This is a genomic window from Streptococcus sanguinis (assembly GCF_003943735.1).
Classification (GTDB): Bacteria; Bacillota; Bacilli; order Lactobacillales; family Streptococcaceae; genus Streptococcus; species Streptococcus sanguinis_E.
This window is the reverse complement of sequence record NZ_RJMV01000001.1, coordinates 115,344-230,686: the sequence shown is the minus strand read 5'-3', so window position 1 is coordinate 230,686 and position 115,343 is coordinate 115,344. Positions and strand designations below refer to the sequence as shown.

The following is a 115,343-nucleotide window of genomic DNA, read 5'->3' as shown; positions in this document are numbered from 1 at the left end:
CAGAGGTTACTGGCTTGACAGCACCTGAAATGATTGCGGAAGCACGGGATATTGCTAAGTGGGCTGATAACGTTGTTGTCAAAATTCCAATGACAACAGAAGGTTTAAAAGCTGTCTCTGTCCTTTCAAAAGAGGGAATTAAAACGAATGTTACCTTGATTTTTACAGTTTCTCAAGGACTCATGGCTATGAAAGCCGGAGCTACCTTCATCAGTCCTTTTGTTGGACGTTTGGAAGATATCGGAACAGATGCCTATCAACTGATTGCAGATTTGCGCACGATTATTGATATTTATGATTTTGAAGCTGAAATCATTGCAGCTAGTATTCGTAATTCAGCACATGTTGAAGCTGTTGCAAAACTTGGTGCTCACATTGCGACCATTCCGGATAATTTATTTGAAAAAATGACGCAGCACCCACTGACTACCAACGGAATAGCCCAATTTATGAAGGATTGGGAAGCATTTAAAAAATAAGTTTTGGGGTAGGTATGGGAAATAGAAGTCTCTGCCTCTGACTAAATGTTAAGCAGACCATAGCGACTGAGAAGACTTTGGCTCTTTGTCACCAGAGCTAGGTTGCTGATAAGCTAAGATTTGGAGAAGACCAAACTGGTCTTCTCTTTTTGATGTTTAGATTTGTGGAAATTGCTTCTGAAATAATGTAAAAAATAAAAGATAAAATGCAAATTATATATTGCATTATAGAGATTTATAAAGTGAAAGGGGAATCTGTAAGAGAATATCAGAAAAAGCGCTTTGAAAAGTATTTGGATCAATTGGAAGAAGAGCGATAACCTGTCCTTCTCGCTTAAACTTTCCAGCTCTGCTATTTTTCAAACAAATATTTTGCTCAGCTTTTCTTCTCGGGTTATAATAAATAGATGAATTAAAAAATTCAGAAAATTTTATAGAGAAAAGAGAGTTGAAATCTTATGGCAAAAGATATTCGCGTCCTACTTTACTACAAATATGTTCCAATTGAGAATGCTGAGAAATTTGCAGCTGATCATCTGGCCTTCTGTAAATCTATCGGCCTTAAAGGCCGTATCCTGGTAGCAGATGAGGGAATCAATGGAACGGTTTCTGGTGACTATGAAACCACTCAAAAATACATGGATTATGTGCACAGCCTTCCGGGCATGGAAGACCTTTGGTTCAAGATTGACGAAGAAAATGAGCAAGCCTTCAAGAAAATGTTTGTTCGCTACAAGAAAGAAATTGTGCACTTGGGCTTGGAAGACAATGATTTTGACAATGACATCAACCCACTAGAGACGACAGGAGCTTACCTGTCACCTAAGGAATTTAAGGAAGCACTCTTAGACGAAGAAACTGTCGTCCTAGACACTCGTAACGATTATGAGTACGATCTGGGTCACTTCCGCGGTGCCATCCGCCCAGACATCCGCAACTTCCGCGAATTGCCACAATGGGTTCGTGATAACAAAGAGAAGTTCATGGACAAGCGCGTGGTTGTTTACTGTACTGGTGGTGTTCGCTGTGAGAAATTCTCAGGCTGGATGGTACGTGAAGGATACAAGGATGTCGGTCAGCTTCATGGCGGTATCGCGACTTACGGCAAGGATCCAGAAGTTCAAGGTGAGCTTTGGGATGGTAAGATGTATGTCTTTGATGAGCGTATCTCCGTTGATATCAACCATGTCAATCCAGTTGTGATTGGGAAAGACTGGTTTGACGGTACTCCTTGCGAGCGCTATGTCAACTGTGGTAATCCAGAGTGTAACCGCCGCATCCTGACTTCAGAAGAAAATGAAGACAAGTACCTCCGTGGCTGTTCTCACGAATGCCGTGTTCACCCTCGCAATCGCTATGTGGCTGAAAACGGCTTGAGCCAGGCAGAGGTGGTGGAGCGTTTGGCTGCGATTGGGGAAAGTTTGGAAACATTGATAGCTCAGTAATTTAATCGTGAAGATAAAAAACTTTAGACGATTCAAACGTCTAAAGTTTTTATTTTGTGGTCATCTAGGAAATCCGCACCGGTTAAACATATAAAGTGATAAATCTTTATGCTATAATTATTATCATATTGCGAGATGATAGAGATGTTTTGATGAAAAAATCGTAACAAAAAGTTACAAAGCATATTCAATTGAGAAGTTGCTTTGTAACATAAAGGAGGAAGGGCGATTATGCTAAAAAAAAGCTTATTGTTTATTTCAGCTTTATTGGTATGCTTGTCACTTTTAGGATGTAATAGAGCAGCAAGAAAACCTGAAAAAGTATCCTCTATCTCAATTGGAGAGACCTATGCTATCTCTGGTAGTATAAAACTGGTTGATGAAAAACGCTTTGTACTTTTAGAAAATAATGCAGATTTTAAAACGAATCAAGAAATAGAAGATTACCAGAGAGATAATTATCCACTGGACTTGTATCCAGATATCTATTTTGCGGAAGGTACCTATGTGAAAGTTGGGGAAGACTATCGCTTGACGACGGTGCGAGCTGTTCGAGTAGAGTTTAAGAATGTTAAAAATATTCAAGCGAAAGTGATTTCTAGAATAAAGAGGAATGAAAACTCAAATCCCAGCAAGGATTATTTTACCTTAGAAAAGAAGTCAGATTATTACATGGTTAATGCCAAACTGCCAGTTTTAACGACGGACCAAAAAATTCCTGACTCTATTGATGAATTTCTGGCTCAATATCAGTATGAGCCAGAGGAGTTGGAGTGATAGGCCAATAGGAGGTGTATTTTGAAAAAACTTTTGCGATTGATGATAATGGGGCTGTCTGCTTTGTTGCTCTTATCTGCTTGCCAAAGTACTTTTCAAGCTCAGAAAGTTGATCAACTTGAAATCGGGACAGTTTATCATGACGGTGGGGAATTTAAATTATTAGATGGGAATCATTTTGTTATGATTCAAAATCAAGCGCGTTTTGACAGTGAAAAGAAGTTAGAACAGTATAAAATAGACAATGATGATGATGGCTTTTATCCAAATATTTATTTTGCAGAAGGGGTTTATGAGAAGTCGGGTGATGAGTATCGACTGAAAGTCCTTAGGAGTGTGGAAGTGGAATTTAAAAATGTCTCAAATATTGAGAAAAAAATTATATCTACCAAGCGGGTGGATGATATTCCTGCTAAAAACGGTTTTAGTTTAGTTAAAAAAGATAACTATTATGCTGTTAATGGGAAAGTTCCGCTGAAAACCAGTGACCAAAAAATCCCTGATTCTATTGATGAGTTTCTGGCACAGTATCAGTACGAGCCGGAGGAGTTGAAGCGATAAGCCGATAGGAGGTGTATTTTGATAAAACTTTTGCGATTGATAGTAGTGGTGCTATTCGCCTTCTTGCTCTTATCTGCTTGCCAAAATACTTCTCAACCTCAAAAAGTTGATCGTCTTAAAATCGGGACAGTTTATCAAAGTGATGGCGAGTTTAAATTGATAGACGGTAAGCGTTTTGTTCGTATGATAAATGAGTCTTATTTTGATAGTGAAGAAAAATTGAAAGAATTTCGCACCGATAATGAAGATTTTACTTTTTATCCAAATATTTATTTTGCAGAAGGGACTTATGAAAAGGTGGGGGATGACTATCAACTTAAGATCCTCAAGAGTGTAAAAGTTGAATTTAAAAATGTAGCTAATATCAGGAAGAAAATTATTTCAACTAGAATCGTTAAAAGCAATCCCACTACAAAATATATGAGATTAAGCAAGGAAGAAGGTTATTATACATTTAACAAGAAAGTTCCGCTGAAAACCAGTGACCAAAAAATCCCTGATTCTATTGATGAGTTTCTGGCTCAGTATCAGTACGAGCCAGATGAGTTAGACTGAGAAATAGCGATGATTTCTTTCAGGATTTTAAACATACAAAACTTTGGATGTTTCAAGCGTCTAAAGTTTTTTTATCATTTATTTACAGGTAAAAGTCTTGTTGGACAGAGATTTGGGAAAGTAGACTGTTTCCGCCGATTCTTGGGGCATCTCGCGGAGTATTACTTGCTTTCTGGTTTTCTTTCTGCGGTTTTGATTTTTTGTCCTTTCTTTTTGTTATGATATAATGGGCTTAATAAATGGGAAAGGAGCAAGTCTATGTCTAAAGCTATCATGGAAGAAGTGGCAGCCTATCTGCGTCAGCATGCAGATGAAGAACTGAGTCTGACCGATTTGGCTCAGCATTTCCACTATAGCCCTTCCCATCTATCCAGAACTTTCAAGAAAAAGATGGGCTTTTCTATCAAGCAATATGTGGAAGCTCTTAAGATGGAAAAAGGGATTCAGGAGATTGTAGAAGGCCGGCAAAATGTGACTGAGACCTCTATGGAAGCTGGTTATGATAGTCTAGGCAGTTTTTCCAATACTTTTAAGCGGCATACTGGACTTTCGCCTAAAAAATATTATCAGGAATCAACCAAGGCTTATGATTTTATAGTCAAACAGCTGGATGAGAGGGGAGCTTTGTTACATCAGGAGCCCGACTGTAAAAGTGGCAATCGGTTGACTGTGGCGCTATCTTATCCTGAGGGGTATGAACCACGCATTAGCTGTGTCGGGCTTTTTAAAACCCGCATACCCAAAGAAGAGCCGGTTATCGGAGTAGCACTGAGTCAGGAGAGACGGTTTACTTTTGAAAATGTACCGGATGGTCACTACTATCTTTTGGCCTGTGAATTGCTGGAGGATTTACGCCTAACTAAAAACTATGTCTTGAAGCATAACTTTCGCTGGGGCAGCGATGAGCCTCTCACTTTTTCAGGCGATAGCATCTATCAAGAGGAAATCAGCATGCGCAGGCCCTTACCCAGCGATCCACCTATTACAGTTAATCTTCCAGTTTTAATCATGCGTTCCCTAGCCAAACAAGCGCAATTGAGAATAAGAAAATTTTTATCCTAATTGATAAACTGATACTAGAGATTTATTCTCAGATATAAGAAATCGGAGGAACAATAATGAAATTAGACGTGTTTTTAAGTTTTAATGGTCAGGCCGAAGAAGCTTTTCGTTTTTATGCGGATGTTTTTCAGACAGAGATAAAGGGACTTGTCCGAGCCAGTGAGATGCTGGATCCAGCAGACCTTCCTGCAGAAAGACGGGATAAAGTTGCCTGGATTGCCTTAGATACGGAAAACTTAACCCTGAATGGTGAGGATGTAGGCGTTTTTAACGACCTATCAATTCCTAGCAATCACCAGCCCAATCAATGGTTAGTTCTGAGCCCAGACAGTAGAGAAGAAGCCGATGAGCTCTTTGCCAAACTTGCTGAAGGTGGACAAATTCTCTATCCTTTAGAGGAACAAGCTTTCGCAGAGTTTTATGGTCGCTTGATTGACCGTTTTGGCATCGGCTGGGATGTGATGAAATGAGGTAGAAGGATGGCTTATAGTGAATCCCTAGCCCAGCAAGTCCGTGCCATTTTAGCTACTGAACTTCCTCCTCATGTTTTTGAAGAAGAGATGGAAGAGAAGAAGATGTTTGGTGGTTTGGCTTTTATGGTCCGAGGTAAGATGACCGTTACTGTGAGTTCGAGAAGTCAAGAGCTTATCATGGTACGCATCGGTAAGGAAATGGAAAAGCAGGTTCTGCCTAAAAATGGTGCTAGCGTGACTTTAATGAAGGGTAGGCTTTATCATGGCTATATTGATTTAGATGGCGAAGGACAAAAAGAACTGTCTTACTGGATCAAGCTAGCCTTGTCCTACAATCAGGAGCTGACGCAGCAGAATAAAAAATGAGAAGTGCTCAGATGAGTTTGGCTTTCTTAGAAGTTTATTCATTGTCTTTTTATGAAATTCAAATATATTCTTAGAATCTGTATTGATGAAGCTTTCAATCGAAAAGTATCTTCATGGATACAGGTTTTTTCGTCTTTTTCTTCCAAAAATGTTATACTAATACCAGAGTCCGTTTTGCGAATGAAGTTTATCTTTAAAAGTCTTGGAGAAAAGCTAGTTTGTACCAGTATTGAGTTTTGATTTTGCATTTTCTCGCTTTTTGAAAGGCTTTTGTCGTTAGAAAGGAGCATGGTATGAGTATTTCTTTTTACATTCAGAACCGAAAGGGCTTGTTTAGCTATAAGGCGGTCGAAACACCCTTGTCTCTGGTTTCCTTAGTAGAAGGGCTTGAGGTCATAGGCCTCGAGGGCGATAAGGCTTATCAATCCTTGGATCAGGTCGGAACTTTTCTGGCTGTCTATTGGGAAGGGGCAGGCCGCGGGTTTGAAGTTTATTATCTGCCAGACCGGGAAACCTATCAGGTCCGCGTCTTGACACCATCAACTGTGGGTGATTGGAAAGGGGCCATTCTCTTCATGAGTCGTTTGGCTCAAAAGATGAAGCAGGATATTGTCGATGAATACGGCACCACATACACTGCTGACGGGATTTTTAATATTGATCTTGAAGCGGATATTCTCTACGGCCTGAACGATGCCAGAGTTGCAGCTGCGCCTATGCATGTTTTCGAAGGCTATGCTCATGATTTGTATATGTCGCAGGAAAAACTTCTGGAACTTTTCAAGGCAGAAGATCCTGTGGAGGAGTTTGGCAGGCAGATGGCTGAGATGCAGCAGGTTCAGAGTCAATTTTCTACTCCTAAGTATTATAAGGATCAGGGTGGGAAATACCTGGGTTCTTATGTCTTGGCAGAAGGAGTGGACACAGTCCTTCCAACTCAGCCCATGCCCAAGGGCTACCTGATTAAAGAGATGATTGAGAGCGGTGCTAGTCAAGATATGGAATGGCATCTTCATATCCTGATAGAGGATGCCAGCAGTCCGCAGGGGTATAAATATCTGACAACAAAGGATTTAAAAGCTTTTTTAGAGAAGATTCCGGACACTCACCGTAGCTATCTGGATTCCAGCCAGATCCGGATTCAGCCACTTAGTCGACTGGAACTGGAAGCCATTTTAGATCAACTTCCCGATGGAGAACCGAAGTTTTAAAGGCTAGGAAAATCTACTTTTTGAATCTTAACAGAGCTGCCAAAAGGCGGCTTTTTTTAGGGCTATCAGCAGTTCTCACAATTTTGTGACTCTTTTCGTTTTGATAACATTATTGAAAATATCTTGAAAATTTCAAAAAGAAGCTATAGAATAGAGGTCAGTTTTATAAAAAGGAGAACGAAATGAAAGAAAAACACATGCTGATCTTGGGCTGGGTGGCTACTTTTATGTCTGTTATGATGTATGTTTCCTATATTCCACAGATTATGAATAATCTAGCTGGCAACAAGGGCGATTTTATCCAGCCTTCAGTAGCTGCTCTAAACTGTACTCTCTGGGTCATTTATGGTCTATTTAAAGAGAAACGGGACATTCCTTTGGCTGCGGCTAATATGCCGGGCATCGTATTTGGCTTGATTACTGCTGCAACAGCCCTTATGTAAGATGAGATTGGGAGTTATTCCCAGTCTTTTTTGTTGGAAAATCATTGGATAAAGTACTCACTTCACTTGTAGCTATAGAGCCTGCCTATGGCATTTCCTATGTAGAAAATATGCAGGCAGCGTTCAGCAGACCGCCTTTTTATGATACAATGGTAAGATGAAGTCAGTAGACATCTGCTGGCCGTTTCATCAGGAAGAAAGGGAAAAGAGAGCAAGCCTATGATACTTGAAGAATTTGACCAAAGTCGCAAGGCCATCATCAACCCAGAGGACTTGAATGAATCCATAGAAGGCTTTCCGGGGACGGCTGTTTCCTGCTTTGCCAGGGAGACTTTTGCGCGGATGTTGGCTGATTTTGAGCATGAGCTGATTACGACGACTAGCATGGCTAATATTGAAATTCCTATCTATCGTGTTTTCGTGGATGGACGGGAACTGGCTCTCTTCAATGCACCTGTTGGAGCTTCGGCCTGTGTAGCTATTCTGGAAGACCTGATTGCTTTTGGCATGAAGAAGCTGGTGCTTTTTGGTACTTGCGGCATCTTGGATGAGGAGATTAAGGAAACATCCGTCATTATCCCGACGGAGGCCCTGCGAGATGAGGGGACTAGCTATCACTACCAGCCGGCTAACCGTGAGCAAGAAGTCAATCTTGGTCTGAAAGATTTTTTGACGGATTTTCTGAATGCGCGGGGTATTTCCCATAGCAAGGGCAAGGTCTGGACGACAGACGGCATTTATCGTGAGACTCCTGCTAAGCTCCGCCAGAGAAAGGCTGAGGGAGCTATCTGTGTGGATATGGAATGCTCAGCTGTAGCGGCTTTAGCAGCTTTTCGAGAGATAACCGTCTGCCAGTTCTTCTACGCAGCCGACCACTTGTCTGAGGAAGCTTGGGATATGCGCAACCTAGCCAATCATGCAGACTTAGACGAAAAAGATAAGATTGCCAATCTAGCGGTTCAAATCGCTCTGGCACTATAGAGAAATAAGATGAAAAAACCAATTATCCAATTTGAAGACTTTAGCTTTCAATATCAGGCCCAGTCTGAGCCGACCCTCAAGCAGATTAATCTGACTATTTACGAGGGGGAGAAGGTTCTGATTGTTGGACCATCTGGCTCTGGTAAGTCAACGCTGGGTCAGTGTCTCAATGGAATTATACCTAACATTTATAAAGGAGAGGCCAGCGGTCAGCTCTTGATTAAGGGGCAGTCAGCCTTTGAATCCAGTATTTATGATAAGTCCAATCTAGTCAGCACGGTCTTGCAGGATACGGATGGCCAGTTTATCGGGCTTAGCGTAGCAGAAGATTTGGCCTTTGCGCTAGAAAATGACGTGATGGAGCTGTCGCTTATGCGCGAAAAAGTCAAAACCTGGTCAGAGAAGCTGGATTTATCAGAGCTTTTGCAGCATCGGCCCCAGGATCTATCAGGCGGTCAAAAGCAGCGCGTCAGTCTGGCTGGGGTTTTGATTGACGAGAGTCCCATTCTGCTCTTTGACGAGCCCTTGGCCAATCTGGATCCTAAGTCAGGTCAGGATACCATTGATTTGATTGACCAGCTTCATCGGGAGACGGCAACGACGACTCTGATTATCGAGCACCGCTTGGAAGATGTCCTCTATCGTCCAGTAGACCGGCTAGTTCTTATCAATGACGGACGCATTCTCTTTAATGGACAGCCGGATGACCTGCTCAGAACCCAGCTGCTAGCTGAAAATGGTATCCGCGAACCACTCTACATTACGACCTTGCGCCAGCTGGGCGTTGAAGTGGAAAAGACTGAAGACTTGTCCCGCTTGGATCAGCTGCAGCTGGCAGATGTGACCTTTGAGGGCAGAGACTGGTCTGATTCTGATAAAGAGCTTCAGGAGCCCTTGCTGGAACTGGAGCATGTGTCCTTTGCTTACCAGAGCGGCGGCAAGCCTATTTTGCAGGATATCAATCTGAAGATTTTCAAGGGTGAGCGAATAGCCATCGTTGGTAAAAATGGAGCTGGTAAGTCAACCCTGGCCAAGGCCCTCTGTCAGTTTATCGAGACTGAGGGGAGCTATAGCTGGCAGGGTCAGGATATCAAAGGAGACTCCATCAAGGAGCGAGCTGAGCGGATCGGCTATGTCCTGCAGAATCCCAATCAGATGATTTCGGCAGCCATGATTTTTGATGAAGTGGCTCTAGGCTTGCGCTTGCGCGGACTGGAAGAAGCGGAAATCGAAGAGCGGGTCCATGCGGCTCTTAAGACCTGTGGACTCTATGAATTTCGTAGTTGGCCGATTTCAGCCCTGTCTTTCGGTCAGAAAAAGCGGGTGACCATTGCGTCTATCTTGGTGCTGAATCCAGAGATTATCCTCTTGGATGAACCGACAGCTGGTCAGGACCAGCGCCATTATACAGAGATGATGGACTTTCTAGACGAGCTCAACCAGCAGGGACATACGATTATCATGATTACCCACGATATGCAGCTGATGCTGGATTACTCAGATCGGGCAGTGGTTGTGGTGGATGGTCAGATTTTAGCCGATAAGGCTCCCGCGCAGGTTCTGACAGATCAAGAGTTGATTGCGGCGGCTCATCTAAAGGAAACGTCAATCTTTGCTCTGGCTGAGAAAATTGGTGCCGACCCTCTAGCTTTGACCGAGTTTTATATGCGAGAAAAGGAGGACAAGCATGCTTAATCAGCGAAAATTAATCGGCTACCATGCAGGCGAGACGTTTCTTCATAGTCTGTCCGGTGCCAGCAAGATGCTGTTCTTCGTTCTGGTATCAGTGGCGGCCATGATTAGCTATGATACTCGTTTTTTGCTGGGGCTAGCCCTGCTGTCCCTTTGTCTCTTTCGGCTATCCCATATCCGCATCCGAGACATTTCATTTGTTTTGGTCTTTGCGGCATCCTTTGCTGCTCTTAACTTAGTGATGGTCTATCTTTTCGCCCCTCAGTATGGTGTCGATATCTATGGAGCCAAAGATGTCCTCTGGACCGGATGGGGAGCTTATAATCTAACAGCTCAGGAGCTTTTTTATCTCTTTAATCTCCTGCTCAAGTATGTTTCGACCATTCCTCTGGCAGTGATTTTCCTTATGACAACCCATCCCAGTCAGTTTGCTTCCAGCCTGCATCAGCTTGGTATTTCCTATAAAATTGCTTACGCGGTCAGTTTGACGCTTCGCTATATTCCAGATTTGCAGGAAGAGTTCTTCCTAATCAGGATGTCTCAGGAAGCGCGTGGTCAGGAATTATCCCAGAAAGCCAAACTGTCTCAGCGCGTGAAAGGAAATCTGCAGATTATCATTCCGCTGATTTTCAGCTCACTAGAGCGTATCAATACCATTGCCACAGCCATGGAGCTGCGCCGTTTCGGCAAGAATAAAAAACGCACCTGGTACACCTATCAGGCTCTGACTAAGCGAGATATGATAGTGCTGGCACTGGCAGTCGCCTTTCTATTGCTCTGCTTTGTCCTCTTCGCAGTCAATCACGGCCGCTTTTATAACCCGTGGAGGTAGGATGGAGCATGTTCCTTATGAAGGTATGATTTTCTATGGTGTCTCCTATTTAGATGCTATTTTCATAATCTTTTGGAGAGTTATATGCTGAAAGGGAAGGAGTAATATGAAGAAAAAATGGAAATTTATAGCAGTACTCGTGTTTTTTTTGGCTTTAATTGGAGTTTATGATGCGTATCGATATTTTACTGTAGAGCGATATAAAGTGGTTTCATTTGAAATTGAACCTAAGGATTATGCATTTATTTCAGATAAACAAGGTCTAGTTATCACTTGGAAACCTGTTAATTCTAATATCAAACAAAAAAATTTAGGCGGCGGTAAGATTGCTATATATGGGAAACGATATATTGCCACTGAAAGTTATCAATTTACTCATCGATTTCATGATTCTGACTTTGATTTGAAACATCTAACTTGGGGTGAGTACTGGAAAATTCAAGTATATGATACTAGTACGGATAATTTAGACCGTAAGGAGTATGATTTGCTTGAGGCTATTCGGGAATATGATGATAGTTACGTTCCATTTTCAAGTTATACAGCCTTCTTTAGTCATGATAATGAAGAATATCGGACTATAGAATTAGAAAAAGTGGGAGGAGGAAGTGGTCGTGAGGTTTTGTTTAATCTGAGAACGGGAAAAATAGAAGATGTTCCAAAAGGGGCGAATGTAGGTAGGGATGGGCGAAATAGTATTTTTGTCAACTATACAAGCCTTAAAAATTACTATTCAGAAAGCATGGTAAATACTAATTCTTCTCTCTATTTCCCCAATTCAGTTATTAAACAATCTTCTGATTGGCGCCTAAAGGACGAATACCCTAAAGCTTATGATTTGATGACGAAGCAAGGAGGTCAATTATATCTTTTGACGGATAAGACAGATCCTAAACTGATGTCAGACATTTACAGTCTTTTAATACCGAAAGATAAGCAACTATTTGATAACTTAACTGTTTATGGTAGTATCACAAAAGACGGTCAAGATCATGTGGTCAATTCTTATGAAGAATTTATCAGTGTTTTAAAACTGGAGGAACAGGATAGTAAGTAAGCGACTTTTTATACTTGCCGTAGTCTTGTAGTACATTGAACTTCTAGTCAACAACATAAAAACCAGGCAATTTTTGCCTGATTTTTCTTTTTATAATGGTCTTTTATTTGGCATACCGGCCTTGCGGGGGTATTTGTTGGGCGTTTCTTTCTTCTTTTCAACCACTGTGATAAAGCGGGGGTCACCGTTTGGCAGGGCATAGCTGAGGTTGTCTTGGACCTTGCTAAAGAGTAGGTTGAGGGCATTTTTTGCTTCTTCCAGTTCTTCTGGAGCATTAGAAGCCTTGAGAGCCAAAAGCTTCCCGCCAACTTTTAGATAGGGAATGGTCAGCTCAGACAGGACCTGCATGCGGGCGACTGCACGGGCAGTGACGAGGTCAAATTGGGTCCGAAAGGCCTTGTCCTGAGCAAAGTCTTCTGCGCGGCCGTGGTAGAAGTGAACCTTGTCCAGCGCCAGCTCCTCTGCCAGCAGTTTGAGGAAGTTGATGCGTTTGTTGAGCGAGTCAATGATAGTCACATCCAGCTGAGGGCAGATGATTTTCATAGGGAGACTGGGAAAGCCAGCACCGGCACCGATATCTAGCAGCTTAAGCTCTTGATTATCAATCAGGCCTTGCAAAATGGGGGCAATTGAATCATAGAAATGCTTGAGATAGACTTCATTTTTCTCGGTGATAGCTGTCAGATTGATTTTTTCATTCCATTCGACCAAGAGTTGAAAATAACGCTCAAACTGGTCTTTCTGGCGGTCGGTCAGCTCGATTCCCTGCTGGCTCAATAGCTGGTAAAATTCTTGCGGTGTCATAGTTTCATCCTTGTTTGTCAGTATTCATCCTATTATATCATAAAAAGGAGACCCCAGCATTCTGCCAAAGGGCCTCTTTTCTTATATGCCAATCTGATTGAGCTCTGCCAAGAGCAGCTGGCGCCGCTCATCCTGATTAGCGGTTTGGTCAAAGAGAACTTCTTTTTTTATCTTGCCATCTAAAATAAGCAGCACCTTGTCAGCATAGGTAGCTACGCTGGCATCGTGCGTCACTAGGAGAATGCTTGCGCCCTGCTGGTGGAAGTGCTGTATGAGCTCCATAGCTTGACGGCCAGCCTGAGAGTTGAGGGCTCCTGTCGGCTCGTCAGCAAAAATGATTCGAGGCTGGTTCATGAGAGCCCGGCAAATGCCGGCTCGCTGGAGCTGGCCGCCCGATACCTGATGTATAGAGCGCTGGGCAATGTCCTTAATCCCAGTCAGAGCCATTAACTCCTTGGCTCGTTCATAGGCTGCCTTTCGCTCGCTGCTTTTCTTACCAATGATACTCGGTAGGCAGATATTGTCTAGGATATTGAGATTTTTCAGGAATGTTGCCTGCTGGAAGACAAAGCCGAAAGTCTCTCTGCGAAGGCGGTCCAAGTCCTTGTCTTTCATAGCCAGCAAATCCTGCCCTTCATAAAGAATCTGGCCTTGGTCAGGTTTGTCAATGGTGGACAAAAGATTGAGAAGAGTGGATTTTCCGCAGCCAGACGGCCCCATGATGGCGATGAATTGGCCGCTCTCAATCTCTAGCGACAAATCACGGAGAATGGGCTCCTGATTTTCCTGATAGCTTTTGCTGAGGTTATGTGCTTCTAATAACATAGGCTTCTCCTCGGATGTAGAATTAATGCTAAGCGCTCGGAAACTATCTGCTCAAGATCAATGTTCCTTGAGATAACGTCCAATTTCCAGCTTGTTCAGAGCTCGGAGACTGATGTGTGCTGCTGTGAGTCCACTAAGAAGCAGAGCCAGCGGTGTCCATAGAAAAGTAAAGGACTTATTGATGATGAGCTGGAGTTTGCTGATACCGAAGCTGCTGAGCAGCAGACTGCAGACTTCTTGCCCTAGGCTAAGGAGCAGCAGGTCGGCTATTGCCAGAGCCAGCATCAAGATGAAGCAGACGGCGAGCAGGTAGTGGCTCCTGAGTCGTTCACTGCCAAATCCCAGCATCCGATAAAGTGCCAAGTCAGCTTGGTCCTTGGTGAAAATCATATAGACAAAGAGGGTCATTAGGGTGAAGACAATGCCGAGCCCTGTCCAGAAGACACTGATCTGAATCAGGCGGAGCATGGCTAGCGTGTCATCAAAAGTCTGATGGAAAAAGTCTTCTACGTCGGTTAATTTATAGTTGGAATAGCGTTTTTTCCAATCGTTAATTTTTTTAGCTTTGTTGCTAGCATCTTTAAGACGGATGGTCGTCAGACTATTGAGCGTTTGCGCTTGCTTTGTCACAAAGACAGCCTTGGCGGTCTTGCCGCCGTAGGTCAGGTCTGAGTAGATACCGACTACTTTTAGTTTTCTGGTTTGACCGTCTACCGTCAAGGTCAGGCTGTCTCCTGCTTTTAGCTTGAGCTCTTCTGCCTGCAGCTTGGATAGGGCAATTTCATCCTCGTTTTTAGGATAGCGGCCTTGGCTGTATTTGACTGGAAATCCCGCATGGTTTCCCAGAGTTACACGCAACTGCTGGGTCTGACCTTGCTGGTCTTGATAGGAGAAATTCTGGCTCTGGTACTGATTAATTTCGGCGACATCCTTGTCTGCCTGCAGTTCTTTTAGCAGCTGGGCAGCCTTGGTATCGATATCTTCAGTCTGAGAAATATCAACCAACACATCTGGCTGACCGGCTCCTAGATACTGGATGAAATTCTTGTCCATCACAGTGCTGTAGAGACTTGCTGGCAGCAGGATAAGCAGGCTAATCAGACTGACAATGACCAACATAGTCAAATAGAGTTTTTTATGACTGAGAATCGTTTTCAGGGCGAAATAGGGCCTGTCTAAGAAGGGTATAGACGGTAAACCCATCTTCGGAGTAGAAGGAGTCGCGGTCAGACTGTTGGAAGAAGCTAATCTTAAAGCTTGGCCGGGGGTCTTTTTCTTAAAAGAGCTGAGAGGCCGGGCAGTCAGCCAAAAGACCAAGAGACAGAGCAGTAGAGCCACTAGCATTTCCAGAAGATAGCTATAGAAGGGCGTCGGACTTTGCCCCATAGACAGTGCCATTTGCTTTTTAAAAGGACTACTCAGAAGAAAGGACAGTCCCCATCCAGCGATGGTTGCTAGAGCCAGACAGAAATAATACTTGGTCAGGTAGACCCTGCTGATAAAGCTTTGGGGCAGTCCCATCACCTTCATAACGGCAATCTGCTGCAGGTCTTCTTGAATCTTGGTCAAGAGGGCAAAGCGCATGCAGAGAAAGGTGATGCCAATGATAGCCACAACCAGCAGCCCCATGACTAGGATGACTAGAGCATCATTGAAGCCGTTAATCATCTTGATAGTCGGATAGGTAATCATAGGCGGTCCGTTGGACTCGAGCTCGGCATTTTTATAGGCCTGCTCGATAGCTGAGATCTGGCTAAGCTTATGCACTCGAAAGGCAATCAGGTTCTCACTAGATGCAACTGCTTCTTTTTTCAGAGTCTGCAAATCAGTTTGTGAGATGAGGAAGCGTTTGGAGGAGACTAGACCGGCATTCATCTGGGCATCTCGGATAAAGCCCTGGACAGTTAGCTGTAGCTTGCCGACTCTTATTTGGTCACCGATTTTGATTTTTCCGCTGTTGTAATAATAAAGGGGGATATAAACTTGCCCTGGCCGAGGCTGGGCTGGTTGGTTATTCTGATCCAACAGAAAGTCAAAGTTTTGGTTCTGACTGGAAAAGCCATTATCCTGGGAGCTATCCTGAAGCGAGTCCTGCCCATTGATGCGGATGGCTGACCCTTCCACATTGACAAAGTCTGTCAGCTGCCAAGAGGCAATTTCTGGATGCTGCTGGACGAAGTTTTGCAGGCGTTCTCGGTCGACGCTTCCGCTGTGCATCTGTAGCAGGTGAGGACTTTTAGCTGTTTCCACAAAGCGCTCAATTGAGCTAGTGAGACTGACGGTCAGGCGTGTAGCTGCAAAGCTCAGGGTCAGAGTCAGAAGCAGGAAAAGCCCGATGACCAGCATGCTGACTTTGTTTTCCTTTAAATCATTTTTTATCAAGCGTTGAAACATATTCCAGCTCCTTTACTGAACGTGCTAGGGAGAGCAGATAAGCACCGATGCTGATAGAGATACCGGATAGGATAAAGAGCAGACCGTAGCCTCTGCCTCCGCCAACACCGATGATTTTTCCGACAGAATTTGCCAGCCAGCCAAAGTAAGTCAGCGAGGGTTTGAAAAGAGTGTCTGCGACCCAACCCATGCCGGCATAAGCTAGCACATAGCCTAGCTGAGAAATAATCCCGATGGTCCCCCAGACCTTGCCTTGATCGGCTTTGTTAATATTGATGCGGACCAGATAGTCAATAGCTGTATTGGCGAAAGGTAGGGCAGCAAAGAGGAGAAAGCCAAAACTGCAAATCCAGATGAAGTTTTCCTTCATTCCTAGCCCAACCATGAAGAGTCCCAGTAGAAATAGTGAGAGGCAGAGCATACGATGGAAGTGTTTTTTGATAGCAAATATCCCCAGAACCAAGCCTCCTATCAGCATCCCGCTGCTGGAGATGGTCATGACCCAGCCGGCTGTTTTGGCATCTGCGAAAGCTAGCACCAAGGGAGAAAGCAGGATTTGGACTGTTCCCAAAAAGAAGGAAAAGCCTGTTCCAGCTAAGACTAAAAACCAGATGCCTTTTTTTCCATAGACGATTTGAAAACCTTTAAGGAAATCAGCCCAGAAACGGCTATCACTGCTATAAACTTGTGAATGAATGGCCCGTCGGGCTAGCAAGGTGCAGGCTACTGTCACGAAAATGGTCGAAAAATCCAGCAACAGAATCGTGCTGATATGTCCACTCGCCAAAATCATTCCAGCCAAGGCTGGTGAAATCAGATAGCGGGCAATGCCATTAATCTGGGACAAACCAGTTGCTTTTGATAACTGATCCTCCGGCAGCAAGTCGGAAATCGTAGCTCGAAAGGCCGGATTGACCAAGGCTGAAAAGAGCGAACTAATGGCAGCTCCGATACAGATAAAAATCAAAGCAGGATTCTTCAGACTAAAGTAAATCCAGAGAACTCCTAAGCCTGACAAGCCATCTCCCAGAGCCATCAGCAATCTTCGGTCATAGCGATCTGCCAGAATTCCAGCCAGAGGAGTAACCAAAAGACCAGGCAGAAATGCACAAAGCGTAACAAAAGAAGAAACAGAAACCAAACCGGTCAGCTGGAAGATATAAACTCCTAAAGCGAAAGAAGTCATACCAGAGCCGATTTCCGAGATGAGGCTTCCAATCCAAATCAATAAAAAGAGTCTAAAACCTGATTGTTTCATAGTTACCTCCTTATGCTTGTAATGGCAAGTAAGTGTAAATAGTAAATCTAGTGCTTAGCTTTCTAGCTGCTTTGAGTTTGAATCAGGGATAGAAAGGGATTGAAGTAGCCTTTCCGGCTGTGAAAAAGAGTTTCTAAAAGATAGAGAAAAGCTTGTAGTTTTTGCTGCTGTTTTTCTAGGGATAGAGCTTGAAAGCTGCTGCCAAAAACTTGAAGCGAATAAGTAAGAATCATTTCCAAGCTTTCGTAGGGATAGTCGGTCCTCATATCTCCAGCAGTGATACCGTCTTGGATGATGGGAAGTAGAATCTGGGGTGCTCGTTCAAGAAGAATTTGATTGGTCTTTTCGTGCAGGAGCGCATTTTGTGGCTGATTGAGATGCAGCAGTACTCCCTCTCCCTCTTGGTGATTGAGATTCAGAGCAGCCATACTGCCAACCAAGCGCTCTATGATAGTCAGTCCACGATTATCAGCAAAGGCTTGGGAAGCTGTAAATGCTCTTTCAATGGTTCGCTCAATGATGGCATCCATTATCTCTTCCTTAGAAGAAAAGTAATAGTAGAGAGTACCGCGGGCGATTTGAGTCGCTTCTAAAATCTGGGAGATAGAGGTCTGGTCAAAGCCTTGCTCCATAAAAAGCTCCTGAGCGGTATCTAAGATAAAGTCTTTTTTATTAGCCATGTTTGCATCCTTTTTGGTAGTAAAATTTTTTCGACCGACAGTCGGTTTATTCTTTCCTTTATCGTACATCTTTTCTAAATCAATGTCAAGAATAAAGACAGTTCCTCTATTTTTTGATATAATAAGTCTAATCAAAATTGGAGGAGTATATCATGACTTTTATTATTGTTCTTATTATTGTCGCGGTTTTAGCATTCTTCGTTGTTGGTGCATACAATACCTTGGTTAAAAGCCGCATGCAGACTCAGGAAGCTTGGAGCCAGATTGATGTGCAGCTCAAGCGTCGTAATGACTTGATTCCTAACCTCTTGGAAACGGTCAAAGGCTATGGCAAGTACGAGCAGGCGACCTTGGAAAAGGTAACCCAACTGCGCAACCAGGTAGCTTCAGCTGCTTCACCAGCCGAAGCTATGCAAGCCAGTGACGCCCTTTCTCGTCAGATTTCTGGAATCTTTGCAGTAGCTGAAAGCTATCCAGATCTGAAAGCTAACACTAACTACCTGAAGTTGCAGGAAGAACTGACCAATACTGAAAATAAAATTGCTTATTCTCGTCAGCTTTATAATTCAGTAACTAGCAACTACAATGTCAAGTTGGAAACATTCCCAAGCAATATTGTTGCAGGAATCTTTGGCTTTAAAGCTGCTGACTTCCTTAAGACACCAGAAGAAGAAAAGGCTGTACCAAAAGTTGACTTTGGCAGCACTGGACTAGGTGACTAAGATGCTATTTGATCAAATTGCCAGCAATAAAAGGAGGACTTGGCTCCTCCTTATCGCTTTTTTCGGACTCTTGGCTCTCCTTGGAGCAGCTATTGGCTATCTCTGGCTGCGCTCTGCTGTTGGTGGTGTCTTGCTAGCCTTGATCATCGGAGCGATTTATGCCGGAGTGATGATTTTTCAGTCTACAGAAGTGGTCATGGCTATGAACGGAGCTCGCGAGGTCTCTGAGCAGGAAGCACCTGAACTCTATCATATTGTTCAAGATATGGCCATGGTCGCTCAGATTCCTATGCCACGTGTCTATATCGTAGAGGATCCCTCTCCCAATGCTTTTGCGACTGGCTCTAAGCCTGAAAATGCAGCTGTTGCAGCAACTACAGGTATCTTGCAAATCATGAATCGTGAGGAGCTTGAGGGAGTGATTGGCCATGAAGTCAGTCATATTCGCAATTATGATATTCGAATTTCAACGATTGCTGTGGCTTTGGCCAGTGCTATTACCATGTTGTCTAGCCTAGCTGGCCGTATGATGTGGTTTGGTGGCGGACGGCGCAGTAGTAATGATCGAGATAACGATAGTGGTTTGGGAATTATTCTCCTTATCGTATCGCTGATTGCTATCGTTTTAGCTCCTCTGGCAGCTACCTTGGTGCAGTTGGCCATTTCTCGTCAGCGGGAGTTTCTGGCTGATGCTTCCAGTGTAGAGCTGACCCGCAATCCGCAAGGGATGATTAATGCTCTGCTCAAGCTAGATCGCAGCGAGCCTATGGAACATCATGTTGATGATGCCAGTGCAGCTCTCTATATCAGCGATCCTAAAAAAGAAGGCAGTCTGAAGAAACTTTTCTATACGCACCCTCCTATCTCAGAGCGGGTGGAGCGCTTGAGACATATGTAAAAGCTGGGAATAAATTATTTCCAAAACTTAGACCAATAACTAGTAAAAGGATTTAGTTCTGCATTGAACAGGACTAAGTCCTTTTCATTTTACTTCCTTTCATTCATGTCTAAAAAATATTCGTTTAGATTTTGTTACAGTTTTATTTCAGTTATCCATGAACCTCAGATTATCCAAGTTTATTTTTGTATAAGTAAGGAGGCTAGTTTTGAAAAAGCCAGTGTTTTCAAGTTGTCAGGTTGAACCCTTCTGAGAATCTTATAAAATCAATATTTTCTTGAAAACCATATAACTTTCAGAAAAAATCACTATATTGAGTATTCCTATCTTTCAAATTAATCTATTTGTATTATTTGGAAATATAAAGTAATTTTTTTGTAACATATTCGAAATATATTACTAGTATATTAAATTTAGTAAAAAATTTTATTGCATATATGAAACCGAGGGCTCAATATGTTGAAAACATTTGGAAAAATTTTCAAAGTCATTAGAGAATCAAAAAACATGTCTCTTAAAGAGGCGGCAGCCGGAGATATTTCAGTGGCTCAGCTGTCTCGTTTTGAGCGGGGAGTCAGTGGTATCACGCTTGATTCTTTCTATTGCTGCTTAAAGAATATGGCTGTTTCTCTAGACGAATTTCAGTATGTTTACCATAACTACATTGAGGCAGATGATGCGCTTTTCTCAAAAAAAGTAGCTGATGCTTATCAGGAAAACAATGTTGTCAAACTCCAAAGTATATTGGCTAGCTCAGAAGCTTTGGCTGAAAAGTTCCCTGAGAAGAAGAACTATAGGCTTAATACAATTGTTGTTAGAGCAGTATTGTCTTCCTGCAGTCCAGATTTTCAGATTAGCAAGAAAGATGTAGAATTTCTGACCGATTATCTCTTTTCCGTTGAGGAGTGGGGGCGTTATGAGCTCTGGCTCTTTACTAATAGTGTGGATCTATTGACCTTGGAAACACTGGAGACCTTTGCTAGTGAGATGATTAACCGCACCCAGTTTTATAATAATCTACCGGAGAATCGCCGGCGTATTATCAAGATGCTGCTTAATGTTATCAGCGTCTGCATAGAGAGTAATCATTTGCTAGTTGCTATGAGATTCCTCAATTATCTTGACCATTCTAAAATCCCTGAGACAGATCTTTATGATCGGATGCTGATTAAGTATCATAGGGCTCTTTATTCCTACAAGGTTGGGAATAGCTATGCTCTGAGTGATATTGAGGAATGCTTATCTTTCTTGGAATTTTTAGATTCCTTCGGTGTTGCCCAGAAGCTCAAGGCTCAGTTTGAAAGAATTTGCCTTTCCCAGTTGCAGATGTGCAAATAAAATAGACTCATTTCTAAAAATATACTAGAATAAGAGTATAACTTTATACCAAATTCAGAAGGAGGCTTTATGATGGAGAAAAAAATTCATTATAAGATGCATAAAGTTAAGAAGAACTGGGTAGCCATCGGTGTGACTACCTTAGCACTTATCGTAGCGCCAAAAGTACTTGGTCTCGAAGCAGGTCTTGTCCACGCTGATGATGTTAAGCAGGTGGCAGTTCAAGAACCAGCTGCAGCTCAGGATAGTGGCTCAGGGCAGCCAGTTCAAGTACAAGCTAACTCAGCTTCTCAGCTGGAAGCAGAAAAATCAACTTCTGCAGACAAGGTGACTGATGCTGCTGTAGCCAGTGAAAAAACTGTTGAAACTGCAGCAAATACGGAAGCGACAGCTCAAACAGATGCTCAAGAGCCAGCTAAGCCGGCAGTAGAAGAAGCAGCAACTACAGAAAAGGCGGCCGTTGCTGAAGAAGCAAAAGCGGCTAATGCAACATCAGAAACTGCTAAAACTGCAGCAATTGCTCAGGATAGACAAGCAAGTCCAGCAACTGCTGACAAACAAGCAAAGAAGACTGTTACAGACAAGATTGTTGCAAATCCAAGGGTTGCAAAGAAAGATCGTTTGCCAGAACCGGCTCAAAGACAGGGAGCGATAGCTGAAAGAATGCGTGCTGCTCAAGATCAAGCAGCGCCTGTTAATGCTGAGCATGATGATGATGTCTTATCTCACATCAAGACCATTGATGGCAAGAAATACTATGTTCAGGACGACGGTACAGTTAAAAAGAATTTCGCTGTTGAGCTCAATGGAAAAATTCTTTATTTCGATGCAGAGACTGGAGCACTGATTGATTCAGCTGAGTATCAATTCCAGCAAGGTACTAGCAGCCTCAACAATGAATTTACCAGAATGAATGCCTTCCATGGTACAACGGACAAGGACATCGAAACAGTAGATGGCTATTTGACAGCAGATAGCTGGTATCGTCCAAAAGCTATCCTCAAGGATGGAAAAACATGGACTCAGTCTACAGAGACCGACTTGCGTCCCCTATTGATGGCTTGGTGGCCTGATAAGCAAACGCAGGTTAGCTATCTCAACTATATGAACCAGCAAGGTCTGGGAGCAGGAGCTTTTGAAAACAAAGTGGAACAAGCTATCCTGACAGGTGCTTCTCAGCAGGTTCAGCGCAAAATCGAAGAAAGAATCGGTAAAGAAGGCGATACTAAATGGCTGAGAACACTGATGGGCTCATTTGTCAAAACTCAGCCAAACTGGAATATCAAGACAGAGTCTGAAACAACTGGTACTAATAAGGACCACTTGCAAGGCGGAGCTCTGCTTTATACCAATAGTGATAAGACTTCTCATGCTAATTCTAAGTACCGCATCCTTAACCGCACACCTACCAACCAAACTGGTACACCTAAGTACTTCATTGACAAGTCAAATGGTGGTTATGAGTTCTTGCTAGCTAACGACTTTGACAACTCTAATCCAGCTGTTCAGGCTGAGCAACTCAACTGGCTGCACTTTATGATGAACTTTGGAAGCATCGTAGCCAATGATCCGACTGCTAACTTTGACGGAGTCCGTGTCGATGCGGTGGATAATGTCAATGCGGACTTGCTCCAAATTGCCTCTGACTACTTCAAGTCTCGCTACAAGGTTGGAGAAAGTGAAGAAGAAGCCATCAAGCATCTGTCTATCTTGGAAGCTTGGTCTGACAACGACCCTGACTACAACAAAGACACCAAGGGTGCTCAATTACCGATTGATAATAAGCTTCGTCTGTCCTTGCTTTATTCGTTCATGCGTAAGCTTTCTATCCGTAGTGGTGTAGAGCCAACGATTACGAATAGTCTGAATGACCGTTCTACTGAAAAGAAAAATGGCGAGCGGATGGCCAACTATATCTTTGTTCGGGCTCATGATAGTGAAGTGCAAACCGTTATTGCTGACATCATCCGAGAAAATATCAATCCAAACACGGATGGTTTGACCTTTACCATGGATGAGCTCAAGCAAGCCTTCAAGATCTACAACGAAGATATGCGCAAGGCAGACAAGAAGTATACGCAGTTCAATATCCCAACTGCTCATGCTCTCATGCTCTCCAACAAAGACTCTATCACTCGGGTCTACTATGGTGATCTCTATACAGATGACGGTCAATACATGGAGAAAAAATCTCCTTACCACGACGCTATCGATGCCCTGTTGCGTGCTCGGATTAAGTATGTAGCTGGTGGTCAGGACATGAAAGTCACCTATATGGGTGTCCCTCGTGAGGCTGATAAATGGTCTTACAATGGTATTTTGACTTCTGTTCGTTACGGTACTGGTGCCAACGAAGCAACAGATGAAGGTACAGCAGAAACTCGTACCCAAGGGATGGCAGTTATTGCTTCTAATAACCCGAACCTGAAACTGAACGAATGGGATAAACTGCAAGTCAATATGGGAGCAGCCCATAAGAATCAATACTACCGTCCTGTGCTCCTGACGACTAAAGATGGTATTTCCCGCTATTTAACTGACGAAGAAGTGCCTCAATCCCTCTGGAAGAAGACAGATGCCAATGGTATTTTGACCTTTGATATGAACGATATCGCTGGCTACAGCAATGTCCAAGTTTCTGGTTATCTGGCTGTTTGGGTACCAGTTGGTGCTAAGGCAGATCAGGATGCTCGTGTAACAGCCAGCAAGAAGAAAAATGCCAGCGGTCAGGTTTACGAATCTAGCCCTGCTCTTGATTCTCAGCTGATTTACGAAGGCTTCTCTAACTTCCAAGACTTTGCAACTCGTGATGACCAATATACCAATAAAGTCATTGCTAAAAATGTCAACCTCTTCAAGGAATGGGGAGTGACTTCATTTGAGCTGCCACCTCAGTATGTATCTAGCCAAGACGGTACTTTCCTAGACTCTATCATCCAGAATGGTTATGCCTTTGAAGACCGCTATGATATGGCTATGAGCAAGAACAATAAATATGGTTCTTTAGATGACCTGCTCAATGCTCTCCGTGCTCTTCACAGTGTCAATATCCAAGCCATTGCGGACTGGGTGCCAGACCAAATCTACAACCTGCCAGGCAAGGAAGTGGTAACAGCAACTCGTGTCAACAACTACGGAACCTACCGTGAAGGCGCAGAAATCAAGGAAAATCTTTACGTTGCCAATACTAAAACGAATGGTACTGACTATCAAGGCAAGTATGGTGGAGCATTCTTGGATGAACTCAAAGCTAAATATCCAGAAATCTTTGAACGAGTACAGATTTCCAACGGTCAAAAGATGACGACTGATGAGAAGATTACCAAGTGGTCTGCTAAACACTTCAACGGTACCAATATCTTGGGTCGTGGTGCTTACTATGTCCTTAAAGACTGGGCTAGCAACGAATATCTCAACAACAAGAATGGTGAGATGGTACTGCCTAAACAATTAGTTAATAAGAATGCCTACACAGGATTTGTTAGTGATGCTAGTGGTACTAAGTACTATTCAACTAGTGGCTATCAAGCTAGAAATTCCTTTATCCAAGATGAAAATGGAAATTGGTATTACTTCGATAAACGAGGCTATTTAGCAACAGGTGCTCATGAAATTGATGGCAAGCAAGTTTATTTCCTCAAGAATGGTATTCAGCTGCGTGACTCGCTCCGTGAAGATGAAAACGGCAATCAGTACTACTACGATAAGACTGGTGCCCAAGTTCTCAACCGTTACTACACTACTGATGGCCAAAACTGGCGTTACTTTGATGCCAAGGGTGTCATGGCTAGAGGCCTGGTAACCATGGGCGGCAATCAGCAATTCTTCGACCAAAATGGCTACCAAGTCAAGGGCAAGATTGCGCGTGCCAAAGATGGTAAACTTCGTTACTTTGATAAGGATTCAGGTAATGCTGCTGCTAACCGCTTTGCCCAAGGTGATAATCCAAGTGACTGGTACTATTTCGGAGCAGATGGTGTTGCAGTAACAGGTCTTCAAAAACTTGGTCAGCAAACACTTTACTTCGACCAAGATGGCAAGCAAGTCAAGGGTAAAATCGTGACACTTGCAGACAAGAGTATCCGTTACTTCGATGCCAACTCAGGAGAAATGGCAGTCGGCAAGTTTGCGGAAGGTGCCAAGAACGAATGGTATTACTTCGATCAGACTGGTAAAGCAGTGACAGGTCTTCAGAAGATTGGTCAACAAACCCTTTACTTTGACCAAGATGGCAAGCAAGTCAAAGGTAAAGTAGTAACTCTGGATGATAAATCTATCCGTTACTTCGATGCTAATTCAGGAGAAATGGCAGTCGGCAAGTTTGCAGAAGGTGCCAAGAACGAATGGTATTACTTTGATCAGTCTGGTAAAGCAGTGACAGGTCTTCAGAAGATTGGTCAACAAACCCTTTACTTCGACCAAAATGGCAAGCAAGTCAAAGGTAAGATTGTCTATGTCAATGGTGCTAACCGTTACTTTGATGCCAATTCAGGTGAAATGGCGCGCAATAAATGGATTCAGCTGGAAGATGGAAGCTGGATGTACTTTGACCGCAATGGTAGAGGCAGACGCTTCGGCTGGAACTAATAGTAATAGAGTAGGCTAAATGAAACTTAATCTTTAGCTTTCTAATACACAAAAACGATAACTTCTTATTTGGAAGTTATCGTTTTTTGCTATCTTCTGGGAAAATAAATTTAGAAACAAGATTGAATATATCACATTTCTTTAACATCTTTCTTTTCTTCGATAGATAGGAGCAGAGCAATTACACCGATAATGCTGAAGATGAGCCAGCTAGCGTTCATATTCCAGAGGGCTAGGCTGCTGAAGACCATAGTACCAAAGGGAACAGAGAAAGAAAAGAGCAGACTCAGAAAGCTGGAAGTCTGAGCGAGAACATCAGAAGGCAGTTTGCTCAGTAAGAGGGTGTTGATTTTGGGATTGATCTTGCCGGAGATATAAGCTAGTAAAAATCCAAAAGCAATGCCGACGAAAACAGGCAGATGCAAGAAATTGCTGACAGCAAGCAGAATCATGGTAAGAGCAGCGCAGAGGGTTAGTTGATTTAGAGAGAGACGGCTAAAGTAATCATTGGGAGTCAGGCTGGCTGCGATCATTGCTAGGACAAGAGTGGTCTGAAGAACCAAGAGAGACTGGCTAAAGGATAGCTGGAAGATGGGGTTGTCCAGCAAGTAGAGATTATAAAGAGCTATAAGAGAACCTGCCATAGCGTTGACGACCAAGATTTGAGCCAGTAGTTTGAGAAAATTGTTAGAACCTTCCTGCTCAAAGATCAGTTTGGACGATGTGTACATTTTCTTCAATTCTTCCTTCAGAGGGGCTTTTTTCTCAGAAATTGCCACTGGGTCATGGGTCAATCGACGACGTACCAGGTAGAGGATGGTGGAGGATAGGAGAAAAGTCAAGGCGTTAACCAAAGCAACTAGGAAAAAGTCTTGCTGGCTGACGGTTAGGAGCCAAACTCCCAAAGCTTGTCCGGCCAGGCTGCAGAGAAAGCTGATAAGCTGGGTAAAAGAGAAGGCTTCCATAAGGTCTTTCTCTGGAACATTCTTTTTCAAAATCGGCATTTGCAAGCCGCTCCGATAGTCGCTGATGATATCAGAAAGGATATTCATCAAGCAGACGGCTGAGAAGGCTAGATAAGAGCTGGAGCGAGTCATGAAGGCAACAAGGACAAAGAGCAGGGCTTGAAGATAACCAAAATGAATCAGCCAACGAGCCTTATGAACGGTCTTGTCAGCTTTGATGCCGGCAAAGATAGTAAAGAATGTTGGAACTAGGACGATAAAATTAGCCACAGCAATAGCAAACTTGGGATTGGGCATGCTGGAAGCAAATACCACAAAAACAATATTGAAAATAGAAGCTCCCAAGGTGTTGAAGATTCGGGAAAGGCTGAGTGAGGCATAGACCCCATTTTTAAAGAATAATTTCATCGTAGACTCCTTTTCTAAACGACAAGAGTGTATAAAAGCTTATTGGGCACATCTGTAATCTAGCTTTTTTTCTCTTTCTGATGACCATTATAGACCGTTTAAAGCCAAAAAAAAAGGGCTTTTCGGCAACTGGTTAGGTATCATAAGTAAGTGGTAAAATTTTGGAAGTGACTTGCGCTAGCTCTTTCTGTTTTTAGTATAAAATAGAAAATCTAAGACACAGGAAATGTTGCATATATTCAACGGATTTTTGGGTAGAAACTTTTAAATCAGAAAAGTGGAGCTTGAGTAGGATCAAAAAAATCCACTTTCAAACCCAAAATCGCTGAGTTTAAAAGTGGAGATTTGCATTATTTACTATATTTTTGAAAAGCAGTATCAAGTGTGTCTTGATAGTAGTCGGCGCTATGTTGGCAGTTCAAGATTCGAAAAATATCGACCGCTTTCTTCATTTGAGTGAGCCCCTCTTCTGTTTTCCCTTTCAAACAGATCAACTCTCCCTGAGCAAAGAGATAGACAATTCGGAAGTATGTCTCATTTTCTTCGTAAAAGTGTCGCTCAATGACTTGTTGGAAATAGTCTGCCTGGGTGATATTTTCCTGACTGATGGCCAGCAAATATCCATTAAGAAAAGTAGTGTGCAGGGTGTTGCGATTGTTGGCAAATAAGGCTGCAAAATCCTTTCTTGAGAGGATTTCTTTGGTGTATTGGGAAAACAAATCTAGAGATAAAACTGGAGTGCAGACAGAGAAGAGATTGAGCTCGTAGCGACCCCAAATATCAACTGAAAAAAGGTAATCATGCAGGAAATCCAGCTCGCCTGGGCTGGCCTTCTCTGACTCCTTAAGGGCACAGAGATAGGCCTTTACAATTAGGCGCTCAACCCAATCGCTAGCGCGCTTGCTTTTTTGAGTGATTTTTTCTTTTTTCAGATAAAGTTCTTCTAAGAGGTCAAGCTGATTGGCTTGCAACAGGTCTTGAATTTGGCTTAAGAGCTCCTTGTGAGAATGATGATCTTGGATGCCCGCTGCAACAGTAAACTCTTCTATCTCCGTTCGGATGGCGCTGAGCGCGCTAAAAAGTTTCTGTGCTGTCAGTTCGCTCTGCCCATTTTCAAAGCGAGAGAGCATAGATTTTGAAAATTCTCCACCAGTCGCCTCGGATAAAGAGATGTGCCTAGCCTCGCAAAAAAATCTAAAAACCTGTCCTAGATGTTCCATTGTCTTCCCTCCTTGTATTTTATTATAACAAAATAATTTTCAATAACAGAGAAGCGCTCAAACATGATATAATAAAAGAAAAAAACAAAGAGGAACTTATGTTACATATTCAAGAAATTCGAAAGAATCCAGAAGGTTTAACCTTTGAGAAAAAGCTGGACTTGGCAGAGGAGTTAAAAGAGCGCAATCCTGAGATTTTAGATGTTCAGGATATTGTAGCCAAAGGAAAGGTTCAATATGAAGACGGCCTCTATTTTCTGGATTATGACCTGTCTTATACCATCACTCTGACGTCCAGTCGCAGCATGGAGCCGGTGGAGCTCAAGGAGTCTTATCTAGTCAACGAAATTTTCATGGAAGAAGGACAGGCCGCATCGCAGGATATGATTGATCAGGACTTGGTGCTGCCGATTGAAAATGGCGAGATTAATGTAGCCGAGAGTGTAGCTGACAATATCCTGATGAATATCCCGCTGAAAATTCTAACAGCTGAGGAAGAAGCCGGCCAAGGCTTTCTGTCAGGTCAGGACTGGCAAGTTATGACGGAAGAGGAATTTGCCGCTGCTCAGGAAGCTCAAAAAGAGAAGAACAATCCTTTCGCTGGTTTGCAAGGACTGTTTGATGAATAATTCTTGTAAAAATTGTGAAATCGATAAAAAATAAAAGAAAAGATAAATTGTTATGACCCGCACCCCAAAAGTTAGACAGAAAATCTAACGATTGGGGTGTTTTTGGTATGAAATTAGTTTATACAAATGAACTGAATAGATAACCTAAAAAGAATGGCGTTTCTTGGGTTCAGATTGACCTCCAATACAATATAGCTGGCCCAAATCTTCAATATTATTCCCCTGACTTAAAGCAAGAAATAATTGAGAAGATACTAGTAGATGGCCAGCCCTATACAATAAGCTCCCAGACTCAGTTTGGGAGCTTATTGATTTATATCTTCTGTTTGGCCTTGATAGTGGTAAATGCAGAGTCGGTTTGCTTGGTCTGGTCGACTGACGGTAAAGTGGAAGTAATGTTCCTTTTTATCCAAGCTTTTGGTCTTGGAGAGTTTGAAATAAGAGGCTTGGCGGCTGGCCATGTGGAGTAGGATGTCGTCTTCCATGACCATTAGAGGCTGGGGAAGATTGGAAAATTGATAAAAATCCTCTTGAAATTGATAGTAATTCTGGGAAAAATAGTCGAATTGAAGTTCCTCATGTACATTCTGAGTGGTCATCTACGCCTCCTGAAGCATGTATCGAAAGAATCTGATGGATAGCAAGGCCTTTGTAATGGTCACCTTCCTGCAGGAGGACTTGCTTGCAGTCCAGATGAAAGACGGTAGCAGTAACGTCGATCAGCTTTTCCTGATTAAGAAAGGTGATTCGGATGGGAACTTGCTGGCTGTAAGCTTGGTTGAGTAAGTGGAATTTTTCCTGTCTGTCAAGCTGGGTCAGGCGACTGATATCTAGTTCTTTTTTGGCCAGAGCAGTGCTGTGTTCAGAGAGGAAAAAGCCAGCCCACTTAGCCATGCCTCGATCCTGAAAGTCACGAGCCGACTGGTAGGGGAGGTAGGAGCGGTCGGTCATGATAAGCCCTCCAGCCCTCCAGCTGAATGGCCACCTGTTAGCTTGCTTCGAGCGATGGCACGGGAGGAGTCCAGCAAGGCCGATCCCTTAAGCAAAGAGGCAAATCCGAAGCGATCTCTGATGCGGTCAATCGTCAGCTGGAGCTCCTCTTCTTTTTGAATTTGCAGAGGATCATCAAAGAGAGAAATCAGACCATAAGCTTGATCGACAAAGTCACTGTAAAAAACGCCAATCTGTCGGATAGCCCTGCCCTGATATTTAGAACGAAAAAGCTGAACGACGATTTGAGCCAATCGATCGCTGTTATTGGTAGGCTCAATTTTTCTCTGTGTATGAATGGAAGGCAGGCGCTCCTGCTTGGAATAGCGGGCATAGATGGAGACACACTGGCACTTCTTACCAGACCGTCTGAGCCGAATGGCGACTTGCTCAGCCATTTCTTGGAAAACAAGCTCAATCTCTGCCTGCTGTCTATAGTCTCGGGGGAGAATTTGCGAATTCCCTAGTCCATGCGACTTGACCTGATAAGGCTTGTGAACATTGCTTTCATCAATGCCATGAGCGTGAAACCAAAGCTGCAGACCCATAACCCCCATTTCTTTTTTGAGAATATCGGGGTTAAAGTGAGCTAAATCATAAATGGAGTGGATGCCTAGTTTCTCAAGACGAGTGGCCGTTCGGTGGCCAATGCCCCAAAAATCAGTCATGTTTGGAATAGTCCAGACCTTACTGGGAACATCTTCATAGGACCAGTTGACCCGCATCTTTTTTGTATGTTTGGCTTCAATGTCCAAGGCTAATTTGGCTAGAAGAGGATTGGCGTTGCTCAGGCCGATAGAGGCATAAATCCCGGTCTTCTTCCAGATAGCCTGTTGAATGCGGGCAGCCAGCAGGTCCAGTTTGGTCCTGCGGTCCAGCGTCTGATCGGGAATGAAGTAGTTGATAGAGCTTGTCAAATCTAGGAAGCCCTCATCGATTGAGTAGGGGAAAATGTCGTCGGGAGCTGCGAAATCCTGGAAAATTTTTTGGATTTCCATATTTTTCTGGATGTAGTAGTTCATTCGAGGTGGGACCAATAGGGTCTTTTGAGCCGCATCTTCAATAAAGCGCACATAATCTGCTGTAATCGGCAGTCCCTGCTTGCGGGCAGCAGCATAGTTGAACTTGCGGGTGTGAACATCAAAAGGAAGATTATAGCTTCGGCTGACATTCTGGCTGCCGAAATTCTTTTTAAAGAGAGGGGTGGCAGCTAGTATCAGTCCGGCAGAATTTTCAATTCGGCTCATGACACAGAGCGAGGTTTTTAAAGGGTCAAGGCCGAGGGCAATGCATTCACAAGAGGCGTAAAAACTTTTCATATCCACAAAAGCAATGTCTGAACGAGGCTCGCGTGAATAATCAAATAGGACCATAGTTTTATACCTCAATCGGCAGAAAATGTCCAACTACGATACCAACAATGCTAGGCTGGTCTTCGTAGGGAGCAAAGAGATCCTCGTAGTCAGGATTGATAGACTCTAAACGTAGACCTTCAGCTTCACGATAGACTTTTTTGATATAGGTCTTGCCATTCCACATGAGAGCATAGACTGCCCCATCGTAGTCGAATCCTGTCTGTTTCATAAGGGCAACAGAGCCATTTGGATACTTGGGCTCCATAGAATCCCCAGAGACCCAAGATGCAAAGTCGTGCTGGATGTCTTGATCAAAGTAGACAGTTTCGTAGTCTGTCTCATTGTCATAATAACTGTGCCCGCGACCTGCAGCTAGCTCAACGGATAGAACTTTATAGGCTGTAAGAGAGCTAACCTTGCGCTGTCTCTCTAGGAGTTGACTAGCTAGCTGGTCTACTTCCTTTTTATGCGGTGGGGTTAGTAAAGGGTAGGTGTAGAGCGTACTGGTCTCATCCACAAAGTAGTTCTCTTGGACCTTGAGACAGGTGGCCAACCTCCTGAGATTTTTTGCGTGGGGTTCTGCTAGGCCATTTTCCCAGGCAGAGTACGTCTTTCTGGAAATTCCGAGCTCTTGGTAAATGGAAGCCTGTGCCAGATTAAGCTCCAGCCGGCGTTTTTTTAATTTTTCATGCGAAAACATATCACACCTCCTATGTAACGTTTTAAAAGTTACGTATAGTATACCAGATGAAATCGAGAAAAGCAAGTTCTTTATTGAATATTGTTATTTCCATCAAGAGTGTGGTAAACTGTAGGGAGGAATATGACTTGGAGGTAGAGAGATGTTTCCTATGACAGCAAAAACGATCATGACAGAAGAAGCTTATCGCCGTTTCGCTTGGACCAATTTTTGGTATAAAAAGAATGGAATCTTCTCACTGATTCTCCCTGAGATAGTGGTGCTGATATGCGGTGCAATCTGTTTTTTTATCGGGGAACCTTTACCAGGCGTAGCTTTTCTTGTTACTGTGGCTGTCCTTCCTTTTCTTTACTATCTGTCCATGAATCGACATATTAAAAAGTTTTATAGAGGCAACCCCCTCTGGCATGATATAGAGCAGGAGTTTAGCTTCTATGAGACAGACTTTCGTGTCGTTAATCGGAATAACAATGCCAGATTTGACTATCAAGATATTGTGGCGATTATAGACAAGCCAGAAACTTTTTATATCATGGTTGGCCGGTCAATGGGGCTGATCTTGGATAAGGCAGACTGTCAGCCTGAATTAATTGATTTTTTACTAAAACTAAAAGAAAACAGAAGTCTCTAATTTGGGGCACTTCTGTTTTTTGTCTGTCAAGTTTTCAAAAAATTGGCCTCTTGTGCGATGTGTGTTATAATGTTTTTTATGAGAGTTGTTGCAGGTAAATACGGGGGTAGGCCCCTCAAGACTTTGGACGGCAAGACGACTAGACCTACGACCGATAAGGTCAAGGGGGCAATTTTTAATATGATTGGTCCCTATTTTGACGGCGGTCGGGTGCTGGATCTTTATGCTGGGAGCGGGAGTTTGGCCATTGAAGCTATTTCGCGAGGTATGGAGGCAGCTGTCTTAGTCGAGAAGGATCGTAGAGCTCAGGCTATTATTTCAGAGAACATTCAGATGACCAAGGAGCCGGAACGTTTTGACTTGCTCAAGATGGAGTCTGGCCGAGCCTTGGAAATGTTGACAGGGTCTTTTGACTTGGTTCTCTTGGACCCGCCTTATGCCAAGGAGCAGATTGTGGAGGACCTTGAGAAGCTAGAGGAGCGCCAGCTCTTGGGTCAAGATGTCCTGGTAGTCTGTGAGACAGACAAGGAAGTGGAATTGCCGGAAGAAATTGCAGGGCTAGGCATTTGGAAGCAGAAGATATATGGAATTTCAAAGGTAACGGTGTATGTCAGATAAGATAGGATTATTTACAGGATCTTTTGACCCAATCACTAAGGGACATGTAGATCTGATCGAGCGGGCCAGTAGGCTCTTTGATAAACTCTATGTAGGAATTTTCTATAATCGGGAAAAGTATGGATTTTTCAGGATTGAAGCTCGAGAACGCATGGTCAAAGAAGCTCTGCAGCATTTGGATAATGTCGAGGTAATCACTTCTCAGAATGAGCTAGCAGTGACAGTGGCCAGAAGACTAGGAGCCAAGGCCTTTGTACGCGGTCTCCGCAATAGTCAAGACCTAGACTATGAAGCCAATATGAACTTTTTCAATCAGGAATTGGCGGGAGAAATAGAAACGATTTTCTTACTCAGCAAGCCGGTCTATCAGTATATCAGTTCATCACGTATTCGTGAGCTGATTGCTTTTCAGCAGGATATCGCGGCCTATGTGCCCCAAAGTGTAATCAAAGAATTAGAAAGAATCAACGATGAAAAGAATTAAGAAGTATCTATGGCCGACGTTCATTGGCGTCACTATCGCCTTTTGTATAGCAGCTTTTTGGGTTCGTCTGCCTTATTATATAGAAGTTCCTGGTGGTGCCGAGGATGTTCGGCAGGTCTTGCTGGTTGATAATAAGGCTGACAAGGAAGCGGGTTCCTACAACTTTGTGACGGTCGGAGTAGAGCAGGCAACCTTTGCTCATCTGGTCTATGCTTGGCTGACCCCTTTTACAGATATTTATTCTGCTAAGGATATGACGGGGGGCTCCACAGACGATGAGTTTAATCGGATCAACCAATTTTACATGGAAACATCGCAAAATATGGCTAAATATCAGGGGTTGACGACAGCTGGTAAAGAAATTAAAATGGACTATCTGGGAGTTTATGTCTTGCAGGTGGCTGATAACTCAACCTTCAAGGGAGTTCTCAATATTGCTGATACGGTAACTGGTGTCAATGATAAGACATTTGAAAGCTCTGAGGAGCTGGTTAAGTATGTCAACTCGCAGAAGCTTGGGGATAAAATCAAGGTGACTTTCCAAGAAGATGGTCAGGAGAAATCGGCAACCGGAAAGATTATCAAGCTGGAGAACGGTAAGAACGGGATTGGGATTAGTCTGATAGACCGGACGGAAGTCAGCAGTAATATTCCGATTACATTTTCAACTGAGGGTATCGGCGGTCCTAGTGCTGGTCTCATGTTCAGCCTCGCCATTTATACCCAGTTGGCTGATCCGACCCTTCGTGATGGCCGCGATATTGCAGGGACCGGAAGCATCAGTCGGGAAGGTGAAGTTGGCGAAATCGGCGGAATTGATAAGAAAGTTGTTTCAGCGGCCCAAAGCGGAGCAGATATCTTCTTTGCACCGAACAATGAACTGACAGAGGAAGAGAAGAAGCTTTCTCCTAATGGGAAAAACAACTACCAAACGGCTCTGGAGACAGCCAAGAAGATTAAAACGGATATGAAAATTGTTCCAGTTAAAACACTGCAGGACGCCATTGACTATCTGAAAAAGAACAAGTAAGATCTTAGCTTTTGCTAAGATTTTTCTTGTGAGGTAGACAAAGTTATCTAGCCTTCTTTACTTTAAATCGTCTGACTTTTTTCAGAAAGATATTTTTGATGAAAAGTCCGCGAAATACTGGCTGATTTATGATAAAATAAAGTGTTGTAGATAAACTATCCAAGAACGTTAAAGGAAGAGTATGCGTAAAGATATTTCACCTGAATTGTATAATTATAATAAATTCCCAGGACCGGAGTTTAAACAGATTGACAGCAAGATTGTTGCAGAAAAATTCGAGTTTGAATTGATTGAGAACTATAAGGAAGGCTTTGACTTGACGGCCTTTCATCAGCGTTTTTCAGAAATTCTCACTAAGTTTGACTATATTGTCGGTGACTGGGGCAATGAGCAGCTGCGCCTACGTGGTTTTTACAAGGACGAGCGGGCTAATGAAAGCGATGAGAAGATTAGTCGCTTAGAAGACTATTTGCTGGAGTACTGCAGCTATGGCTGTGCTTATTTTGTCTTGGAAAATCCAAATCCCCAGCGTGCTTCCTTTGATAAAAAATCGCATGGCAAGAAAGAGACAGAAGGTCGGTCAAAACGTTCTCGCAATAGCCGTTCTGGGAGCAACCGCAATCGCAGAAGTGAGCGAGAACGAGACAGCCGCTCTAAAAGAGACAATAAACGCTCTCGCAACAATTCCCAGCAAGATAGGCAGAAAAAGCAAAAAGACAGCAATCGCCATTTTGTGATTCGCCAGAATAAAGGAGAAAAATGAAACCATCTATTTATAGCTTAACGCGTCAGGAAATGATCGAATGGGCGGAAGCTCAGGGAGAAAAGAAATTCCGTGCTGCCCAGATTTGGGAGTGGCTCTACCGCAAGCGGGTCCAGTCTTTTGAAGAGATGACCAATCTGTCCAAGGACTTGATTGCCAAGCTAAATGATCAGTTTGTCGTCAATCCGCTTAAACAGCGCATTGTTCAGGAGTCAGCTGATGGTACGGTCAAGTACCTCTTTGAGCTGCCGGACGGTATGCTGATTGAGACCGTGCTCATGCGCCAGCACTATGGACTTTCTGTCTGTGTGACTACCCAAGTTGGCTGCAATATCGGCTGCACCTTCTGTGCCTCTGGCTTAATAAAAAAGCAACGCGACCTCAATAACGGTGAGATTGTAGCTCAGATTATGCTGGTTCAGAAGTATTTTGACGAGCGTGGTCAGGATGAGCGGGTCAGCCATATCGTGGTTATGGGAATCGGCGAGCCTTTTGACAACTATGACAACGTGCTCAAGTTTGTCCGGACGGTCAATGATGACAAAGGTTTAGCTATCGGAGCCCGCCATATCACGGTTTCGACATCAGGTCTGGCTCATAAGATTCGTGACTTTGCCAATGAAGGTGTGCAGGTCAATCTAGCTGTATCCCTCCATGCCCCGAATAATGATCTGCGGACCAGCATCATGCGGATTAACCGGTCTTTCCCTATCGAAAAGCTTTTTGCAGCTATTGAATACTATATTGAGACGACCAACCGCCGAGTGACCTTTGAGTACATCATGCTCAATGAAGTCAATGACGGGGTAGAGCAGGCCAAGGAACTGGCTGAGCTGCTCAAGAACATTAAGAAGCTGTCTTATGTCAATCTTATTCCTTACAACCCAGTTAGCGAGCACGACCAATACAGTCGCAGTCCCAAAGAGCGGGTGATGGCCTTCTACGATACCCTCAAGAAAAATGGAGTCAACTGTGTGGTTCGTCAGGAACATGGTACAGATATTGATGCAGCCTGCGGTCAGCTGCGTTCCAATACTATGAAGCGTGATCGCGAGAAAGCATTGGTAGAAAATGTTCAGCCTTAAGAACTACCTGACTTCAGCCGGTGAGCTGACTGCTAAGGGACGGAGATTGCTGGTAGGGGGAAGCTGGCTCTATTTCTTGATGCTTTGCATTCTGTGCTTTATTCCTCAGGTTCCAGAGCCGGGAATGGAAACGCCGGGAATCCAGTATTTTGGCCGAATAGTGGTTTTGTTAATCCCTTTTAACTCCTTTGTCAATATTGGCGAGATTACTTCTTGGATCCAGCTGGTCAAGGTCTTTATCCAAAATCTAGCCAATATCTTCTTGCTGTCACCCTTAATCTTTCAATTGCTTTGCCTCTTTCCGAAGTTGCGGAAGACAAAGAAGGTCGTATGGCTGAGCTTTGGGATAAGCCTGTCTATCGAAGTGACTCAGATTCTGCTAGACCTTCTTATTAACGCCAATCGAGTCTTTGAGATTGATGATCTCTGGACCAATACTTTGGGTGGTTATCTGGCTTGGCGGGCATTTCAGCTTGGTCAGAAAATCTGGAAAAATCGTCAAAGCGACGCTTTCAAAAGAGATTAGCGAGCGAAAGGTTCGGATTTAGAAGAAAAAAATAAATTTTTTCTTGACAAGAAAAAGGGAAAGGCCTATAATAAAATAAATCATCAGAAAAGTAATAATTTTTTCTACTTTCAGGGAGTCTGTGGTTGGTGGAAACAGGCAGTGGAAGATTATGAAGTGGGCTGATGCAAAAAATGAATTTGAAGCAATAAAAATTCGGTGAGCACACCTTACAGTGCAGCTTGTTGTTAGACAAGACAGAGATATGGAGGCAGTCTATACTTTGCTCCATAATTGAGGTGGCACCGCGATTTTACGCCCTCACACAGAGTTTTTTCTGTGTGTGGGCTTTTGTTTTGCTTGAAAATAAAGAAAAGAGGCAATCAAGATGACAGAAACTAAAGGATATTTTGGACAATTCGGCGGCTCCTTCGTACCGGAGCCTATCCAAGCCTTGCTGGATGAATTAGAAGCGACTTTTGAGAAGTATAAGGATGACCCAGAATTTTTAAATGAATACCGACATTATTTGGCGGATTATTCAGGTCGGGAAACCCCGCTCTACTTTGCAGAAAGTCTGACCCAGCATCTGGGCGGAGCTAAGATTTATCTAAAGCGGGAAGATCTCAATCATCTGGGCTCTCATAAGCTCAATAATGTTTTGGGGCAGATTCTTCTAGCTAAGCGCATGGGCAAGACCCGGGTCATTGCTGAAACTGGAGCTGGCCAGCATGGTGTGGCAACTGCGGCAGCAGCAGCTAAGTTTGGTATGAAGTGCGATGTTTACATGGGAGCAGAAGATGTAGAACGTCAGCGCCTCAATGTCTTCCGCATGGAAATGATGGGAGCGACTGTTCACGCAGTGGAAACAGGCACCAAAACTCTCAAGGATGCTGTGGATGCGGCCTTTGGGGCTTGGATGAATGATTTGGAAGCCTTCTATGTCTTGGGGTCAGCTGTCGGTCCTCACCCCTATCCAACGATTGTCCATGAGTTCCAAAAGGTGATCAGTGAAGAATCTCGCCGTCAGATTTTGGACAAGGAAGGCCGCTTGCCAGACTATGTCATTGCCTGTGTAGGTGGTGGATCCAATGCTATCGGTGCTTTCTCTCAGTATGTGGCGGATGAAGAAGTTAAGTTAGTGGGGGTTGAAGCCGCTGGACGGGGTCTTGATACAGACCAGCATGCGGCGACCATGACCAAGGGAAGTGTCGGAGTAGTGGACGGTATGAAGACTTACGCTGTCTTTGCTGAAAATGGTCAGGTAGCGCCGGTTTACTCCATTTCAGCAGGCTTGGACTATCCTGGAGTTGGTCCTGAACATGCTTTCTTTAAAGATTCTGGACGAGTAGAATACGTGGCAGCGACAGATGATGAAGCTGTGGATGCCTTGCTTCTCTTGACACAAAAGGAAGGAATTTTGCCAGCGATTGAAAGCTCTCACGCCATTGCTGAAGCCATCAAGCGAGCTCCGAAATTGTCATCTGACAAAATCATCATTATCAATGTATCTGGTCGTGGAGACAAGGATGTGGCAGCCATTGCTGACTATCTAGAAAAACGAAAATAAAATACCCAGCAGAAGAGTAGTAATATCTCTCCTTTCAGAGAGTCTGTGGTTGCTGTAAACAGGCAGGAGAAGTTATGAAATGGGCTGCTGGAGTCAACATTTTGTCATTTAGTTGAACTTTTATTACTTTGTTAGCATGCTTTGCTGTAAACCAGTATGCTGCCTTCTACTAAAAGGGATCTAAATGACTGTAAATAAGTAAATGAGATGTGGAGTCTGAAAACTCCATAACTGAGGTGGCACCGCGATGATACGCCCTCACAGGATGAACTGTGCGGGCGTTTTTCTGTAGTTCTGAGGCAAGTTATGACAGTGGACAGGTGCTATCTGTTCTTGTGGAATGCGGTCATAGCTAGCAGTTTGTTCCTCCTTAAACGCTTCTGATTAAATAGAAAGAAACATTATGCAAAAGATTTTACCAGCTGATATTTTATCGCCGATTCTGGCTTATATGCGGATTCAGGGCGACCACAAGGTGATTTTGGAAAGTATTCCAAGAGATAGCGAGACAGCTCGCTTTTCTATCCTAGCCTATAATCCAGTCTTTGAAGTTCGCTATGAAAATGGCCGTTTAACAAAGAATGGGCAAGTGATTGAGGCAGATCCATTGGACTTTCTGCATGAGTTAGCCGTAAAAAAAGGCCATCATTCAGAACTGCCTTTTGGTGGTGGAGCCATCGGTTTTGTTGGCTATGATATGATTTCCCTCTATGAGGAGATTGGCCAGATTCCAGCTGATGTGATTGGGACGCCGGACATGCACTTTTTCGTCTATGAGAGTTACATGGTTTTTGACCATAAAAAAGATAAGGTCTATATCGTTGAGGAGGCGCTCTACAGTGATAGAAGCGAAGCAGAATTGGCTGCTAGTCTGGAGCATATCATGGCTGAGCTAGCGCAGCCTGCGGCAGATGAATTTTCACCGCTGGAACTGTCCAGTTTGAACTTCCAGAGTCATATCGAGCAGACAGCTTTTGAAAAAATGGTGGAAGAAGCGCGTAGCTTGATTCGGCAGGGAGATATGTTCCAATGTGTGCTCAGTCAGCGTTTTTCAGCAGAGTATTCTGGTAGGCCGCTGGATTACTATCGCAATCTGCGCGTGACCAATCCTTCCAACTATCTCTATTTTTATGACTTCGGGGATTATCAGATTATCGGAGCCAGCCCAGAGAGTCTGGTCTCTGTCAAGCAGGGGCAGGTTACGACCAATCCTATCGCTGGGACCAGGCCGCGCGGGCAGGATGAAAGAGAAGATAAAGCCTTGGCGAAGGAGTTGCTGGCTGACGAGAAGGAAGTGGCGGAACACCGCATGTTAGTTGATTTGGGGCGTAATGATATTGGTAAAATTGCCCAGAATAACAGCGTGGAAGTCACTAAGTATATGGAAGTGGAGTATTTCCGCTATGTCATGCACCTGACCAGTGTAGTTCGTGGTCAGCTTCTGCCTCAACTGACAGCTATGGATGCGCTCAAGTCCACCCTGCCGGCCGGCACCGTTTCGGGTGCGCCTAAGATTCGAGCTATGAAGCGCATTTATGAGCTGGAGCAGGAAAAACGTGGCGTTTATGCGGGGGCTATTGGCTATCTGTCTGCGACAGGGGATATGGATTTTGCCATTGCTATCCGGACTATGATTTTGAAAAATGGCAGAGCTTACGTTCAAGCTGGAGCGGGTATTGTTTATGACTCGATCCCTGCTAATGAATACCAAGAAACCATCAACAAGGCCAAATCAATGACCAAGATAGGAGAGATGCAATGATTTTATTGATTGATAATTATGATTCTTTTACTTATAATCTAGCCCAGTATATCGGCAATTTCGCAGAAGTTAAGGTCTTGCGAAATGATGATGCAGGACTTTATAAAGCGGCAGAAGAAGCAGATGCTTTGGTTCTTTCTCCGGGTCCAGGCTGGCCAGCAGATGCAGGACGGATGGAAGAGCTTATCCGCGATTTTACTGGTAAAAAGCCGATTTTGGGGATTTGCTTGGGGCACCAAGCCATTGCAGAAGTATTTGGCGGAAAGCTAGGATTGGCTCCCAAAGTCATGCACGGCAAGCAAAGTATTCTGCGCTTTGAGGGGAATTCTCCTATCTATGAGGGGCTAGAGGATGGGCAGCCAGTCATGCGCTATCATTCGATTTTGATTGAGGAGATGCCAGAGGACTTTGAAGTGACGGCTCGGGCAGCTGATGATAACTCGATTATGGCTATCCAGCACAAGAGTCTGCCCATTTATGGTTTTCAGTATCATCCAGAAAGTATCGGCACGCCGGACGGCTTGTCGTCTATCAAGAATTTCATTGACTTAGTAAAGTAAAGGAGAATGTATGAAAGAGATTATTGCAAAACTAGCTGATTTTAAGGATTTAAGCAGCGCTGAGATGACAGATGTGATTGAGCGTATTGTCACTGGACGAGTGACAGAGTCTCAAATTGTAGCTTTCTTGCTGGGGCTTAAGATGAAGGGGGAGACGATTGAGGAACGAACTGCTTTGGCTCAGGTTATGCGAGGCCATGCTAAGCAGATTCCAACCACTATTCGCACTGCCATGGACAATTGCGGTACAGGCGGAGACAAGTCTTTCAGCTTCAATGTTTCGACTACAGCAACTTTTGTACTGGCAGGTGGCGGGATTAAGATGGCCAAGCACGGCAATCGCTCCATTTCTTCTAAGTCAGGCTCAGCTGATGTCTTAGAAGCTCTGGGTATCAATCTAGACTTGGACGCTGCTAGCTTGGGTAAGATTTTTGAGCAGACAGGTATCGTCTTTCTCTTTGCAAAGAATATGCACCCTGCCATGAAATACATCATGCCAGCTCGTCTTAGCCTCGGCATTCCCACTATCATGAACCTAACCGGTCCGCTCATCCATCCCATGAGTCTAGAAACTCAGCTTTTGGGAACCAGCCGGCCGGATATGCTAGAGAGTACGGCAGAGGTTTTGAAAAATATGGGCCGTAAGCGTGCAGTAGTTGTGTCGGGGCCGGATGGTCTGGATGAGGCGGGTCTTCATGGCCGTACCCAGTATGCTCTGCTGGAAAATGGACAAATCAGCCTGCACAGCTTTCTGCCGTTAGATATTGGCATGAAAGAGATACCTCTTGAAGCGATTCGTGGGGGTAATGCCAAGAGAAATGCAGAAATTCTGCTATCTGTCCTGCAAAATCAAGCCAGTCCCTATCTAGAAACGACAGTGCTGAATGCGGGATTGGGCTTCTATGCTAATGGGAAATCAGACAGCATAGAAGAAGGAATAGCTTTGGCCCGCCAAGTGATCGCTAGTGGCGCAGCCTATGAAAAACTCAAGCAACTACAGGAGTATCAAAAATGAGCAAAGAATTTCTCCCGACCATTCTAAAGCAAAAAGAGCAGGAAGTGGCGGCTATGTCTTATGAAGAGCTGCAACCTCTGCGCTCGACCTATTCCCTCTATGATTATCTTAAAAGCCATCCTCAAGAGCTGCAGCTGATTGCTGAGGTCAAAAAAGCCAGTCCAAGTCTGGGAGATATTAATCTCGGTGTGGATATTGTGGAGCAGGCTCGCACCTATGAACGATGCGGTGTAGCCATGATTTCGGTCCTGACAGATGAGATTTTCTTCAAAGGACATCTGGATTACCTGAGAGAGATTTCCAGTCAAGTGACCATTCCGACCCTCAATAAGGACTTTATCATTGATGAAAAACAGATTGTTCGCGCCCGCAATGCAGGAGCGACAGTTATTCTCTTGATTGTGGCTGCCTTGCCTGAAAAGCGTCTGCAAGAACTCTATGATTTTGCGACAGGTTTAGGCTTGGAAGTTCTGGTCGAAACCCATAATCTGGCGGAGCTGGAAATTGCCCATAGAATAGGAGCTCGGATTATCGGTGTCAATAACCGCAATTTAGTCACTTTTGAGACAGATATCAATACAAGTCTCCAGCTGTCTGCCCATTTCAAAGATGACAGGGTTTACTTATCTGAGTCTGCTATTTTCAGCAAGGAAGATGCTGAGCTAGTAGCTCCTTATTTCCATGCTGTTTTAGTCGGAACAGCCCTGATGCAGGCTAAGGATGTTGCAGAAAAAATCAAGGAGCTGAAAATTGACAAAGGTTAAGATTTGCGGCTTATCAACGATCAGCGCTGTGGAAACTGCATGCCAGGCTGGTGCTGACTACATTGGATTTGTCTTTGCTGAGAGCCGTCGGAGGGTCAGTTTGGAGCAAGCTCAGAAGCTAGCTGCCTTGGTGCCGCCTGCTGTCCAAAAGGTAGGAGTTTTCGTCTCTCCGGGCTTGGCAGAGCTGCAGGAAGCTATTTCAGTGGCAAATCTGGATTTGGTGCAGATTCATGGCGATTTTGATCAAGAGCTCCTGACTCATATTGGCCGGCCGGTTATTCGAGCTTATCAGGTCAAGGGAGCGTTAAAAGGAGTCAGACAACAAGCGGACTACCTGCTCTTTGATGCACCACTTGCTGGTAGTGGTCAGACCTTTGACTGGCAATCTTTTGACAAGAATCAAATCCACCAGCCCTTCTTTATCGCCGGTGGTTTGAATGCAGGAAATGTCCAAGAAGCGATTCAGTACTTCGCTCCTTACGCAGTTGATGTCTCCAGCGGGGTCGAGACTGACGGCCAGAAGGACTTAGAAAAGATAAAAGAATTTATAGAAAGAGTGAAAGATGGCATATAATCAACCCAATCAAGAAGGATTTTACGGTGAGTTTGGCGGACGCTTTGTTCCAGAAACGCTGATGACAGCAGTTTTGGAGCTGGATAAAGCCTACCGTGAGAGTAAAAAAGTCCCAGCCTTTCAGGCTGAGCTGGACGAGTTGCTGAAGCAGTATGTAGGGCGAGAAAATCCTCTCTATTTTGCTAAGAATCTAACAGCCTATGCTGGCGGTGCTAAGATTTATCTGAAGCGGGAAGACCTCAACCATACCGGGGCTCATAAAATCAATAACGCCTTAGGACAAGTCCTATTAGCCAAGCGGATGGGCAAGAAGAAAATCATTGCGGAGACTGGTGCAGGTCAGCACGGAGTAGCCACGGCCACAGCTGCAGCCCTTTTCAATATGGACTGTACTATCTATATGGGTGAAGAAGATGTCAAGCGCCAAGCCCTCAATGTCTTTCGGATGGAACTTCTGGGAGCCAAGGTGGAGTCTGTGACTGATGGCTCTCGAGTCCTCAAGGATGCAGTCAATGCTGCCTTGCGAGCTTGGGTGGCTCAGGTCGATGATACTCACTATATTATGGGCTCAGCCTTGGGACCACATCCTTTCCCAGAGATTGTCCGCGACTACCAGAGTGTGATTGGGCGTGAGGCCAAGCGTCAGTTTGCTGAGCAAAATGCAGGTGCCCTGCCAGATGCTTTAGTGGCCTGCGTTGGCGGTGGCTCCAATGCTATTGGACTCTTTTATCCCTTTGTAGATGATGGCTCAGTGGCTATGTATGGAACAGAAGCAGCTGGGCGGGGCGTGGATACAGATGAACACGCTGCGACCTTAACCAAGGGCCGGCCGGGTGTTTTACACGGTGCCTTGATGGATGTCTTGCAGGATGAGCAAGGACAGATTCTGGAAGCTTTCTCTATCTCTGCCGGGCTAGACTATCCGGGCATCGGTCCTGAACATTCTCATTTTAATGCTATCCAGCGCGCCACTTATGTGCCAGTCACAGATGAAGAAGCTTTGGAAGCCTTTCAGCTCCTGTCTCGTATCGAAGGAATTATCCCCGCTCTAGAGTCTAGCCACGCTATTGCTTACGCAGTTAAGCTGGCTAAGGAGTTGGGACCAGATAAATCAATGATTGTCTGCCTATCCGGCCGTGGTGACAAGGATGTCGTTCAGGTAAAGGAACGCTTGGAAAAAGAAGCGGCTCAAAAAGGAGGTGCCCATGACTAAAACACTCACTCAGCATTTAGAAGCCATCAAAAAAGCAGGTAAGGGGATTTTCCTTCCTTATATTATGGCTGGTGATCACGAGAAAGGTTTGGCAGGTTTGCCGGAAACTATCGCTTTTTTGGAAAACTTGGGTGTGTCAGCCATTGAAATCGGCCTGCCATTTTCAGATCCTGTTGCAGATGGGCCGGTTATTGAAGAAGCCGGTCTGAGAAGTCTGGGTCACCATACTTCCGCCAAGTCTTTAGTCGCAAGTTTGCAGAAGTTGGGCACTCAGCTGCCTCTCATTATCATGACCTACTTCAATCCCATTTTCCAGTACGGTCTCAAAGATTTTGTCAAGGATTTGGCTACGACACCGGTTAAGGGATTGATTATTCCGGATCTGCCCTACGAGCATAGGGACTTTATTCTGCCTCTGCTGGATGATTCAGATATCGCTCTTGTTCCTTTAGTAAGTCTGACGACTGGACTAGAACGTCAGCAGGAGCTGATCAAGGAAGCTGAAGGTTTTATCTATGCTGTAGCCATCAACGGTGTGACAGGTAAGAGCGGAAGCTACCGCAATGATTTGGACCAGCATTTGAGCAAGCTCCATGATATTGCTGAGATTCCAGTGCTGACAGGTTTTGGCGTTTCAACTTTAGAGGATGTTGACCGATTCAATCAAGTCTCAGACGGAGTCATTGTCGGATCTAAGATTGTCAAAGCTCTTCATGAAAAGGACGCCAGTATAGCAGCCTTTATCCGAGAAGCAGCAGCTTATAAGAAATAATCACTACCACACCAAACAAAAGACAGGGGACAAAAGCTAGCCTGTCTTTTTTATTTTTAAAGCAGAAGCAGGCGAGGCCAGAGAAGCTAGCGATTTGGATAAGAACTAGAGCCTGACCCATGTTCTTGAATTTTATCACCATAAAAAAGTAAGTTTCGTATAATTCATTTTTAAGAAATGTTTGATTTTTGATGTTGATTGAATATTAGTTTGGATATTGCTTATGAATGGTATCTATATAGCTGGTGAAATGTTTCAAGAAATGCTTAGGAGATATAACAGTGATGTATTTTCCAAAAGCAAGCAAGGTATTGTATCCCCAATCATTGTCGTTTAAAGGATAAGTAATCTCGTAAATATTGCTATTAATAGGTTTTATGGCATTATAGCCTAAGAGTTCCACAAATCGATCAAGGACAATTTTCTGGACATGTAGGATGACAGGTACTTTGTTTTCATTCATCCATGTACCACCATCATAGGGAAGTGGTGTAAAATGTCTTTTTGAAAAAGTATCAGAGAGAGTAAGTTCACTAATTCTAGCAACTTTAAAAACAGAAAAACGCGCTTTATCAGTATCGTAGGCATCCATATACCAACTCCGGTCCTTATAGACAATACGGTAAGGCTCACAATTTTTTTGACTCACCAGTCCTTGTAAATTAATATAGGAAAATTTTATTTTTACTCTACCTCTGATAGCTTCCAATAACTTAAAAATCAAAGTTCGTATTTCCAAGTTCCCTTGAGATAGAGACAAATCAATTTCGAAATCAGAGTATGTATTGGTAGCATTTAATTTCAATATAGCATTGAAAGTAGAGGTATCTTCCAATACTTGATAGCGACTTTTTAAACCGGATTCGATTGAAAGTCGTTCGGATTGAGTCAAGGGAGGTTTATCAGTTTGAAAGTCTTCCATAAGAAAAATTCCTCCGTTTTTTCCTTTCATTACATAGAGAGGAATGCCTGCAAGAGATAAATCATCAATATCTCTCATAATAGTTCGGGTGCTGACTTTAAAAAGTTCTGATAGTTCTTTAGCTGTTGTTTTTCGTTGATTTACTAAATGAGAAATGATTCCCATTTGACGGTCAATTTTCATGATTTTCTCCTTAAATATGACAGATAGATGTCATATTACTTTTGTTATGATTATACCATAAAGAAAGGAGTTCATATAATGAAACATCAAACCAAACCATCGTTTACCCTGATTTGCAGGAGTACTTTGATAGAAGGAACTACGGTTCATGAACAGCACTATTCTAAAGAGAAGACAGCGTTCTACGCTCAGTTATTTAAAGAAGGAATGCTGGGGAAATTGATGCCCCATTCTCTAGACAAAAAAGGCTATGCTTTGATTGTTCCTCATAAAGATGGTATTCAATACTACGCAGGAGTTGCGGCAAAGAATGCTGTGGCAGACTACGAAAGCATTCTCGTCCCAGAGAAAGATTATTTAGTAAGTTCAGCCAGTGGTGATAAATCAAGACCCCTGTTTGACCAATTGGAGGATAACTTTTTTGAGGAAGAAAGCAGTTCCCTTTACCAAGATGGAATTATCTTAGAAATACTTTTAAACGGGAATCCTATGGATGCAGAAGTTGAGCTTTGGGTTCCAGTTCAGTAAAAGAGTAGGGATTTATAAGAAATAATCACCACCACACCAAACAAAAGACAGGGTACAAATGCCAGCCTGTCTTTTTTCTTTTTAAAGCAAAAACAGGCGAGACCAGCGAAGCTAGCGATTTGGATAAGAATGAGAATTTCCGTCAGACTGAAAATGGCTGAGCAGGAAGCAAGGAATAGAAAGTCGCCAGCTCCAATACGAAGATTATAAAAGAAGGCTAGAAGTCCTAGGGCTAAAAAGAAGAGCATGAGAAGATTGACGCCCGCTGTCATCAGCAGCAAAAGCTGAAAAACCAACCAGATCATCAAAGGGTATTGCTGCTCTCTTTGATCGTAGATGGCTAGAGTCAAGCCCATGGTGAGTAGTAGGAGTTGACTGATGGAAATCGTGCCAAGCGAAGTTGCCAGAAAAAGACCGCCCAAGATAGATTCAAAAAATAAATAGCGTAAGGGAATCTTGTCTCCGCAGAAGCGGCAACGAAGCCGGTTCATGACTTGGGAAAAAATAGGAATCAAATCACGCGGTGCTAATATTTTCTCGCAGGCATTGCAATGACTAGCGGGAGAGATGACAGACCTCTCTGGGAAGCGGTCGATGACCAAGCCTAGGAATGAGGCAAAGACAGTGCCAAGTAGAAAAAAGTATAGATGAATCATACTTATTTATTCGTAATTTTAAACAGAAAAATTCTGAAATTTTGCAACTTTTCTAATAAAGTCTTTTTTTGAATCTTTTGTCTTGACTTTCTTATTTAGAAGCATTATAATTAAACCATAATCTAAAAAGATTAGAATCATTATAAATAAAAACGAGGTAAATACAATGACACAAGTAAAAAATGGTGCAGCAACTGACGTAGCAACTTTCAGCAATCAAAAGTCTTTGCCAAAGACTAAGGCTATTCTTAATCAAGTAGTGGCAGACCTTTATACAGCTCATATCGCTCTTCACCAAGTTCACTGGTATATGCGTGGAGCAGGCTTCATGGTTTGGCATCCAAAAATGGATGAATACATGGAAACTTTGGATACAACTTTGGATGAAGTTAGCGAGCGCTTGATTACATTGGGAGGCAAGCCTTATTCTACCTTGACAGAGTTTATCCAACACAGCAAGATTGAAGAAAAAGCTGGTGAATTCAGCAAGGATGTAGAAGAAAGTCTGGCACGTGTGATTGATATTTTCCGCTATCTGACAGGTCTTTACCAAGAAGCTTTGGATGTAACAGACGAAGAAGGGGACGATGTAACCAATGATATCTTTGTCGGTGCCAAGGCTGACCTTGAAAAGACTATCTGGATGCTGACAGCTGAAATTGGTCAAGCACCAGGTTTATAAAAAATGATCCATGCGAAGCAGAAGGGAACAGACTTTCCTTTCTGCTTTTTTCATCTTGAAAAGCGCTGGAAAATCTGATAAAATATAGCTCATGAAAACCCTGTATGATGTTCAGCAATTTCTTAAAAGTTTCGGAATCATTATCTATATGGGCAAGCGCCTTTACGATATTGAAATGATGAAAATCGAGCTGAAGAGGATTTACGACGCCGGTCTAATGGATAAGCTAGCTTATTTTGAGGCGGAGGCTGTCTTGCGCCGAGAACATCGCTTAGAGTTAGAATATTTAGAAAAGAAAAAGGAGACTTGAGATGACAATTTGGATTTTGTGGGCGGTACTTTTGGGAATACTTGGCTGGATGGGCTTTAATTATCTGCGCCTTCGTCAGGCAGCAAAAATCGTGGATAACGGGGAATTTGAAGACTTGATTCGCCAAGGTCAGTTGGTTGATCTGCGGGATCCATCTGATTTTCACCGTAAGCATATCTTAGGTGCTCGCAATATTCCATCTCAGCAGCTCAAGGATAGTGTCGGTGCACTTCGTAAGGACAAGGCTGTTCTCCTCTATGAAAATAGTCGCGGTCAGCGCGTGACCAATGCGGCTCTGTATCTGAAAAAACAAGGATTTAAAGAAATCTATATTCTTTCTTATGGGTTGGATTCTTGGAATGGCAAGGTGAAAGCTAGCTGATAAAACAATTCATGAACGGTTTTAGGAATTAAGAAAAAGCTTTATTTTTTAAAGCTTTTTTTTACCAACTTTTCTCCAAATATTTTTTAATAATTCCTAATTCTTCTTGGTTTAAAGGACGGCAATCACCTTTTGCTAGGTCTGGGTCTAATGTAAAATCTCCAAATTGAATTCGTTTGAGATAGGTGACTTTAACACCAACTGCCAGAAACATCTTTTTGATCTGGTGGAATTTCCCCTCAGAAATCCTGACGCTAGCACGGCTCAGACTGGAGCGGCTAGAGAAGATAGTGAGCTGGGCGGGCTGACAGACAGTACCGTCTAAAAAGCGAATGCCTTCTTGAAAGGCAATTTTGTCCTGAAGGGTCAAAGGTCCATTGACTTCTACATAGTAAGTTTTTTCGACATGATATTGAGGGTGCAGCAGCTGAAATCCCAAAGGACCATTATCGGTAATCAGAAGAAGTCCTTCTGTATCTCTATCCAGCCGTCCGATAGAGTAAAGATTTTCTTTTTCTATCTCCTTATCCAGCAAATCCAGGACAGTCAATTTTTCAGCGTCACGATTGGCTGTGACTGCGCCAGAGGGTTTATTCAGCATGTAGTAACGGTGGGCAGGGCCGCTGACCTGTTTTCCTTGAAAAGTAATCTGCTGCAGGCCGGTATCAACGTTTTGGCTGAGTTTGTAGGCGGGCTTACCATCCACTAAAATCTGTTTTTGCAAAAGGCTTTGTTTCATCTTTTTTCGGCTGATATGATTGGCAGCCAGCAGTTGGTCGAGGCGCATCTGTTTTCCTTGTTTTTTTTTCTAAATCATATCATAAATTTTCAGGATGGGAAATGCAAATACTCATGCAGCTCCCATATTTTTTAATGAAAACATTTACACTTATCAAAGCCGTGTTTTTTGCCTGCGTCTGTGGTATAATTGTTCAGTTAGAAATAAAATTTAAAAATTCAGAGGAAAAAATGACAAAATTAAGAGAAGATATCCGTAACATTGCGATTATCGCCCACGTTGACCACGGGAAAACAACCCTTGTTGACGAATTATTGAAACAGTCTGAAACTCTTGATGCTCGTACAGAGTTGGCAGAGCGTGCTATGGACTCAAACGATATCGAAAAAGAGCGCGGTATTACGATCCTTGCTAAAAATACAGCCGTTGCTTACAACGGAACTCGTATCAATATCATGGACACACCAGGACACGCGGACTTCGGTGGTGAAGTAGAGCGTATCATGAAAATGGTTGACGGTGTTGTTTTGGTGGTAGATGCCTACGAAGGAACCATGCCACAAACTCGTTTCGTATTGAAAAAGGCCTTAGAACAAGACCTTGTCCCAATTGTTGTTGTCAACAAAATTGACAAACCATCAGCTCGTCCAGCAGAAGTAGTGGACGAAGTATTGGAACTCTTCATTGAGCTTGGTGCAGACGATGACCAGCTTGATTTCCCAGTTGTTTATGCTTCAGCTATCAACGGAACATCTTCATTGTCAGACGATCCAGCTGATCAAGAAAAAACAATGGCTCCAATCTTTGATACCATCATCGACCATATCCCAGCTCCAGTGGACAACTCAGATGAGCCTTTGCAGTTTCAAGTCTCACTCTTGGACTACAATGATTTCGTAGGTCGTATTGGTATCGGACGTGTCTTCCGAGGGACTGTTAAGGTTGGGGATCAAGTTACCCTTTCTAAACTAGATGGCACTACCAAGAACTTCCGTGTCACAAAACTCTTTGGTTTCTTTGGCTTGGAGCGTCGTGAAATCCAAGAAGCTAAAGCGGGTGACTTGATTGCCGTATCAGGTATGGAAGATATCTTTGTTGGTGAAACTATCACTCCAACAGACGCAGTTGAAGCTCTTCCAATCCTACACATCGATGAGCCAACTCTTCAAATGACTTTCTTGGTCAACAACTCACCATTTGCTGGTCGCGAAGGGAAATGGGTAACCTCTCGTAAGGTTGAAGAACGCTTGCAAGCAGAATTGCAGACAGACGTATCCCTTCGTGTTGACCCAACAGATTCACCAGATAAGTGGACAGTTTCAGGTCGTGGAGAATTGCACTTGTCAATCCTGATCGAAACCATGCGTCGTGAGGGATATGAGCTGCAAGTATCTCGTCCAGAAGTTATCGTGAAAGAAATTGACGGTGTCAAATGTGAGCCATTTGAGCGCGTCCAAATCGATACTCCAGAAGAGTACCAAGGATCTGTTATCCAAAGCCTTTCTGAACGTAAGGGTGAAATGTTGGATATGATTTCAACTGGTAATGGTCAAACTCGTTTGGTCTTCCTAGTTCCAGCACGTGGTTTGATTGGTTACTCTACAGAGTTCTTATCTATGACTCGTGGTTATGGGATTATGAATCATACATTTGACCAATACTTGCCATTGATTCCAGGTGAAATTGGTGGACGTCACCGTGGTGCCCTTGTTTCCATTGATGCTGGTAAGGCAACGACTTACTCTATCATGTCTATCGAAGAGCGCGGAACTATCTTTGTCAATCCAGGTACTGAGGTTTATGAAGGAATGATCATCGGTGAAAACTCTCGTGAGAATGACTTAACTGTTAATATCACTAAAGCCAAGCAGATGACCAATGTTCGTTCGGCAACCAAGGATCAGACAGCAGTAATCAAGACGCCTCGTATCTTGACCTTGGAAGAATCTTTGGAATTCTTGAATGATGATGAATACATGGAAGTAACGCCAGAATCCATTCGTCTGCGTAAGCAAATTTTGAACAAACAAGAACGCGAAAAAGCCAATAAAAAGAAAAAATCAGCTGCAGCTGAATAAGCAAAAGGGAAAGGAGCAGCAAGATGGTTTATCTTATCATTGGGATTTTAATCCTCTTTTTCTACATTTTTGCTGTTCCATCCAGTATTAAAGGGACTGTTAATGCTGTGACTATGGTTTTACTGATTGTGGCCTTGATTATCTTATTTGGCTTAGGCATTTTTAAAATTTTCCAGTTGCCGGCTGAATATTTTGTAGGTTTCGGCCTATCCGTAGTGACCGTCTTGGCTTTGCGGGATATTAATCGTCTCAAGCAGCCTAAAAAATCAAAAAAGAATTTTGATGAAGAATAATAAATGAGCAAGAACTTAGAAGGTCGGATTGACGTTTTGAGTTTTTGCTCTTTTTTTTACAAAAACAATAGGTTTATGTTACAAAATATTTCAAACAGATGAAAACATATCATTTTTTTCAAAACTTGCTTACAGTCGAAAATAAAAGACTCCTATGACTTTTTTATTTTCACAAAAAAAGGTAAAATAGAATGAAGTATGAATGGAAGAGGTTGCTTATGAAAAAAATAGCAAATTTTGCCAATAAAAAGGTTTTGGTTCTGGGATTGGCCAAGTCGGGTGAGTCTGCTGCTCGCCTTTTAGATAAATTAGGAGCTATCGTGACAGTTAACGACGGTAAACCTTTCGAGGAAAATCCTGCTGCTCAATCCTTGCTAGAAGAAGGTATAAAAGTGGTGACAGGAGGTCATCCCTTGGAGTTGCTGGACGAAGATTTTGAACTAATGGTGAAAAATCCAGGTATTCCTTATGACAATGCTATGGTCGTTCGAGCTCTTGAAAAGAAGATTCCTGTTATCACTGAAGTAGAGTTGGCTTATCTCATTTCAGAAGCACCGATTATTGGTATTACGGGTTCAAATGGTAAGACGACGACCACAACCATGATTGCGCAAGTCTTGACGGCTGGCGGTCAAAACGGTTTATTGTCTGGTAATATCGGTTTTCCTGCTAGTCAAGTAGCCCAAACAGCCAGCAGCAAAGATACGTTGGTCATGGAACTGTCTTCCTTCCAGTTGATGGGGATTGAGGCTTTTCATCCGCAAATAGCTGTTATTACTAACCTCATGCCGACTCATTTGGATTATCACGGTTCTGTTGAGGACTATGCAGCTGCCAAGTGGAATATCCAGAAAAACATGACAGCTGATGATTATCTGGTTTTGGATTTCAATCAGGACTGGGCCAAGGAAATGGCTAGTCAAACTCAGGCTACTGTTGTCCCTTTTTCAACAACTGAAAAGGTGGATGGTGCCTATTTAGAGGGTGATGTCTTGACCTTCCGTGGAGAAGCGATTATGCAGGCGGCTGAAATCGGCGTTCCTGGCAGCCACAATGTCGAAAACGCTCTGGCTACGATTGCAGTAGCCAAGCTGCGTGGTATTGATAATCAGACGATTAAAGAAGTCTTGTCAGCTTTTGGAGGTGTTAAGCATCGTCTCCAGTATGTGGGGCGGGTAAATGAGGTTGCCTTTTACAATGACAGTAAGTCTACTAATATCTTGGCAACCCAGAAAGCCTTATCTGGTTTTGACAATAGCAAGGTGATTCTGATTGCAGGTGGCTTGGATCGTGGCAATGAATTTGACGAGCTAGTGCCTGACCTCAAAGGACTCAAGAAAATGGTTATCTTAGGACAATCGGCTGCACGTGTAAAGAGGGCGGCTGATCAGGCTGGTGTTTCTTATCTGGATGCGACTGATGTCCGGGATGCGGCTCATAAGGCCTTTGCTCAATCGGAGCCAGGAGACATTGTCTTGCTCAGTCCTGCCAATGCCAGCTGGGATATGTATAGTAATTTTGAAGTTCGTGGCGATGAATTCCTCGCAGCATTTGAAGAATTAAAAGGTTAAGATGAAGAAGATTGTATTTACAGGCGGAGGAACGGTCGGGCATGTAACCCTCAACCTTCTCCTGATTCCTAAATTTATCAAAGAAGGCTGGCAGGTCCACTATGTTGGTGATAAGCATGGTATTGAGTACCAGGAAATCCAAAAGTCAGGACTGGACGTGACTTTCCATTCGGTAGCTACGGGCAAGCTTCGCCGCTACTTTTCTTGGCAGAATCTGTTTGATGGCTTTAAGGTCGTTTGGGGGATTTTCCAGTCGCTGGGTATTATGCTCAAGGTACGGCCGCAGGCTCTTTTTTCTAAGGGAGGCTTTGTATCCGTTCCGCCCGTGATTGCAGCCCGATTGTCCGGAGTGCCCGTCTATGTTCATGAATCGGATCTATCCATTGGCTTAGCCAATAAAATTGCCTATAAGTGTGCGACCAAGATGTATGCGACCTTTGAGCAACCTTCCAGTCTGACCAAGATTGAGCATGTCGGAGCTGTAACCAAGGTCGGCAGTCAAGAGTCAGTCCCACCGCAGGAACTAGAAGAAATTCGTCAGTATTTTGATAAGGAACTGCCAACCCTGCTTTTCGTCGGTGGTTCTGCAGGTGCTAAGGTCTTTAATGACTTTGTCAGCCAGAATCAGGCTGCACTGACCGAGCATTATAACATCATCAATCTGACAGGCGATGCAAGTTTGGATGTTCTGTCTGAACGTCTCTTTCGCAGAGCCTATGTGACTGACCTCTACCAGCCTTTGATGGACTTGGCAGATGTAGTGGTGACACGCGGCGGTTCCAATACAATCTTTGAGCTCTTGGCCATGGCTAAGCTGCACATTATCGTTCCTCTGGGACGGGAAGCCAGCCGCGGCGATCAGATTGAAAATGCCGATTATTTTGTGAAAAAGGGATATGCCAAGCAATTGGCAGAGGAACAGCTGGATATGAGCAATTTACAGACAGCCCTTGATGACCTTTTGGCGAATCAAGCTTCTTATCATCAAGCTATGAAGAATTCTCAGGAAATCAAGTCTGTAGATGAATTTTATGCTTTATTGAAGGCGGATATTGACAAAGGAAAGAAATGAGCAAGAAAAACCACGATGAGCCAAAGGAAGAGGTAAGTGAGCCCCTCTCTGAATGGCAGAAACGAAATAAAGAATATCTTGAAAAGAAGGCTCAGGAAGAGGCCAGTAAACAAAAGGAGCTGGAAGAAGAGGAAGTAAAAGAAGCTGAAGCTGAGGACTCAATCGAAGGCGAAGAAATAGCTGAAGAGACGGAAGAAGATGACTCATCTTATGAAGAGGAAGAAACAGAATATTTGGAAGATGAATCATCTGAATCTGAGCTAGAGACTGAATTGAGTGAGAAAGAGCGCAAAAAACTGGAGAAACTTCAGAAAAAGGCAGAAAAAGAAGCTGCTAAGGTGCATATCTCGAGGATTCATATTTATCGAGCACTGCCAGTTTTGCTGGGCAGTGGCTTGATTTTTCTCCTGTCAGTTTATTTTTTGACGCCACTGGCGACCATGAAGATTATCAAATTTTCAGGGAATCAAATGGTCAGTCAGGAAGACCTGCTCAAAAGCAGTAAGATTGATGAGAAGGACTATACTTTAACAACCTTTATCAATGGCGGCAATCATATCCGCAATATGAAAGCTTCTAGTCCTTGGATTAACAACCTGGAGATGGCTTATCAGTTTCCGATTACTTTTCAGGTAAAGGTCAAGGAGTACGGAGTTCTGGCCTATCTGCATAAGGGTGGGCAGTACTATCCTATTCTGACAAATGGGGAGATTATTTCGGACCCGACTGCTGCAGATTCTATGCCGGAAACCCATATTTCGATAGAGTTTTCAGATAAAAAATTGATTAAAGAATTTGCTCTTCAAATTGAAAAAGTACCGGCTTCGGTTAAGAAAAATATTAAGACAGTTCAGCTGACCCCAAGTAAGGTGACTCCGGACTTGGTTACGCTGACTATGCATGACGGTAATAAAATCTTGGTACCAATTTCACATATTGCTAAAAAACTACCATATTACAAGGGAATCCAATCACAGTTGGAAGAGGGTGTACCTAGTGTTGTAGATATGGAAGCAGGGATTTTTAGTTATGTTGAAGGAGCTCAAAACGAGTCGTCTTCTTCTGACGAAGAAAAGCAGAAAGCAGAAGAGGAAGCGACGGGACAGCCAACAGAACAAGCGGCTGAGCAGGTGACAGAAAGTCAAGAACAAGAATCTGCAGAGCCACAAAATTCAACAGAAAACCCGGGAAATACCGAAAATCGCTAAATTATATGTAGAAAAACTGCGCATTTTCATTTTCTTTATGTTATAATAAAGCTTGGGTAACTCTAATTTTTAGCGTTATTAGTATAGACCGGAAACATGGAAGATAGAGAGGACTGGTGTAATGGCTAGAGACGGCTTTTTTACTGGATTAGATATAGGAACTAGCTCAATTAAAGTGTTGGTGGCAGAGCACATCAACGATGAAATGAATGTTATTGGGGTCAGCAACGCAAAAAGTGCTGGCGTTAAAGATGGAATTATTGTTGATATTGAGGCTGCTGCTGCTGCCATTAAGACAGCTATTTCTCAAGCAGAAGAAAAGGCAGGCATTTCAATTGGTTTAGTTAATGTCGGACTTCCGGCTAATCTCTTACAGATTGAGCCAACTCAGGGCATGATTCCTGTGACTAGTGATTCTAAGGAAATCACAGATACAGATGTAGAGAATGTTGTTAGATCTGCTCTGACTAAGAGTATGACTCCTGACCGTGAAGTGATTACTTTCATTCCAGAAGAGTTTGTAGTGGATGGTTTCCAAGGGATTCGTGACCCACGCGGTATGATGGGGATTCGCTTAGAAATGCGTGGACTTCTCTACACTGGACCACGGACTATTCTCCACAACCTCCGCAAGACAGTGGAGCGCGCGGGAGTTCAGCTTGAGAACGTAATTATCTCCCCATTGGCTATGACTAAGTCAATCTTGAACGAAGGGGAACGTGAGTTTGGTGCAACTGTTATTGATATGGGCGGCGGCCAAACTACAGTGGCTTCTGTTAAAGGTCAAGAACTTCAATATACGAATATATACCAAGAAGGCGGCGACTACGTAACCAAGGACATCTCCAAGGTTTTGAAGACTTCGCAAAAGTTGGCTGAAAGTCTTAAGTTTAACTATGGGTCTGCTTATGTTCCAGAAGCTGGGACAGAGTCCTTCCAAGTAGAAGTGATTGGCGAGATTGAGCCAGTTGAAGTAACTGAAAAGTATCTGGCTGAAATTATTTCTGCTCGTATCCAACACATTTTTGAGCAAATCAAGCGCGATTTGGATAGAAGGCATCTTCTTGAGTTGCCAGGCGGCATTGTGATTATTGGTGGAGCAGCTATTCTTCCAGGAGTGGTTGAGCTTGCTCAGGAAGTGTTTGGCGTAAATGTCAAGCTTTATGTGCCAAATCAAATCGGCATTCGCAATCCAGCCTTTGCACATGTTATCAGTTTGTCAGAGTATGCTGGAAACTTAACAGATGTGGACATGCTGGCTCAGGTTGCTGTTCATGGTGATGAGCAACTACGCCATCGACCTGTATCCTTTGAGCGTCCTGCTCAGTCAGTACCACGCTTTGAACCTCAACCAGCTGATGAGATTCCTGAGGAGCCGGTCCAAGAAGTTCCAGTTGCCAGTGCTGATGTGCCAAACCAAGAACCAAAAACCGGTATTACAGATCGGATGCGCAACCTAATTGGCAAAATGTTTGATTAAGGAGAATACAGAGAATATGACATTTTCATTTGACGCTGCTGCCGCACAAGGCGCAGTAATTAAAGTTATTGGTGTCGGTGGAGGTGGCGGTAATGCCATCAACCGAATGATTGATGAAGGTGTTGCTGGTGTTGAATTCATCGCAGCAAATACAGATGTTCAAGCTCTTAGCAGTGCCAAAGCTGAAACAGTTATTCAGCTCGGTCCTAAGCTGACTCGCGGGCTCGGTGCTGGAGGTCAGCCTGAAGTTGGCCGCAAGGCTGCTGAAGAAAGCGAAGAAGTCCTGACTGAAGCTCTGCAAGGAGCAGATATGGTCTTCATCACTGCTGGTATGGGTGGTGGATCTGGGACAGGTGCTGCTCCAGTAATCGCTCGTATCGCCAAAAATGTTGGTGCTCTGACTGTTGCTGTAGTTACACGTCCTTTTGGTTTTGAAGGAAGCAAGCGTGGAACTTTTGCGGTAGAGGGAATCAACGAACTTCGAGAGCATGTAGACACACTCTTGATTATCTCAAATAACAACTTGCTTGAAATTGTAGATAAGAAGACTCCGCTCCTTGAAGCACTCAGTGAAGCAGATAATGTTCTTCGCCAAGGTGTCCAAGGGATTACTGACTTGATTACCAGCCCAGGACTGATTAACCTTGACTTTGCCGACGTGAAAACAGTTATGGCAGACAAGGGTAATGCTTTGATGGGAATTGGTGTTGGTAGCGGTGAAGAACGCGTTATCGAAGCTGCTCGCAAAGCTATTTACTCACCTCTTTTGGAAACAACCATTGATGGTGCAGAGGACGTAATTGTCAACGTTACTGGTGGCCTAGATATGACCTTGATTGAAGCTGAAGAAGCTTCAGAAATTGTCAACCAAGCAGCAGGTCATGGGGTGAACATCTGGCTCGGTACTGCGATTGATGAGTCTATGAAGGATGAAATTCGCGTGACTGTTGTGGCTACTGGTGTCCGTCAGGACAAGGTTGAAAAGGTCAGCGGCATTCGTCAGACACCACAACCTACTAGTCCAAGCCGTCCGCAGCAAGTTGAGCCAAATCGCGAAGTTCGCTCAGGACAGTTTGAACGAAACTTTGATATGACCGAAACGGTTGATATTCCTGCTCCAAGCCGTCAAAGAACGGATGCGCCTAAAGGTTCAGCCTTTGGTGATTGGGATCTTCGCCGCGAAGCGATTGTTCGTCAGGCTGAACCAAGTTCCTCAGCCCGCGTGGAGCGCTATGCAGAAACTAATGAAGATGATGATGAGTTGGAAACACCTCCGTTCTTCAGAAATCGTTAATCTAAATCATGAATTTGCAGAATAATAAAGAGCTGGTCTTTCAATCCGTCGCTCAGGCGGCGGAGCAAGCCCAGCGTTTGAAAGATTCAGTAAATATCATTGCAGTTACCAAATATGTTGACTGCGAAACTACTCAGGAGCTTGTTCGTACAGGTATTCAGCATATCGGAGAAAATCGGGTAGATAAATTTCTAGATAAATACCATGCTCTGAAAGATGAGAATCTGACCTGGCACCTGATCGGCAGTTTGCAGAGGAGAAAAGTCAAGGATGTGATTAACTATGTTGATTACTTTCACGCTTTAGATTCTGTAAAATTGGCCAAGGAGATTGACAAACGGGCTGAACATGTGATTAAATGTTTTCTGCAGGTGAATATTTCTAAAGAAGAGAGCAAGCATGGCTTTTTGATTGAAGAACTTGAAGTTATCCTGCCTGAACTTAAAAAATTAGAAAATGTTCAAATTGTGGGATTGATGACTATGGCTCCGTTTGAAGCTAGTCATGAGGAGCTGAACCAAATTTTTGAAAAGGCTCATCAACTACAAAAAGAATTAAAAAAGAAACAGTTAAATAATATGCCCTTTTCTGAATTAAGCATGGGAATGAGCCGTGATTATCCAGAAGCAATTGCCCATGGCTCGACCTATGTCAGAATTGGTACAGCATTTTTTAAATAGGAAAGAAATATGTCATTAAAAGATAGATTTGATAAATTTATAGATTATTTTACAGAAGATGGAGATGAGAGTGAGCTTCAGGAGCAGACTGTCAGCAGACCTGCGGCGCCTGTTAAGCAGAAGCCTGAATTGGTTCAGCCTAAGCCAGTCAGAGAGAGCAAGCCGGCTCCTCGTCCGGTTGCTGCGGCCAAGCCACAGCCTAAACCACAGGCACAACAGAAATCTTCGACAGAGAATATTACCAGACTGCATGCACGTCAGCAGGAATTGGCTCAGCACCGTGCAAATGCGGATGAGAAGATTACGATTGATGTTCGTTATCCGAGGAGATATGAGGAAGCGACTGAAATTGTTGACCTGCTTTTGGCCAATGAAAGCATCCTGATTGACTTCCAGTATATGACTGAGGTACAGGCTCGTCGCTGTTTAGACTACCTAGACGGTGCGCGTTATGTCTTGGCTGGAAATTTGAAAAAAGTTGCAAGCACTATGTATTTGCTGACTCCGATTAATGTAGTGGTAAATGTGGAAGATATCCGTCTGCCAAACGATGTTGAAATCAGCGAATTCGACTTTGATATGAAGCGCAGTAGATAAGAGATATGTTATATTTTGTAATTCGTGCCATCTCTAATCTTTTCGATCTTTATAGCATTGCCTTGATTGTCTATGCACTTCTATCTTGGTTTCCAGGAGCCTATCAAACTAAATTCGGAGAGTTTCTAACACGCATTGTAGAACCGTATTTAAAACTTTTCCGCCGTCTTCCCTTGCAGTTTGCAGGGCTGGACTTTACCGTTTGGGTTGCAATTCTGGCTTTAAACCTTTTAAATCGTGTGGTCTTTTATTTAATAAGCGTCTTACTAATGTTATTATGATGAAAGATTTATATCAACACTTTTCGCATGAGGATCGAGAGTTTATTGATAGGAGTCTGGAGCTGCTTCAGCGGGTTCAAGATACCTATGCGTTTGAAACAACGCCTTTTCTGAATCCCCATCAGGTCTCAATCCTGAAGAATATTGGCAAGCAATATGATGTGCAAGTCTTTGCTAGTTCGGATTATTTTCCAAGTGAACTGGCAAGAGTTCTTGTGGCGCCTTCTTATTACCAACTGAATATGGATGATTTTGAATTGAGCTTGCTGGAAATTTCCTATGCAAGCAAATTTTATAAAATCAGTCATTCGCAGATTATGGGAACTCTTCTCAATCAATTAGGGATTGAAAGACGGACCTTTGGTGATATTCTTGTGGTTGGAGACCGTGCTCAGCTCTTTGTAGATAAAAGACTGGCCCAGTATTTTATAGATCATGTCACCAAAGTTGCAAAGATGCCTGTCAAATTAAAGGAAGTATCCTTTGCAGAGCAGTTGAAAGAGCAGAATCAGTCTGTCACCAGAGAAATTTTAGCATCTAGCCTTCGCTTGGACAAGTTGGTAGCTAGTACCTTTAAGTTATCAAGGAGTCAGGCTGCTCAGCTGATTTCTGGCAAGCATGTGAAAATGAACTATGCTGTTAATGACAATACCAGCCAGCAGGTCGGGCTTGAAGACTTGATTAGCGTTAGACGATTTGGAAGATTTAAGGTTTTAAGAGAAAATGGCCTTTCCAAGAATGGAAAACATAAGTTAACTGTTGAATTATTAGCTAGTAAATGAGGAGGAACTATGACACTTACAGCATTAGAAATTAAAGATAAATCCTTTGGAACCAAGTTTAGAGGCTATGATGTTGAAGAGGTAGATGAATTCCTTGACATCGTTGTCCGCGATTATGAGGACTTGGTTCGTGAAAACCACGAAAAAGAAGCAAAAATTCGCAATCTTGAAGAGCGTCTGACATATTTTGATGAGATGAAAGACTCTCTCAGCCAGTCTGTTTTGATTGCTCAAGATACGGCTGAGCGCGTTAAGGTTGCTGCCAATGAGCGATCTACAAATATTGTTCGTCAGGCAGAGCAGGATGCGCAGCATTTATTGGATGGAGCTAAGTACAAGGCTGATGAAATTTTGCGTCAGGCGGCTGACAATGCTAAGAAAGTAGCCATTGAAACAGAAGAACTGAAAAACAAAACACGTGTCTTCCATCAACGTTTGAAATCAACCATTGAGAGCCAACTCAGCATTGTGGATTCGTCTGAATGGGAAGAAATCCTTCGTCCGACAGCTACTTATCTGCAGACCAGCGATGAAGCTTTCAAGGAAGTTGTATCTGAAGTACTGGGAGAAGAGGCAGTTATCCGCGAGGAAGAAGTGGATGTTACTCGTCAATTTTCTCCAGAGGAAATGGCTGAGTTGCAAGAGCGCATTGAAGCTGCTAACCGTGAATTAGCTGCGACTCAAGCTTTTTCTCCGCTTAGCGATGAAGATATAGAAGCTCACGCAGCTGAGGAAAACTCAGAAGCTGACCATCACGATGATGATACAAATGGGGAACAAAAAGTTCCAGTAAATATTTTATAATTTTTAAAGAAGCTAAGATTGTAAAAACACAGACCAAGCAAAATACTTTCAGCGAGCAGATGATGGTGAGAGATCTGCAGTCCATCTTGCTTGGGCTATCATTTTACAGAACTTTCGTCTGAAATCAGTAGGATGAGACGGCAGTCCACGTTACGGACAAAGAGGGGCAAGAGGAGCATCATGCTATTCTCTTGCCTAAACAAAGGTGGTACCGCGAATTTTCGTCCTTTTTGGAGAAGTTTGCGGTTTTTAATTTGTAATTTTAAAAATAAAGAGGAATAGAATGAAACTGAAAGAAACACTTAATCTTGGGAAAACTGCTTTTCCTATGCGGGCCGGTCTTCCAAATAAGGAGCCAATCTGGCAAAAGGAATGGGATCAAGCTAAGCTTTATCAACGCCGTCAGGAGCTGAATGAAGGCAAGCCGCACTTTATCCTGCATGATGGCCCTCCTTATGCTAACGGGAATATTCACGTCGGCCATGCTATGAACAAGATTTCCAAAGATATCATTGTTCGCTCAAAGTCTATGGCTGGTTACTATGCGCCTTACATTCCAGGATGGGATACGCATGGTCTTCCGATTGAGCAGGTATTGGCAAAACAAGGCGTTAAGCGCAAAGAGTTGGACTTGGTAGAATATCTCAACATGTGTCGGGACTATGCGCTTAGCCAAGTCGAAAAGCAAAAAGAGGACTTCAAGCGTTTGGGTGTTTCTGGTGACTGGGATAATCCTTATGTTACTTTGACTTCTGATTATGAAGCGGCTCAGATTCGTGTCTTTGGCGAAATGGCTAAGAAAGGCTACATCTACCGTGGCGCTAAGCCAGTTTACTGGTCTTGGTCTTCTGAGTCAGCTTTGGCTGAAGCAGAAATTGAATACCATGATTTGGTTTCCACCTCTCTCTACTATGCTAACCGCGTCAAAGAGGGTAAAGGAGTATTGGACACAGATACTTACATCGTTGTATGGACAACAACTCCATTTACCATTACAGCTTCCCGTGGTTTGACAGTTGGAGCAGATATTGACTATGTTTTGGCCCAGCCTGCGGGTGAAAGTCGCAAGTTTATTGTAGCGTCTGAATTATTGAACAGCTTGTCTGAGAAATTTGGCTGGGCTGATGTTCAAGTTTTGGCTACCTACCGTGGTCAAGAATTAAACCACATCGTGACAGTTCACCCATGGGATACCGCTGTAGATGAACTTGTTATCCTGGGTGACCACGTTACGACTGACTCTGGTACTGGTATTGTCCATACAGCGCCTGGTTTTGGTGAGGACGACTATAATGTCGGTGTAGCTAATGGCTTGGAAGTATTTGTCACTGTTAATGAGCGTGGTATTATGATGGAAAATGCTGGTCCTGACTTTGAAGGACAGTTCTATGATAAGGTTGTGCCGACGGTTATTGAAAAGCTTGGTGATTTGCTCCTTGCTCAGGAAGAAATTTCTCACTCTTATCCATTTGACTGGCGTACTAAGAAGCCAATCATCTGGCGGGCAGTACCGCAGTGGTTTGCCTCTGTATCTAAATTCCGTCAAGAAATTTTGGACGAAATTGACAAGGTTAAATTCCATTCTGAATGGGGGAAAGTACGCCTCTACAATATGATTCGTGACCGTGGTGACTGGGTTATCTCTCGTCAGCGAGCTTGGGGAGTTCCACTTCCAATCTTCTATGCCGAAGACGGAACACCAATCATGACAGCAGAAACCATCGAACACGTGGCTCAGCTCTTTGAGGAGCACGGCTCTATCGTCTGGTGGAAGCGTGAAGCAAAAGACCTCTTACCAGAAGGATTTACTCATCCAGGTTCTCCAAATGGCGAATTTACCAAGGAAACGGATATCATGGACGTTTGGTTTGACTCAGGTTCATCATGGAATGGTGTAGTGGTCAACCGTCCGGAATTGACTTACCCAGCTGATCTTTATCTAGAAGGTTCAGACCAATACCGTGGTTGGTTCAACTCATCTCTTATCACATCAGTTGCCAACCATGGCGTGGCCCCTTACAAACAAATCTTGTCACAAGGATTTGCTCTAGATGGTAAGGGTGAAAAGATGTCTAAATCCCTTGGAAATACCATTGCTCCAAGTGACGTGGAAAAACAATTTGGTGCGGAAATCTTGCGTCTTTGGGTAACCAGTGTCGACTCCAGCAATGACGTTCGTATCTCCATGGATATCTTGAGCCAAGTTTCTGAAACCTACCGTAAGATTCGGAATACCTTGCGTTTCTTGATTGCTAATACCTCTGACTTTAATCCAGTTGAGGATGCTGTAGCTTACGAAGAGCTTCGCTCCGTTGATAAATACATGACTATCCGCTTCAATCAATTAGTAGACACTATTCGCAAGGCTTACGCAGACTTTGAGTTTCTGACAATTTATAAAGCGATTGTCAACTTTGTGACCGTTGACTTGTCTGCTTTCTATCTGGATTTTGCCAAAGATGTCGTCTATATCGAAGCAGCTAAATCATTGGAACGTCGTCAGATGCAGACTGTTTTCTATGACATTTTGGTCAAGATTACCAAGCTGTTGACGCCGATTCTGCCACACACAGCAGAAGAAATCTGGTCTTACCTAGAACACGAAGAGGAAGAATTTGTTCAGTTATCCGAATTGCCAGAAGCTCAGACTTTCCCAAATCAAGAAGAAATCTTGGACACTTGGTCTGCCTTTATGGACTTCCGCAGTCAGGCTCAGAAAGCCTTGGAAGAAGCCCGCAATGAGAAGGTTATCGGGAAATCGTTGGAAGCACACCTGACTGTCTATCCGAATGAAGTCATCAAGACCTTGCTGGAAGCGGTCAACAGCGATGTGGCTCAGCTTCTTATCGTTTCACAATTAACGATTGCTGAAGGACCTGCTCCAGAAGGCGCTCTAGTCTTTGAAGATGTAGCTTTTGTCGTAGAGCATGCGCAGGGGCAAGTCTGTGATCGCTGCCGCCGCATTGACACAACAGTTAAAGAGCGCAGTTATCAAGCCTTTGTCTGTGACCACTGTGCAGAAATTTTAGAAGAAAACTTTTCGGAAGCAGTTGCAGAAGGCTTTGAGAGCAAGTAAGTTTCCAAAATAAAAAATGGCTTTGCCCTTTAATGGCGAGCCATTTTTTTAGATAGATTTGAGGATGTTTTGGTTTGGAGCTAGATTAGAAGAAAGAAACAGTTGCGTTTGCAACTATTTTCTGTTATACTAGTTATACCTTAGGAGTGTCTATTTTAGCTAGAATATTTTGGAGCTGAAAGAGCTCAGAGGAAGTCAGTTGCTGCAGAGCCTGACTGGCATAGGTATTTTCAAAGCCAATCAGCTGGTCGTAGAGTTTGAGAGCCTGATTGCTAGGATAGAGCTCTTTGAACTTCTTATTTTGAGCTTTGGTCTTTTTGATAATCAAGCCCCTATCTTCCAGCTTTCCTAGGGATCGGCTGAGGGTAGTCTTGTCAATCTGCACCAGCTCTGCCAGTTGTGATTGGCTGAGACCTTCATTTTCGACAATACGAATGAGCAGTAGAAATAAATTATTGTCTAGGCCGTAGTTACTGGCTTTCTGATTCATTTTCATCATGGCTTGTCTGGAAATAAATCCCATTTTCCGGAAAAGTTGACGGTAATCCATAGGAACTCCTCGATAGTTGCATTTGCACTTATTATACATTAAAAAGATAAAGGAAACAAGTATGTGGTCTAGGAAAAAATTAACAGAGCTGAACCCGATAGAATTTTATCAAATCTTAAAATTGCGCATTGACACCTTTGTGGTGGAGCAGGAGCGCATTTATCATGAACTGGATGAGAAGGACCTAGAAGCAGTGCATGTTTACCATGCTAATAAACAAGGGGAAATTGATGCTTATGCTCGGGTCTTTGAAGAGGGAGAGCATTTAGTCTTTGGTCGAGTAGTCACAGCTCAGTCTGTACGAGGACAGGGATTAGGAGGACAGCTTATTAGAGAAATCTTGCAATTATGTGCTGAAAAATGGCCAGGAAAGGAAATTGAAATAGAGGCTCAGGATCAGGTGGCTGCTCTCTATGAAAAGTATGGCTTCAAGGCAGTTGGTCAACCCTTTATTTTTGAATCGACACCTCACATTACCATGATCTATAAACAATAAAAAAACTAAGGCCAGGCCTTAGTTTTTACTGTTTAACAGGAATGGAAATTTCGATTAGATTATTAGCGTAAATCGTTCGGATAGCAGCTTTATCAATAGCATTTGCATCAATTTTTCTCTTCAAGAAAAATTCTCTGATTTTTTCGATTTCCTGTTCGCGTACAGCACGGTGCATGTTTGAAATCAAAATTTCATAGTGAAGAGGAGCTTGTGTAAAAACAACATCGCTGTTTCCAGCAGAATAAACTTCGACTAATATCGCATCGGTGCTTTCCAATTGGCTTTTGACAAGGTCAGCATGACTGTTTGTTGTATTAATAAGCTTCATACGATTTCCTCCTGCTTTATACCTGCTATTATTATAACATGTTTGCTATAAATTGTGAATGATTTCTTTAAGCTTTAAGTGTATTTTTCCAGGCTTGGATACCCCATTTATGGCTGCCGCGTTTTAGTGTTTCAATAGCTTCTTCGACTGGGAACCAGGCAAGCTGGTTGAAATCTTCCAGCGGTTTTTGGACTTCTTGGAAAGAGGTGACCTGATACAGGTAGGCCGGGTTGTAGAAATGGGTGTCGCGATGGCGAGAGTAAAAATATTCATCAGCTTGTCCAAGATAGCGTCCAAGCTGGGCTGTGAATCCAAGTTCTTCCATCAGCTCGCGTTCAAGGGCAGTCTGATGGTTTTCCCCCTCTTCAATCTCTCCACCGGGCAGAAACCAAGCCCCATTAGGCGCCTGGACCAAAATAATCTTTTCTTTCTTTTCGTCTGGGATAACGGCATAGACTCCGTAGCGGGTCACATATTCTACATTTGCTTCCTTTTCACCAAAGGTTGGATTTGTCATTCTAATATCCTCAATCTCTAGTCAGTTTACTATCTATCATAATGGACTAAGGACCAGCTGTCAAGAATTTACTCAGTTTATTGGACAGAAAAAGAATGATAGTCGTTTAAAGAGATGTTCTTCAAATTATAAATTCTTTCCTCCGACCGTTTAAAAAAATCTTCTTTATGGGAATGGTAAAACATTTATAGAAGAAATTGTTATAATAGTAGCGAGGTGGTTTTATGACAGAAAGCAGACTTTTTAAAATCTTATATCTTCTTTTAGAGCAAGGCCGCACAACAGCTCCCGAATTAGCCTCACTATTTGAAGTATCTATTCGGACCATCTATCGAGATGTAGACAAGCTGAGTTTGGCAGGAATCCCTATCTATTGCAGCCCAGGCAAGGGCGGGGGCATTTTTCTGATGAAGGATTTTGTCTTAGACAAGGCCTTGTTTTCAGAGTCTGAGAGGGATGAGTTATTAGCTGCTCTTCAAGGCTTGCAGATTTTAACAGATGGCGAGCAAGTAGAAACCTTGGCTAAGCTGCAGTCCTTGTTTCAAGTTCAGGCGACTTATTGGCTAGAGGTGGATTTCACTGACTGGCGCAAGAAAGCAGATCAGAAAGAACTGTTTGATACCATTAAGCAGGCGATCTTGCAAAGAAGAGTCTTGTCGTTTTCTTACTTGAATGGGCGTGGAGAAAGAGAGCAGCGCAAGATAGAGGCGCTGAAGTTAGTATTTAAAAGCCAAAACTGGTATGTTGCTGGCTTTTGTCGTTTAAGACAAGCCCCGCGCTTTTTTAAACTCAGCAGAATGAGAGACTGTCAGATGTTAGAGGAACGATTTAAGCAGAGAGTCTTGGATGAGACATTTAGTCCTGAAGAGCGGCTAGGAGATACCGTAAAAGTCTTCTTGAAATTTGACCGGAAGCATGCCTTTCGAGTGTACGAGGAGTTTTCAGAAGCAGAGATAGAGGAGACTGATGGGAGCCTTTATGTCCAAACGCATTTGCCGAGTCACGATAGTCTTTATACCTACTTGCTATCCTTTTTGGATGGAGTTGAAATATTGGAGCCGCCTCGGTTACGGGAAGAATTCAAAGAAAAGTTAAAAGCCATTGCCGATATTTATAAAAGCTGACAGAGGTTGTCAGCTTTTCTTTGCTATACTGTTTGTAGTAAAGAAAGGAGGGCTCTCTCATGAAATATGAATGGAGAAAAGCCAATCGAGAAATATATCAAATCAAGTCTGAACCCTGTCTCATAGATGTTCCTGCCCAGTCTTTTATCATGATTGACGGCAAGGGCAATCCTAATGCTGCTGACTTTTCGGAACGAGTTGGTGCTCTGTACAGCTTAGCCTATGCTATCAAGATGAACTACAAAAAGACAGCGGCCGAGCAAGAATTTACAGATTTTACAGTCTATCCCTTGGAAGGACTTTGGCAGAAAGAGCAGGCAGGAGAACTCATTAAAGAAGAATTGATCTATACTATTATGATTGGGCAGCCGGACTTTATCACTGGAGAGATGGTGAAAAAGGCTCTGGAACAAGTCCGTGTCAAAAAGCCTAATCCTCTCTATGACGAGATTCGCTTTGAAGAAATGACGGAAGGAGCGTGTGTCACCGTGCTGCACCTAGGACCTTTTGACGAAGAACCTCAATCCTTCGCTAAAATGGATGCCTTTTGCCAGAGTCACCAGCTGACACGGATTTCAAACACTCATAGGGAAATCTATCTCAATAATCTGAATCGGACAGACCCTAGCAAGCTGAAAACAATTCTGCGCTACAAGGTTCAGAAAGATTAATAAAGAAATAGAGCAGAAAACTAACTATTTTCTGCTCTATTTTGTCGACATTTATTTTTCTTCTTGAGATGAATTAACCGACTCAGTGCTTTCAGTTTTCTTGGCTGACTTGATGAGAATCTTGCCATTGCTGGTCATGATAGCTTTGAGCTCTTTTTCGCTTGGATTTTCCAGATAGAAGTCGGTAATAGCATCTTCGATATGGTCCTGAATGGTACGGCGCAGTGGGCGAGCCCCCATTTTTGGATCGTAGCCCAGGTCAACTAATTTTTCCTTGACCTTCTCCGTAACATCCAGATGAATGTCGTTGGTTGCCAAACGTTGATTGACATCGTCCAACATAAGGTTGACGATTTGCAGAAGGTTGTCCTTGCTGAGCGCCTGGAATTCGATAATGCCGTCAAAGCGGTTCATAAACTCAGGACTGAAGAAGTTGCCCAATTCACCCAAGACGGAGTTGGTGCGGCCTTCACGCGCTGCTCCAAAGCCAACGCTGGCTTCAGCTTTGCCAGTTCCAGCATTAGATGTCATGATAATAATGGTGTCCTTGAAGCTGACAGTTCGGCCTTGGCCATCGGTCAGGCGGCCATCATCTAGAACCTGCAGGAACATGTGCATAACATCAGGATGGGCTTTTTCCACCTCATCCAGCAGAATGAGTGAGTATGGATTGCGGCGGACACGCTCAGTCAATTGACCAGCTTCATCATAGCCGACATAGCCCGGAGGGGCACCGACCAGCTTGGCCACGCTGTGTTTTTCCATGTATTCACTCATATCAAAGCGAATCATGCTATCAGCCGAGCCAAAGAGCTCAATGGCTAGTTGCTTAGAAAGCTCAGTCTTACCGACGCCAGTTGGTCCGACAAAGAGGAAGCTGCCGATTGGGCGATTAGGACTTCCTAGTCCGACTCTGTTACGGCGGATGGCCTTGGCAATCTTATCCACAGCATCATCTTGACCGATGACATGGGCCTTTAGATCGCTGGCGAGATTGACCAGCTGAGACTGTTCCTTTTCTTTGAGATCGCCAACTGGAATATTGGTCTTTTGCTCTACGATGTGCTCAATCGTTTTCTCACTGATAATCGGAGTATCCTTGTCTAGCACACTTGTCTGCTGGAGTTCCTTGTACTTGGCAATCTGGTCGCGGAAGTAAGCCGCCTTCTCGAAGTCTTCGTCGCGGGTTGCCTGAGCCTTGAGGTTTTCGGCCTCAATCAGACGTTGGTCAATGACCTTGGGATCAACGAAGTTGAGGGTCAGATTCATCTTAGAACCAGCCTCATCCAAAAGGTCAATAGCCTTGTCTGGTAGGAAGCGGTCTTGGATGTAGCGGTTGGAGAGAAGGGCAGCAGCTTCAATAGCCGCATCTGTGTACTTGACATGATGGTAGTCTTCGTATTTTTTCTGAATCCCTTTGAGGATGGTAATGGTTTCTTCAACCGTCGGCTCGTCTACCTTAACGGGCTGCATACGGCGCTCCAGCGCAGCATCCTTCTCGATGATACGGTATTCATTGAGAGTGGTTGCTCCGACCATCTGGAGTTCTCCGCGAGCCAGAGCTGGTTTGAGGATGTTCCCAGCGTCCATATTGCCATCGCCAGCAGAGCCTGCTCCGACAATTTCATGGATTTCATCAATGAAGAGAATGACATCCTGACGAGAACGAATCTCATCAATGAGCTTCTGCATTCTCTCCTCAAATTGGCCACGGATACCAGTTCCCTGTACTAAGCTGACAACGTCTAGGCGGATAACTTCCTTGCCTTGGAGTTTATGAGGCACATCACCATCGACAATTTTCTGGGCCAGACCTTCCACCACGGCAGTTTTTCCGACTCCTGGCTCTCCTATGAGAACAGGATTGTTTTTGGTGCGGCGGTTGAGGATTTCAATGACACGGACGATTTCTTCATCACGGCCAATAACAGGATCAATCTCGCCTTGGCGAGCCAATTCAGTCACATTGATACCATATTCTTCCAGCAAACCTTTTGGTTTTTGCGGAGCTGGCTGAGGCTGGCCTCCCTTGCTGGGATTGGAACCGTAGCCGCCACTGCCTCCATAGGCTCCGCCAGATTGGGTAGGAGGAGTAGTTGGTTCCTGAGGCTGTTGAAAATTGCTGAGGCTATTGAAGAAGTCATCGATAGGATCTGTTCCGTGATTGTTGGCATTAGCAATTCCACCGAACAAGGAATGTTCGGGGTCTGTTTTCATGATTTGGTAGCAGTTTTGGCACAAATCCACCTGCTGTTTATGGCCATTTACATTGGTATAAAGGTGAATCGTAGATTCATTGATTTTACAATTTTGACAAAGCATGCAGATACCTCTTTTCTTTTAGTGTGCAAGCTATTTATAGAAATAATTAAAGGTCAAAAATAGTCAAAGTTTTATAGTTTCATTATATCAGTATTCTCGAACTTTGCAAGAATTTACTACAAAATCCTCCCTTAGACCGAGCAGAATGAAAACAAATTCTTGAAAAATTACAAAAAATTGGCTTTTAGTGGTATTTCGGTCGCTATTTATGGTAAAATAAGAGGGAACTAAGTAAATAGGAGAAACAAAATGGAATCACATTTAGTTAGAATTATCAACCGCTTAGAAGCTATGGCTAAGGATGGCGGAAATTTGAAACGTAATTTTGAGCGTGAAGGAGTTGTTGTAGCAGAAGTAGCTTACAGTTACGATGAAGAAAACGGCTCTGTATTCACCTTGCGTGATGTCGCAGCGCGTGAAACCTATACTTTCGACAGCATCGATTTGATTGCAATGGAAATTTATGAATTACTCTACTAAAAAGCACTTAGCTGCTTTTTATTTTTACCCTTTTTATCTTATTTTAAAAGAGATAGAAATGATTCAGTAGGGCTGAAAATTTTACCACTAGCTGCCAATGAATCCCTACCTTATAACCTTATATAAGAAAAAGTTATAGGCTGGGCACAAATTTTTTTGGTATAATGAAAAAGATAATGAAAAAGAAATGAGAATGACATGGCGCAGATTATTGATGGTAGAGGTTTGGCAGAGAAGCTTCAGAAAAAATTAGCCGAAAAAACGGCTCGCCTCAAAGAAAAGACAGGTCAGGTACCGGGCTTGGTAGTGATTCTAGTGGGAAATAATCCAGCCAGTCAAATCTACGTGCGTAATAAAGAGCGCTCAGCCTTGGCTGCTGGCTTTCGGAGTAAGGTAGAACGTCTGCCAGAAGAAACTAGCCAAGAAGAGCTCTTGAGCTTGATTGAAACTTATAATCAAAATCCTGATTGGCATGGCATTTTGGTCCAGCTGCCCTTGCCTGAGCATATCGATGATGAAGCTGTGCTGCTGGCTATTGATCCAGACAAGGATGTTGATGGCTTTCATCCCCTTAATATGGGCAAGCTATGGAGCGGCCATCCGGTTATGATTCCGGCTACTCCTGCAGGCATTATGGCAATGTTCCATGAATATGGCATTGAACTGGAAGGCAAGCGAGCGGTCGTCATCGGGCGGAGTAATATTGTCGGTAAGCCCATGGCTCAGCTCCTTTTAGCTAAGAATGCGACGGTAACTCTGACACATTCGCGGACCCACAATCTAGCCAAGACTGCTAAGCGGGCAGATATTTTGGTGGTGGCTATCGGACGTGGACATTTTGTGACCAAGGACTTTGTCAAGGAAGGGGCTGTCGTCATTGACGTCGGTATGAACCGAGATGAAAATGGCAAGCTGATTGGCGATGTTAAGTTTGATGAAGTGTCTGAACTTGCCAGCCTGATTACCCCTGTACCTGGAGGCGTTGGGCCTATGACTATTACCATGCTGATGGAGCAGACCTACCAGGCCTTTAAACGGAGTCTTGAATCATGAAATTTGTTTTTGATTTGGATGGGACCTTGTCCTTTGATTATATGACGATTGATGAGGAGATTAAGCAGGTCCTGCTAACGGCTCCTCAGTTTGGGCATGAAGTTCTGTTTGCTTCGGCGCGCTCCTATCGGGATTGTCTGGGACTATTGGGTCCGGAACTGAGCCAGCAGATAGTGATTGGACTGAATGGCGGAGTAGCTTATCAGAAGGGACAGCTGATGTTTGAGCGTCAGCTGCATCAGTCAAGTTACCAAGCCATTTTAGATACTTGTTTGACCTATAATTTGCCTTTTTTCGTTGATAATACTTTTGATTACAGTGGTCAGATTTTAGAAAAAATCCCTTTTATTGCCAGTGTAGATCCTCTCAAGCGGGCAAGACGGCTGGAACTAACTGAACTCCAGCATCCTATTAAGCTTGTTATTTACATGGGGAATCATGAGCAACTCTTAGATGATATACAGGCTCGTTTTACAAACTTGCCTAATCTGAGTCTAGACTATCATGAACATGAGAAATGTTTTTATATCAATCCGGCTGAAACCAATAAAGCTTCAACTGTAAAGGAACTCTGCGGTTCGGATTATGTGGCTTTTGGTAATGATCAAAATGATATCCAGCTCTTTAAGAATTCTCTCTACGCTGTGCAGGTTGGGGATTTCTCAGGATTGAGCGATTATGCGGATGAGCAGGTCGCCTTTCAGGAAAATTTACCCAAGGCAGTCGCAGCAAGAATCTTACAAAAATTTGCAGATTTCCGGGAAAAATAACTTTCTTGCGATACGAGGCACCTTTTTAGGTGCCTTTTGGTGTATAATGAAGATATGTTTGGTCATCTTGAGACCAGTACAGGATGAAGTTGGTCTAGGAGAATATCATGTCAAAAAATGCTGAAAATATTTTAAAAAGAGTCATTAGGGAACGTCCCTTGGATAGTCACAAGGGTGACTACGGCCGTCTTTTACTGATTGGAGGGACCTATCCTTATGGGGGCGCCATTATCATGGCAGCTTTGGCTGCGGTTAATAGCGGAGCGGGTCTGGTGACTGTTGCTACAGATAGAGAAAATATCGCCCCTCTGCACAGTCATTTACCGGAGGCCATGGCCTTTGACTTAGGGGACCAAGACCGATTGACAGAGCAACTGGCCAAATCAGATCTAGTCTTGATTGGTCCGGGTCTGGCGGAGAATCAACTAGGTCTAGACATCCTACAAAAGGTAGTTCAGACTGTGGCAGAACAGCAGATACTTATCATGGATGGCGGCGCCATTTCACTTTTTAGCAAAGCAGCTTTGCCATTTCCAAAAGCCCAAACAGTTTTTACCCCTCACCAGAAGGAGTGGGAAGGCTTATCGGGTTTGAGCTTGTCAGATCAGACAGCGGCAGCCAATCAGGCGGCGGTCAATCAACTGCCTCTGGGCAGTATTGTCGTACAGAAAAAGCATGGGACGACCATCTATCAAAGTGGGCAAGAGCAGGTCTTTGAGCTGACAGTAGGCGGACCTTATCAGGCAACTGGCGGAATGGGGGATACTCTGGCCGGTATGATTGCTGCTTTTGCGGGTCAGTTTAAATCAAGCAGCCTCTTTGAGCGAGTGGCGGCTGCAACCCTTCTTCACTCCCTTATCGCTGATGATTTGAGTCAGGAAGCTTATGTCGTCCTGCCAACGGCAATCAGCAGGGCCATTCCAAGGTGGATGAAGGAGATGAGTCAGTAGACATTTTCTTGGGTTTTAAGTCAGCTGGGTTTCTTTTGTGGAAGTCCAGTTTTTTTCTTGCTTTTCAGGGGATTTTTAGACTTTGTAATCGGTTTTTTATGCAGTTTTTTGTTATAATAAAAGTTACGGAAAAACTAGAAAAGAAAGGAAAAGGGCATGCCAGAATATTTGTCGGTTTCGACCTTGACCAAATATCTGAAGATGAAGTTTGAGCGGGATCCTTATTTGGAGCGGGTCTATCTGACTGGCCAGGTGTCCAATTTCCGCCGGCGCCCCAATCATCAGTATTTCTCATTGAAAGATGAGAAAGCCGTCATTCAGGTTACGATTTGGTCTGGTGTCTACCAGAAGTTGGGCTTTGAGCTGGAAGAAGGCATGAAAATCAATGTCATTGGTCGGGTGCAGCTATATGAGCCGAGCGGTTCCTATTCTATCATCATTGAAAAAGCGGAGCCGGATGGTATCGGTGCCTTGGCTATCCAGTTTGAACAGCTCAAGAAAAAACTGGGAGAAGAAGGGCTTTTTCAAGAGAAATTCAAGCAGGCCTTACCCCAATTTCCTAAGAAAATCGGCGTCGTAACCAGTCCCAGCGGAGCGGTCATCCGGGATATTATCACGACGGTCAGCCGTCGCTTTCCGGGAGTGGAGATTGTTCTTTATCCGACAAAAGTGCAGGGAGATGGGGCTGCAGCTCAAGTAGCTGACCACATCAGACTGGCCAATGAGCGGTCGGATTTGGATGTGCTAATTATCGGTCGAGGTGGCGGTTCTATCGAAGATCTCTGGGCTTTCAACGAAGAGGAAACAGTTCGGGCTATTTTTGAGTCTCGAATTCCTGTTATCTCTAGTGTCGGCCATGAGACAGATACGACTTTGGCGGACTTTGTAGCAGATCGCAGGGCTGCGACTCCGACGGCTGCGGCTGAACTAGCAACACCAGTCACCAAGCTGGATCTTCTGGGACATTTGCAGCAGCAGGAAAATCGAATGTCTCGAGCTATGTCCAATCGCCTGAGCTATTATCGCGAGAGATTGAATAAGCAAACCCAGTCGGTTATCTTCCGACAGCCAGAGCGGCTTTATGATGGTCATCTGCAGAAATTAGACCAGCTCAACCTGCGACTCAAGCAAAAAATTCGCGAATATTATAGTGAAGAGCAACAGCGGTTCAAAATCTTGCAGCATCGTTTGGAAGCATTGAATCCGCTTAGTCGCGTTCAGCGTCTTCAAGAGCAGACTGCCCAGCTGGAGCGTTTGCTGCGTAGCAATATGGCTGTCATTTATGATAACAAGGTGGCTCAAGTCAGGAGATTGTCCGAGGCCTTGCTTATGCTGGATACCAGTCGAATCGTGGCGCGTGGCTATGCTATTGTCCAAAAGAATCAAAAGGTTGTCGAGTCAAGTGCAGGCATTGAAGAAAAAGATGAGCTGACCCTGCTTATGCGGGATGGGCAGCTGGAAGTAGAGGTAAAACATGTCCAAAGAAAAGAAATTTGAAGAGAATTTAGCAGACTTGGAAGTCATTGTCCAAAAGCTGGAAAATGGTGATGTAGCGCTGGAAGAGGCGATTGCGGAATTTCAAAAGGGGATGAAGCTTTCAAAGGAACTCCAGGCTAGTCTGGACAAGGCAGAAAAGACCTTAGTTAAGGTCATGCAGGCAGACGGCACAGAAACGGAAATGGAATGACAAGAAACGAGAAACTAGAAAAGATCGGTCTGACGATTGAGGATTTTTATAAATCTCAGCAAGTGTCGGCGGATTTGACTGAAGTTATTTTGTACTCCGTGCAGGCCGGAGGCAAGCGGATTCGTCCCTTACTGCTATTGGAGTTGATCCAAGCCTTTGGCCTAGAACTGGCTGAGGCCCACTATCAGGTCGCGGCGGCTCTTGAGATGATTCACACTGGCAGCCTTATTCATGATGATTTGCCGGCTATGGATGATGACGACTATCGTCGTGGTCGCCTGACTAGCCATAAGAAGTTTGGAGAGGATATGGCTATTTTGGCGGGTGATTCTCTCTTTTTGGACCCCTATGGACTATTGGCAAGGGCCGAGCTGCCTAGTCAGGTCAAGGTGGAATTAATTTCTGAGTTGTCTCTGGCAGCAGGGAGCTTTGGTATGGTCGCAGGACAAGTTCTGGACATGCAAGGCGAAGGCCAAGCAATTAGTTTAGAAGATTTAAAAAAAATCCATGCTAATAAGACTGGAAAACTTCTGGCGTATCCCTTTGTCGCAGTTGGTTTGATTGCTCAGGCTGAGCAGTCTGTTCAAGACAAGCTTCGTAGGATTGGAGAGCTCTTGGGCTTGGCCTTTCAAGTGCGGGATGATATTTTGGATGTGACAGCCAGCTTTGAAGAGCTGGGCAAAACCCCGCAGAAAGATTTAGCTGCGGCCAAGTCGACTTATCCAGCCTTTCTGGGACTGGATGGAGCTAAGAACTTTTTCAATCAGACCCTTGATGAAGCTGTGGACATTCTGAAAGACTTGGAAGAAAAGACAGAGTTTTCAGGCGGAGAAATTCAAAAGATAATAGAAAGTTTGAGATTGAATGGCTAAGGAAAGAGTAGATGTGCTGGCTTACAGACAAGGGCTCTTTGAGACCAGAGAGCAGGCCAAGCGCGGCGTAATGGCTGGACTGGTTATTGCTGCGGCCAATGGCCAGCGCTTTGACAAGCCAGGAGAAAAGATTGACACGGCCACAGAGCTGCGCTTAAAAGGTGAGAAACTCAGATATGTCAGCCGAGGCGGCCTCAAGCTAGAAAAGGCTTTGCAAGTCTTTGATATTTCGGTCACTGATCGAGTGACCTTGGATATCGGAGCTTCGACTGGCGGTTTTACAGATGTCATGCTGCAGCACGGAGCTAAGCTGGTCTATGCAGTAGATGTTGGTACTAATCAGCTGGCTTGGAAGCTCAGGCAGGATGAGCGGGTTTTCAGCATGGAGCAGTTTAATTTTCGCTATGCCCAAAGGACTGACTTTGAACAGGAGCCTAGCTTTGCCAGTATTGACGTCAGCTTTATATCGCTGAGTTTGATTTTGCCAGCTCTGCATGAGATTTTGGCTCGGGATGGCCAAGTGGTTGCATTGATCAAGCCCCAGTTCGAAGCGGGACGCGAGCAGATTGGGAAAAAAGGGATTGTCAAGGATAAAAAGGTCCATTTGGTAGTTCTGGAAAAGGTCACGGAATTTATGATGGAGACTGGCTTTTCTGTCAGGGGACTGGATTTTTCGCCTATTCAGGGAGGTCAGGGCAATGTAGAATTTCTGGCCTATTTAGAAAAGAGTACAGAACCGCAGCCTCTTGATTCAGCAATAATGACAGCTGTCGTAGAGGCGGCACACAAGGAATTTAAGGATGAATAAGAAGGATAGATTAGAAAAGATTAGACGCTTTGTCAGTGACTATGACATTGGCACACAGGAGGAAATTGTAGAACATCTCAGGGAATCTGGGATTACAGCGACCCAGGCTACGGTCTCTAGGGATATCAAAGAACTGGGGATTGTCAAGATACCGCTCAAGGACAGCACCTATATCTACGAGCTACCTAAGACCATGACTAGCAGTCTGGGCTTGGCTGAAAATAACATCCTGTCCTGTCAGGTTTTAGGAAATATGATCAATCTCAGTCTGGTACCGGGGAGCACAGCACTGGTCAAGCGCCATCTTAGGAATGAATTTGCTGAGGATATTTTCAGTATCTTGGCAGACAACGACAGTATTTTGATGGTTATGATGACAGAGGAAGCAGCTGCAAGGATTGCAACCATCATTCACCATTGGTAGGAAAGCCTATGTTATTAGAAATTTCGATTAAAAATTTTGCCATTATTGAGGAGATTTCCCTTAATTTTGAGCAAGGTATGACGGTTTTAACCGGGGAAACCGGAGCCGGCAAGTCTATTATTATTGACGCGATGAACATGATGCTGGGCAGCCGCGCTACGACGGATGTTATTCGTCATGGAGCGCCCAAAGCTGAGATAGAGGGACTTTTTTCGCTGGAAAATAGCAGAGCTTTGCGAGAGATTTTTGAGGAGCAGGGCTGGGAGCTGACCGATGAGCTGATTATCCGTCGGGAAATTCTGCAAAACGGCCGCAGTGTCAGCCGTATCAATGGTCAGATGGTTAATCTGTCTGTTCTAAAGGCTGTTGGCCAGCATTTGGTGGATATCCATGGTCAGCATGATCAGGAAGAATTGATGAGACCCCAGCTTCATATCGCTATGCTAGATGAGTTTGGAACAGCAGACTTTTTGCATCTCAAAGGCCGCTATCAGGAAACCTTTGACCGCTATCGAAGCCTGCGCAAGCAAGTCCTGACTTTGCAGAAAAATCAGCAGGAGCATAAGGCCAGGATTGAGATGCTGGAGTTTCAGATGGCGGAGATTGAAAGCGCGACCCTCAAAAGCGGTGAAGATACCGCCCTGCATCAGGAACGAGATCGTTTGCTCAACCACAAGCTCATTGCCGATACACTTACAAACGCCTATACCATGCTGGATAATGAAGATTTTTCCAGTCTGACCAATGTCCGCTCAGCTATGAATGACCTTGAGTCTATCGAGGATTACGATCCAGCCTACAAGGAGCTTTCGGGCAGCTTGTCAGAGACTTATTATGTCTTGGAAGATGTCAGCAAACGTCTAGAGGATATTTTAGATGGACTGGATTTTGACGGAGATCGGCTGCTGCAGGTGGAGAGTCGCTTAGACTTGATTAATAGCATCACTCGTAAATACGGCGGCCAAGTAGATGATGTGCTGGATTACTTTGCTCAGATTTCCAAAGAATATAGCCTTTTAACTGGAAGCAACTTGTCCTCAGAGGATATGGACCGAGAGCTGAAGGTCTTGGAGAGAGAGCTGGTAGAGCTGGCTCAGGAGCTGAGTCAGGCTCGTCACGGCCTAGCAGCCCAGCTGGAAGCGGAAATCAAGCAAGAGCTGCAAGACCTCTACATGGAAAAGGCGCGCTTTAAAGTGCTGTTCAGTAAGGGCAAGTTTAACCGTGAAGGCAATGAACAAGTAGAATTCTACATCTCAGCCAATCCGGGCGAGGATTTCAAACCTTTGGTGAAGGTTGCGTCTGGCGGGGAACTCTCCCGTCTCATGTTGGCTATCAAGTCTGCCTTTTCTCGTAAGGAAGGTAAGACTAGCATTGTCTTTGACGAAGTGGATACGGGCGTTTCTGGCCGAGTGGCCCAGGCTATTGCTCAGAAGATTCACAAGATTGGCTCCAACGGCCAAGTCTTGGCTATTTCCCATTTGCCGCAGGTCATTGCGATTGCCGATTATCAGTTCTTTATTGAGAAGATTTCGGACGAGAATTCAACCGTCTCAACAGTACGGTTGTTGACGGCTGACGAGCGTGTTCAGGAAGTCGCTAAGATGCTGGCTGGCGAAGATGTGACAGAGGCTGCTTTGACCCAGGCCAGAGAATTATTGAAAAAATAAGTAAGCGAGACTGAGACGCTAGTGTTTGGGTCTCCTTTAGGAGGTGGCGCGTATGACAGAATACTTTGCAATCGGAGATGTTCATGGCAAGGCTGCTATGCTGGAGGAATTGCTGAAACACTGGGATGGTCGCAGCCAGCTGGTTTTTCTGGGTGACTTGATAGACCGTGGCGAGGACAGCCGAGCAGTTTTGGAGCGGGTCAAGGACCTAGTGGACCAAGAAGGAGCTGTTTGTCTGTCTGGCAATCATGAGTATATGTTTCTAACCTGGCTGGACAATCCTGAAAAGTCTTATGACCACTACCGACGCAATGGCGGAGATACGACGATTAATTCGCTTTTAGGCCGACCTCTCAATGCTCCTGTAGATGGACTAGCAGACGCGGAACGTGTCAAGACGGAGGCGGCCGATTTAGTAGATTTTATTCGACAGATTCCTTTCCTATTGGAGACAGAGCAGTACATTTTTGTCCATGCTGGCCTAGATTTGGAGCTGAAAGACTGGCGAGAGACCACTGATTATCAAAAAGTTTGGATTCGAGCGCCTTTTCACGAAGGCAGCAACCAGACTGGCAAAACGATTGTCTTTGGCCATACACCAACATTTTATCTCTTACATAAGGCACCGGGAACTGATCAGCTATGGATGACTGAGGATGGCAAGATTGGTATGGATGGCGGAGCTGTCTATGGAGGAGTACTCCATGGAGTTCTCTTTGGCCATAATGGCATCATAGAGCGGTATGCCATCAAAAATGATGGTTTGGTAGCCGAAGACTGAAAAAGATTGGGAAATCCAATCTTTTTTTGCTGAGATTCTCTTTGAAAACCAGCATTTTCCTAAAATTTTCCCCCAATAAAGCTAAAAAAGCTGCATGTAAACACTTTTTCATCTAATTTTAAAGAAGCGCAAAAAGATTAAAAAAATAAAACAAGCAGATTAAATTTAGGAAACGCTTGAACAGGGTTATGATTTTAGCGAATATTCCCCCACAAAACCATAAAAATTTGGTATAATGTAGTGTAATAACAAGTTAAAATTTAGATACAGAGTAGGAAATCTATGACAAAAATAAAAATCGTAACAGACTCATCTATAACCATTGAACCAGAGGTTGCTAAGGAATTAGACATTACAATTGTGCCTCTCTCTGTTATGGTGGACGGGGTGGTCTATTCGGATGCAGACCTCGAGGAAGGTGAGTTCCTTCGTCTTATGAAGTCTAGTCGCAATCTTCCTAAAACCAGCCAGCCGCCTGTTGGAGTTTTTGCTGATGTTTTTGAGCGCTTGGCAGAGGATGGAGCACAGATTATCTCCATTCACATGTCTCACGCCTTATCAGGAACTGTCGAAGCAGCCCGTCAGGGAGCGACTTTGGCTAATGCTGATGTGACGGTTGTTGACAGCTCTTTTACTGATCAGGCTATGAAGTTCCAAGTCACAGAAGCAGCTAAGCTGGCCAAGGAAGGAGCTAGCCTGGAGGAAATTCTAGCCAAAATCGAGGAAGTGAAGGAAAAGACAGAGCTCTATATCGGTCTCTCTACCTTAGAAAATCTAGTTAAAGGAGGCCGTATTGGCCGAGTTTCCGGTCTGATTAGCTCCTTGCTTAATATTCGGGTTATCATGCAAATGAAGGACCATCAGCTAGAGCCCATTGTCAAGGGGAGGGGAGCTAAGACCTTTAAAAAATGGTTGGATGATTTGACAGCAAGTCTGCAAAATAAGCAAGTGGCTGAGATTGGAATTTCCTATGCTGGAAGTCCAGAATTGGCACTAGAAATGAAGGAAAGTTTACAGCCATATGTCAAGAAACCTATTTCAGTGCTGGAAACGGGGTCTATTATTCAGACACATACAGGGGAAAATGCTTGGGCTGTGCTGATTCGTTACGAATAAAACCATAATAATTTAGAAAATAGCGGCTTAGTACTTGACCTGAAAGCTATTTTTAGATATGATAATATTTGTTAGGGTTATCAACCCAGAAAAAATTTGGAGGATTTGTTAAATGGCTAACAAACAAGATTTGATCGCAAAAGTAGCAGAAGCTACAGAATTGACTAAAAAAGATTCAGCAGCAGCAGTTGACGCTGTATTCGCAGCTGTAACTGAGTACCTTTCAAAAGGTGAAAAAGTTCAACTTATCGGTTTTGGTAACTTTGAAGTTCGTGAGCGTGCAGCACGTAAGGGTCGCAACCCACAAACTGGTAAAGAAATCAAAATCGCAGCTTCTAAAGTACCAGCTTTCAAAGCAGGTAAAGCTCTTAAAGATGCTGTAAAATAATTTTGACTATAAAAGCCTGTCCTACTTGTCTCTGGTGAGTAAGACAGGTTTTTCTTTTTGACATATCAGTTTTTGGTCTTATCTTAGTAGCTTTAAGAAAGTTGATTGATGAACTTTCTTGGAGTTTTTATTTTGCAGTAAAGTGAAGTAATTTGTTTCTAAACAAAAGAGAATGATAAAGGTCGAACATTTTTAAAGACTTAAAATAAAAAGTTGAAAATTTTAGCAAAAGCACTTTTAAATCATAGGTCTTTATGATAAAATGAAGGGAACATTTCTTTTTGCGTAATGATTGCGAGATCATTGAAAAAGTTTAGGAGGTAAGAAATGAAATGGAAACCACTTCAGGACTCACTGCGTCCTGTTAATCCTTTTGGCAGCAAATTTCGCTTGCTGATGGGATTATTTGTTGTGCTTTTTTCAATCTTTCTGCTCCCCATTCAGACGTTGTCTGCCTTGGAGGAGCAGTTGGCTTGACCAAACGTCAGCGTGACTAAGATTAAGCTTCAGTAAAAAAGCTTTGAAAATCTAGAATATATGAAAAGTCTGTTGTCTCAACTTTTGTTGGGAATAGCAGGCTTTTTATTTTTCAAGGAAAGATAAGCATTATAAGCAGTCAAATGCTTGAATTTTTCATAAAATTAAAAATAAGCTTGTATTTTTCTAGTAAGTATGGTAAACTATTTTAGTAAAAAATTATACAAAGGAGACTGTTGATGAAGACAAAAACATTAGCACTCGTAAATGGGCTTGTTGGACTTATTGGTGGTATTATTCTACTTTTGTGGCCTTTCTTCATTTGGATTATCTATTTTATGCTAGGTGTATTTGACATCCTGAAAATTGCAATCCTAGCTTTGGGGATTGCTGGTATTGTCTACTATAAGGATGACAATCGTGTGGGACCAGCAGGCTCTATCTTGATGATTGTAGGTGGAATTTTTACCTTTAATGACTTCTTGGGCTGGATTGGTGCTATTCTTTCTATCATAGGCGGTTCTCTTTATTTAGCAAGCTTGAAGAGATTCCAAGCATAGAGCGAGGATTGAAAAAAATACTAGTTTAAAGCTTGCATTGCCTTAAATGGATAAGCAATCATGCAGAAGCAGGATGGTGAACTTTGGTTAGTTCTGTCCTGCTTTTTTCTTTTTAGCTTATTTACAATCATTCTTAATAGCCAAATAAGCCTAGTCATGGTATAATGGTAACGACTTAGATGAGAGGCTATAACGGAGCAAATAATGAAACAAGAACATCAGCATGACTTTGACCAAGTAATTGGCCATTTGCGCGCCAAGGGCGTGCGTATTACAGAAACACGGAAGGCGGTAATTGACTATATTATCCAAAGTCATGACCATCCTAGCGCTGAAATGATATATCAGGACTTGAAGCCCAATTTTCCTAATATGAGTCTGGCAACAGTCTATAATAATCTCAAGGTTCTGATTGATGAGGGCTTTGTCGCTGAGCTCAAGGTTCGCAATGATACGACGACCTACTTTGACTTTATGGGCCATCAGCACCTCAATGTCATCTGTGAAAAATGTGGCCGTATCGCTGATATGGAGCTGGAACTTCCTGATGTGAAGCATGAGGCTGAAGTGCAGACTGGCTACCACATCACCCAAAGCCAGACGACTGTCTATGGCCTATGCCCCCAATGCCAGCAAGAGGCGGTGTGACTGCGAGAATGATTAGGAGTTTTTGGAGTCTCAAAGACGAACAAAGTTGTGACTTGCTTCGCAAATTCAATCTGCAACTTCAAAGCAGTACTTTGAGCTATCGGCTACTGCGCCAATATTCTATTACTAATAAAAGGTAAGGCTAGAACTTATGTCTCTTAGCCTTTTTCTATGTGTTTTAGCAAGGCATGTTCGCAGGATATCATCTGAGCTTAGAGACGTTGGTACCTAGTCAAGTACAGCACTTAGCAAGATCAGATATTTTAAGCACAACCCCTTATATACTTATGCTATTATTTTACAGTCAAATTCTCTTTTGATATAATGGAAGCAGAATAAATCCTTGTACAAAGAGATTCGAAGAGTTCTGAAGGATTTACAATATAGGTAAATTCGTCATAAGTCTGTAGTATCGAAATCTTTAAGGGGTATTACTTTGTGGGTAGGGTAGATTTTTAGGAGGTCTTATGTTCTGGTGGAGAAAGAAATGGCTGGATGAGTTGTCAGACAGTGATGAATCGCCTCTTTTGGAATGCCGTCATCTTCTCTTTGAGGATGAGGCGGGTTATCCTATTTGTCCTTCCTGCGGTGGACTCATAAAAGAGAATTTTCCTAAGAAAGGCGCGGACAAAGCACGTCTGCACCTGATACGGGAGAAGATGCAGCGAGTATGGAGTGTAAGATTTGGAAGGGAATTTTCAGCAGCTTTGTTTGTGATACCAGCTATTTTTCTTCCAGAATTTTTAAGCCGTTGGATTTTAACCACTGGAGATTACGGCTTTTCTAGCTTTTTCATTGCTAGCCGTCATACGCCTACAATGATTAGCTTTACTTATGAAGGCTATATTCCTTTATTTATCTTTTTTATGGGCAAAGAACGCTTTAAACGTTTCTCTACTTTTTCTTTAGGATTTGAGCGTTTTCATAAAATCCTTTATTCTTGGCCTGTTCGGCTTGTTACTTTTATCGCTGTTATTTGCTTCATTAATATTATTATGCCAAAGATTTATGGGGTTGAAGGAGATGTCTTTATAGGTAAACATAGCCAGCTAACTCCCGCCCAGCATGCTAAAGGTGTAGAACTTTTCATCTTTGTCAATATGCTCTCCATATGGATTGTATCTGGCTTGCTGCTTATTTATCAGTTGATAGACAGGCAGCGGACTTGGTGGATCAAGGAAGCTAATGAGGCTTATCTGTCTGGCGGGTGTTGATATGAAGAGAAATTTTGATTTTTAGGAGGTCTTATGTTCTGGAGAAAGAAATGGTTGGATGAATTGCCAGACGGCGAAGAATCTCCTTTTTTTGAATGCCGACATCTTCTCTTTGAGGATGAGGCTGGCTATCCCATTTGTCCTTCTTGCGGCAAGCTAATAAAGAAAAATCTTCCTCAAAACAGTGTGGATCGCTCACGTCTTTTTCTGATTTATCAAAAAGTGAAGCGACTCTGGATTATGAAATGGAAACTTATTATAATCACTCTAATTGCATTTATATCTTATAGTTTTCCAATAGATTTTAGTAATTGGCTTTTGAGGAATGGAGACTATGGTTTTAGAGACTTTTTTCCTATTACACCTCATACACCGCTAGTATCTGACTTTACCTACATTGCTTATCTTCCTCTTTTTATCTTCTTTTTTATTGGAGAGCGTTCTAGGCGTTTCACTAGCTTTTCTTTGGGCTTCGTTCGTTTTCATAAAATCATCTATTCCTTACCTGTGCAGCTAGCTTTTTTCTTGGCAGTATTTGCTGGGATTAATCAAGTAATGCCAGGTGTCTACAAGGTGATTGGAGATAATTACATATCAAAGTATGATTACCTAACTCCGGCCCAGCATGCTAAAGGTGTAGAACTTTTCATCTTTGTCAATATGCTCTCCATCTGGATTGTATCTGTCTTACTGCTTATTTATCAGTTGATAGACAGGAGACGGACTTGGTGGCTCAAGGAAGCTAATGAGGCTTATCTGTCTGGCGGGTGTTGATATGAAGAGAAATTTTGATTTTTAGGAGGTCTTATGTTTTGGAGAAGAGATTGGGAGGAAGAGATATCAGGAAGCAGAGAATCGCCTTTTTTGGAATGCCGTCATCTTCTTTTTGAAGGGGAATCGGACTATCCTATTTGTCCTTCCTGTGGCAAGCTAATAAAGGAAAATCTTCCTCAAAACAGTGTGGATCGCTCACGTCTTTTTCTGATTTATCAAAAAGTGAAGCGAGTATGGAGTGTCAAAATTGGGATTACTTCAACACTGCTCATTATCATTCTATCTTATTGGTTGCCACAGGTTATAGGTGGCTGGTTTCTATGGACAGGCGACTATGGATTTAGTAGATTTATTCCTTCTAGTTCTCATAATCCCACCTTATTTAGTGTGACACTTTTTGGCTACATTCCCTTATTTATCCTTTTTGTAGCAAGAGAGCGTGTTAAGCGATTTTTTACCTTCTCATTGAGGATTGAGCATTTTCATAAAATTCTTTATTCTTGGCCAGTTCAGCTTACTCTCTTTATCTTTGTTATCATCTTATTAAGTGCTTATATGCCTAAGTTTTACGAAATGGAAGGAGAATCTTTGATTGTCAAGCAAATTCAGCTAACTCCCGCCCAGCAGATTAAGGGAGTAGAGCTCTTTGTCTTTGTCAATATGCTTTGTAACTGGATAGTAGCAGGCTTGTTGGCCATTCATCAACTGATAGACAGGAGACGGACTTGGTGGTTCAAGGAAGCTAATGAGGCTTATCTGTCTGGTGGGTGCTAAGGTAAAGGTTTCTGCTCGGAAATACAAAAGCGCTTTCTTGCTGAAAAAGGTCTGATTTGACGAAATAGGCTAGCTTTTTAGGCGAAAATTTTGTAAAATAGAATAGATAAACGGGGACTGCCTCGGAAAATAAAAGGAGAATCCATCTAATGGTAAAATTAGTTTTTGCTCGCCACGGTGAGTCTGAATGGAACAAAGCGAACCTTTTCACTGGTTGGGCTGATGTTGACTTGTCTGAAAAAGGTACACAGCAGGCAATCGACGCTGGTAAACTGATTAAAGAAGCTGGTATCGAGTTTGACCAAGCTTACACTTCAGTATTGAAGCGTGCGATTAAGACAACTAACCTTGCTTTGGAAGCAGCTGATCAGCTTTGGGTACCAGTTGAAAAATCATGGCGTTTAAACGAGCGTCACTATGGTGGCCTGACTGGTAAAAACAAGGCAGAAGCAGCTGAGCAATTTGGTGATGAACAAGTGCATATCTGGCGTCGTTCATACGATGTATTGCCTCCAGCAATGCCACGTGATGATGAGTACTCAGCACACACTGACCGTCGTTATGCTTCACTTGACGACTCAGTTATTCCAGATGCTGAAAACTTGAAAGTGACTTTGGAACGTGCTCTTCCATTCTGGGAAGACAAGATTGCTCCAGCTTTGAAAGATGGCAAAAATGTCTTTGTAGGTGCACACGGTAACTCAATCCGTGCCCTTGTGAAGCACATCAAACAATTGTCTGACGATGAAATCATGGATGTGGAAATTCCAAACTTCCCACCATTGGTATTCGAATTTGACGAAAAATTGAACGTAGTAAAAGAATACTACCTTGGAAAATAAGCTTAAAAGAATCTGAGAATAATCTCAGATTCTTTGCTTTTCCGGAGAGGAAGGACAAGGATTACTAGAAGCCTAGCTAGCAAGTCTTTTAGGTTCCGAGGTTTAGCGGATTTCTTCTTAGCTCGTCCATATTTTCAGATTTTCTATCAGTTTTGAAACATTCATCGAGCTGGATTTATGGTAAAATAAAGGTCAGAACTTTTACTAGAATGAGAGAGAAAATGGCAAGGAAGAAGAGAAAATTTGACAGTCATTCCATCACCAGAAGGCTTTATCTGCTGTTTGGAATCGTGATGTTTTTGTTTTTAGCCTTGATTGCTCGTCTGGGCTATATGCAGGTGGTCAATCAGGACTTTTACACGGATAAGTTAGCTAAGGCCAGCAAGACCAAGATTACCACTAGCTCAGTACGTGGGCAGATTTATGATGCTACTGGCAAGCCCTTGGTGGAAAATACGACCAAGCAGGTGGTGACCTATACGCGAGATAACCGGCTGACGGCTGGAGAGATTCGAGCGACAGCTCAAAAGCTCCTGACCTATGTCAGTATCAGCGATACAGAGGTGACAGACCGCCAAGAGGTGGATTATTATTTGGCGGACAGCGCAGTCTATCAGGAAGTGGTGGAAAAGCTACCCAAGGACAAGAAATTTGATACAGATGGCAACCGCCTGCCTGAGTCCAAAATCTATAAGGCGGCAGCTGAGAGCATTGACCCTAAGCAGCTGGGCTATACGGATGAGGAAAAGAAGGCCATCGTTCTCTTTAGTCAGATGAATGCGATTTCCAACTTTGCGACGGGGACCATCCAGACAGATGCGCTAACAACAGAGCAGGTAGCTGTACTGGCTTCCAGCAGCAAAGAGCTGCCAGGTATCAGTGTCTCAACGGGCTGGGACCGCAAGGTCTTGGATACCTCGCTGGCTTCTATCGTGGGTAATATCTCGACAGAAAAGACTGGACTTCCGGCTGAGGAAGTGGATGATTATCTGAAAAAAGGCTACTCTCTCAATGACCGGGTGGGGACCTCCTATCTGGAAAAGCAGTATGAGTCAGTTCTGCAAGGCAAGCGAGCTGAGAAGGAGATTCATCTAGATAAAAATGGTAATATGGAGAGTGTGGAAAATATCTCTGACGGTAGTAAGGGTGACAATCTCAAGCTGACGGTGGACTTAAGCTTCCAGCAGGGAGTGGAGGACATTCTAAAAAATGCCTTTAATGCGGAGTTGGCGAGTGGCAATGCGACCTACTCTGAGGGTGTCTATGCTGTAGCTATGGATCCAAATACCGGCGCCGTCTTGGCCATGGCAGGCGTCCGGCACGACCTGGAAACGGGAGAAAATTCGGTCGATGCTTTGGGAACCATGACTAATGTCTTCGTTCCGGGATCTGTGGTCAAGGCTGCAACTCTGACCTCAGGCTGGGAGAATAACGCCATTAGCGGAAACCAAGTCCTGACAGACCAGCCGATTAGCTTTGGCGGTACGGACAGTATCACTTCTTGGTTCACCCAGTATGGTTCACGTGCCATCACAGCCCAAGAGGCCTTGGAATACTCTTCCAATACCTATATGGTGCAGGTAGCGCTGAAGATGATGGGGACGCCTTACTCAGCTGATATGAAGCTAGATTTTGATGAGCTGGATCCGTCCATGAAAAAGTTGAGGTCGACTTTTGCAGAATATGGTCTAGGCACTTCGACAGGGATTGACCTGCCAAATGAGTCCACAGGCTATCTTCCAGACAAGTTTACGTTTGCCAACTATCTGACCAATTCGTTCGGCCAGTTTGACAACTATACAACGCTTCAGCTGGCCCAGTATGCCTCAACAGTAGCTAATAATGGCAAGCGTGTGGCTCCGCATATCGTTGAAGGCATTTACGGCAACAGCGACCAAGGAGGACTGGGTGATTTGGTGCAGAAAATTGACACCAAAGAGCTGAACCAGGTCAATATCTCTGACGAGGATATGAGCATTATCAAGCAAGGCTTCTATCAAGTGGTTCATGGCAGCAGCGGCTTTACGACTGGTCGGACCATTTCTCAGGGAGAGAGTGTGCCAATCAGTGCCAAGACTGGTACGGCTGAGACCTTTGTGGACAAGGGTAAGAAAGAAGCCATCAATACCAATGTTGTGTCTTATGCACCGAGTGAGAAGCCGCAGATTGCGGTGGCGGTGGTGTTCCCTCACAATACGAACCTATCTTCTACTGTCAGCCACAGTATCACTCGCGATATTATCAATCTTTACAACCAACAACACCCTATGAATTAGTGCTCAATGAAAATCATCAGCAAACGGAGAAAGCTTAAGTTGTCAGTGCTCAAGTAGAGCAATCTGGTTTGAGGAGATTTTTTGAGAATAGAGAAAGGATTTTATGCTTTACCCAACCCCTATTGCCAAGCTGATTGACAGTTTCTCTAAGCTGCCCGGCATTGGCATCAAAACAGCCACTCGACTGGCTTTTTACACTATTGGCATGAGCGATGACGATGTCAATGAATTTGCCAAGAATCTGCTGGCTGCTAAGCGTGAGCTGAGCTACTGCTCTGTCTGCGGCAACCTGACGGACGAAGACCCTTGTGCAATCTGCCAAGACCAGTCGCGCGATCAATCAACTATTTTGATCGTTGAGGACAGCCGAGATGTGTCAGCCATGGAAAATATCCAGGAATACCACGGACTCTATCATGTCCTGCACGGTTTGATTTCACCTATGAATGGCATTGGACCGGACGACATCAATCTCAAGAGTCTGATTACTCGTTTGATGGATAGTGAAGTGACGGAGGTTATCGTCGCAACCAATGCGACTGCGGATGGCGAAGCGACCTCCATGTACATCTCCCGGGTCTTGAAGCCCGCTGGGATTAAGGTGACTCGCCTAGCGCGTGGTTTGGCGGTTGGCTCCGACATTGAGTATGCGGACGAGGTCACATTGATTCGCGCTATCGAAAATCGGACGGAATTATAAACATAAAGGATTTTTCTGGCTCTAGCTGGCTGGAAGAGTCCTTTTTTCTGTTCAAAAATGCTGGGAATTGTGATATACTAAAACGGACTGATACAGAAGCTCCTGCTTAGAAGAATCGACTAGCTAGGTAGATGCAAAACCAAGCTTTTTAGGTTGTTTTATTTCGAGCTGGCAGCTTTTGTAAATCGTACTATTTTTAGAAAATGATAGGAAAAATCATGGCAAAACAAAGATTGATTTTATTGTATGGCGGACGCAGTGCAGAGCGGGAAGTTTCGGTTTTATCAGCTGAGAGCGTCATGCGGGCTGTCAATTATGATAGATTCTCGGTGAAGACTTACTTCATCACCAAGGATGGAGATTTTATCCAAACTCAGGAATTTGAAGCAAATCCGGCGGCTGATGAGAAGTTGATGACTAATGCCACAGTGGACATGTCTCGGAAGATTAAGCCCAGCGATATTTACGAAGATGGAGCAGTGGTCTTTCCAGTCTTGCATGGTCCTATGGGCGAAGATGGCTCTATCCAAGGCTTCCTAGAAGTGCTCAAAATGCCTTATGTCGGCTGTAATATTTTATCTTCTAGCCTAGCTATGGATAAAATCACGACCAAGCGAGTGCTGGAATCAGCAGGCATCGCCCAAGTGCCTTATGTGGCGCTGGTCGATGGTGAGGATCTAGAGCAAAAAATCCAGGAAATCGAGGAGAAATTGACCTATCCCGTCTTCACCAAACCTTCCAATATGGGCTCCAGTGTCGGCATTTCTAAATCGGAGAACCAAGCAGAACTGCGTGCTTCTCTGGACCTGGCTTTCAAATACGACAGCCGGGTACTGGTTGAGCAGGGAGTGACAGCTCGGGAGATTGAGGTTGGGCTTCTAGGCAATGTTGACGTCAAGAGTACCCTGCCTGGAGAGGTGGTCAAGGACGTGGCTTTCTATGACTACGAAGCCAAATACATTGATAATAAAATTACTATGGATATTCCGGCCAAGATTCCAGAAGAAGTGGTGAGCCTGATGCGTCAAAATGCAGAGACCGCTTTCCGAGCTCTGGGAGGTCTAGGACTGTCCCGCTGTGATTTCTTCTATACAGAAGATGGTCAGGTCTTCCTTAATGAGCTGAATACCATGCCAGGTTTTACCCAGTGGTCCATGTATCCACTGCTTTGGGAAAATATGGGGCTGGCCTATCCTGACTTGATTGAGAAGCTAGTTGGCCTAGCTGAAGAGGCATTTGCTAAGAGAGAGGCGCATCTTCTCTAAAATATGATATAATAGAGGGGCTGAAAATTTTCGGTCCTTTCTTTTTGCGAGCAAACCGAAAAACGAGGAAGAAGTATGAAATTAGATTTATATGAAATCGCAGAAGTCCTATCTGCGAAAAATGATGTGACTCAGTTTGAAAATGTTGCGCTTAGAAATGCGGAGTTTGACAGCCGCTTGATTGAGTCGGGTGATCTTTTTGTGCCACTCAAGGGGGCGCGTGACGGCCATGACTTTATCCCAACAGCCTTTGCTCAGGGAGCTGCCGCTACCCTATCTGAGCGTCCAGTGGCAGAGGGGGCTTATCTCTTGGTCGATGATGTCCTGACAGCCTTTCAGCGCTTGGCCCAGTATTATCTGGAAAAGATGCAGGTGGATGTGCTGGCGGTGACAGGTTCCAATGGTAAAACGACAACTAAGGATATGTTGGCCCAGCTACTAGCAACCAGCTACAAGACCTATAAGACACAAGGCAATTACAATAACGAAATCGGTCTGCCCTACACGGTTCTTCACATGCCTGAGGATACAGAGAAACTTGTCTTAGAAATGGGGCAGGACCACTTGGGCGATATCCATCTCCTGTCTGAACTTGCCAAACCTAAGACGGGCATTGTAACTCTGGTGGGAGAAGCCCATCTGGAATTTTTCGGCAGCCGAGCTGAAATTGCCCAAGGCAAGATGCAGATTGCAGACGGTTTGAGAAAAGATGGTTTCTTGATTGTTCCGGCAGATAAGATTGTCAACGAATTTCTGCCAGCAGACTGCAAACTAGTTCGCTTTGGTCCTGATGCGGATATCTTCCTGACGCGTCTGGAAGAGCGCAAGGACAGCTTGAGCTTTGACTGCAACTTTTTAGAGCAAAGGATTGACCTGCCTGTGACCGGTAAGTACAATGCAACTAATGCTATGATTGCAGCCTATGCGGCTCTGCAGGAGGGTGTATCTGAGGCGGATATTGCTCAAGCCTTTTCTGAGCTGGAGCTGACCCGCAATCGAACAGAGTGGAAGAAAGCTGGTAATGGCGCAGATATCCTATCGGATGTCTACAATGCCAATCCAACAGCCATGCGCTTGATTCTGGAGACTTTCTCGACCATTCCGGCCAATCCAGGCGGACGAAAATTGGCAGTGCTGGCGGATATGAAAGAGCTGGGAGCGGACTCTAAGTCCATGCACGGCTCGATGACTACTAGCCTCAATCCAGAAATTGTGACCGACCTTTTCCTCTATGGGCAGGATATGGAAGCTCTCTATGACTATGCCAAGGAGATTTACCCGCCAGGCAAGGTGCAATACTTTATCAAAAATGACGAGAAAGACCAGTTTGAACAGCTGAAACAAGCTGTCAGAGAGAAGCTGACTCCTGCCGACCAGATCCTTCTCAAAGGTAGCAATTCTATGAATCTGGCGAAGCTAGTAGAGGACTTGGAAGATGGAAACTAAAGAAACTGCAAAAACCATTCAACGTCTCCTTTCTATTACAGAGACAGGTCTAGCATTTAGTCGTGATGAATTTGATCGAGAACGTTACTTAGAACTCCGTCAGCTTTTGGGACACCTCCTGGCTGATTGGTCAGATTTGGATGGGAAAGAATTGGCAGAGCTGTTGCGCCCAACGGATTTTTATGCTACTCCTTTGATTGATGTCCGAGCTGTACTGGTTCGAGACGGAAAAGTCTGTTTAGTCAAGGGTAAAAATGAGAAAACTTGGGCTTTACCAGGCGGCTTTTGTGAAGTCGGCCTATCTCCTAAGGAAAATATCATCAAGGAAGTCCAAGAAGAAACGGGATTTAATGTTTCAGTTTCGCGTCTGCTTGCAATTTTTGATACTAATAAATTTCAATTTCAGAGTAAGCAATATGCTAAACTGGTCTTCGAGTGTCAGATAGAGGATGGAGATTTTCAGCCTAATACAGAAATAGAAGAGTTAGCTTTCTTTGCTATCCAATCTTTACCAGAATTATCTTCTAAGCGGACTACAAAAGAACAGTTGGAAATCCTTTGGGAGATTTATCAAGGAGACAGAGAACAGTATTTGGATTAGTGAAGTAAGTTTCTGGGATACTCTTTGTCTGAAAAAGCTAGAAATTATTGCAACAACAGGTAAAATCAACCTCGTTCAAACCTTATATTAGAATGGGAACCTAGGAGATGGGAATAAGAGATATGTTTACAACCTATAAAACCGAACCGCCTCAACTGGGACTTTGGTATTTTGTTCTTTTGGGGCTGGTCTTTGCGATTATCTGGCTTTCCTATCTCTACTACAATCGGAAAGCTTACCAGCAGCTATTTGTCGGGATGCAAGCTTGCCAGCTGATAGGCCTCTATTCTTGGTATATGCTGACTGCTGCCCCACTGTCTGAGAGTCTGCCCTTTTATCATTGCAGAATGGCTATGTTTGCCTTGATGTTTCTGCCTAATCGCTCAGTGTATAAATTTTACTTTGCACTTTTGGGGACTTTTGGCTCGATTGTAGCCTTTATCTATCCGATTTTTGATCCTTACCCTTTCCCCCATATCACTATTTTGTCCTTTATCATTGGCCATCTAGCGCTCTTGGGAAATTGTTTGATTTATCTTTTCAGATATTATCATACTTTCTCTATGAGCTGGCAGCGAGTGGTGTGGACGACCTTTATGATGAATGCTTTTTTGCTTGTTATCAATATGTTGACAAAGGGTTCTTATGGATTTCTTACAGATCCGCCGCTTGTTGGCAATCACGGACTCCTGCTCAATTATCTGCTTGTCTCAATTGTCTTAAGTGCAGCAGTTTGCTTGGTTTCTGAAATTTTTAAGCGCGTGGAGCAGACCAAGACAGTTTCCCTAACTTAATTATCTCATGGAGGATTTATGAAAGATTTTTTAACTACGACAAAAACGGTGGCACCGCCTATCTCGATTTTATGGTATGCTGTGATGATTGCTCTGGTCTTGCTGTCTATTTGGAGCTCGCTCAAATACCATGATAATCCGCGTTTTGTTAAAGCTTTTAAGTGGATTCAGATTGCTCAGCTGCTGATGCTTTATAGCTGGTATTTTGGTTTTCGAATTCCCTTTTCCAATAGTCTGCCCTTCTATCATTGCCGCCTGGCTATGTTTGCGGTGGTCTTTCTGCCAGACAAATGGCGCAGCAAGCAGTATTTTGCTCTTTTAGGAGCTAGCGGAGCGGTCTTTGCCTTGGGCTATCCAGTCTTTGACCCCTATGATTTCCCGCACATTACCAGCTTTTCTTTCCTGATTGGCCACTATGCACTCTTGGTTAATTCCTTGATTTATCTGATGAATCACTACGACAAGAGCCTGCTCAAGAAATACATGATTGTAGCCTACACCTTTGGACTCAACCTTTTCCTAGTCGGCGTTAATCAAGTGACGGGAGGTAATTACGGTCTGCTAAAAAGTCCGCCTTTCATCCCTGATGCCCCCCTATGGATAAAGTACCTTCTTGTGTCGGTCATCCTTTCTCTGGCCCTGGTTCTCTTCGATATATTGTTTAAGAAACGGTGGAAAAAGCAGTTAAGTCTGGTCCGCAGTTAATTCACTTTAAATTTATAGCTCCTGTCAAGTTAATGTGGCAGGATTTTTCTTAAATTAGAGAGCTTTATCATGACTTGACTTGCTTCTAGTAACAAATGGACTGTTTGTCTATCAACTCTTTAAGTTGGTTCAACTAGACGCTTCTGTGACAGCTGAAGAGAAAGAAGAACTGGAAACCAGAAAAAACGCCTGCTCCATTTACTGGGTTTGAACTTAATAGTTGCAATTTGTGTCATTGTCAGATTTTAAGGGAAATTTTATTGACATAGGAGAATAGAATCGCTCGAAAGGGCGATTTTTATCTTCTTTAGATAATTGAAAAAAAGCGCTAAATCCGCTATAATAGGTAGGTTGAAAGGATTGAAATACTCCGATGTAAAATAAAAAAACAAATACTAAGATTTACAATTATCCTAAATGAAAGAAAGAGAAGAAGATGACTTTACAAGAAGAAATTAAGAAACGCCGGACCTTTGCCATTATCTCCCACCCGGACGCGGGGAAGACGACTATTACGGAGCAGTTGCTCTACTTCGGAGGCGAGATTCGTGAAGCTGGGACAGTCAAGGGCAAAAAGACGGGTAATTTTGCCAAGTCTGACTGGATGGATATTGAGAAGCAGCGGGGGATTTCAGTGACTTCCTCTGTCATGCAGTTTGACTACGATGGTAAGCGGGTCAATATCCTGGATACGCCAGGACACGAGGATTTCTCAGAAGATACTTATCGGACCTTGATGGCGGTGGATGCTGCGGTCATGGTTATTGACTCGGCCAAGGGGATTGAGGCTCAGACCAAGAAGCTCTTTGAGGTTGTCAAGCATCGTGGTATTCCAGTCTTCACTTTTATGAACAAGCTGGACCGTGATGGTCGCGAGCCCTTGGACTTGCTGGAAGAACTGGAAGATATTTTGGGAATTGCCAGCTACCCAATGAATTGGCCGATTGGAATGGGGAAGAGCTTTGAAGGTCTTTATGACCTCTACAATGAGCGGCTGGAGCTTTATAAGGGCGAGGAGCGCTTTGCGACTCTGGCAGAAGGTGACCAACTGTTTGCTTCCAATCCTTTCTATGAGCAAGTTAAGGAAGATATTGAGCTCTTGAGCGAAGCTGGGAATGAATTCTCAGAAGAAGCGATTTTGGAGGGCAAACTGACACCTGTTTTCTTCGGCTCAGCCCTGACCAACTTTGGCGTCCAGACTTTCCTGGAAACCTTCCTCAAGTTTGCTCCGGAACCGCATGGCCATAAGAAGACAGACGGTGAGGTAGTCGAGCCACTCAGCCCAGACTTCTCAGGCTTTGTCTTCAAAATTCAGGCCAATATGGACCCGCGCCACCGTGACCGTATCGCTTTTGTCCGTATCGTTTCTGGCGAGTTTGAGCGCGGTATGAGTGTCAATCTGCCTCGCACTGGCAAGTCTGCTAAGCTGTCTAATGTTACCCAGTTTATGGCAGAAAGTCGGGAAAATGTGACCAATGCTGTAGCTGGTGATATTATCGGGGTTTATGATACGGGGACTTATCAGGTCGGTGATACCTTGACTGTAGGCAAGAATAAGTTTGAATTTGAACCTCTGCCAACATTTACTCCAGAGATCTTTATGAAGGTTTCAGCTAAGAATGTCATGAAGCAAAAATCCTTCCATAAGGGGATTGAACAGCTGGTGCAAGAGGGAGCCATCCAGCTTTATAGCAACTACCAGACAGGCGAGTACATGCTGGGCGCTGTCGGTCAGCTCCAGTTTGAGGTCTTCAAGCACCGCATGGAAAATGAATACAATGCTGAAGTGGTCATGAATCCCATGGGTAAAAAGACGGTTCGCTGGATTTCACCAGATGACCTGGACGAGCGTATGTCTTCTAGCCGTAATATCCTAGCCAAAGACCGCTTTGATCAACCAGTCTTCCTATTTGAAAATGACTTTGCCCTGCGCTGGTTCGCGGACAAGTATCCGGATGTTAAATTGGAAGAGAAGATGTAATTCAGTACCAACAATTGGAGCTAAAGTTACTAATTGTTGGACGCTAAGTGCTATTGTATAGACTAGTTAACTGCCTTACTAACTCATCGGCGAAAAAATAATCATTTTCGCCTCTTCGTGTCGCAGTGAATGGGATTGTTATGATTGTATAACAAACTAAAATTACTAAGGCCGAGTTCTGTTGGACCCTTGCTAGCCGCTTGACTAATCTCATCAGGCGAGACAATTAATTTGATTGGTTTTATGCTTCGACATTGCATATTTACTTGCAGGAAGAGTTTGTGAAGTTGGCGCTAGTTTATTAGAGAATCATTCTACCTCATAGAAAGGAGTTCCATGTTTCTGGAAAGAAAACTAAAAGATCAGTCTGTCTGGATCAACATTGACTCAGATAGTTTCAAAAAGAACGCCCGGATTTATCAGGATTATGAAATTGATAAAGAGACCATCGAGTATGCGCTCGATAAGAACGAGCGGGCTCACATGGACTACAATCGTGAGAATGGAACAGTTGTCTTTATCTACAATGTCCTTAATCTAGCGACAGATAAGGAATATTATGAAACGATTCCCATGACCTTTGTGGTGCAGCAGGGGCGGCTCATTACTATCAGCAACCAAGACAATGCCTATGTTGTGGATATGATGAAAGCCTATACTGAGCATCATGAGCCAGTATCGGTCTATAAGTTTCTCTTCGCTAGTCTGGAGTTGATCTCCAATTCTTACTATCCAGTCGTTGAGCGGATGGACAAGCGCAAGGATGAGATTAATGCTCTCCTGCGTCAGACAACTACCAAAAAGCATCTTTTTGCTCTGTCGGACTTGGAAACATCTATGGTCTATCTGCTTGCTGCTGCCAAGCAGAATCACATGCTCCTGGAACATATCAAAAGCCATGGCATTTACCGCCGTTTTGATGAATTAGAAACCGAGCAGTTTGAGGACGCCATGATTGAGGCTCGTCAGCTCGTCTCCATGACCGATTTGATTGCTCAAGTTCTCAGCCAGCTCTCTGGCTCCTACAATAACATCCTGAACAACAATCTGAATGACAATTTGACGGTCTTGACCATTATTTCGGTCCTTTTGGCAGTACTCGCAGTTATCACTGGTTTCTTTGGTATGAATGTTCCTCTGCCCTTGTCTAATGATAAAAACGCCTGGATTTATATTGTTGTCATTAGTTTGATCATCTGGGGACTTCTGACCAAGCTTCTTAAATGGCTGGCCAATAAGAAGTAAGCAATTGAAATTATTTATACTATAGCAAGCACCGAGAATTGTGCTTGTTTTTTCGTGCTTGGGAAAATAATTATTAGTACAGTTGGCCTATATTTAAAAAACTGTTATTTTATGTTATAAAATATAACATAAAAATTATAATTTTTATTGCATAAAATTTCATAATAAAGTATAATATAAAACAATTTAAAATAAGTGAGGGGTAGAAATATGGCAGAATACCTAAACGATTTAAATTACAAAGGCAATGTATACCGATATACTGACCTTGGGAAAGCCTCAGCTCTAATAGGAGGAGATGTAGAAGAGCTTCCTTATTCTATACGAATATTATTAGAAAGTGTTCTTCGTAAGGAAGATGGTGTTGACGTAACAAAAGATAACATTAGCTCTTTAATGCATTATCAAGCTAAATCACCAAGCGGAGAAGTTCCTTTTAAACCAAGCCGAGTTATTCTCCAGGATTTTACAGGTGTTCCTGTTGTGGTGGATTTGGCAAGTATGCGCGATGCTATTGTTGGACAGGGAGGTCGGGCCAATCAGATTAATCCAGAGATTCCGGTTGATTTAGTTATTGACCACAGTGTTCAAGTGGATTTTTATGGCTGTGACACTGCTCTAGAGGCCAATATGACCCAGGAATTTGTCCGCAACAATGAGCGCTACGAATTTCTCAAGTGGGCAGAAAAATCATTTGATAATTATCGGGCAGTTCCTCCTGCTACAGGAATTATCCATCAGGTCAATATCGAATTTCTCAGTGATGTCATCATTGAAAAGGATGGCCAACTCTATCCGGACAGCATGTTTGGAACGGACAGTCATACGACCATGATTAATGGTATCGGTGTTCTTGGATGGGGAGTTGGTGGGATTGAGGCTGAGGCTGCCATGCTGGGTGAGGCTTCTTATTTCCCTGTTCCTGAGGTGATTGGTGTTCGTCTCTTGGGCAAGCTGCCTAAGATTGCAACAGCGACAGATTTGGCTCTAAAGGTCACGCAAATCTTGCGGCAGGAAAATGTTGTTGGCAAATTTGTCGAGTTCTTTGGGCCTGGCTTGTCTAACCTAAGTCTGGCTGACCGGGCAACAGTGGCCAATATGGCTCCGGAATACGGAGCTACCTGTGGCTATTTTCCGATAGATGAGGAAACGCTCAATTACATGCGCCTGACCAATCGATCAGAAGAACATATCGAGATGACCCGTCTCTATGCTCAAAAAAATCACCTCTTCTATAATGAAAAGGTTGAGCCGAACTATACCAAGATAGTCGAAATTGATTTGTCCAGCATTGTGCCGAGCATCTCAGGGCCCAAGCGGCCCCAAGATTTGATTGAACTAACAGCTGCTAAAGAAGAATTTCAAGCTAGTCTAGTCAGGGAAGCGGGGGTCCGAGGCTTTGGGCTAGATGAGAGCGAGCTGGAAAAGTCTGCAGTGGTTCAGTTTGCTGACCATGAGGAGACGATTAAGACCGGCCATGTGGCTATCGCTGCCATTACTAGCTGTACCAATACATCTAATCCCTATGTCCTGATGGCGGCAGGACTTTTAGCCAAGAAAGCAGTAGAAAAAGGCTTACGCGTTTCAAAGACTGTCAAGACTTCTTTAGCTCCGGGCAGCAAGGTGGTCACAGGCTATCTCAAGAAGAGTGGTCTTCAGTCCTATCTGGATCAGCTTGGTTTCAATCTTGTCGGCTATGGCTGCACCACTTGTATTGGAAATTCAGGCGATCTCCGACCGGAAGTGGCTCAGGCGATTGCGGATACTGACTTGCTGGCTAGTGCTGTTCTTTCAGGAAATCGCAATTTTGAAGGGCGGATCAATCCACTGGTCAAGGCCAATTTCCTAGCTAGTCCGCCCTTGGTGGTTGCCTATGCTCTGGCTGGAAATACCAATATTGATCTGACCAGCGAGCCACTAGGTTATGATCAAAAGGGGCAGCCGGTTTATTTGATGGATTTGATGCCGGAGCATGACTTGGTTGCCGACTATGTTCAAAAATATGTGACGCGACAGCTTTTTGAAAAAGAATATGCTCATGTGTTTGACGACAATGAAAAATGGAATCAGATTCCGACAGCCTCTTCTCAAAATTATCAGTGGAACCAGGCTTCGACCTATATTCAAAATCCACCTTACTTTGATGGCTTAGCTGATGATTTAGCCATTCAGCCACTGAAAAATCTTGCTGTGCTGGCAAAATTTGGGGATACGGTGACGACAGACCATATCTCCCCAGCAGGAAATATTGCCAGAAACAGCCCAGCAGCTTCCTATTTGATGGAGCATGGAGTGGATTACCAAGAGTTTAATTCTTATGGCAGCCGTCGGGGCAATCATGAGGTCATGATGCGGGGGACTTTTGCCAATATTCGGATTAAAAATGAATTGGCGGATGGGAAAATTGGTGGTTACACAGATTATAAAGGAGAGTTGCTATCCATTTATGAGGCGGCCATGCGCTACAAAGAGGAGCAAATTGGCACCATTGTCCTAGCTGGCAAAGACTACGGTATGGGGTCCAGCCGTGATTGGGCAGCTAAGGGGGCTAATCTTTTGGGTGTCAAGGTGGTGCTGGCAGAGAGTTTTGAGCGTATCCACCGGTCCAATCTGGTCATGATGGGTATTATTCCTCTGCAGTATCTAGAGGGTGAAAATGCGGCTAGTCTGGGTTTGACAGGTAAGGAAAGTTTCGACATCAATCTGCCACAGGACCCACAAGTTGGTCAGCTAGTTGATGTAGTAGCTCGAAAGGGTGCTGAAGAAATAGCTTTTCAAGCTCGGCTGCGCTTTGATGCAGAGGCGGATATTCGTTACTACGAAAATGGAGGAATTTTACCCATGGTCGTTAGAAAGAAATTAGAGGAGGTGTGAGCATGAGTCAGACGGACGGTTTGAAAGATACCATTGCCTGTGATACCAGGATTAGCCAGATTGTTGATGATTCTTTGTCTTATGCAGGCTACAATATTTCTGAATTGGTAGAGCACCAAGCGAGTTTTGAAGAGGTGATTTATCTGCTGTGGTATTTGCATTTGCCGACTCAAATTGAGCTCAAGCATTTTGAAGAAGATCTGCGAGCTAATTATGCCATTAGCGATGCGGTGGAGCAGTGTATTCTCATCCAGTCCCGCAAGCACCTTCATCCCATGAGTGTCTTGCGCTCAACGGTCAGTCTTTTGGGCGTTTATAATGTCCATGCTGAGGAAGCGTCTCTAGAAGCGACCTATGAGCAGAGCATCCAGCTTATGGCAAAGATGCCGACCATTATTGCGGCTTTTGCAAGACTGAGGTCGGGTCAGACTCCAATAGAGCCGCGGGAGGATTTGGACTTTGCAGCTAATTTCCTCTATATGCTCAAAGGACAAGAGGCGAGTGAACTTGAGGTCAAAGCCTTCAACTGTGCCTTGGTGCTCCATGCCGATCATGAGCTCAATGCTTCAACCTTTGCGGCTCGAGTCTGCGCCTCAACCTTGACCGATATTTATTCCTGCGTGACAGCAGCTGTTGGAGCGCTTAAGGGTTCCCTTCATGGCGGTGCTAATGAATGTGTCTTTGATATGCTGAAAGAGATCAGAGAGGAAGGGGATTGCCAGGCCTACCTAGACCGTAAACTGGCCTCTCACGAGAAGATTATGGGCTTTGGCCATCGAGTTTACAAGACTCAAGATCCGCGTGAAAAATACCTGCGACAAATGGCCAAAGACTTGACGCAGGGAACCAAGGACGAAGTCTGGTATCAGCTTTCAGAAGAAATTGAAGCCTATATGAAGCATACCAAGCACCTGATACCGAATGTCGATTTTTATTCGGCTACGGTTTACCATGTGTTGGGCATTGACAGCAGTATTTACACCCTGATTTTTGCTATGAGTCGGGTGGCTGGCTGGATTGCCCATATTCAGGAACAGCGCAAGAACAATAAGCTGATTCGACCACGTTCTAACTATATCGGTGCTCAAGGTTTGGAGTATCTTCCCATCGGAAGGAGATAAAATGGCAGATAAGATTTTATTTGAGAAAGGGCAATTGCTGGTACCGGATGCTCCTATTATTCCTTACATCCAAGGTGACGGGATTGGAGTGGATATCTGGGAAAATGCCCAGCTGGTCTTTGATAAGGCTGTAGAAAAGGCTTATGGTGGCCAGAGAAAAGTTGTTTGGAAGGAAGTTTTGGCTGGGAAAAAAGCAGCAGACCAGACAGGTGACTGGCTACCGGACGAAACGTTGGCAACGATTAAGAGCCATCTAGTGGCTATTAAGGGGCCGCTAGAAACCCCAGTCGGAGAAGGGATTCGTTCCTTGAATGTGGCCCTGAGACAGGAATTGGATCTCTATGCCTGCCTGCGGCCGGTTCGTTATTTCAAGGGAGTTCCCAGTCCGCTCAAGCACCCAGAGAAGACAGAGATCACGATTTTTCGGGAAAATACAGAAGACATCTACGCAGGGATCGAGTGGGAGAGTGGAACGGCTGCAGTCCAAAAAGTTATCGCTTTCCTGCAGAAGGATATGCAGGTTGACAAGATTCGCTTTCCAGAAAGCTCTGCTATTGGGATTAAGCCTATCTCTAAGCAGGGCAGCGAGCGGCTGATACGGGCGGCCATTGACTATGCACTAGCCAAAGGACTAAGGCGGGTAACTTTGGTTCACAAGGGCAATATCCAGAAATTTACAGAGGGCGGTTTTCGGAAATGGGGCTATGAACTAGCTCAAAGAGAGTATGCGGACGAGCTGGCTTCTGGAAAACTAATCATCCAGGATGTGATTGCAGATAATTTTCTGCAGCAGATTTTGCTCTATCCCGAGAAATTTGATGTTGTCGCCTTGACCAATCTAAATGGTGATTATGCCAGCGATGCTCTGGCTGCTCAGGTGGGCGGGATTGGTATTGCGCCAGGAGCCAATATCAATTACGAGACTGGTCATGCTATTTTTGAAGCTACTCACGGTACGGCGCCAGATATAGCGGGTCAAAATAGGGCTAATCCTTGCTCTCTTCTCTTATCAGGGGCCATGCTCTTTGATTACATTGGTTGGTCGGAGGCATCTCATCTCCTGACTAAGGCTGTTGAGAAGGCTCTCTTTGAGCAAAAAGTGACAGGCGATTTTGCCAGTCAGCTGGAAGGAGTAGCAGCTTTGACCACTAGTCAATTTGCTGAGGAGTTACTGGCTAATATAGAAAAGTGTCCATAATGAAGAAAAAAGCGATGAAGAATCTGCCTGTCTAGACAGTCTCTTCATCACTTTTTTGTCTTTTTCGATATTCCAGTCCCCAGCCGATGATCCAGCAGAAGACGAGCAGATAATTTTCAATCCAGCCCAGAAAGTTTGCTTGATTCGCCTTTTCCAGATAGCCTAGCAGATGGTTGGTGCCAAAGCCCAGCCCACCCAGAATCAGTGCTAGCAAGGTCATACGCAGATAGAACCAATCATACTTTATGTTAGCGGCAATGACTAGAGGCAGAATAGCCAGATTCCAGAAACCGATTTCCCGCTGCCAGTAGGAAGCTATACCATAGATGGACTCATTGCCCAAGAGCTGGGGCTGGAAAATCTGGATCATAGCCGCGCCCAGCATAGCTAAGATCAATAAGATGAAAGTCACTCGTAAAAATTTATTCATACCTGTCTCCTTTCTTCTTTGTAGATTATAATGTTTTTGAAAATGATTTTCAAGTTTTCATTTTTTACAAAAGAAAGCTCTAATAAAATATTTTACAGGCAAGTCCTATCTTTTTGGGTACTTTTGTGGTATACTAGATTAGTTGCAGAAATACAGTTTTTCTATTCAGTGGGAACTAGCGACCGAGTCGGCGCTTTTTTAGTGCTTGGACTTGAGAGACCATATTTATGAAGAGAAGAGCGAATACTCTCAGAAAATCGAGATTTAGCAAGAGAAAAGCACTTGGGATGTTTCGATAGGTGAGTATCAAAAGCCTTATAAGGTGGCTTCGCACCGCCTTTAGAAAGAAGAAGAACATTGAAATTTAATGAATTACATTTATCTGCTGAATTACTAGCAGAGATTGAAAAAGCTGGCTTTGTAGAAGCAAGCCCTATTCAAGAGCAGACGATTCCACTTGCTATGGCAGGTAAGGATGTTATTGGTCAGGCCCAGACAGGGACAGGAAAGACAGCAGCCTTTGGCTTCCCAACATTGGAGAAGATTGATACAGATAATCCTGTTGTGCAAGCATTGATTATCGCTCCAACCCGTGAATTGGCTGTGCAGAGTCAGGAAGAGCTTTTTCGTTTTGGCCGCAGCAAGGGCATCAAGGTGCGTTCTGTCTACGGTGGCTCCAGCATCGAAAAGCAAATCAAGGCCCTCAAATCAGGTGCTCATATCGTTGTAGGAACACCTGGTCGTCTCTTGGATTTGATCAAACGCAAGGCGCTTAAGCTGAATCAGATTGAAACCTTAATCTTGGACGAAGCGGATGAAATGCTTAACATGGGATTTTTGGAAGATATTGAGTCTATCATTTCCCGTGTGCCAGAAGAGCGTCAGACCTTGCTCTTTTCAGCGACCATGCCGGATGCTATCAAGCGCATCGGTGTCAAGTTCATGAAGGAGCCTGAGCATGTCAAGATTGCTGCTAAAGAGCTGACGACGGAGCTGGTGGATCAGTATTATATCCGTGTCAAGGAAAATGAAAAATTTGATACCATGACCCGCCTGATGGACGTGGAGCAGCCAGAGCTGTCAATCGTCTTTGGCCGGACCAAGCGTCGGGTGGACGAGCTGACTCGTGGCCTAAAAATCCGCGGTTTCCGAGCAGAAGGTATCCATGGTGATTTGGACCAAGGCAAGCGCCTCCGCGTTCTGCGCGACTTTAAAAACGGCAATTTGGATGTCTTGGTGGCGACAGATGTAGCCGCGCGTGGTTTGGACATTTCTGGTGTGACCCACGTCTACAACTACGATATTCCGCAGGATCCAGAAAGCTATGTTCACCGGATTGGTCGGACTGGTCGTGCTGGTAAGTCAGGTCAGTCTATCACTTTCGTGGCGCCAAATGAAATGGGCTATCTGCAGATCATCGAAAATCTGACCAAGAAGCGTATGAAAGGCCTCAAGCCAGCTACGGCAGAAGAAGCTTTCCAAGCTAAGAAAAAAGTGGCTCTTAAGAAGATTGAACGCGATTTTGCGGATGATAGCATCCGTTCTAACTTTGAGAAATTCGGCAAGGATGCCCGCAAGCTGGCAGCAGAATTCAGCCCAGAAGAGCTGGCTATGTATATCCTCAGCTTGACGGTGCAGGATCCAGATGCCCTTCCTGAAGTAGAAATTGCCCGTGAAAAACCATTGCCATTTAAACCGTCTGGCGGAGGCTTTGGCGGAAAAGGCAAGGGCGGTCGTGGCGGAAATAGCAACCGTCGCAACAATGACAATCGCCGTGACCGAGGTGGCCGTCGCGACCAATTTAAGAAAGGTCGTAAAGAAGAGCGGTTTGATAAAGAAAATCGCTACCGCAAGGACCACAAGAAGCCACGCAATACTTCTAGCGAAAAGAAAACCGGCTTTGTTATCCGTAACAAGGGTGATAAATAAGGCGATTTGTTAACTAGAGTTGGCGGCAATTTTAGCGTCGAGAGAGAATGCAAGTTCTCTCTTTTCGTTTGTTCAATAAATCTTCTTATTCTCAGTCCTGCAGAAATATAAGTATGAGCCAATGTAGTTTCCTTAATCATGCTGATTGAAGCAGTCCTGTTTATCAAAGTAAATTATAGCCCCCTTATTTCCGCTGTGAACAGTTCTTGGTCTTCTTGCTATAGAACAGGATTCAAAGTATTTCAACTAATTTCGACATCAGAATTCAACATATCAGCTATTTAAAATAAAAAAATTCACAAATCTTTGTTTATATGCTGGAACTGTTGTATAATAAGGTAAAGGTGAGTCTGTAAGAAATTCAGGAGCAAAAGGAGAATGTAAAATGAAAGAAAGTAGACATAGAATCATTCTGCAAGAACTGGATCAAACAGGTGTGGTTGCTGTTAAAAACCTCAAGGAAATGCTGGGTGTCACGGATATGACCATTCGTCGGGATTTGATTGATTTAGAGAAGCAGGGCATGCTGACCCGTGTTCATGGCGGAGCCCATAAGAAGGTCAAAAATGCTCTCAACGAGATTTCCCACTCAGAAAAACAAATGCTGAATGTAGAGGAGAAGAAGCAGATTGCCCGTAAATGTGCGGATTTGATTGTTGACGGGGATACGGTTTTTATTGGGTCAGGCACCACAACCGATTTTATCGGAGACTATTTGGATGGCAAAAATATCAGCATTGTCACCAATTCGCTGCCAATTTTTGAAAAGTTAAAAGAAAGAGCCAACTTAGATTTAATTCTGATTGGCGGACGTTATCGGGCCAAGACTCAAACCTTTGTCGGTCAGTTTGCCAATAATCTTTTGAAAGAAATCAAGGTTTCTAAGGCCTTTATTGGGGCGAATGGCATTGACGGTCATAATGTTACCACCAGCAATGAAGAGGAAGGCAACGGCGACGCAATTATCCTTAACAATGCCATCAGCAAATACATTGTAGCAGATAACAGCAAGTTTGACAGCTATTCTTTCTATTCTTTTTACCGGCTGGACAATCTCAGTGCAGTTGTGACGGACGATAATATCGCTCCGAAAGTCAAGGAAAAATACAGCACCTACGTTGAAATTCTATGATGTGTGGCCGGTGAGAGAAACTTGTTTCAAATGAATAATTTATAGAGGCTGTGACTGGGATTTTGTCTAGAAATTCTAGTCGCAGTTTTTTTATATCTTGGTCGATTTTGTAAACAACAGTCTTGACTTTGCTGCGGAATTCCTTATATAATAAAATGTATTATTAAATTTTAGGAGGTCTTATGACAATCATTATAGTGATTTTTGCAGCAGTGTCGCTTTTTCGTTTGGTGTTTTTGAGGAAATCCTCTCAGAATGAGCAGGATATTCTGGCTAAGGGTGGCATGGAGTACGGGGTGAAAAACTCAACTATCATGAAGTACCTGCACATGCTTTTTTATGCGGTTTGCTTTCTGGAATTGCTGCTGAAAAAGCCAGCTTTTGACTTTGTGAGCCTACTGGGAGCTGTCTTGTTGCTCTTTTCTATGTTTATGCTCTACCTTGTTGCCAAGCTCTTAGGGCCAGTTTGGACCATCAAGCTCATGCTGGTTAAGGATCATAAGTTTGTTGACCACTGGCTCTTTCGCAATGTCAAACATCCTAATTATTTCCTGAATGTTGTTCCAGAATTGGTGGGCTTGGCCCTGCTCAGTCATGCTTACTTTGCTCTGTTTATCCTCTTCCCACTCTACTGTATCACACTCTATGTCCGTATCAAGGAAGAAGAGCAGTTACTCAAGGAAGTTATCATTCCAAATGGAATTGCTGGTGAATAAAGTTAATAAAATGCATATCGACTGCAAAAGAAAGGCTAGGACGTTTATGTCCTAGCCTTTTCTTTCATTATTTCTCTTATTTCATCAACCATTTGCTGGGGTTGGTTCGCTTCAAAGAGTAAGCTATTTGCTTCAGGCTGGTGGGCAGTTTGGCTGAAAGCCAAAACTGGCTTTCCCTTGCTGATAGCCCTTTGGACAATTTGGTCGACTTCTCCCCAGTGATTAATATCCAAGTAAATATCCGCCCTATCGAGCAAATCCTCAATAAAGTCATCCTGGTGGATATTGGTGTAGAGGTTGATATTAGGATAGTCCTTAAAGCTGGCCAAATAAGGAGAAATATTGGTCTTAGCGGCTATGTGAAATTCCAAGTCTGGCAGATTTTCTGCTAAATAGGCCAATTGTTCCAAGGTATCAGAAGCTGTCAGCGTGAAGGCATGGAAATTGCCCTGCGGCCGCTCCTTGATGATAAGCTCTTCCTTGCTCATAGCGATAGAGTTACTGGGAATATCCTGGAAAATCAAGCTGTTGGCTCCAACGATGACATTATCGCCAATGGTCACACCTTTGAGGATTACAGTATTGGCTCCAATCCAGCAGTTAGCTCCAATCTTGACTGGCGCAACAGTAAAATCAATCTTCTCAATATGGTAATTAGAATACTGATGATTATGGTCAAAAATGCGGACCCCATCGCCAAACATGGTATCCTTGCCGATTTCGATAGAGTGTTGACAGCGGACAGTACAATGGTCGTTAAAGAAAACCCTGGTTCCTAGCTTGAATTGTGCGCCACTTGCTACATTCAAGCTGATAAAGGATTGGAAAATGACATCTTGGCCGATATCAAGCTGGGCATCTGGGGAAATTTCGATATGATGAAAGTCGCCTTTAAACTGGATTTCAGGCATGTTGAGTCCTTTCTTTGATGTAAGCCAGTTTGGCTTGTCTAGTTTTCTTTTTAAAGAGTGCTTCAGCCGACATGGCAGCCGGCTTGGTAGGGTGTTCTTCTTGGTAAAGTAAGGTAACTGGCAGCCGAGTGCGAGTGTATTTGGCACCTTTGCCAGCTTGATGTTTTTTGAGTCGGGCTTGGACATCCGTTGTGTAGCCGGTGTAGAGGGAGCCGTCCCCGCATTCAAGCACGTACATATAGGCTTTATTTTCCATAGTAAATCTCGTGAATCTCCGGAGTGTAACTGCCATCCTGATTGTGAATAAAGAGAGGGGGCAGGATTTTTAGACCGTCGCGGGAACCATCTTTAATCGCTTCGATAAGCAGCATATTGGCCTCTTTACCCAACTTTGGATAGACAAACTGAATGCGCTTGGGAGCCAGGTTGTGGGCTTGCATGGTATCTAAAATATCCAGAAAGCGTTCTGGTCGATGAACCATGGCCAACCGACCATTAGATTTGAGGACTCGTTGGGCAATCTTGCAAATCTCTTCCAGATTTGTTGAGATTTCATGGCGGGCTAATAGGTAGTGCTGGCTTTCATTGAGATTGGATTGCTTGTCCACTTTGAAATACGGGGGATTGCAGAGAATCATATCAACCTTGCTGCCAGTGATATAGAGTCCTAGGTTTTTCAGATCGTCCTGAATAACTTGCATTTGCTGGGTTAAATCATTGAGCTCAATGGAGCGCTCGGCCATGTCTGCCAGACGTTCCTGAATCTCGACTGCCAGAATCTTGGCCTTGGTGCGAGTGCTGGCAAAAAGTCCAACAGCGCCATTTCCAGCACAGAGATCGACAATCAACCCCCGCTGGGGCAGCTTAGGAAAGCGGGAAAGCAGTACGCTGTCTACCGAATAGCTGAAGACCTCACTGTTTTGAATAATCTTGACATCCGTTGAAAAGAGCTGGTTGACTCGTTCTCCGTCTTTTAGTTTTGCTTCGTTCATAAGTCAATTATAGCATGATTTAGCAAGGATTCCAAAGGGATATGGGAAGTTTTTGCACAATCAAAAAAACATGCGAGGGCTCTCGCATGTTTCCATGAGCTCAAATGATAATTCTTTTTTTAGCTAGCTCTTAATCAAATCTGTATTTCTGCTTGATGGTGCAGGCAACAAAGACAAGCCCGAAAACGACCATGAGAATCAGATAGACTGGTAAAGTTGCGGCTGTCAGCGTCGCAATTTCCAAAAGGTGCTGCAGGACAAAAGCTGATAGATAGAAGCCAAAGACAGAGAAGATAATAAGCAGGCTGCGCCAGAGGTTGAGTGGCAGACAGGCCCGGATGACTGACAGGAAGCTGATGCTGCCTAGCAAGTAATAGGTCAGGGTGGCCATTTCTATATCGCTCCAGCCATGACTGCTGCCCCAGATGCGCACAAATAGCACGCTGAAGACAATCATGAGGGAGCTTGGCAGAGCTAGCTGCAGGGAGCGTTTGAGGAAGTGCTTTTCAACCGGCTTAATATTGCGCTCAAAGGTGAGGACAAAGGGCGGGAAACCTTCGACAAACTGGTCAATCAAGGTGATCTGAATCGGGATGAATGGGAAAATCAAGAGGTATTCAGATTTTCCTAGCAGGATACTGGCGATACAGATGATAGCCAGGATAAAGGAATAGATCGTCTTGATGAAGAAAATCGGAGCAATCCGGCCGATATTGTTAACAACCCGGCGGCCTTCAAAAAGAATCTCGGGGACATCGTTAAAGTCGGAGTTAAGAAGGACCAAGTTGGCAATTTGCCGAGTTGCGGGGTCGCCCTCCGCCATGACGATGGAGCAGTCTGCTTCACGCAAGGCCAAGATATCATTAACCCCATCTCCGGTCATGGCTGTTGTCCGACCAGCGGCCTTAAGAGTCTGGATCAGCAGCTTTTTCTGATGGGGAGAAACACGGCCGAAGATGGCTGTTTCTTCTGCTTGCTCAACCAATTCTTGATCGCTGATTTTAGAGCAGTCGATGTAGCTGTTGTAGTTGGCAAATCCAGCCTGGCTAGCAATATGGGAAACGGTCACTGGATTGTCACCAGAGATGATTTTCAGATCAACATCCTGAGAGCGCAGGTAGTCCAGTGTCTCAGCCGCTCCCTCACGAATAGGATCAGTGATTTCCAGAACAGCTAAAGCGGTCATATCTTCAGGCAGTTGAATACTGTGTTTGTCTAGCACTTGGTCGCTGTGAGCTAGCACCAAAACCCGCGATCCGCGTTTTTGAGCCTCTCCAACCGCTGCAGGATTGCTGTCCAGCAGCATTTCGGGAGCCCCCAGAAAGATAGTTCCGACACTGGATAAATGCATAGCGCCCCATTTTCGGTCACTAGAAAATGGGATGACATTGTCGCTAGTATAGGCATGGTCCAGATGGCCGTAGCCCTTGCGAATAGCTTGGGCTGTTGGGTTATTATCCTCGCTGGTTTGAATGTAGGCTGCTAAGATTTGATCGACGGTCTCATCAGAAAACTTATCTGACAGGCTATGCAAGGCTTCAACAGTCATCTTACCTTGGGTAATTGTCCCAGTCTTGTCCAGGCAGAGAGTATCCACCCGAGCCAGAGTTTCAACTGAATACATTTCCTGAACAAGCACCTTGCGCATACCTAGCTTGATGACAGCTGTCAGGAGTGACGTGACTGTCAGCAGGGCGATTCCCTTAGGCAGCATACCCAAAAGAGCTGTTGAGCTGGTAATGACAGAGTTTTTGACAGGCAATCCCTTTATCATCAGGGCTTCAAAGAAGAGAGCCATTCCGAAAGGAATGATAATTTTTCCAGTAAAGCGGGAAATTTTCCCAAGATTGTATAGAATACGCGAGTTGATAGGCTTGAGGGTTTTAGCCTCAGTCATGAGCTTGTTGGCATAGTTGTCTGCTCCGACATGGTGCACCTCAGCATAGATCTGCCCACTGGCTAGAAAGCTACCAGACAGCAGCTCAGCGCCTTCTTCCTTGAGCACTAGGTCACTCTCCCCTGTTAACATGGCTTCATTGGCCTCGGCAACACCCTCTACTACACGGGCATCACTGGGAATTTGCTCGCCAGCTGACAGCTTGATCAGGTCACCCAGTACAATTTCTTCTGGCTGAATTTTGACTTCCTGGCCGTTGCGGATGACTGTGACCAGCTCTCGGCTGACCAGATTGAGCTTGTCAATCATGTGTTTGGCTCGCAGCTCTGTGATAATACCAGTGACGGCGTTAAAGCTGATTACTGCGAAGAAGACCAGATTGCTCCAGGCTTGGACAGAGACCAAGGCTAGAGCAATAACAAAGTTAAGGGCATTAAAAAGGGTGAAAACATTCCGCTTAACGATTTGCCAGTTACTAGTACTGGTGTCACTTGTAAAATCGTTGGTCAGGCCCTGCGAAATCTTTTCATCTACTTGGGTTTGGTTTAAACCGATTAATTCTTTCTTGTTCATGAGATTAATGATACCATTTTTTTATGGAAATGGCTATCAGAATCAGCTGTTACAGCCAAAGTTTGGAAAAATATTGCAGACTATAATGGGATAGGGTATAATGGGAAAGGATGTAATAAATTTCAAGTACAATCACAGTTTGAAATAAGGAGAGTTTATGTTTTATACTTATTTGCGAGGTTTAGTGATTTTTATCCTGTGGACCTTGAACGGCAATGCACACTACCACAATAAAGAAAAGATTCCTTCAAAAGATGAAAATTATATCTTGGTGGCCCCTCACCGGACATGGTGGGATCCAGTTTACATGGCTTTTGCGACCAAGCCCAAGCAGTTCATTTTCATGGCCAAGAAACAGCTTTTTGAAAATCGGGTGTTCGGCTGGTGGATTCGCATGTGTGGTGCCTTTCCTATTGACCGGGAAAATCCTGGTCAGTCAGCTATCAAGTACCCTGTCAATATGCTGAAAAAGAGCAATCGTTCCTTGATTATGTTCCCAAGCGGCAGCCGCCATTCTACGGATGTCAAGGGAGGAGTGGCAGTGATTGCTAAGATGGCTAAAGTCCGTATCATGCCAGTGGTCTATGCTGGTCCCATGAGCCTCAAAGGCTTAGCAGCTGGGGAGCGCGTGGATATGAATTTTGGTAATCCCATTGATATTTCAGACATTAAGAAGATGAATGATGAGGGAGTTGAGGAAGTGGCTCGCCGTGTTCATGCTGAGTTTGACCGTCTGGATGCTGAAGTAGCACCTTACCAGACACAAAAGAAAGGCAATATTTTCTTGCGGATTTTACGTGCCTTTGTCTTTATTCCTGCTATTTTGATTGGAATTTTGACCATCATTTTCAGCTTTTTTGCTAGCTTTGTCTGGGATCCAGATAAGCATAGAAAATAAGATACTAATCAGCTTGCTGAGCAATCTTGCTTGGGAGCTGATTTTTTTATGCGAGTGAGCTATAATGTTGGTATGTTTTATAAGGAGGATGCTATGTCTCTTACTTTTTTATCTTTTGTAACCTTATCACTGTTTATGCTGCACGAGTTTGATGAGATTATCCTGGTTCGGCCTTGGATTTCTCAGAATCAAGACCATCAAAGCTATCAAAAGGAGATGTTCATTGCCAGAAGAGGAAGTTATCTTTCTGCTGAAAGTATAGCTCTAATGATTGCGGAGGAATTTTTGCTAGCTTTTATTCTCTTGCTGCTTGCGATTCTATTTCGCATTCCCGAGCTAGCTCTGGCTATTGGCTTCTGTCATACTCTTCATCTGCTGGGCCATATCATGCAAGTGTTTCGCTTTCGTCGCTGGGTACCGGGCGGCTTCACAGCTTTGACGACTTTTCCTATACTCATCTTAGTCTTCATCCTTTATCTATATCAGCAGTCAGTTTCTTGGCCGCTGCTTCTAATTCTAAGCGTGCTTATGATGGCTTTTCTTTTGGCAAATCTGACGTTTTTACATAGCAGAGCTCAAAAGTTAGAAGCTTGGATATACAGGATAAGCAAAGTAAATTGATATTACAGTTCCTATTTTCATCAATGACCATTCTATCTATACGATTACTTGTAAAATAAAGATTTTAAAAAATGACAAGCTGAAAATTCTCGCGGTTTGTCATATTTTTTTGAATTTTTTTACGAATAAAAAGACAAAGGAGAAAAATATGCTTGAAGAAATCATTGAGAAGCTTAAAGAATACAAGCTCTTTGTCGGTCTGGCAGTGGTTGGCGCTGTGCTAGGTGGCTTTTTCCTCATCAAAGGAAATCATCAACCGCAAAACCAGGTAGCCGCCTTAAGTCAAGAGGTAACTTCCTCATCCAGCTCAGCTGATGAAGAAAGCGAAAAGATTGTCTCTAAGGCCAAGGCGGACGAAGAGGAAAGCGAGCAGATTACTGTGGATATTAAGGGAGCAGTCAATAATCCTGGCGTCTATGAGCTGAGAGCAGGAGCGAGAGTCCATGAAGCCATCCAAAAAGCTGGCGGATTGACAGCAGACGCCGAGGCTAAGTCCATCAATCAGGCACAAAAATTAACGGATGAAGCAGTAATCTATGTGGCAAAGATTGGTGAAGAAGGAGCTGATGTCACCCAGACTGGCCAGCGTCAAGCAGGAGCTTCTGATTCTGCTGGTGCTAGCGGTGGAAAGTCGGACAAGGTCAATCTAAATACTGCGACAGAGGCTGAATTGCAGACCATCTCAGGTATTGGACAAAAGCGAGCTTCTGACATCATCGCCTACCGCGAAAGCAGTGGCCGCTTCAAGTCAGTAGATGATCTGAAAAAGGTGTCAGGGATTGGAGATAAGACCTTAGAAAAGCTGAAAGAATATGTCACAGTGGATTAAAAAGTTACCCCTCACCCCTATCTATCTGGCTTTCATCCTTGTATGGGCCTATTTTGCAGTCTATTCTGGCAGTTCTTTGGCTTATTTTGGGCTGGGTGTCCTTCTGCTTCGTCTCTTTTTCAGCTATCCCCTCAAAAAAAGTCTAGCTGCTTTGGCATTCCTGTCCCTTTTTGTCTTCTTTTTCTTGCTTCGTCGGGAAATGGCAGAGCAGGCCTTTAGGCAGGAAGCTCCGTCAGCTAGCTCGGTTAAAGTCTTGCCAGATACAATCAAAGTCAATGGAGATTCCCTATCCTTTCGAGGGCGAACGGATGGTCGACTTTATCAGGTCTTCTACAAGATCAAATCAGCCGGTGAAAAGAAAGTTTTTCAGCAACTGACAGATTTGGTCGTACTTGATATTGAAGGAGAGTTTGAACAGGCCAAGCAACAACGAAATTTTTCGGGCTTTGACTATCAGGCTTATTTAAAGAGTCAGGGGATTTATCGTACCTTAAAAATCAATAAGATTCAGTCACTAAGACCAATTTCCAGCCTGAATCCACTGGATTGGCTGTCTGTCTGGCGCAGAAAAGCGCTGGTCTATATTCGAAGTAATTTTCCTAGTCCAATGAGCCATTACATGACAGGACTCTTGTTTGGTGACTTAGATACGGAGTTTGCGGAAATGAGTGACCTGTATTCTAGCTTGGGTATCATCCATTTGTTTGCCTTGTCTGGTATGCAGGTAGGTTTCTTTTTGGATGGTTTTCGCAGAATTCTTCTACGTTTGGGGATGAAGAGGGAGACAGTAAATGCTTTGCAGCTGCCTTTTTCATTTATCTATGCTGGACTCACAGGCTTTTCTGTTTCTGTCGTCAGAAGCTTAGTTCAGAAGTTGTTGGCCCAGCAAGGACTGACCAGATTAGATAACTTTGCTCTGACACTGATGGTTCTCTTTATCATCATGCCCAATTTTCTTCTGACAGCAGGCGGTGTCTTGTCCTGCGCCTATGCCTTTTTGATTTCTATGATGGATTTTGAAAAGTTACCGCCGATTCGTAAGCTTTTAGCGGAAAGTCTGACTATTTCATTGGGGATTTTGCCTATACTAATCTACTACTTTGCAGAATTTCAGCCTTGGTCCGTGATTTTAACTTTTTTATTTTCACTACTCTTTGACCTGCTGATGCTACCAGGGTTAACCCTCATTTTTATTTTGTCACCACTTTTAAAAATCACTCAAGTCAATTTTTTCTTTGACTTACT

At 43.8% G+C, this 115,343-nt stretch carries 117 protein-coding genes and 1 other annotated feature (2 of these 118 cut by a window edge); of the genes, 94 read left to right on the top strand and 23 right to left on the bottom strand.

Annotation, left to right across the window (positions count from 1 at the left end):
* The 14 genes from fsa to D8877_RS01140 all read left to right on the top strand — a co-directional run.
* A protein-coding gene (gene fsa, locus D8877_RS01215) for a fructose-6-phosphate aldolase (protein ID WP_125340531.1) crosses the window boundary here: on the top strand, positions 1-479 show its 3' portion. The gene continues 166 nt to the left of window position 1, outside the view; only the last 479 of its 645 coding nucleotides appear in the window; its start codon lies off the left edge, out of view; its stop codon occupies positions 477-479.
* 458 nt (positions 480-937) lie between these two features.
* A complete protein-coding gene (trhO, locus tag D8877_RS01210) occupies positions 938-1,924 on the top strand; it encodes an oxygen-dependent tRNA uridine(34) hydroxylase TrhO (RefSeq protein ID WP_125340534.1) in 987 nt (328 codons plus the stop codon).
* Positions 1,925-2,155: 231 nt separating this feature from the next.
* Entirely contained in the window at positions 2,156-2,701 is a 546-nt protein-coding gene (locus D8877_RS01205; RefSeq protein WP_125340535.1) for a hypothetical protein, read from the top strand.
* Between the two features lie 21 nt (positions 2,702-2,722).
* Positions 2,723-3,262 carry a hypothetical protein gene (locus D8877_RS01200; protein WP_125352154.1) on the top strand — a complete coding sequence of 180 codons (540 nt, stop codon included), beginning with the start codon at positions 2,723-2,725 and terminating at the stop codon, positions 3,260-3,262.
* A gap of 18 nt (positions 3,263-3,280) precedes the next feature.
* Entirely contained in the window at positions 3,281-3,817 is a 537-nt protein-coding gene (locus tag D8877_RS01195) for a hypothetical protein (protein WP_125352152.1), read from the top strand.
* Between the two features lie 258 nt (positions 3,818-4,075).
* Positions 4,076-4,879 carry a helix-turn-helix transcriptional regulator gene (locus D8877_RS01185; RefSeq protein ID WP_002911910.1) on the top strand — a complete coding sequence of 268 codons (804 nt, stop codon included), beginning with the start codon at positions 4,076-4,078 and terminating at the stop codon, positions 4,877-4,879.
* A gap of 56 nt (positions 4,880-4,935) precedes the next feature.
* Entirely contained in the window at positions 4,936-5,349 is a 414-nt protein-coding gene (locus tag D8877_RS01180; RefSeq protein WP_002911911.1) for a VOC family protein, read from the top strand.
* Between the two features lie 9 nt (positions 5,350-5,358).
* Positions 5,359-5,718, top strand: a complete 360-nt coding sequence (locus tag D8877_RS01175) for a TfoX/Sxy family protein (protein ID WP_002911912.1) — start codon at positions 5,359-5,361, stop codon at positions 5,716-5,718.
* A 293-nt stretch (positions 5,719-6,011) separates the two neighbouring features.
* Positions 6,012-6,929: a DUF4299 family protein gene (locus D8877_RS01165; RefSeq protein WP_002911913.1), complete on the top strand. Its 918-nt coding sequence runs from the start codon at positions 6,012-6,014 to the stop codon at positions 6,927-6,929.
* 182 nt (positions 6,930-7,111) lie between these two features.
* Entirely contained in the window at positions 7,112-7,372 is a 261-nt protein-coding gene (locus tag D8877_RS01160; protein ID WP_002898091.1) for a SemiSWEET family transporter, read from the top strand.
* Positions 7,373-7,591: 219 nt separating this feature from the next.
* Positions 7,592-8,353, top strand: a complete 762-nt coding sequence (locus tag D8877_RS01155) for a nucleoside phosphorylase (RefSeq protein ID WP_002911914.1) — start codon at positions 7,592-7,594, stop codon at positions 8,351-8,353.
* Positions 8,354-8,362: 9 nt separating this feature from the next.
* Positions 8,363-10,048, top strand: a complete 1,686-nt coding sequence (locus D8877_RS01150) for an ABC transporter ATP-binding protein (RefSeq protein ID WP_002911915.1) — start codon at positions 8,363-8,365, stop codon at positions 10,046-10,048.
* A complete protein-coding gene (locus D8877_RS01145) occupies positions 10,041-10,877 on the top strand; it encodes an energy-coupling factor transporter transmembrane component T family protein (RefSeq protein ID WP_002911916.1) in 837 nt (278 codons plus the stop codon). Before D8877_RS01150 ends, D8877_RS01145 begins: the two co-directional genes overlap by 8 nt.
* Positions 10,878-10,983: 106 nt before the next feature.
* A complete protein-coding gene (locus D8877_RS01140) occupies positions 10,984-11,934 on the top strand; it encodes a hypothetical protein (RefSeq protein WP_002911918.1) in 951 nt (316 codons plus the stop codon).
* Positions 11,935-12,024: 90 nt separating this feature from the next.
* Here D8877_RS01140 and rsmG read toward each other — a convergent pair whose 3' ends face one another.
* The 5 genes from rsmG to D8877_RS01115 all read right to left on the bottom strand — a co-directional run bounded on the left by rsmG (position 12,025) and on the right by D8877_RS01115 (position 17,895).
* A complete protein-coding gene (rsmG, locus tag D8877_RS01135; protein WP_125338257.1) occupies positions 12,025-12,738 on the bottom strand; it encodes a 16S rRNA (guanine(527)-N(7))-methyltransferase RsmG in 714 nt (237 codons plus the stop codon).
* 81 nt (positions 12,739-12,819) lie between these two features.
* On the bottom strand, positions 12,820-13,563 hold the full coding sequence (locus D8877_RS01130) for an ABC transporter ATP-binding protein (RefSeq protein WP_125338256.1): 744 nt from the start codon (positions 13,561-13,563) through the stop codon (positions 12,820-12,822).
* 57 nt (positions 13,564-13,620) lie between these two features.
* Positions 13,621-15,957: an FtsX-like permease family protein gene (locus D8877_RS01125; protein ID WP_125352149.1), complete on the bottom strand. Its 2,337-nt coding sequence runs from the start codon at positions 15,955-15,957 to the stop codon at positions 13,621-13,623.
* Complete coding sequence (locus D8877_RS01120) at positions 15,932-17,215, bottom strand: MFS transporter (protein WP_125352147.1); 1,284 nt, start codon at positions 17,213-17,215, stop codon at positions 15,932-15,934. The genes D8877_RS01125 and D8877_RS01120 overlap by 26 nt, the downstream gene beginning before the upstream one ends.
* 62 nt (positions 17,216-17,277) lie before the next feature.
* Positions 17,278-17,895 carry a TetR/AcrR family transcriptional regulator gene (locus D8877_RS01115; RefSeq protein WP_125340565.1) on the bottom strand — a complete coding sequence of 206 codons (618 nt, stop codon included), beginning with the start codon at positions 17,893-17,895 and terminating at the stop codon, positions 17,278-17,280.
* Between the two features lie 152 nt (positions 17,896-18,047).
* Between D8877_RS01115 and D8877_RS01110 the strand changes: the two genes are divergently transcribed.
* The 4 genes from D8877_RS01110 to D8877_RS01095 all read left to right on the top strand — a co-directional run bounded on the left by D8877_RS01110 (position 18,048) and on the right by D8877_RS01095 (position 25,440).
* Positions 18,048-18,617, top strand: coding sequence for a LemA family protein (locus D8877_RS01110; RefSeq protein WP_072073563.1), 570 nt, complete (start codon positions 18,048-18,050; stop codon positions 18,615-18,617).
* A gap of 1 nt (position 18,618) precedes the next feature.
* Positions 18,619-19,515 carry a zinc metalloprotease HtpX gene (gene htpX / locus D8877_RS01105; protein WP_032912509.1) on the top strand — a complete coding sequence of 299 codons (897 nt, stop codon included), beginning with the start codon at positions 18,619-18,621 and terminating at the stop codon, positions 19,513-19,515.
* 456 nt (positions 19,516-19,971) lie between these two features.
* The gene (locus tag D8877_RS01100) at positions 19,972-20,853 is read left to right on the top strand and encodes a helix-turn-helix domain-containing protein (protein WP_002922003.1); all 882 of its coding nucleotides are present in this window, start codon (positions 19,972-19,974) and stop codon (positions 20,851-20,853) included.
* 69 nt (positions 20,854-20,922) lie between these two features.
* The gene (locus tag D8877_RS01095; protein WP_125340567.1) at positions 20,923-25,440 is read left to right on the top strand and encodes a glycoside hydrolase family 70 protein; all 4,518 of its coding nucleotides are present in this window, start codon (positions 20,923-20,925) and stop codon (positions 25,438-25,440) included.
* Positions 25,441-25,571: 131 nt separating this feature from the next.
* Here D8877_RS01095 and D8877_RS01090 read toward each other — a convergent pair whose 3' ends face one another.
* Both D8877_RS01090 and D8877_RS01085 read right to left on the bottom strand, forming a co-directional pair.
* Entirely contained in the window at positions 25,572-26,813 is a 1,242-nt protein-coding gene (locus tag D8877_RS01090) for an MFS transporter (protein ID WP_125340569.1), read from the bottom strand.
* A 350-nt stretch (positions 26,814-27,163) separates the two neighbouring features.
* Positions 27,164-28,033, bottom strand: a complete 870-nt coding sequence (locus D8877_RS01085) for an Rgg/GadR/MutR family transcriptional regulator (RefSeq protein ID WP_125340571.1) — start codon at positions 28,031-28,033, stop codon at positions 27,164-27,166.
* 98 nt (positions 28,034-28,131) lie between these two features.
* Between D8877_RS01085 and D8877_RS01080 the strand changes: the two genes are divergently transcribed.
* Positions 28,132-28,662: a YceD family protein gene (locus tag D8877_RS01080; RefSeq protein WP_125352145.1), complete on the top strand. Its 531-nt coding sequence runs from the start codon at positions 28,132-28,134 to the stop codon at positions 28,660-28,662.
* A 305-nt stretch (positions 28,663-28,967) separates the two neighbouring features.
* Here D8877_RS01080 and D8877_RS01075 read toward each other — a convergent pair whose 3' ends face one another.
* Genes D8877_RS01075 through D8877_RS01060 form a run of 4 tightly spaced genes read right to left on the bottom strand, consistent with a single transcriptional unit; the run spans position 28,968 to position 31,707 of the window.
* Positions 28,968-29,261 (bottom strand): DUF5960 family protein, encoded by a 294-nt coding sequence (locus D8877_RS01075; RefSeq protein ID WP_002900959.1) that lies wholly within the window; start codon positions 29,259-29,261, stop codon positions 28,968-28,970.
* A complete protein-coding gene (locus D8877_RS01070; RefSeq protein WP_002900958.1) occupies positions 29,239-29,613 on the bottom strand; it encodes a hypothetical protein in 375 nt (124 codons plus the stop codon). The genes D8877_RS01075 and D8877_RS01070 overlap by 23 nt, the downstream gene beginning before the upstream one ends.
* A complete protein-coding gene (locus D8877_RS01065; RefSeq protein ID WP_002900957.1) occupies positions 29,610-31,025 on the bottom strand; it encodes a Y-family DNA polymerase in 1,416 nt (471 codons plus the stop codon). Before D8877_RS01065 ends, D8877_RS01070 begins: the two co-directional genes overlap by 4 nt.
* Before the next feature lie 4 nt (positions 31,026-31,029).
* On the bottom strand, positions 31,030-31,707 hold the full coding sequence (locus D8877_RS01060) for a helix-turn-helix domain-containing protein (RefSeq protein ID WP_002900956.1): 678 nt from the start codon (positions 31,705-31,707) through the stop codon (positions 31,030-31,032).
* A 142-nt stretch (positions 31,708-31,849) separates the two neighbouring features.
* Between D8877_RS01060 and D8877_RS01055 the strand changes: the two genes are divergently transcribed.
* From D8877_RS01055 to trpA, 15 genes are all read left to right on the top strand, one after another.
* On the top strand, positions 31,850-32,338 hold the full coding sequence (locus D8877_RS01055; protein WP_002900955.1) for a YcxB family protein: 489 nt from the start codon (positions 31,850-31,852) through the stop codon (positions 32,336-32,338).
* Between the two features lie 69 nt (positions 32,339-32,407).
* Complete coding sequence (rsmD, locus tag D8877_RS01050; RefSeq protein ID WP_002900954.1) at positions 32,408-32,956, top strand: 16S rRNA (guanine(966)-N(2))-methyltransferase RsmD; 549 nt, start codon at positions 32,408-32,410, stop codon at positions 32,954-32,956.
* A complete protein-coding gene (gene coaD / locus D8877_RS01045; RefSeq protein WP_002900953.1) occupies positions 32,946-33,440 on the top strand; it encodes a pantetheine-phosphate adenylyltransferase in 495 nt (164 codons plus the stop codon). Before rsmD ends, coaD begins: the two co-directional genes overlap by 11 nt.
* Positions 33,427-34,470, top strand: coding sequence for a SepM family pheromone-processing serine protease (locus tag D8877_RS01040; protein ID WP_125340582.1), 1,044 nt, complete (start codon positions 33,427-33,429; stop codon positions 34,468-34,470). Before coaD ends, D8877_RS01040 begins: the two co-directional genes overlap by 14 nt.
* Positions 34,471-34,651: 181 nt before the next feature.
* Complete coding sequence (locus D8877_RS01035) at positions 34,652-35,233, top strand: YutD family protein (protein ID WP_125340584.1); 582 nt, start codon at positions 34,652-34,654, stop codon at positions 35,231-35,233.
* Positions 35,230-36,318 (top strand): dual-specificity RNA methyltransferase RlmN, encoded by a 1,089-nt coding sequence (gene rlmN / locus D8877_RS01030; RefSeq protein WP_002911938.1) that lies wholly within the window; start codon positions 35,230-35,232, stop codon positions 36,316-36,318. Before D8877_RS01035 ends, rlmN begins: the two co-directional genes overlap by 4 nt.
* Positions 36,305-36,844 (top strand): VanZ family protein, encoded by a 540-nt coding sequence (locus tag D8877_RS01025; protein WP_125352143.1) that lies wholly within the window; start codon positions 36,305-36,307, stop codon positions 36,842-36,844. The genes rlmN and D8877_RS01025 overlap by 14 nt, the downstream gene beginning before the upstream one ends.
* A 75-nt stretch (positions 36,845-36,919) precedes the next feature.
* Positions 36,920-37,149 (top strand) — a binding site (T-box leader).
* Positions 37,150-37,211: 62 nt separating this feature from the next.
* Entirely contained in the window at positions 37,212-38,393 is a 1,182-nt protein-coding gene (gene trpB, locus D8877_RS01020) for a tryptophan synthase subunit beta (RefSeq protein WP_002919467.1), read from the top strand.
* A 403-nt stretch (positions 38,394-38,796) separates the two neighbouring features.
* Positions 38,797-40,155, top strand: a complete 1,359-nt coding sequence (trpE, locus tag D8877_RS01015) for an anthranilate synthase component I (RefSeq protein WP_125340588.1) — start codon at positions 38,797-38,799, stop codon at positions 40,153-40,155.
* Positions 40,152-40,715: an aminodeoxychorismate/anthranilate synthase component II gene (locus D8877_RS01010; protein ID WP_125340590.1), complete on the top strand. Its 564-nt coding sequence runs from the start codon at positions 40,152-40,154 to the stop codon at positions 40,713-40,715. The genes trpE and D8877_RS01010 overlap by 4 nt, the downstream gene beginning before the upstream one ends.
* A 10-nt stretch (positions 40,716-40,725) precedes the next feature.
* Complete coding sequence (trpD, locus tag D8877_RS01005) at positions 40,726-41,730, top strand: anthranilate phosphoribosyltransferase (RefSeq protein WP_125340592.1); 1,005 nt, start codon at positions 40,726-40,728, stop codon at positions 41,728-41,730.
* A complete protein-coding gene (trpC, locus tag D8877_RS01000) occupies positions 41,727-42,494 on the top strand; it encodes an indole-3-glycerol phosphate synthase TrpC (protein ID WP_125340594.1) in 768 nt (255 codons plus the stop codon). Before trpD ends, trpC begins: the two co-directional genes overlap by 4 nt.
* The gene (locus tag D8877_RS00995; protein WP_125340596.1) at positions 42,481-43,068 is read left to right on the top strand and encodes a phosphoribosylanthranilate isomerase; all 588 of its coding nucleotides are present in this window, start codon (positions 42,481-42,483) and stop codon (positions 43,066-43,068) included. Before trpC ends, D8877_RS00995 begins: the two co-directional genes overlap by 14 nt.
* Positions 43,058-44,281 carry a tryptophan synthase subunit beta gene (gene trpB, locus D8877_RS00990; RefSeq protein ID WP_125340598.1) on the top strand — a complete coding sequence of 408 codons (1,224 nt, stop codon included), beginning with the start codon at positions 43,058-43,060 and terminating at the stop codon, positions 44,279-44,281. Before D8877_RS00995 ends, trpB (D8877_RS00990) begins: the two co-directional genes overlap by 11 nt.
* Positions 44,274-45,053, top strand: coding sequence for a tryptophan synthase subunit alpha (gene trpA / locus D8877_RS00985; RefSeq protein WP_125340600.1), 780 nt, complete (start codon positions 44,274-44,276; stop codon positions 45,051-45,053). The genes trpB (D8877_RS00990) and trpA overlap by 8 nt, the downstream gene beginning before the upstream one ends.
* Positions 45,054-45,258: 205 nt before the next feature.
* On the opposite strand, the gene D8877_RS00980 is transcribed toward trpA, so the two are convergent.
* Positions 45,259-46,158 (bottom strand): helix-turn-helix transcriptional regulator, encoded by a 900-nt coding sequence (locus D8877_RS00980; protein ID WP_125340602.1) that lies wholly within the window; start codon positions 46,156-46,158, stop codon positions 45,259-45,261.
* A 78-nt stretch (positions 46,159-46,236) separates the two neighbouring features.
* Between D8877_RS00980 and D8877_RS00975 the strand changes: the two genes are divergently transcribed.
* Complete coding sequence (locus tag D8877_RS00975) at positions 46,237-46,686, top strand: effector binding domain-containing protein (protein WP_125340604.1); 450 nt, start codon at positions 46,237-46,239, stop codon at positions 46,684-46,686.
* On the opposite strand, the gene D8877_RS00970 is transcribed toward D8877_RS00975, so the two are convergent.
* The gene (locus D8877_RS00970) at positions 46,680-47,342 is read right to left on the bottom strand and encodes a prepilin peptidase (RefSeq protein WP_125352141.1); all 663 of its coding nucleotides are present in this window, start codon (positions 47,340-47,342) and stop codon (positions 46,680-46,682) included. The two genes, D8877_RS00975 and D8877_RS00970, sit on opposite strands and share 7 nt — an antisense overlap.
* Positions 47,343-47,508: 166 nt before the next feature.
* Between D8877_RS00970 and D8877_RS00960 the strand changes: the two genes are divergently transcribed.
* The 3 genes from D8877_RS00960 (at position 47,509) to D8877_RS00950 (ending at position 48,716) form a co-directional block, all read left to right on the top strand.
* A complete protein-coding gene (locus tag D8877_RS00960) occupies positions 47,509-48,024 on the top strand; it encodes a Dps family protein (RefSeq protein WP_125340609.1) in 516 nt (171 codons plus the stop codon).
* Positions 48,025-48,115: 91 nt separating this feature from the next.
* Positions 48,116-48,334, top strand: coding sequence for a YqgQ family protein (locus D8877_RS00955; protein ID WP_002898045.1), 219 nt, complete (start codon positions 48,116-48,118; stop codon positions 48,332-48,334).
* A gap of 1 nt (position 48,335) precedes the next feature.
* Complete coding sequence (locus tag D8877_RS00950) at positions 48,336-48,716, top strand: rhodanese-like domain-containing protein (protein WP_002896183.1); 381 nt, start codon at positions 48,336-48,338, stop codon at positions 48,714-48,716.
* 61 nt (positions 48,717-48,777) lie between these two features.
* Here the strand turns inward: D8877_RS00950 and D8877_RS00945 are convergent, their stop codons facing one another.
* Positions 48,778-49,503: a 16S rRNA pseudouridine(516) synthase gene (locus D8877_RS00945; RefSeq protein ID WP_125340611.1), complete on the bottom strand. Its 726-nt coding sequence runs from the start codon at positions 49,501-49,503 to the stop codon at positions 48,778-48,780.
* Positions 49,504-49,685: 182 nt separating this feature from the next.
* Here D8877_RS00945 and typA point away from each other — a divergent pair, with 182 nt between their 5' ends.
* The 13 genes from typA (at position 49,686) to ileS (ending at position 64,671) form a co-directional block, all read left to right on the top strand.
* Entirely contained in the window at positions 49,686-51,533 is a 1,848-nt protein-coding gene (gene typA, locus D8877_RS00940; protein ID WP_033179125.1) for a translational GTPase TypA, read from the top strand.
* Positions 51,534-51,556: 23 nt separating this feature from the next.
* Complete coding sequence (locus D8877_RS00935) at positions 51,557-51,826, top strand: DUF3165 family protein (protein WP_125340613.1); 270 nt, start codon at positions 51,557-51,559, stop codon at positions 51,824-51,826.
* Positions 51,827-52,044: 218 nt separating this feature from the next.
* Positions 52,045-53,397, top strand: coding sequence for a UDP-N-acetylmuramoyl-L-alanine--D-glutamate ligase (murD, locus tag D8877_RS00930; RefSeq protein ID WP_125340616.1), 1,353 nt, complete (start codon positions 52,045-52,047; stop codon positions 53,395-53,397).
* 1 nt (position 53,398) lies between these two features.
* Complete coding sequence (locus tag D8877_RS00925) at positions 53,399-54,469, top strand: UDP-N-acetylglucosamine--N-acetylmuramyl-(pentapeptide) pyrophosphoryl-undecaprenol N-acetylglucosamine transferase (RefSeq protein WP_125340618.1); 1,071 nt, start codon at positions 53,399-53,401, stop codon at positions 54,467-54,469.
* A complete protein-coding gene (locus tag D8877_RS00920; RefSeq protein WP_125340620.1) occupies positions 54,466-55,677 on the top strand; it encodes a cell division protein FtsQ/DivIB in 1,212 nt (403 codons plus the stop codon). Before D8877_RS00925 ends, D8877_RS00920 begins: the two co-directional genes overlap by 4 nt.
* Before the next feature lie 121 nt (positions 55,678-55,798).
* On the top strand, positions 55,799-57,157 hold the full coding sequence (ftsA, locus tag D8877_RS00915; protein ID WP_002896169.1) for a cell division protein FtsA: 1,359 nt from the start codon (positions 55,799-55,801) through the stop codon (positions 57,155-57,157).
* A 16-nt stretch (positions 57,158-57,173) separates the two neighbouring features.
* Entirely contained in the window at positions 57,174-58,451 is a 1,278-nt protein-coding gene (gene ftsZ / locus D8877_RS00910; protein ID WP_011836648.1) for a cell division protein FtsZ, read from the top strand.
* A gap of 8 nt (positions 58,452-58,459) precedes the next feature.
* Positions 58,460-59,131: a YggS family pyridoxal phosphate-dependent enzyme gene (locus D8877_RS00905; protein ID WP_125340622.1), complete on the top strand. Its 672-nt coding sequence runs from the start codon at positions 58,460-58,462 to the stop codon at positions 59,129-59,131.
* Between the two features lie 9 nt (positions 59,132-59,140).
* Positions 59,141-59,728: a cell division protein SepF gene (locus D8877_RS00900; protein WP_125340624.1), complete on the top strand. Its 588-nt coding sequence runs from the start codon at positions 59,141-59,143 to the stop codon at positions 59,726-59,728.
* Positions 59,729-59,733: 5 nt separating this feature from the next.
* Entirely contained in the window at positions 59,734-60,009 is a 276-nt protein-coding gene (locus D8877_RS00895; protein ID WP_002896162.1) for a YggT family protein, read from the top strand.
* Entirely contained in the window at positions 60,006-60,791 is a 786-nt protein-coding gene (locus D8877_RS00890) for a YlmH family RNA-binding protein (protein ID WP_125340626.1), read from the top strand. Before D8877_RS00895 ends, D8877_RS00890 begins: the two co-directional genes overlap by 4 nt.
* Before the next feature lie 9 nt (positions 60,792-60,800).
* Positions 60,801-61,595: a DivIVA domain-containing protein gene (locus D8877_RS00885; RefSeq protein WP_125340628.1), complete on the top strand. Its 795-nt coding sequence runs from the start codon at positions 60,801-60,803 to the stop codon at positions 61,593-61,595.
* 283 nt (positions 61,596-61,878) lie between these two features.
* Positions 61,879-64,671: an isoleucine--tRNA ligase gene (gene ileS / locus D8877_RS00880; RefSeq protein ID WP_125340630.1), complete on the top strand. Its 2,793-nt coding sequence runs from the start codon at positions 61,879-61,881 to the stop codon at positions 64,669-64,671.
* A gap of 133 nt (positions 64,672-64,804) precedes the next feature.
* Here ileS and D8877_RS00875 read toward each other — a convergent pair whose 3' ends face one another.
* A complete protein-coding gene (locus tag D8877_RS00875) occupies positions 64,805-65,260 on the bottom strand; it encodes a MarR family winged helix-turn-helix transcriptional regulator (RefSeq protein WP_125340633.1) in 456 nt (151 codons plus the stop codon).
* 22 nt (positions 65,261-65,282) lie between these two features.
* Here D8877_RS00875 and D8877_RS00870 point away from each other — a divergent pair, with 22 nt between their 5' ends.
* On the top strand, positions 65,283-65,717 hold the full coding sequence (locus D8877_RS00870) for a GNAT family N-acetyltransferase (RefSeq protein ID WP_002919444.1): 435 nt from the start codon (positions 65,283-65,285) through the stop codon (positions 65,715-65,717).
* Positions 65,718-65,742: 25 nt separating this feature from the next.
* Here D8877_RS00870 and D8877_RS00865 read toward each other — a convergent pair whose 3' ends face one another.
* Entirely contained in the window at positions 65,743-66,045 is a 303-nt protein-coding gene (locus tag D8877_RS00865) for a DUF1827 family protein (RefSeq protein ID WP_002919443.1), read from the bottom strand.
* 67 nt (positions 66,046-66,112) lie between these two features.
* Positions 66,113-66,562 carry an NUDIX hydrolase gene (locus tag D8877_RS00860; RefSeq protein ID WP_002919442.1) on the bottom strand — a complete coding sequence of 150 codons (450 nt, stop codon included), beginning with the start codon at positions 66,560-66,562 and terminating at the stop codon, positions 66,113-66,115.
* Positions 66,563-66,786: 224 nt separating this feature from the next.
* Between D8877_RS00860 and D8877_RS00850 the strand changes: the two genes are divergently transcribed.
* Together D8877_RS00850 and D8877_RS00845 are read left to right on the top strand one after the other, a co-directional pair.
* Entirely contained in the window at positions 66,787-67,686 is a 900-nt protein-coding gene (locus D8877_RS00850) for a helix-turn-helix transcriptional regulator (protein ID WP_125340637.1), read from the top strand.
* 59 nt (positions 67,687-67,745) lie between these two features.
* Positions 67,746-68,357 (top strand): GyrI-like domain-containing protein, encoded by a 612-nt coding sequence (locus D8877_RS00845; RefSeq protein WP_125340638.1) that lies wholly within the window; start codon positions 67,746-67,748, stop codon positions 68,355-68,357.
* A 51-nt stretch (positions 68,358-68,408) separates the two neighbouring features.
* On the opposite strand, the gene D8877_RS00840 is transcribed toward D8877_RS00845, so the two are convergent.
* Positions 68,409-70,679, bottom strand: coding sequence for an ATP-dependent Clp protease ATP-binding subunit (locus D8877_RS00840; protein WP_125352137.1), 2,271 nt, complete (start codon positions 70,677-70,679; stop codon positions 68,409-68,411).
* 249 nt (positions 70,680-70,928) lie between these two features.
* On the opposite strand from D8877_RS00840, the gene D8877_RS00835 reads away from it, so the two are divergent.
* The 33 genes from D8877_RS00835 (at position 70,929) to icd (ending at position 103,170) form a co-directional block, all read left to right on the top strand.
* The gene (locus tag D8877_RS00835; RefSeq protein WP_002896146.1) at positions 70,929-71,159 is read left to right on the top strand and encodes a DUF1797 family protein; all 231 of its coding nucleotides are present in this window, start codon (positions 70,929-70,931) and stop codon (positions 71,157-71,159) included.
* Between the two features lie 198 nt (positions 71,160-71,357).
* On the top strand, positions 71,358-72,212 hold the full coding sequence (locus D8877_RS00830; RefSeq protein WP_002907036.1) for a bifunctional methylenetetrahydrofolate dehydrogenase/methenyltetrahydrofolate cyclohydrolase: 855 nt from the start codon (positions 71,358-71,360) through the stop codon (positions 72,210-72,212).
* Positions 72,209-72,982: an HAD hydrolase family protein gene (locus tag D8877_RS00825; protein WP_125340645.1), complete on the top strand. Its 774-nt coding sequence runs from the start codon at positions 72,209-72,211 to the stop codon at positions 72,980-72,982. The genes D8877_RS00830 and D8877_RS00825 overlap by 4 nt, the downstream gene beginning before the upstream one ends.
* A 107-nt stretch (positions 72,983-73,089) precedes the next feature.
* Positions 73,090-73,932 carry an NAD(P)H-hydrate dehydratase gene (locus D8877_RS00820; protein ID WP_125340647.1) on the top strand — a complete coding sequence of 281 codons (843 nt, stop codon included), beginning with the start codon at positions 73,090-73,092 and terminating at the stop codon, positions 73,930-73,932.
* Positions 73,908-74,144: an initiator RepB protein gene (locus D8877_RS12490; protein WP_125340650.1), complete on the top strand. Its 237-nt coding sequence runs from the start codon at positions 73,908-73,910 to the stop codon at positions 74,142-74,144. The genes D8877_RS00820 and D8877_RS12490 overlap by 25 nt, the downstream gene beginning before the upstream one ends.
* Positions 74,089-75,429 carry an exodeoxyribonuclease VII large subunit gene (xseA, locus tag D8877_RS00810; protein WP_125340652.1) on the top strand — a complete coding sequence of 447 codons (1,341 nt, stop codon included), beginning with the start codon at positions 74,089-74,091 and terminating at the stop codon, positions 75,427-75,429. Before D8877_RS12490 ends, xseA begins: the two co-directional genes overlap by 56 nt.
* Entirely contained in the window at positions 75,407-75,619 is a 213-nt protein-coding gene (locus tag D8877_RS00805; RefSeq protein WP_002896137.1) for an exodeoxyribonuclease VII small subunit, read from the top strand. Before xseA ends, D8877_RS00805 begins: the two co-directional genes overlap by 23 nt.
* Positions 75,616-76,491, top strand: a complete 876-nt coding sequence (locus tag D8877_RS00800) for a polyprenyl synthetase family protein (protein ID WP_125340654.1) — start codon at positions 75,616-75,618, stop codon at positions 76,489-76,491. Before D8877_RS00805 ends, D8877_RS00800 begins: the two co-directional genes overlap by 4 nt.
* The gene (locus tag D8877_RS00795; RefSeq protein ID WP_125340656.1) at positions 76,484-77,299 is read left to right on the top strand and encodes a TlyA family RNA methyltransferase; all 816 of its coding nucleotides are present in this window, start codon (positions 76,484-76,486) and stop codon (positions 77,297-77,299) included. The genes D8877_RS00800 and D8877_RS00795 overlap by 8 nt, the downstream gene beginning before the upstream one ends.
* Positions 77,292-77,723: an arginine repressor gene (locus D8877_RS00790; RefSeq protein WP_125340658.1), complete on the top strand. Its 432-nt coding sequence runs from the start codon at positions 77,292-77,294 to the stop codon at positions 77,721-77,723. The genes D8877_RS00795 and D8877_RS00790 overlap by 8 nt, the downstream gene beginning before the upstream one ends.
* A gap of 8 nt (positions 77,724-77,731) precedes the next feature.
* Positions 77,732-79,390, top strand: a complete 1,659-nt coding sequence (gene recN / locus D8877_RS00785; protein ID WP_125340660.1) for a DNA repair protein RecN — start codon at positions 77,732-77,734, stop codon at positions 79,388-79,390.
* A 52-nt stretch (positions 79,391-79,442) separates the two neighbouring features.
* On the top strand, positions 79,443-80,171 hold the full coding sequence (locus D8877_RS00780) for a metallophosphoesterase (RefSeq protein ID WP_125340662.1): 729 nt from the start codon (positions 79,443-79,445) through the stop codon (positions 80,169-80,171).
* Positions 80,172-80,453: 282 nt separating this feature from the next.
* Complete coding sequence (gene fakB / locus D8877_RS00775) at positions 80,454-81,287, top strand: fatty acid kinase binding subunit FakB (RefSeq protein WP_125352135.1); 834 nt, start codon at positions 80,454-80,456, stop codon at positions 81,285-81,287.
* 112 nt (positions 81,288-81,399) lie between these two features.
* Positions 81,400-81,675: a non-specific DNA-binding protein Hbs gene (gene hbs, locus D8877_RS00770; RefSeq protein WP_002896125.1), complete on the top strand. Its 276-nt coding sequence runs from the start codon at positions 81,400-81,402 to the stop codon at positions 81,673-81,675.
* A gap of 327 nt (positions 81,676-82,002) precedes the next feature.
* Positions 82,003-82,152, top strand: coding sequence for a hypothetical protein (locus D8877_RS12255; protein ID WP_185760134.1), 150 nt, complete (start codon positions 82,003-82,005; stop codon positions 82,150-82,152).
* A gap of 239 nt (positions 82,153-82,391) precedes the next feature.
* On the top strand, positions 82,392-82,712 hold the full coding sequence (locus D8877_RS00765; RefSeq protein WP_125352133.1) for a hypothetical protein: 321 nt from the start codon (positions 82,392-82,394) through the stop codon (positions 82,710-82,712).
* A 204-nt stretch (positions 82,713-82,916) separates the two neighbouring features.
* The gene (locus D8877_RS00760; RefSeq protein ID WP_002896119.1) at positions 82,917-83,360 is read left to right on the top strand and encodes a Fur family transcriptional regulator; all 444 of its coding nucleotides are present in this window, start codon (positions 82,917-82,919) and stop codon (positions 83,358-83,360) included.
* Between the two features lie 467 nt (positions 83,361-83,827).
* Positions 83,828-84,574, top strand: a complete 747-nt coding sequence (locus tag D8877_RS00755) for a hypothetical protein (protein WP_002910295.1) — start codon at positions 83,828-83,830, stop codon at positions 84,572-84,574.
* Positions 84,575-84,607: 33 nt separating this feature from the next.
* A complete protein-coding gene (locus D8877_RS00750; RefSeq protein ID WP_002910294.1) occupies positions 84,608-85,348 on the top strand; it encodes a hypothetical protein in 741 nt (246 codons plus the stop codon).
* A 33-nt stretch (positions 85,349-85,381) separates the two neighbouring features.
* Entirely contained in the window at positions 85,382-86,122 is a 741-nt protein-coding gene (locus D8877_RS00745; RefSeq protein ID WP_002910293.1) for a hypothetical protein, read from the top strand.
* 149 nt (positions 86,123-86,271) lie between these two features.
* Complete coding sequence (locus D8877_RS00740; RefSeq protein ID WP_002896114.1) at positions 86,272-86,964, top strand: phosphoglycerate mutase; 693 nt, start codon at positions 86,272-86,274, stop codon at positions 86,962-86,964.
* A gap of 209 nt (positions 86,965-87,173) precedes the next feature.
* Entirely contained in the window at positions 87,174-89,240 is a 2,067-nt protein-coding gene (pbp2b, locus tag D8877_RS00735; RefSeq protein WP_002910291.1) for a penicillin-binding protein PBP2B, read from the top strand.
* A 103-nt stretch (positions 89,241-89,343) separates the two neighbouring features.
* Positions 89,344-89,940, top strand: a complete 597-nt coding sequence (gene recR / locus D8877_RS00730; protein WP_002910290.1) for a recombination mediator RecR — start codon at positions 89,344-89,346, stop codon at positions 89,938-89,940.
* A gap of 218 nt (positions 89,941-90,158) precedes the next feature.
* A complete protein-coding gene (locus D8877_RS00725) occupies positions 90,159-91,205 on the top strand; it encodes a D-alanine--D-alanine ligase (protein WP_042762954.1) in 1,047 nt (348 codons plus the stop codon).
* A gap of 75 nt (positions 91,206-91,280) precedes the next feature.
* Entirely contained in the window at positions 91,281-92,651 is a 1,371-nt protein-coding gene (locus tag D8877_RS00720; RefSeq protein WP_048773754.1) for a UDP-N-acetylmuramoyl-tripeptide--D-alanyl-D-alanine ligase, read from the top strand.
* On the top strand, positions 92,641-93,252 hold the full coding sequence (locus D8877_RS00715; RefSeq protein WP_048773752.1) for an NUDIX hydrolase N-terminal domain-containing protein: 612 nt from the start codon (positions 92,641-92,643) through the stop codon (positions 93,250-93,252). The genes D8877_RS00720 and D8877_RS00715 overlap by 11 nt, the downstream gene beginning before the upstream one ends.
* A 107-nt stretch (positions 93,253-93,359) precedes the next feature.
* Complete coding sequence (locus D8877_RS00710; protein ID WP_002910286.1) at positions 93,360-94,046, top strand: YwaF family protein; 687 nt, start codon at positions 93,360-93,362, stop codon at positions 94,044-94,046.
* 18 nt (positions 94,047-94,064) lie between these two features.
* Positions 94,065-94,751, top strand: a complete 687-nt coding sequence (locus D8877_RS00705; protein WP_002910285.1) for a YwaF family protein — start codon at positions 94,065-94,067, stop codon at positions 94,749-94,751.
* Positions 94,752-95,187: 436 nt separating this feature from the next.
* On the top strand, positions 95,188-96,732 hold the full coding sequence (locus tag D8877_RS00695) for a peptide chain release factor 3 (protein ID WP_002910282.1): 1,545 nt from the start codon (positions 95,188-95,190) through the stop codon (positions 96,730-96,732).
* Between the two features lie 336 nt (positions 96,733-97,068).
* The gene (locus D8877_RS00690; RefSeq protein WP_125340679.1) at positions 97,069-97,977 is read left to right on the top strand and encodes a magnesium transporter CorA family protein; all 909 of its coding nucleotides are present in this window, start codon (positions 97,069-97,071) and stop codon (positions 97,975-97,977) included.
* Between the two features lie 210 nt (positions 97,978-98,187).
* Positions 98,188-100,851: an aconitate hydratase AcnA gene (acnA, locus tag D8877_RS00685; protein WP_125340681.1), complete on the top strand. Its 2,664-nt coding sequence runs from the start codon at positions 98,188-98,190 to the stop codon at positions 100,849-100,851.
* A 2-nt stretch (positions 100,852-100,853) separates the two neighbouring features.
* Complete coding sequence (locus D8877_RS00680) at positions 100,854-101,972, top strand: citrate synthase (protein WP_111676123.1); 1,119 nt, start codon at positions 100,854-100,856, stop codon at positions 101,970-101,972.
* A gap of 1 nt (position 101,973) precedes the next feature.
* Positions 101,974-103,170, top strand: a complete 1,197-nt coding sequence (gene icd, locus D8877_RS00675; protein ID WP_125340683.1) for an NADP-dependent isocitrate dehydrogenase — start codon at positions 101,974-101,976, stop codon at positions 103,168-103,170.
* Between the two features lie 31 nt (positions 103,171-103,201).
* Here the strand turns inward: icd and D8877_RS00670 are convergent, their stop codons facing one another.
* Positions 103,202-103,600, bottom strand: coding sequence for a hypothetical protein (locus tag D8877_RS00670; protein ID WP_125340686.1), 399 nt, complete (start codon positions 103,598-103,600; stop codon positions 103,202-103,204).
* A gap of 357 nt (positions 103,601-103,957) precedes the next feature.
* On the opposite strand from D8877_RS00670, the gene cshA reads away from it, so the two are divergent.
* The 3 genes from cshA (at position 103,958) to D8877_RS00645 (ending at position 107,377) form a co-directional block, all read left to right on the top strand.
* The gene (gene cshA, locus D8877_RS00655) at positions 103,958-105,529 is read left to right on the top strand and encodes a degradosome RNA helicase CshA (RefSeq protein ID WP_125340692.1); all 1,572 of its coding nucleotides are present in this window, start codon (positions 103,958-103,960) and stop codon (positions 105,527-105,529) included.
* 385 nt (positions 105,530-105,914) lie between these two features.
* Positions 105,915-106,661, top strand: a complete 747-nt coding sequence (locus D8877_RS00650; protein ID WP_004187784.1) for a DeoR/GlpR family DNA-binding transcription regulator — start codon at positions 105,915-105,917, stop codon at positions 106,659-106,661.
* 182 nt (positions 106,662-106,843) lie between these two features.
* A complete protein-coding gene (locus tag D8877_RS00645) occupies positions 106,844-107,377 on the top strand; it encodes an isoprenylcysteine carboxyl methyltransferase family protein (protein ID WP_111676113.1) in 534 nt (177 codons plus the stop codon).
* Between the two features lie 44 nt (positions 107,378-107,421).
* Here the strand turns inward: D8877_RS00645 and D8877_RS00640 are convergent, their stop codons facing one another.
* The 4 genes from D8877_RS00640 to D8877_RS00625 all read right to left on the bottom strand — a co-directional run bounded on the left by D8877_RS00640 (position 107,422) and on the right by D8877_RS00625 (position 111,750).
* On the bottom strand, positions 107,422-108,288 hold the full coding sequence (locus D8877_RS00640; RefSeq protein WP_111676111.1) for a DapH/DapD/GlmU-related protein: 867 nt from the start codon (positions 108,286-108,288) through the stop codon (positions 107,422-107,424).
* Positions 108,281-108,544, bottom strand: coding sequence for a GIY-YIG nuclease family protein (locus D8877_RS00635; RefSeq protein WP_111676109.1), 264 nt, complete (start codon positions 108,542-108,544; stop codon positions 108,281-108,283). The genes D8877_RS00640 and D8877_RS00635 overlap by 8 nt, the downstream gene beginning before the upstream one ends.
* On the bottom strand, positions 108,534-109,280 hold the full coding sequence (locus D8877_RS00630; protein WP_111676106.1) for a tRNA1(Val) (adenine(37)-N6)-methyltransferase: 747 nt from the start codon (positions 109,278-109,280) through the stop codon (positions 108,534-108,536). Before D8877_RS00630 ends, D8877_RS00635 begins: the two co-directional genes overlap by 11 nt.
* A gap of 130 nt (positions 109,281-109,410) precedes the next feature.
* Positions 109,411-111,750, bottom strand: a complete 2,340-nt coding sequence (locus D8877_RS00625) for a cation-translocating P-type ATPase (RefSeq protein WP_125352131.1) — start codon at positions 111,748-111,750, stop codon at positions 109,411-109,413.
* 157 nt (positions 111,751-111,907) lie between these two features.
* Here D8877_RS00625 and D8877_RS00620 point away from each other — a divergent pair, with 157 nt between their 5' ends.
* The 4 genes from D8877_RS00620 to D8877_RS00605 form a co-directional block, all read left to right on the top strand.
* On the top strand, positions 111,908-112,648 hold the full coding sequence (locus D8877_RS00620) for a lysophospholipid acyltransferase family protein (protein ID WP_125352129.1): 741 nt from the start codon (positions 111,908-111,910) through the stop codon (positions 112,646-112,648).
* Positions 112,649-112,720: 72 nt separating this feature from the next.
* Positions 112,721-113,269 carry an HXXEE domain-containing protein gene (locus D8877_RS00615; protein WP_185760143.1) on the top strand — a complete coding sequence of 183 codons (549 nt, stop codon included), beginning with the start codon at positions 112,721-112,723 and terminating at the stop codon, positions 113,267-113,269.
* 148 nt (positions 113,270-113,417) lie between these two features.
* Positions 113,418-114,098 (top strand): helix-hairpin-helix domain-containing protein, encoded by a 681-nt coding sequence (locus tag D8877_RS00610; protein ID WP_125352125.1) that lies wholly within the window; start codon positions 113,418-113,420, stop codon positions 114,096-114,098.
* On the top strand, positions 114,082-115,343 hold the 5' portion of the coding sequence (locus tag D8877_RS00605) for a DNA internalization-related competence protein ComEC/Rec2 (protein WP_002900837.1). It continues 979 nt past the right edge of the window; only the first 1,262 of its 2,241 coding nucleotides appear in the window; it begins with the start codon at positions 114,082-114,084; the stop codon falls past the right edge of the window. Before D8877_RS00610 ends, D8877_RS00605 begins: the two co-directional genes overlap by 17 nt.

Coding starts and splice junctions, on each gene's coding strand:
- recR (WP_002910290.1), top strand. CDS start 89,344: ATGCTTTACCCAACCCCTATTGCCAAGCTGATTGACAGTTTCTCTAAG.
- D8877_RS01055 (WP_002900955.1), top strand. CDS start 31,850: ATGTTTCCTATGACAGCAAAAACGATCATGACAGAAGAAGCTTATCGC.
- D8877_RS01110 (WP_072073563.1), top strand. CDS start 18,048: ATGACTTTTATTATTGTTCTTATTATTGTCGCGGTTTTAGCATTCTTC.
- D8877_RS01120 (WP_125352147.1), bottom strand. CDS start 17,215: ATGAAACAATCAGGTTTTAGACTCTTTTTATTGATTTGGATTGGAAGC.
- D8877_RS01070 (WP_002900958.1), bottom strand. CDS start 29,613: ATGACCGACCGCTCCTACCTCCCCTACCAGTCGGCTCGTGACTTTCAG.
- D8877_RS01160 (WP_002898091.1), top strand. CDS start 7,112: ATGAAAGAAAAACACATGCTGATCTTGGGCTGGGTGGCTACTTTTATG.
- D8877_RS00705 (WP_002910285.1), top strand. CDS start 94,065: ATGAAAGATTTTTTAACTACGACAAAAACGGTGGCACCGCCTATCTCG.
- D8877_RS00725 (WP_042762954.1), top strand. CDS start 90,159: ATGGCAAAACAAAGATTGATTTTATTGTATGGCGGACGCAGTGCAGAG.
- D8877_RS00710 (WP_002910286.1), top strand. CDS start 93,360: ATGGGAATAAGAGATATGTTTACAACCTATAAAACCGAACCGCCTCAA.
- D8877_RS01075 (WP_002900959.1), bottom strand. CDS start 29,261: ATGACCACTCAGAATGTACATGAGGAACTTCAATTCGACTATTTTTCC.
- D8877_RS01010 (WP_125340590.1), top strand. CDS start 40,152: ATGATTTTATTGATTGATAATTATGATTCTTTTACTTATAATCTAGCC.
- D8877_RS00875 (WP_125340633.1), bottom strand. CDS start 65,260: ATGTATAATAAGTGCAAATGCAACTATCGAGGAGTTCCTATGGATTAC.
- trhO (WP_125340534.1), top strand. CDS start 938: ATGGCAAAAGATATTCGCGTCCTACTTTACTACAAATATGTTCCAATT.
- D8877_RS00945 (WP_125340611.1), bottom strand. CDS start 49,503: ATGCGCCTCGACCAACTGCTGGCTGCCAATCATATCAGCCGAAAAAAG.
- rlmN (WP_002911938.1), top strand. CDS start 35,230: ATGAAACCATCTATTTATAGCTTAACGCGTCAGGAAATGATCGAATGG.
- fakB (WP_125352135.1), top strand. CDS start 80,454: ATGACAAAAATAAAAATCGTAACAGACTCATCTATAACCATTGAACCA.
- D8877_RS00955 (WP_002898045.1), top strand. CDS start 48,116: ATGAAAACCCTGTATGATGTTCAGCAATTTCTTAAAAGTTTCGGAATC.
- D8877_RS00645 (WP_111676113.1), top strand. CDS start 106,844: ATGACAATCATTATAGTGATTTTTGCAGCAGTGTCGCTTTTTCGTTTG.
- D8877_RS00895 (WP_002896162.1), top strand. CDS start 59,734: ATGTTATATTTTGTAATTCGTGCCATCTCTAATCTTTTCGATCTTTAT.
- ftsZ (WP_011836648.1), top strand. CDS start 57,174: ATGACATTTTCATTTGACGCTGCTGCCGCACAAGGCGCAGTAATTAAA.
- trpA (WP_125340600.1), top strand. CDS start 44,274: ATGACTAAAACACTCACTCAGCATTTAGAAGCCATCAAAAAAGCAGGT.
- D8877_RS00790 (WP_125340658.1), top strand. CDS start 77,292: ATGAATAAGAAGGATAGATTAGAAAAGATTAGACGCTTTGTCAGTGAC.
- D8877_RS00830 (WP_002907036.1), top strand. CDS start 71,358: ATGGCGCAGATTATTGATGGTAGAGGTTTGGCAGAGAAGCTTCAGAAA.
- D8877_RS01025 (WP_125352143.1), top strand. CDS start 36,305: ATGTTCAGCCTTAAGAACTACCTGACTTCAGCCGGTGAGCTGACTGCT.
- rsmG (WP_125338257.1), bottom strand. CDS start 12,738: ATGACACCGCAAGAATTTTACCAGCTATTGAGCCAGCAGGGAATCGAG.
- D8877_RS00715 (WP_048773752.1), top strand. CDS start 92,641: ATGGAAACTAAAGAAACTGCAAAAACCATTCAACGTCTCCTTTCTATT.
- D8877_RS00795 (WP_125340656.1), top strand. CDS start 76,484: ATGGCTAAGGAAAGAGTAGATGTGCTGGCTTACAGACAAGGGCTCTTT.
- D8877_RS00850 (WP_125340637.1), top strand. CDS start 66,787: ATGACAGAAAGCAGACTTTTTAAAATCTTATATCTTCTTTTAGAGCAA.
- D8877_RS01150 (WP_002911915.1), top strand. CDS start 8,363: ATGAAAAAACCAATTATCCAATTTGAAGACTTTAGCTTTCAATATCAG.
- ileS (WP_125340630.1), top strand. CDS start 61,879: ATGAAACTGAAAGAAACACTTAATCTTGGGAAAACTGCTTTTCCTATG.
- D8877_RS01145 (WP_002911916.1), top strand. CDS start 10,041: ATGCTTAATCAGCGAAAATTAATCGGCTACCATGCAGGCGAGACGTTT.
- trpE (WP_125340588.1), top strand. CDS start 38,797: ATGCAAAAGATTTTACCAGCTGATATTTTATCGCCGATTCTGGCTTAT.
- D8877_RS00745 (WP_002910293.1), top strand. CDS start 85,382: ATGTTTTGGAGAAGAGATTGGGAGGAAGAGATATCAGGAAGCAGAGAA.
- D8877_RS00870 (WP_002919444.1), top strand. CDS start 65,283: ATGTGGTCTAGGAAAAAATTAACAGAGCTGAACCCGATAGAATTTTAT.
- D8877_RS00835 (WP_002896146.1), top strand. CDS start 70,929: ATGGAATCACATTTAGTTAGAATTATCAACCGCTTAGAAGCTATGGCT.
- D8877_RS01035 (WP_125340584.1), top strand. CDS start 34,652: ATGCGTAAAGATATTTCACCTGAATTGTATAATTATAATAAATTCCCA.
- trpC (WP_125340594.1), top strand. CDS start 41,727: ATGAGCAAAGAATTTCTCCCGACCATTCTAAAGCAAAAAGAGCAGGAA.
- D8877_RS01140 (WP_002911918.1), top strand. CDS start 10,984: ATGAAGAAAAAATGGAAATTTATAGCAGTACTCGTGTTTTTTTTGGCT.
- D8877_RS00890 (WP_125340626.1), top strand. CDS start 60,006: ATGATGAAAGATTTATATCAACACTTTTCGCATGAGGATCGAGAGTTT.
- D8877_RS00755 (WP_002910295.1), top strand. CDS start 83,828: ATGTTCTGGTGGAGAAAGAAATGGCTGGATGAGTTGTCAGACAGTGAT.
- D8877_RS00920 (WP_125340620.1), top strand. CDS start 54,466: ATGAGCAAGAAAAACCACGATGAGCCAAAGGAAGAGGTAAGTGAGCCC.
- D8877_RS01185 (WP_002911910.1), top strand. CDS start 4,076: ATGTCTAAAGCTATCATGGAAGAAGTGGCAGCCTATCTGCGTCAGCAT.
- icd (WP_125340683.1), top strand. CDS start 101,974: ATGGCAGATAAGATTTTATTTGAGAAAGGGCAATTGCTGGTACCGGAT.
- D8877_RS00740 (WP_002896114.1), top strand. CDS start 86,272: ATGGTAAAATTAGTTTTTGCTCGCCACGGTGAGTCTGAATGGAACAAA.
- D8877_RS00980 (WP_125340602.1), bottom strand. CDS start 46,158: ATGAAAATTGACCGTCAAATGGGAATCATTTCTCATTTAGTAAATCAA.
- D8877_RS00690 (WP_125340679.1), top strand. CDS start 97,069: ATGTTTCTGGAAAGAAAACTAAAAGATCAGTCTGTCTGGATCAACATT.
- D8877_RS00680 (WP_111676123.1), top strand. CDS start 100,854: ATGAGTCAGACGGACGGTTTGAAAGATACCATTGCCTGTGATACCAGG.
- D8877_RS01100 (WP_002922003.1), top strand. CDS start 19,972: ATGTTGAAAACATTTGGAAAAATTTTCAAAGTCATTAGAGAATCAAAA.
- D8877_RS12255 (WP_185760134.1), top strand. CDS start 82,003: ATGAAATGGAAACCACTTCAGGACTCACTGCGTCCTGTTAATCCTTTT.
- pbp2b (WP_002910291.1), top strand. CDS start 87,174: ATGAGAGAGAAAATGGCAAGGAAGAAGAGAAAATTTGACAGTCATTCC.
- D8877_RS00845 (WP_125340638.1), top strand. CDS start 67,746: ATGAAATATGAATGGAGAAAAGCCAATCGAGAAATATATCAAATCAAG.
- D8877_RS00885 (WP_125340628.1), top strand. CDS start 60,801: ATGACACTTACAGCATTAGAAATTAAAGATAAATCCTTTGGAACCAAG.
- D8877_RS00635 (WP_111676109.1), bottom strand. CDS start 108,544: ATGGAAAATAAAGCCTATATGTACGTGCTTGAATGCGGGGACGGCTCC.
- D8877_RS01065 (WP_002900957.1), bottom strand. CDS start 31,025: ATGGTCCTATTTGATTATTCACGCGAGCCTCGTTCAGACATTGCTTTT.
- D8877_RS00950 (WP_002896183.1), top strand. CDS start 48,336: ATGACAATTTGGATTTTGTGGGCGGTACTTTTGGGAATACTTGGCTGG.
- D8877_RS00970 (WP_125352141.1), bottom strand. CDS start 47,342: ATGATTCATCTATACTTTTTTCTACTTGGCACTGTCTTTGCCTCATTC.
- D8877_RS00805 (WP_002896137.1), top strand. CDS start 75,407: ATGTCCAAAGAAAAGAAATTTGAAGAGAATTTAGCAGACTTGGAAGTC.
- D8877_RS00925 (WP_125340618.1), top strand. CDS start 53,399: ATGAAGAAGATTGTATTTACAGGCGGAGGAACGGTCGGGCATGTAACC.
- D8877_RS00975 (WP_125340604.1), top strand. CDS start 46,237: ATGAAACATCAAACCAAACCATCGTTTACCCTGATTTGCAGGAGTACT.
- D8877_RS01085 (WP_125340571.1), bottom strand. CDS start 28,033: ATGGAACATCTAGGACAGGTTTTTAGATTTTTTTGCGAGGCTAGGCAC.
- trpB (WP_002919467.1), top strand. CDS start 37,212: ATGACAGAAACTAAAGGATATTTTGGACAATTCGGCGGCTCCTTCGTA.
- D8877_RS00720 (WP_048773754.1), top strand. CDS start 91,281: ATGAAATTAGATTTATATGAAATCGCAGAAGTCCTATCTGCGAAAAAT.
- D8877_RS01090 (WP_125340569.1), bottom strand. CDS start 26,813: ATGAAATTATTCTTTAAAAATGGGGTCTATGCCTCACTCAGCCTTTCC.
- htpX (WP_032912509.1), top strand. CDS start 18,619: ATGCTATTTGATCAAATTGCCAGCAATAAAAGGAGGACTTGGCTCCTC.
- D8877_RS00695 (WP_002910282.1), top strand. CDS start 95,188: ATGACTTTACAAGAAGAAATTAAGAAACGCCGGACCTTTGCCATTATC.
- xseA (WP_125340652.1), top strand. CDS start 74,089: ATGCCAGAATATTTGTCGGTTTCGACCTTGACCAAATATCTGAAGATG.
- acnA (WP_125340681.1), top strand. CDS start 98,188: ATGGCAGAATACCTAAACGATTTAAATTACAAAGGCAATGTATACCGA.
- D8877_RS00625 (WP_125352131.1), bottom strand. CDS start 111,750: ATGAACAAGAAAGAATTAATCGGTTTAAACCAAACCCAAGTAGATGAA.
- D8877_RS01205 (WP_125340535.1), top strand. CDS start 2,156: ATGCTAAAAAAAAGCTTATTGTTTATTTCAGCTTTATTGGTATGCTTG.
- D8877_RS00905 (WP_125340622.1), top strand. CDS start 58,460: ATGAATTTGCAGAATAATAAAGAGCTGGTCTTTCAATCCGTCGCTCAG.
- D8877_RS00765 (WP_125352133.1), top strand. CDS start 82,392: ATGAAGACAAAAACATTAGCACTCGTAAATGGGCTTGTTGGACTTATT.
- murD (WP_125340616.1), top strand. CDS start 52,045: ATGAAAAAAATAGCAAATTTTGCCAATAAAAAGGTTTTGGTTCTGGGA.
- D8877_RS00780 (WP_125340662.1), top strand. CDS start 79,443: ATGACAGAATACTTTGCAATCGGAGATGTTCATGGCAAGGCTGCTATG.
- D8877_RS00750 (WP_002910294.1), top strand. CDS start 84,608: ATGTTCTGGAGAAAGAAATGGTTGGATGAATTGCCAGACGGCGAAGAA.
- typA (WP_033179125.1), top strand. CDS start 49,686: ATGACAAAATTAAGAGAAGATATCCGTAACATTGCGATTATCGCCCAC.
- D8877_RS01040 (WP_125340582.1), top strand. CDS start 33,427: ATGAAAAGAATTAAGAAGTATCTATGGCCGACGTTCATTGGCGTCACT.
- D8877_RS00615 (WP_185760143.1), top strand. CDS start 112,721: ATGTTTTATAAGGAGGATGCTATGTCTCTTACTTTTTTATCTTTTGTA.
- D8877_RS00610 (WP_125352125.1), top strand. CDS start 113,418: ATGCTTGAAGAAATCATTGAGAAGCTTAAAGAATACAAGCTCTTTGTC.
- D8877_RS00640 (WP_111676111.1), bottom strand. CDS start 108,288: ATGCCTGAAATCCAGTTTAAAGGCGACTTTCATCATATCGAAATTTCC.
- D8877_RS00935 (WP_125340613.1), top strand. CDS start 51,557: ATGGTTTATCTTATCATTGGGATTTTAATCCTCTTTTTCTACATTTTT.
- D8877_RS00820 (WP_125340647.1), top strand. CDS start 73,090: ATGTCAAAAAATGCTGAAAATATTTTAAAAAGAGTCATTAGGGAACGT.
- D8877_RS00960 (WP_125340609.1), top strand. CDS start 47,509: ATGACACAAGTAAAAAATGGTGCAGCAACTGACGTAGCAACTTTCAGC.
- rsmD (WP_002900954.1), top strand. CDS start 32,408: ATGTTTTTTATGAGAGTTGTTGCAGGTAAATACGGGGGTAGGCCCCTC.
- D8877_RS00670 (WP_125340686.1), bottom strand. CDS start 103,600: ATGAATAAATTTTTACGAGTGACTTTCATCTTATTGATCTTAGCTATG.
- hbs (WP_002896125.1), top strand. CDS start 81,400: ATGGCTAACAAACAAGATTTGATCGCAAAAGTAGCAGAAGCTACAGAA.
- trpB (WP_125340598.1), top strand. CDS start 43,058: ATGGCATATAATCAACCCAATCAAGAAGGATTTTACGGTGAGTTTGGC.
- D8877_RS01080 (WP_125352145.1), top strand. CDS start 28,132: ATGTTACATATTCAAGAAATTCGAAAGAATCCAGAAGGTTTAACCTTT.
- D8877_RS00760 (WP_002896119.1), top strand. CDS start 82,917: ATGAAACAAGAACATCAGCATGACTTTGACCAAGTAATTGGCCATTTG.
- D8877_RS01125 (WP_125352149.1), bottom strand. CDS start 15,957: ATGTTTCAACGCTTGATAAAAAATGATTTAAAGGAAAACAAAGTCAGC.
- ftsA (WP_002896169.1), top strand. CDS start 55,799: ATGGCTAGAGACGGCTTTTTTACTGGATTAGATATAGGAACTAGCTCA.
- trpD (WP_125340592.1), top strand. CDS start 40,726: ATGAAAGAGATTATTGCAAAACTAGCTGATTTTAAGGATTTAAGCAGC.
- D8877_RS01060 (WP_002900956.1), bottom strand. CDS start 31,707: ATGTTTTCGCATGAAAAATTAAAAAAACGCCGGCTGGAGCTTAATCTG.
- D8877_RS00825 (WP_125340645.1), top strand. CDS start 72,209: ATGAAATTTGTTTTTGATTTGGATGGGACCTTGTCCTTTGATTATATG.
- D8877_RS01165 (WP_002911913.1), top strand. CDS start 6,012: ATGAGTATTTCTTTTTACATTCAGAACCGAAAGGGCTTGTTTAGCTAT.
- D8877_RS00630 (WP_111676106.1), bottom strand. CDS start 109,280: ATGAACGAAGCAAAACTAAAAGACGGAGAACGAGTCAACCAGCTCTTT.
- D8877_RS00800 (WP_125340654.1), top strand. CDS start 75,616: ATGACAAGAAACGAGAAACTAGAAAAGATCGGTCTGACGATTGAGGAT.
- D8877_RS00900 (WP_125340624.1), top strand. CDS start 59,141: ATGTCATTAAAAGATAGATTTGATAAATTTATAGATTATTTTACAGAA.
- D8877_RS01180 (WP_002911911.1), top strand. CDS start 4,936: ATGAAATTAGACGTGTTTTTAAGTTTTAATGGTCAGGCCGAAGAAGCT.
- D8877_RS01095 (WP_125340567.1), top strand. CDS start 20,923: ATGATGGAGAAAAAAATTCATTATAAGATGCATAAAGTTAAGAAGAAC.
- D8877_RS00860 (WP_002919442.1), bottom strand. CDS start 66,562: ATGACAAATCCAACCTTTGGTGAAAAGGAAGCAAATGTAGAATATGTG.
- D8877_RS00650 (WP_004187784.1), top strand. CDS start 105,915: ATGAAAGAAAGTAGACATAGAATCATTCTGCAAGAACTGGATCAAACA.
- D8877_RS00620 (WP_125352129.1), top strand. CDS start 111,908: ATGTTTTATACTTATTTGCGAGGTTTAGTGATTTTTATCCTGTGGACC.
- D8877_RS00865 (WP_002919443.1), bottom strand. CDS start 66,045: ATGAAGCTTATTAATACAACAAACAGTCATGCTGACCTTGTCAAAAGC.
- recN (WP_125340660.1), top strand. CDS start 77,732: ATGTTATTAGAAATTTCGATTAAAAATTTTGCCATTATTGAGGAGATT.
- D8877_RS00840 (WP_125352137.1), bottom strand. CDS start 70,679: ATGCTTTGTCAAAATTGTAAAATCAATGAATCTACGATTCACCTTTAT.
- coaD (WP_002900953.1), top strand. CDS start 32,946: ATGTCAGATAAGATAGGATTATTTACAGGATCTTTTGACCCAATCACT.
- D8877_RS01115 (WP_125340565.1), bottom strand. CDS start 17,895: ATGGCTAATAAAAAAGACTTTATCTTAGATACCGCTCAGGAGCTTTTT.
- D8877_RS01175 (WP_002911912.1), top strand. CDS start 5,359: ATGGCTTATAGTGAATCCCTAGCCCAGCAAGTCCGTGCCATTTTAGCT.
- D8877_RS01130 (WP_125338256.1), bottom strand. CDS start 13,563: ATGTTATTAGAAGCACATAACCTCAGCAAAAGCTATCAGGAAAATCAG.
- D8877_RS01155 (WP_002911914.1), top strand. CDS start 7,592: ATGATACTTGAAGAATTTGACCAAAGTCGCAAGGCCATCATCAACCCA.